Here is a 111,579-nt window from a genome sequence, read left to right on the forward strand (position 1 = left end):
GCCCAGCGTCTTGGTCAGCTCCCACGGGCGCGCTTCGAACGCATAGGGCTTCGACGTCAGCGCGCCGACCGGGCACAGGTCGACGACATTGCCCGACAGCTCGCTCTGGATCGCATGTTCCAGATAGGTGGTGATCTGCATATTTTCGCCGCGATAGATCGCGCCGATGTCTTCCACGCCGGCGACCTCCTCGGCAAAGCGGACGCAGCGCGTGCATTGGATGCAGCGCGTCATCACCGTCTTGACGATCGGCCCCATATATTTCTCGGTCACCGCGCGCTTGTTCTCGTCATAGCGCGATGCGCCGCGGCCATAGGCGACCGACTGGTCCTGCAGGTCGCACTCGCCGCCCTGGTCGCAGATCGGACAGTCGAGCGGATGGTTGATGAGCAGGAACTCCATCACCCCTTCACGCGCCTTCTTGACCATCGGGCTGTCGGTGCGGATCACCTGCCCCTCGGCGACCGGCAGCGCGCACGACGCCTGCGGCTTCGGCGGGCCGGGCGACACTTCGACCAGGCACATGCGGCAATTGCCGGCGATGCTCAGCCGCTCGTGATAGCAGAAACGCGGGATTTCCTTGCCCGCCATCTCGCACGCCTGCAACACGGTCGCGCCCTGCGGGACGTCGAGTTCCTGGCCGTCTACGGTAACTTTGGGCATTATTCGGAGATTCCCTTCGCGCCGCTCCCGTCGGCCGCCGTCGCCTGCGGCGCATAGGCACGGTGATAGAGCGCCTCGGCAAAGGCGGTCCGCAGCGCCAGCGCGTCGGCGCTCAATTCGATGCCATTTTGCAGGCATTTACCCATGGCTTCGCTCAAACCCGAAAAAGCGCCGCGCTCTTCCCGGCTTTGGGGCAGGGTTGCGAGCACCGCCATGATCCAGGCGGGATCGACATCGGCGACGCAGATCGCCATCTCGTCGACCGAAGGCGGGCGCCCCGTCAGCGCGGTCCACGGCCGTTCATAAACGGGTTGCAGCGGCAGCGGCGCCAGCGTCGCGGCGCGCTTGTCCTTCTTCAAAATACCCTCGGCCAGCATCCCGCGATAGCTCGCCTTGCTCATCGAAGCGCGCACCCCTTCGGCCCGGCTATCGACATAGACGTCGAGATAGCAGCTTTCCTCGTGCTCGAGCGCCTTGTACGCACGCATCGCCCGATCTTCGTTCGGCGCATCGAGGATGTCGCGAACCTCGTCGCCGTGCATATTCGCCTGACATTCGGCGAGGCGAAAGGCGGTTCGCGTCTCGTCGGTGTTCGAATTGGCCGACGGGGTCAGCCGGTCGCCGAGCCGCGAGCCGACCGGCGGCTCGAAAGCCGATGCCGCAGCTGCCGCGGCGAGCAGCATCGCTCCCGCTCCGAGCGTCCAGATTGCCTTGCTTCTCATTCGGCCGCCTCCATCACGCCGCCATTCTCCCGAATTCGCCGCTCGAGTTCGGGCCGGAAATGCCGTATCAACCCCTGAATCGGCCACGCCGCCGCGTCGCCCAATGCGCAGATGGTGTGGCCTTCGACCTGCTTGGTCACGTCGAACAAAGTGTCGATCTCGCTGATGTCGGCGTCGCCGGTGCGCAGCCGCTCCATCACGCGCCACATCCAGCCCGTTCCTTCACGGCACGGGGTGCATTGGCCGCAGCTTTCATGCTTGTAGAAGTAACTGATGCGGCTGATCGCCTGGACGATGTCGGTCGACTTGTCCATCACGATCGCGGCGGCGGTGCCGAGGCCCGAACCCAGCGCTTTCAGCCCGTCGAAGTCCATCGGCGCGTCCATGATCTCGGCCGCCGGGACCAGCGGCACCGACGATCCACCGGGGATCACCGCGAGCAGATTGTCCCAGCCGCCGCGGATGCCGCCGCAATGCTTGTCGATCAATTCGCGGAACGGGATGCTCATCGCTTCCTCGACGACGCAGGGCTTGTTCACATGGCCGCTGATCTGGAACAGCTTGGTGCCCTTGTTATTCTCGCGCCCGAAGCTCGAGAACCAGCTCGCGCCGCGCCGCAGGATCGTCGGGACGACCGCGATGCTCTCGACATTGTTCACCGTCGTTGGGCAGCCATAGAGGCCCGCACCCGCCGGGAACGGGGGTTTCAGGCGCGGCTGGCCCTTCTTGCCCTCGAGGCTTTCGATCATCGCGGTTTCTTCGCCGCAGATATAGGCGCCGGCGCCGCGGTGGACGAAGACGTCGAAATCATAGCCCGACTTCGCCGCATTCTTGCCGAGCAGCCCGGCGTCATACGCCTCCTGCACCGCGGAGAAGAGCGTCTCCGCCTCGCGGATGAACTCGCCGCGGATGTAGATATAGGCGGCACGCGCGCGCATCGCGAAGCCCGCGATCAGCGCGCCTTCGATCAGCTTGTGCGGATCGTGACGGATGATCTCGCGATCCTTGCACGATCCGGGTTCGGATTCGTCGGCATTGATGACCAGAAAGCTCGGGCGGTCCTCGCGCGGCTCCTTGGGCATGAAGCTCCACTTGAGCCCCGTCGGAAAGCCCGCGCCGCCGCGGCCGCGCAGCCCCGACGCCTTGATCTCCTCGATGATCGCGTCCTGCCCGCGGATCATCAGATCCTTGGTCTTGTCCCAGTCGCCGCGCGCCTGCGCAGCCTTCAGATTCCACGGCTGAAAGCCATAGACGTTGGTGAAAATGCGGTCCTTGTCGGCGAGCATCAGCGTGTCCCACCCTTGTTCTGGATCATCTTGTAGGCGACATAGCCGAGCGCGAGGATCAGCAGCGGGCCGATCAGCGCAAAGGTCACGCGCAGCACGAATCCCAGCACGACGAGCGCGCCGATGATCGCGAGGATCGTGACGACATCCTTCTGGGTCATGCCAAATCCTCCCCATATGTGGGGAGGTGGCAGCCGCGCAGCGGCTGACGGAGGGGGTTCACGCCCTTACGCAGCGTGGCGGCGGGCCGCAGCCCCCCTCCACCATGCTTCGCATGGTCCCCCTCCCCGCTCGCGGGGAGGATTTCGAGCGCGCGCATCACCATTCGCTCCTGTAATCATGGTTCGCATCGACCATCGCGGTCAGCGTCGTCGGGCCGCCCTCGGGCTCGCTCGTGTGGCGCTGCGGGTTCTGCGTGCCGGTCTTGGGCTGCTTGCCCGCCGCAAGGTCGTCGAGGATGCGCGACATGCTGTCGAAATCGAGGTCTTCGTAATTATCGTCGTTGATCTGGACCATCGGCGCGTTGGCGCAATTGCCCATGCACTCGACCTCGCTCAAGGTGAACAGCCCGTCGGGGGTCGTCTTGCCCTTGACCATGCCGCGGTTCTTGCACGCCGCCATCACATCGTCCGACCCGCGCAGCATGCACGGCGTCGTCCCGCACACCTGCACATGATAGCGGCCGACCGGCGCCAGATTGTACATGGTATAGAAGGTCGCGACCTCATAGGCACGGATGAAGGGCATATCGAGCTCGGCCGCGACATATTCGATCACCGGCACGGGCAGCCAGCCCTGCGTGTTCGTCTCGGCTCCGACCTGCCGCTGCGCGAGATCGAGCAAAGGCATCACCGCCGACCGCTGGCGCCCCGCGGGATAGCGCGCGATAACCGCCTTCGCCTTTTCGGCATTCTCGGGAGTCCACGCAAAAGCGCCCCAGCGCGCGCGGACTTCGGCCTCATCGGGGATTTGGGGTGCGTCAGCCATTATTCTTTTCCAAAAGCTCAGAAGCGCCCAAAGCTTTGATCTGTTTGAACTCCTGCCAGCGAAAATGGGCGGACCGCCACATTCCGAGACAGATCCACAGTCCAGCAAATGCAATCATCGACCAAAGATAGATGGGGTTTGCATCGCTTGGCCTTCCAACGAACAAAGCCCAAAGCAGCAAAGGGATCATCCCAACGCAGAAAGTAACTACCGGCGTTCCCGCCCAGCGAGACACGTCTCGATCAACAAATTCGAGGAGAGCATTGAAACTCACCGGTCACACTCCCCGAACACGACGTCGATCGCGCCGATGATCGCGGTCGTATCCGCGAGCATGTGCCCCTTGCACATGAAATCCATCGCCTGCAGGTGGCTGAACGCCGTCGGGCGGATCTTGCAGCGATACGGCTTGTTGCTGCCGTCGCTGACCAGATAGACGCCGAACTCGCCCTTCGGGCTCTCGGTCGCGACATAGACTTCGCCCGCCGGAACGTGAAAACCTTCGGTATAGAGCTTGAAGTGATGGATCAGCGATTCCATCGACTGCTTCATTTCGCCGCGCTTCGGCGGCACGACCTTGCGGTCGAGGCTCGCGACGGGGCCGCCCGGCATGTCGCGCAGGCACTGCTTGATGATCTTCGCCGACTGATAGACTTCCTCGACGCGCACCATGAAGCGGTCGTAACAGTCGCCGCGCGTGCCGACGGGAATGTCGAAGTCCATCGCGGCATAGGCGTCATAGGGCTGCGACTTGCGCAAATCCCACGCGATGCCGCTGCCGCGGATCATCGGGCCGGAGAAGCCCCACGCCAGCGCGTCTTCCTTGCTCACCGTCGCGATGTCGACATTGCGCTGCTTGAAGATACGGTTGTCGATCACCAGGCTCATCGCGTCGCCGAACAGTTCGGGCAGGCGCTTTTCGACCCACTCGCCGATATCGACGAGCAGCTTTTCGGGCACGTCCTGATGGACGCCGCCGGGACGGAACCAGGCATGGTGCATTCGCGCGCCCGACATGCGCTCGAAGAAGTTGAGGCAATCCTCGCGCAGCTCGAACACCCACAGGTTCGGGGTCATCGCGCCGACGTCCATGACGTGCGACCCGATGTTGAGCATATGGTTGCAGATGCGCGTCAGCTCGGCGAACAGCGTGCGCAGATATTGCGCGCGCGCCGGCACCTCGAGGTCGAGCAATTTCTCGATCGCGAGGACATAGCTGTGCTCCATGCCGAGCGGCGAGCAATAGTCGAGCCGGTCGAAATAGGGCAGCGCCTGCAGATAGGTCTTATACTCGATCAGCTTTTCGGTGCCGCGATGGAGCAGGCCGACGTGCGGATCGACGCGCTCGATGATCTCGCCGTCGAGCTCCATCACCATGCGCAGCACGCCGTGCGCCGCCGGGTGCTGCGGGCCGAAGTTGATCGTGTAATTGGTGACGACCTGATCGCCCGCGGTGTCGGCGGTGTCGACCGGATAGCCTTCGAACATGTCGCTGCCGTGGTGCTTGACCTGAGGAGAGTCGGTCATGCGTCACCTCCTGCCTTGGGCTTGCGCGGCGCCTTCGCCTTGGCGGGCGCTTTCGCCTTGGGCGTCGAAGCGCCCTTCGCCTTCGCCGACGGCTTCGATTCCGCCGCGGCCTCGGGCTTCGCCTGCTTGCCGTCGCGGCTCTTCTTCGTCGCTTCCTTGTCGGCGGTCTTGCCCGCGCCGGTCTGCGCCGGGCTTTCGGTCGTCTTCGGGGTCGGCGGCGGCGCCGCCTTTGCCTCGTCGGCCTTCTTCACCTCTTGCGCGGTCATCGGGCTCGGCGCGCCTTTGCCCGGCGCCTCGCCGGTCCCGCCGGCCTTTTCGTCGCCCGGCAGGATATAGTCGGCGCCTTCCCACGGCGACATGAAGTCGAAATTGCGGAAATCCTGCGCCAGCCGCACCGGCTCGTACACGACGCGCTTGTCCTCTTCGCTATACCGCAGCTCGGTATAGCCCGTCAGCGGGAAGTCCTTGCGCTGCGGAAAGCCCTGAAAGCCATAGTCGGTCAGGATGCGGCGCAGGTCGGGATTGCCCGCGAACAGCACGCCATACATGTCGAACACCTCGCGCTCGAGCCAGCCGGCGTTCGGCCACACCGGCACGATCGTCGGCACCGGCGTCGCCTCGTCGGTCGACACGCGCACGCGCAGGCGGTGGTTCTTCGTGACGCTGAGCAGGTGATAGACGACTTCGAACCGCTCGGGCCGGTTCGGATAGTCGACCCCGGCGATTTCCATCAGCTGCTGATAATCGAGATTGTCGCGAAGGCTGATCATCACCCCCGCGACCGCCTCGCGGCGCACCGTGATGCTGTCCTCGCCGACCGCGAAGACATGCGCGAGCATGTCCTGGCCGAGCGCTTTGGCGAGCGCTTCGGACAGGCCGTCGCGCGGGGCGATGAGGGGAGCGGGACTGGCCATCAGCGTTCGATCGTCCCGACGCGGCGGATTTTCCGCTGCAATTGCATCACGCCATAGAGCAGGGCCTCGGCGGTCGGCGGGCAGCCGGGAACATAGATGTCGACCGGCACGATGCGGTCGCAGCCGCGCACCACCGAATAGCTGTAGTGATAATAGCCGCCGCCATTGGCGCAGCTGCCCATCGAGATCACATATTTGGGATTCGACATCTGGTCATAGACGCGGCGCAGCGCGGGCGCCATCTTGTTGCACAGCGTTCCCGCGACGATCATCACGTCCGACTGGCGCGGGCTGGCGCGCGGCGCGACGCCGAACCGCTCCATGTCGTATCGCGGCATGTTGACGTGGATCATCTCGACCGCGCAGCAGGCAAGGCCAAAGGTCATCCACCACAGCGAGCCGGTGCGCGCCCAGTTGAACAGCTCCTCGGTCGAGGTGACGAGGAAGCCCTTGTCGCCGACTTCGGCGTTCAGATCGTCGAAAAAGCCCTGCTCCGGGGCCGTGCCCGGAGCGACCGGCATCGTGCCGGGGGTCAGGATGGTGGTGCTGCTCATTCCCAATCCAGCGCCCCTTTCTTCCACGCATAGACAAGGCCGAGCGCCAGCTCGGCCAGAAACACCATCATCGTCGCCCAGCCGGCCCAGCCGATTTCCTCCAGGCTTACCGCCCAGGGAAAGAGGAAGGCGGCTTCGAGGTCGAAGATGATGAACAAAATGGCGACGAGGTAGAATCGCACGTCGAACTGGCTGCGGGCGTCTTCAAATGCGGGAAAACCGCATTCATATTCGGAAAGCTTCGCCGGGTCTGGCTGGTGCGCGCCGGTCAGGCGGGCGACGCCCATCGGCAGGAACACGAACGCGGCCGACAATCCGAGCGCGATGGCCAGGAATATGAGAATCGGCAGATATTGAGTCAGATCGACCATGGGAGCTCGCAGTCTGTTCGTATCTGGGTGTCTGCGCACCCGTTATGCGGGGCGCTTTAGGCCAGCCGGCCGCGCCTCGCAAGCGCTGCGGGCAGGAAATTGTCGCGAGGCGGCGGCAAATAGGCAAAGCCGGCTGGCGATACCCCCGATCACTGTGTTAGGCCCATGAAAACGGGGTCGATATTCCGGGCAGCCAGCGCCCGACGGATATGGGGAGCCACTATGCCACATTTCATGCTTCACACCGCCCTTGCAACGGGCGCGGCGCTCGCCTTGGCCGCCGCTCCGGCGAGCGCGCAACTCGTCAGCGCCAGCGATCCCCAAGCGATCAAGGCGATCGTCGAGTCGCACGGCTGGCCCGCAACGCTGGTCCAGAAGGACGGCGAAGACCCCTATATCGAAAGCAACCGCAACGGGCTGAAATTCCTCGTGCTGTTCATGAACTGCACCGAAGGAAAGAATTGCCGGACGCTGCAATATTATATGGGCTTCAGCGACGCCAAGGACACGCCGCTCGAAAAGCTCAACCAGTGGAACCGCGAAAAACGCTTCGCCCGCGCCTATCGCGACGAAGCCGGCGACCCGGTGCTCGAAATGGACATCGACGTCGATTTCGCGGGCATTCCCAAGGAAAATATCAGCGAGACGTTCAACACCTGGGCGTCGCTGATGGACGCCTATCACGAATATTTGTTCGAAAGCTGAGGTGGCGGCCGGCGACGGCTTGGGGTGGGAAGCGGACGGTCCTCCCCCTTGGGGGAGGGGGACCATGCGAAGCATGGTGGAGGGGCACCCTCGGTTTACGCTGCGTTCAAAGAGGGAAAGGCAAACCGCCTGTGCCCCTCCACCACCCTTCGGCCTCGCGGGAAGCAACGCGCCCCGCGCATCCCTTTGTCCCGCTCGCTCCCCCTCCCCGTGTCGGGGAGGATCATTTGGCAGTTCCCCGCCCCTCAGGCGTTGCGCAGCGCGCCGGCAACCAGCTTTTGCAGCTTCGAATGCACCGCGCTGCTGCCAGCGATATATTCGCTGCGCTCGATCGCGCGCTCGCCGCCGCGGAAATCGCTGACGAAACCGCCCGCCTCGCGCACCAGCAACATGCCCGCCGCGACATCCCAGATTTTGAGGTCGCTTTCCCAGAAGCCGTCGAAGCGCCCCGCCGCGACCCATGCAAGGTCCAGGCTGGCGGCGCCGAAGCGGCGGATGCCGGCGACTTCGGGCGCGACCGCGCCGAAGATGCGGCTCCACTGCGCCATGTCGCCGTGGCCCATGAAGGGGATGCCGGTGGCGATCAGGCATTCGTGCAGGCTGCGCCGCGACGAAACGCGCAGGCGCCGGTCGTGCAGCCACGCGCCGCGGCCGCGCTCGGCCCAATAGCTTTCGTCGGTCACGGGCTGATAGACGAGCGCCGCGGTGATGTCGCCCCAGCCGCCGCCGAGCTTCGGCTCCTGCACCGCGATCGAGATCGCGAACTGCGGGATCGCGTGGAGGAAGTTCGAGGTGCCGTCGAGCGGGTCGATGATGAAGCGCGGCTTGCCGGGCTCGCCCTCGATCTCGCCCGCCTCTTCCATCAGGAAACCCCAGCCGGGGCGCGCATGGGTCAGTTCGTCGTAAAGCGTGCGCTCGGCGGCCTGATCGGCCTTCGATACGAAATCCGCCGGACCCTTTTGCGACACCTGCAGATGCTCGACCTCGCCGAAGTCGCGGCGCAGCTTGGACCCCGCCTTGCGCGCGGCGCGTTCCATGACGGTGATGATGCCGGATACGGCCATAATATCTACTCCCCCCTCCCGCTTGCGGGAGGGGTCGGGGGAGGGAATGTTTCCTTCGGAAAGACCCTGTCCCTCGACAGACCCTTCCCTGCCCCCTCCCGCAAGCGGGAGGGGAACTCAATCAATCCGCGCGGCGGACATATTCGCGGTCATAGACGTTGACCACGATGCGCGTGCCGCTGGTGATGTGCGGCGGCACCATCACGCGCACGCCATTGTCGAGGATCGCGGGCTTGTACGACGAAGACGCCGTCTGGCCCTTCACCACCGCGTCGGCCTCGACGATCGTCGCTTCGATCTGTTCGGGCAGTTCGACCGAGATCGGGCGCTCTTCCCACAGTTCGAGCACGACTTCCATGCCGTCCTGCAGGAATTCATGCGCGTCGCCGACCACCTCCTTGGAGATGTTGATCTGTTCGAAACTGTCCTTGTCCATGAAGACCAGGTCGTCGCCCTCGGCATAGAGGAACTGGAAATCCTTGGTGTCGAGGCGGACCTTTTCGACCGTGTCGGCGCTGCGGAAACGGTTGTTGAGCTTGCGCCCGTCGATCAGATTCTTGGCCTCGACCTGCATATAGGCCCCGCCCTTGCCCGGCTGGGTGTGCTGGATCTTGGTAACCTTCCAGATACCGCCTTCATATTCGATAATATTGCCGGGACGGATTTCAACGCCGGAGATTTTCATCGCGCACACTCGCTTCGAACAGGATGGAAAGAGCCGCCGGCGCGCGCCCGCGCGCACCGGTCACAGGAGCGCGCCCTTAGCCGGACGCGCGGCGAAGGGCAAGCGGCTTAGGGTGGGTCAAGCGGTGGTTTCGACCAGTTTTCGCGTCCGCGCATAGCTGAGGATGATCGACGCTGTAAACAGCCCCAGACCGATAAAGATGGAAGGGAGTCCGAATCCGTCCCCGACAACCGCGAGCGGGGAGTCCTTATCCGTCACATATACTGCGCCGGCGTAAAATACGCCGAACAGGCTATCGCCGACGATCATTCCCGTCGCCGTCAGCACACCCATTCGGCGCGCGAATTCGGGGTTGATCCGCCGATCTGCCCAGCGATCGTAAAACCAGCCGCCGATCGCGCCGACGACCACGGGCAGAATGACCGACATAGGTAGATAGATGCCGATTCCTACCGCAAGCGGCGGCAGTCTCAACTTGCCGGCTCGCCCAAGAATTTCGTCAACGACGATAAAGCCGACGCCCGCAAACACGCCATAGCCCAGCATCGTCCAATTCAGATCGCCGCCCAGCACGCCTTTCGCGAGCGATGAGATCAGTCCCGCTTGAGGGGCGGCAAGTGCATTGGGGCCAGCGCCCGGAACGCCAACGAAACCTACGGTTTCGTTTAGAACATTGAGAACCGGCGGCACGACCAGCGACCCGAAAACGACACCAATGATCAATGCGACCTGCTGTTTCCACGGAGTCGCACCGACCAACTGACCGGTCTTCAAATCCTGAAGATTGTCGTTCGAAATGGTCGCGATGCCAAAAACCACTCCCGTCACGATAAGCGCATAAGCGATCATTGCCGCGCCCGCATCGCCGCTGCCGCGACCCAGCAATCCGACGAGCAAAAGCGACGAGGCGATGATCGCCAGGATGCCGATCCCCGAAACAGGCGAATTCGATGCGCCGATAAGACCCGCCATATAGCCGGTCACCGAAGCGATCATAAGCCCGACCACGATAATGAACAGAAGAGCGCCCGCGACGAGGATCGCGGCAGAGCCCGCAAGAGGGCCATCGGCCAGGACAGACCAGAGCAACCAGCTGATCGGGAACAGCGTCAACAGCGAGCCGCCGAAAACCCAGCCGATCGAAATGTCCTGCTCCTCCACGGCCAACGCGGTGCCCGCGTTGCGTGCTCTGCTCGCCGCCAACGCCGAACGAATCCCTCCGATTACGGGTCCGGCGATCTTCAGCAATGTCCACAGAGCGGCAACAGCGATAACGCCAGCGCCAAAGAAGCGTACATTGTCACGAAAGACCGTATTCGCGATCGTTTCGGCGTCGGGACCGGCGACACCCTGAGTAAGAATTGGCAACAGGACCCACCATCCCGTGACGAGCCCCACCAACTGCGCAAGGCCAACCGAAAGCCCGACAAGATGCCCGACGCCGAAGAGAGCGAAGCCCAGCCCGCCCGCAACGCCCGTCGCGCCCGCGCCGACCTTGAACCAGCGCGCGACTTCGGCCGCCGCAAGTTTCATTTGTGTCAGCAACGCGAAGCCGGCGGCAATGACGCTGTTCCAAAGCAGCGCCGACAGCCCCGCAGCATTTTCCTCTGCTCCCTCGGCGCTCGCTGCACCGACCCGCAGCACCTCAGCGGCCGCTCGCCCTTCAGGGTACGGCAGGTCCGCGTCGACGACGAGGGCGCGGCGCAAGGGAATCGAGAAAAGCACCCCCAATATTCCACCGAGCATCGTTATGGCGGTCGTTTCGAGCAGGGGAAAATTCTGCCAGTAACCAACCATAACCAGCCCCGGCAATACGAAGATGATCGCCGCAAGTGTCCCGGCGGCGCTAGCGATCGTCTGAACGATATTATTCTCGAGAATCGTCGATCCCGACATCTGCCGCAAAATCGCCATCGAGATCACCGCGGCGGGGATCGAGGTCGCAAAGGTCAGCCCGACCTTCAGCCCCAGATAGACGTTGGCTGCGGTGAACAGCAAAGTGATCAGCCCGCCGAGGATCATGCCCCGGATCGTCAGTTCGCGAAGCCCGGCGGCCCGCTGGTCGGCACTTGTCATAAAATTACTCCCCGGAGTCCTTCTCTTGCGCCCCCACCGCGCCGGTGCAAGCGAAAAGGCGACGAACCGAAGCCGATTTGGCGCGCCCATCCAATAGGATCGAGCGCCATGCTGTCATAGGAACGGCCATGGCCGATGCTCAATATCCCGATGTGCCCTGCGCCCCCGCCTCGCCCCGCCACGCGCGGCGCGATCGCCATGCGCCCTGCGCCGGTCTCTTCGGCTGGCGCCGTGAGCGGCCGCTGCCGCAGGACGCCGCCAAGACCGGCCCGCCGCCGCGCCCCTAATCGGCCGCGGACGCTTCGAGCAGCGCCGCAAAGACCTGCACCGCAGCCGCGGGACCTTCTGCGTAATTCCATACGCCGCCCGACACCGCGAGGAAGTCGGCACCCGCGTCGATCAGCGGCTTCGCATTCTCCGGCGTGATCCCCCCGATCGCGACGCACGGCAGCTCGAACAACCCCTGCCACCAGCTCAGAATCTCGGGATCGGCGCGATGCTCGACGGTTTTCGTCGTGGTCGGAAAGAAGGCCCCGAACGCGACATAATCGGCCCCCGCCTCGCCCGCTTCCATCGCGAGGTGGCGGCTGGCGTGGCACGTCACGCCGATCTGCGCCCCCGGCCCGAGCAGCCGGCGTGCCTCCTTCGGGTCGCCGTCGCCCTGCCCCAGATGGACGCCGTCGGCGCCGATCCGCTTCGCAAGCGCCATATCGTCGTTGACGATGAAGGCGACATCGTGCGCGGCGCAGATCGCCTGCAGCGGCTCGGCAAGCCGCGCCGCCTCGTGCTGGCTCAGCCCCTTGACGCGAAACTGGAACGCCGCGACCGGCCCGGCGGACAGCGCCGCCTCGAGCCGGTCGGGAAAATCGCCGCCGACGTCGAGCGGCGAGATCAGGTAAAGCTGGCAGGTATGGGTGGTCATGGCGGGTTCATAGCGGCGGCGTCAGACTCCGGCAAATGCAGATCGCGCCGCGCCTCGCCCTTCCCGCATTCACCGCCGTCCTGACGCTTTCGGCCTGCGCCACGGCCAGTTCGCAAACCCCTTTGCCCGACGGCCGCGACATCGCGCTCGGCCAGCGCGCGATGGTCGACGGCCCGGTCGTCCAGCCCGTCGAGATACTCGAAGACAGTCGCTGCCCGGCGAACGCGCGCTGCGTCTGGGCGGGCCGCGTCCGCGTCAAGATGCTGTGGCTGCGCCCGACCGGCGAAAAACAGCCGTTCGAGGTCACCCTCGGCGAAGCGACCCCTCTCGCCGACGGCGCCATCCGGCTCGAATCGGTGCGGCCCGAAAAGGAGACCGCCGCCCCGATCGCACCCGAAGACTACCGCTTCTCGCTACGCTTCGACGGCGGATTATAGCGTTACTCGCCTCGTCACCCTGGACCTGATCCGGGGTCCATCGGAGCCGCCGTGCGAAGAATGGATCCCGGGTCAGGTCCCGAATGACGAAGAAGTGCAGCCGCTTACCGCACCCGCGCCAGCACAAACCCGTCCCAGCCTTTCGCGCCGACGGTCTGCACCGCAGTCGCGTCGAGCCGCGGGTCGCCTTCGAGCCGATCGAACAAGGCGCGCGTCCCGCGAATGCTGTTGTCCGCGCTTTCGGCATCGAGCACCCCGCCCGCGCGCACGACATTGTCGACGACGATCACCGTCCCGCTCCGCCCCAGCCGCACCGCCTCGGCGACATAATGCGGATTGCCCTGCTTGTCGGCGTCGATGAACACGAAGTCGAACGGCGTTTCGCTCGCCATAGCGGCCAGGCTGTCCTTCGCCGGCCCCACGCGAATATCGACCCGATCCGCCAGCCCCGCGCGCGTCAGATTTTCCTCCGCCACCCGCGCATGTTTGCGATCGATCTCGAGCGTCACGAGCCGCCCGTCGGCGGGCAAGGCGCGCGCGAGCCAGATCGTCGAATAGCCGCCGAGTGTCCCGACTTCCAATATGCGCCGCGCCCCCGCCATCTGCGCGAGCAGGAACAGCATCTTGCCCTGCGCCGGCGACACGTCGATCGGCGGCAGGCCTTGCGCTTCGTTGTTGGAAAGGGTGGCGGCAAGCGCGTCGTCGGTGCCGAGCAATTTCCCGGCGATATAGTCGTCGACGGCTTGCCACCTCTCTCCCATCAGGCGACCGAAGCCGCGTGAATCTCGTCGATCGCGCCGCCGAGCGAGCGATCGAACGCGTCGTCGTCCATCGACGCGCGCAAATCTTCGAGCAGCGCGCGGCTGAAGCTCGCGATCATCCCGCGATTCTTGGCCAGTTCCGCGCAAGCCTCAGGCCGCGCAAAGCCGCCCGACAGTGCGACGACGCGCAGCACCTTCGGATGATCGACCAGCGGAGCGTAGAGATTGGCCTCGGCCGGGATCGACAGCTTGAGCATCACCGGCGCGCCGTCCCATGCATCAAGTTCGGCGAGCAGCGCCTCGAGGAGCAGCCGGTCGGCAGCATCGCGCTCGGGGCTCTTGATGTTGATCTCGGGCTCGATGATCGGCACCAGCCCGTGCGCCGCGATCCGCTTGGCCTCGGCGAACTGCTGCCGCGCGATCGCCTTGATTCCTGCCGGATTGGCGAGGTTGATGACGCTGCGCATCTTGGTCCCGAACACGCCCTTCGCAACCGCGCGCTCGCACAAGGCATCGAGCTCGGGCATCGGCTTCATCAGCTGCACGCCGTCGGCCTCGGCCTCCAGCCCCTTGTCGACCTTCAGAAAGGGCACCACGCCGCGTTCCCACAGCAGCGCCGGCACCGGCTTGCCGCCCGCCTCGCCGTCCATCGTCCGCTCGAACAGGATCGCGCCGATCACCTTGTCGCCGTTGAAGCAAGGCGCCGTCACGATGCGGCTGCGCATCGCGTGGATCAGCGCGAACATCTCCTCGTCGTTGGAGAAAGCGTCCTCGCCGATGCCATAGCCCTTCAAAGCCTTGGGCGTCGACCCGCCGCTCTGGTCGAGCGCGGCGATGAACCCCCGCCCCGATTTGATCTTGTCGAGCATTTCGGCGTTGGCGGTGGTCATAGGGTCTCCGTGCGTTGCATACGTATGTTGCGGCGCGCATAGCGTCCCGCCGGGCGGGATGCAATGCTGTGAAAAGGTCAGCCTTTCAGCGCGTCGACGCCCGGCAACGGCTTGCCTTCCATCCACTCGAGGAAGGCGCCGCCCGCGGTCGAAACGAAGGTGAAATCGCCCGCCACCCCGGCATGGTTCAGCGCCGCGACCGTATCGCCGCCGCCCGCGACCGAGATCAGCGATCCTTCGCGGGTCAGCGCCGCCGCGGTCTTCGCGAGCGCGACCGTCGCCGCGTCGAACGGCGGCGTCTCGAACGCGCCGAGCGGGCCGTTCCACACGAGCGTGCGGCACGTCTTGAGCACGTCGGCCAGCGCCTCGACCGCGGCGGGGCCGACGTCGAGGATCATCTCGTCGGGCGCGACCTCATGGACGTTCACGGTGCGCGTCGGCGGATTGGGCGCGAACTCGCGTGCCACCACGACGTCATAGGGCAGGTGGATCGTGCATCCGGCGCTGTCGGCGGCCTCGAAAATCGCATTGGCGGTATCGACCAGATCATGCTCGCACAGCGATTTGCCGACATCGACCCCGCGCGCGGCGAGGAAGGTGTTCGCCATGCCGCCGCCGATGATCAGATGGTCGACCTTGCCGACGAGATTCTTGAGCACGTCGATCTTCGTCGACACCTTGGCGCCGCCGACCACCGCCGCGACCGGATGCGCGGGGTTGCCCAGCGCGGCGTCGAGAGCCTTGAGCTCGGCCTCCATCGCACGGCCCGCAAAAGCCGGCAGGCGATGCGCGATGCCCTCGGTCGAGCCATGCGCGCGGTGCGCCGCCGAAAAGGCGTCGTTGACGTAAAGGTCGCCGATCTCGGCGAGCGCATCGGCAAAGGCCGGGTCGTTCTTTTCCTCGCCGGGATAGAAGCGCGTATTTTCGAGCACCGCGACGTCGCCGGGCGCGAGCACCGCGACGCCCGCCTTCGCGCCGTCGCCGATGCAGTCGGGGATGAACATCACGCTATGGCCGAGCACATCCTCGAGCCCGCCCATGACGAGGCTCAGCGACTGCGTCGGGTTCTTCGCGCCCTTGGGACGGCCGAAATGCGCGAGCAGCAGCACGATCGCGCCCTTGTCGGACAGTTCGCGGATCGTCGGCACCGCGGCCTGCAGCCGCGTCGCGTCGCTTACCGCACCGTCCGCCATCGGCACGTTCAAATCGACGCGGACGAGCACATGCTTGCCGGTAACGTCGCCAATATCGTCGAGGGTTTTGAACGCGGTCATCGACGTTTCCCATTCCTGTTTCCGTTTGCCCTGAGGAACCGCTGAGCTTGTCGAAGCGGTGTCTCGAAGGGTCCTTCGAGACGGGCCTTCGCCAAGCTCAGTCCCTCCTCAGGACGAACGGTGATCAATTCAAAGTAACCCCGCGATCACGCCGGCGGTATCGACCATGCGGTTCGAGAAACCCCATTCATTGTCGTACCAGCTCACGACGCGCACCAGCTTGCCTTCGAGCACCGACGTCTCGAGGCTGTCGACGGTCGAACTCGCCGGGCAATGATTATAGTCGATCGACACCAGCGGCTCGTCGGAAAAAGCGAGGACGCCCTTCAGCGCGCCTTCCGATGCGTCCTTCAGGATCTGGTTCACCTCATCCTTCGTCGTATCGCGCTTCGGCGTGAAGGTCAGGTCGACCAGGCTGACATTCGGGGTCGGGACGCGGATCGCCGATCCGTCGAGCTTGCCCTTCAGTTCGGGCAGCACCTCGCCTACCGCGCGCGCGGCGCCCGTCGTCGTCGGGATGATCGACATCGCGGCGGCACGCGCGCGGCGCATGTCGCTGTGGATCTGATCGAGGATCTTCTGGTCGTTGGTATAGGCGTGGACCGTGGTCATCAGCCCGCGTTCGATGCCCAGCGCGTCGTTCAGCACCTTCGCGACCGGCGCCAGGCAGTTGGTGGTGCAGCTGGCGTTCGACACGATCTTGTGCTCGGCGGTCAGCTTGTCGTGGTTGACGCCATAGACGACGGTCAGGTCGACGCCCTTCGCGGGGGCCGAGATCAGCACGCGCTTGGCGCCGGCGTTGAGGTGCTTGCCCGCGCTTTCGGCGTCGGTGAAAAAGCCGGTGCATTCGAGCGCGATGTCGACGCCCAACGCGGCGTGCGGCAGGTTGGCGGGATCGCGCTCGGCGGTCACCTTGATCGCCTTGCCATTGACGAACATCTGGTCGCCTTCGGCCTTCACCTCGCCCGGGAAGGGGCCGTGGACGCTGTCGCGCTTGAACAGCAGCGCATTGGCCTTGGCGTCGGCCAGATCGTTGATCGCCACCAGTTCGAGGCCGCAGTCGGGGCGCTCGAGGATCGCGCGGGCCACCAGGCGGCCGATGCGTCCGAAACCGTTGATTGCGACTTTCACTGCCATGTCGAAACGTCCTTTCTGCGTGGGGGGCCAGTCCTCAGTTATTCAGCCGTGCCATGATCTGGGGCGTGATAGCATCGGCGGTAAGGCCGAAATGCTTGAATAGGTCTTCGATCGGGGCCGAAGCGCCGAAACTGTCGATGCCGAAGCGCAGGCCGTCGCGGCCCGTATAGCGCTCCCAGCCAAAGGTCGTGCCCGCCTCGATCGAAACGATCAGCGCATCGCGCGGCAGAATGCTCGCCTGATAGGCGGCATCCTGCTCGTCGAACAGCTCGGTCGACACCATCGAAACGACGTCGGCGCCCTGTCCCGCGGCCTCGAGCTGGTCGGCGATCTCCATCGCGAGCGACACTTCGGAACCCGTCGCGACGAGCACCACCTTGCGCGCTGCCGACGCATCGCGCAGCCGGTAACCGCCTTTCAGGCACAGATTTTCCGTGACGTCATGGCGCAGCGGCGGCAGGTTCTGGCGGGTCAGCGCGAGCAGCGTCGGCCGATCCTCCTGCGCCAGCGCGATCGCCCAGCATTCGGCGGTTTCGACCGCGTCGGCGGGGCGCATGACGAGCAGGTTCGGCATCGCGCGCAGCGCCTGCAGATGCTCGATCGGCTGGTGCGTCGGGCCGTCCTCGCCCAGCCCGATGCTGTCGTGCGTCATCACATAGACGACGCGCTGGCGCTGGAGCGCCGACAGGCGGATCGCGCCGCGGCAATAGTCGGAAAAGACCAGGAAGGTGCCGCCATAGGGGATCACTCCGCCGTGCAGCGCCATGCCGTTCATTGCCGCCGCCATGCCGAACTCGCGGATGCCGTAATAGATATAGCGGCCCGAATAATCGTCGCGGGTCAGCGGCTTGGTCGACGAAGTTTTGGTGTTGTTCGAACCCGTGAGGTCGGCGCTGCCGCCGACGAGCGCCTCGATATCGGCGGTCAGCGCGGTCAGCGCATTTTCCGACGCCTTGCGCGTCGCGACCTTGGGCGGCTCGGCGACGAGCCCGTCCAGATAGGCCTGGAACGCCGCGCCGGGGGTCACATGGCCGGCGATCCGTGCCTCGAAATCGTCCTTCTTTGCGCTGCTTGCAAGGCGATCCTGCCATTCGGCGCGAAGGCGCTTGCCCTTTTCGCCAAAGGCTTTCCACGCCGCGGCAATGTCGGCGGGGATGACGAAGGGTTCGGCAGTCCAGCCGAGCGTCTCGCGTGCCGCCGCAACCTCGTCGACGCCCAGCGCCGCGCCGTGCGTCGCCGACGTGCCCTGCTTGTTCGGCGCGCCAAAGCCGATGATCGTCCGGCACGCGATCAGCGACGGCCGCTCGTCGGCCAGCGCGGCGTCGAGCGCGCGGCGGATGTCGGCGGGGTCGTGCCCGTCGCAGCTCTCGACGTGCCAGCCGGTCGCCGCATAGCGCGCCCGCACATCCTCGCTCGTCGACAGGTCGGTCGCGCCGTCGATCGTGATCTTGTTGTCGTCCCACAGCACGATCAACCGCCCGAGCTTCAAATGTCCAGCCAAACCAATGGCTTCGTGGTTGATGCCCTCCATCAGGCAGCCGTCGCCGGCGACGACATAGGTGCGATGATCGACCAGCTCGTCGCCATAGACCGCATTCAGATGCCGCTCGGCAATCGCCATCCCGACCGCCGTTGCGAGCCCCTGCCCCAGCGGCCCCGTCGTCGTCTCGACCCCCGCGAGCTCGAAATTCTCGGGATGCCCGGCGCAGGGGCTATTCAGCTGGCGGAAATTGCGGATTTCGTCGATCGTCGGATGCGCGTAACCCGCGAGATGCAGCGTCGCATAAGCGAGCATCGAGCCATGCCCCGCCGACAGCACGAATCGGTCGCGATCGGGCCACGCCGGGTCGGCGGGATCGAACTTCAGATAATCCGAATAGAGCAATGTCGCGACATCGGCCATGCCCATCGGCATCCCGGGATGACCGCTGTTCGCGGCCTGTACGGCGTCCATCGCAAGCGCGCGGATGGCGTTGGCGAGCTGGCGTTCGGGCAATGTCATGGGTCCCCCGCAAATGACTGGGCTGGCGTGCGCGACTGCCCTTTGCGGCGCGGCGGGCAGGAGTCAACCGCCCGCGGCAAGAATCGCCCAAAAAGCTGCGCTCCTCGCAGGGCAATTGCGCCAAAGGGGTGCCGCTGCTACGCCTTTGGCCATGGAACTCGATCTCGACGAATCCAGCCTCGCCATCGGCCGCATCGAACGCGCGCTGAGCCGCATCGAGAAAGCCCTTGCCCAACGCGCGGCCCCTTCGACGCCCGCTTCGACCGGCGACTCCACCGACTCGGCGGCGCTCAAGGCCGAGGTCGCGGCGGTGATCGGTGAGCTCGACCGGCTGATCGCGGAGGCGAAAAATGGCTGATGTCCATCTGAATATCGCCGGGCGCAGCTACGACGTCCATTGCGCCGACGGGCAGGAGGAACAGCTTCGCCAGCTTGCCGCGATGGTCGATGAAAAGGCGCGCGGCATGACCGGCAGCACCGAAGTGCGCCAGTTGCTGTTCGCGGCGCTGATGCTCGCCGACGAAGCGAGCGAGGCGCGCGGCAAGGTCGAAAAGGCCGAACCCGAGTCGGATTCGCTGCGCGCCGCCGTCGCCTTGGCCGAAAGCCGCGCCGCGGCGGCGCAGGATGAATTGAAGGCGGCGCAGCTTCGCGAAAAAAGGGCGCTGCACGACGCGAAAGTCGCTGCCCAGCGCGAAGAATCAGCGCTCGCCGAACTCGAAAAGCTGCGACAGGGCGCCCCGGTCGCGCCGCCCGCGCCCGCCGGCCGTCACGACCGCGCGCTGATGCAGATCGCCGACCGGATCGAGGCGCTGGCCTCGACCGTCGAGCAAATGGCTTGAGGCGCGGCGCCGCAATCCCTAAATAGAGCGCGGCGGGCACTGCCCGGCACGAGCCGCTGCGAATATCCCTGAGGCGATACATCATCCAAGGGAGCTGTCCCTGCCCGGACCCTGGTCCGACGTACACGGCCCCCACCTGACGTTACCGGCGTCAGAGGATCTTCCGGCAAACGACCATGGCGGTCCCGCCAACCCGCCAATTGCCAGGGGCCAGGCGATGAACGACCCGTCCGCCGGCCTGGCCGTGCAAAAGCAGCAGCTTCGCGAGCGCCTCCGCTTTCGGCGCAAGCATTTTGCGGCGAATCTCGACGCAATGGCACGACTCGCCGCCTTCCGCATCGTGCCGCAGCCGCTCGCCGAGCGCCTGACCGGCCGCGATCCGGTCGCGGCCTATGTCGCGTGGGGCGACGAACCCGATATCGTCCCGATGATCGCGGCCTATCCGCTCGCCCTTCCCCACCACGGCGACCGATCGGACGCCATGAGCTTTTGCCGCTGGACGCCGGGCGAAGCGCTCGCGAAAGGGCCATGGGGCACCGAACAGCCGTGCGAGCCATCCGGTCCCGTCGAGCCCGCGCTCATCTTCTGCCCGCTCGTCGGTTTCGACCGCCAAGGGAACCGGCTGGGTCAGGGGGGCGGACACTATGACCGCTATTTCGCGGATCATCCCGCGATTCCACGCATCGGCGTCGGCTGGTCGGTGCAGGAGGTCGATGCGCTTCCTGCCGAACCGGCCGACATGCCGCTCGACGCCGTGCTCACCGAGCAGGAATTCATAATTTGCGGAGAAACTTTGTGAGCGACAAGCCCGCCAATCCCGACCCCAGCTGGCGTAAGCCCGCGGGCATCTTTCTGATCCTTCTGCTGATCGCGGTGTGGGCGACAATCATCGTCAGCCTGTCGCCGTGGGTCGGCACCTGGCCGATTCTGGTGCAGGGGGTCTTCTATCTCGCCGCGGGGATCGTCTGGATTCTGCCGCTCAAGCCGCTCTTGCGATGGATGGAACTGGGACGCTGGCGCGGCTGACGGGCCGCGCCGATCCTGATATTTCACTGCGATGAAATGCTCCCAAGCCGCGGCCGCCATTCCGTCCTAAAAGGCAGGAAATGGCGCGAGTGACGGGGCTCGAACCCGCGACCTCCGGCGTGACAGGCCGGCACTCTAACCAACTGAGCTACACCCGCGTGTGCTTGGGAGCCGCGCCAATATTGCCCCCGCTCCGGCGTGTCAACCGTCGCTTTCGCTCTGCGCGCGATTTAATCGACTTCGCATTTCCTCGGCGGCGGTCAGCGTGCCGCGTTCGAACAGGAAACCCGCCAGATCGGGGGTTCCGGTCGAATGGAGGATCGTCTGCAAAATCAGCAGCAAAGGCACCGCGAGCAGCGCGCCGGGGGTTCCCCAAACCCAGCCCCAGAAACTGAGCGACACCAGAATCAGCAGCGGATTGATCGTCAATCGCCGCCCGAGCACCAGCGGGGTAATCAGATTCGCCTCGAACAGATGCACGCCGATGAAGATCAGCGCGGGAATCAGCGCAAATCCCACCGCGTCGAATGTCATCAGTCCGCCCAGACCCAGCAAGATCGCCGCGACGATCGGCCCCAGATAGGGCACGAAATTGCAGATCGCCACGATGCCGCCCCACATGAAGGGCGACGGCATACCGAGCGCCCAGAGCAATAGCGCGACGGTCAGGCCCAGGATCGCGTTGATCATCGTGATCGTCGCCAGATAGTCGGCGGTCGCGTCGACGACATTCTGGATCACCCGTGCGGTCTGCATCGCGCCGTCGAAGCTGCCACGCCGGCGGATCGTTCCCTTGCGCAGCCGCGTCCAGCCGGCGAGGAAGAAAAAGACGACAAGGATGGCGAAGAAAAGCTGGATCGCCGCTGCCGGCGCCGCAGAGATGAAATAATCGAACACCGACGTCGGCGCGGTGTCGGCCATCGCCTGCGCGGTCGCTTCGGTCCCGCTCGCCACCGAGGTCAGCGTGCGGTCGACGAAGCGCTGGAGCGTCGCATAAAAGTCAATGAGCGGCGCAAGGTTGCTCTGGATCCGCGGGATCGATTCGGGCAGCCGCGCGAACCAGCCCGTCGCGGGCACGACGATGATCGCCAGCGCCGCGTTGATCAGCGCCAGAAAGGCCGCGAGCGACAGGAAAGAGGCAAGGCCCGACGGCACGCCGCGCCGTTCGAGCCATTCGAGCATCGGCACGAGTGCGATGGCGATGACGATCGCCGCGGTCAGCGGCAGAAAGAATTCGGCCCCCGCCTGCAACGCGAAGGGCAGCCCCAGGCAAAAGGCCGCGCCGAGGATCAGCGCGAGCGCCGCGAGCAGGCGGTCGCGCCGGAAATCGTCGATCTCGATCTGCTCGAGGGGGTCGGTGCGCGCCGCCGGCAACTCCCTCCGTCCCCTGTCCTCGATCACCCTGCCTGCCTCCCGGTCATGCTTCCTCTTACGCGAGCTTCGACGCGCGCGCCAGCGGGCAGCGAGGGCGGGCGCTCAATCGGCGAACAGCAGGACCGGCGTTTCGACGAGCTTCTTCAATGCCTGGACAAAGCTCGCCGCGTCCCAGCCATCGACGACGCGGTGGTCGCAGCTGATCGACAGGTTCATCAGCTTCGCGCGGCGGATATCGTCGCCCCCCAAGGCATTTTTGGCGAAGACGGGGCGCTCGACGATCTTGTTCGGGCCGATGATCGCGACCTCGGGGCGATTGATCACCGGCGTCGTCGCGATGCCACCAAGCGGGCCAAGCGAGGTTATGGTCAGCGTGCCGCCGCTCAGTTCCGCGGGCTTCGCCTTGCCCGTGCGCGCCGCTTCGGCGAGGCGGGTGATTTCGGCCGCGAGCTGCCAGACATTCTTGTCCTGCGCGTCGCGGATGACGGGGACCATCAGCCCCGCGTCGGTCTGCGTCGCCATGCCCAAATGCACCGCGCCGTGGCGTGTCACCACGCCGCTCTCGTCGTCGTAGCGCGCGTTGATCATCGGGAAGTCGGGGATCGTGCGGCAGATTGCGACGATCAGGAACGGCAGCATCGTCAGCTTGGGGCGCTGACCGCGGTTGGCGTTCAGATCGGCGCGCATCGCCTCGAGCGCGGTCACGTCCATTTCCTCGACATAGGTGAAGTGCGGGATCGCGCGCTTCGACGCCGCCATATTCTCGGCGATCTTGCGGCGCATCCCGATCACCTTGACCGGTTCGTCGGCGCGCGCGCGCGGCGTGCCGGGCGCAAGATAACCCTGCCCCGCACTATAACGCAGATAGGCGTCGAGATCGGCGTGGCGGATGCGATCTCCTTCGGCCTGGACCTGGGCCAGGTCGACACCCAGATCCTTCGCGCGCGCGCGAACGGCGGGCGAGGCGAGAACCGGACGGTCGGCCTCCGCCTTGGCGGATGCAGGCGCCGGCTCGGGTGCCGATGCCGGCGCGGGCGCGGGAGCCGGAGTGGGAGCAGCCACCTCCGCCTTCACCGGCGTCGCCTCTTCGGCGCCCGGCGTCTCGGCTTCGATTTCCTCCTCGGCGGCTTCCTCGGCCGGTGTCTCTTCCTCGGCCACCTCTTCGTCGGTTTCGATCACCGCGAGCGTCGAGCCGATCGAAATCAGGTCACCGACCTCGCCGGCAATCTCGACCACCACGCCCGAAACGGGCGATTCCATCTCGACCGTCGCCTTGTCGGTCATCATGTCGGCCAGCTGCGCGTCTTCCTCGACGCGCTCGCCCACCTTGACGTGCCACGCGACAATCTCGGCCTCGGCGATACCCTCGCCGATGTCGGGCAAACGAAACGAATAGCGCGCCATGGCGGTCAGTCCTTCATGATCTTTTCGAGCGCGGTCGCGATGCGGACCGGCCCGGGAAAATAGGCCCATTCGAGGCTGTGCGGATAGGGCGTGTCGAAACCCGTGACGCGCTCGACCGGCGCCTCGAGATGATAGAAACAGCGTTCCTGCACCAGCGCGGCGAGTTCGGCGCCAAAGCCCGAGGTGCGTGTCGCTTCGTGGATGATCAGGCAGCGCCCGGTCTTCTTAACCGACGCCTCGATCGCCTCGATATCGAGCGGCAGCAGGGTCCGCAGGTCCAGGATTTCGGCGTCGATGCCGCTTTCCTCGATGATGGTCTTGGCGACATGCACCATCGTGCCATAGGCAAGGACGGTGACCGCCTCGCCCTCGCGCACCGTCGCCGCCTTGCCGAGTTCGACGCGGTAATAGCCTTCGGGCACCGCGCTCGCCTCATGCTTCGACCAGGGCTCGACCGGGCGGTCGTAATAGCCGCTGAAGGGGCCGTTATAGATGCGCTTGGGCTCGAGGAAGACGACCGGATCATTGTCCTCGATCGCCGCGATCAACAGCCCCTTGGCGTCGCGCGGGTTCGAGGGGATCACGGTCTTCACGCCGCAGATGTGCGTCATGATGCTTTCGGGCGACTGGCTGTGCGTCTGCCCGCCGAAAATGCCGCCGCCAAAGGGGGTGCGCACCGTCATCGGACAGATGAAGTCATTCGCCGAACGATAGCGCAGCCGCGCCGCTTCGCTGACGAGCTGGTCGAGCCCGGGGTAGATATAGTCGGCGAACTGGATCTCGGGCACCGGGCGCAGCCCATAGGCGCCCATGCCGACCGCGACGCCGATGATGCCGCATTCGTTGATCGGCGTGTCGAACACCCGCGTCTTGCCGTGCTTTTTCTGCAGGCCCGCAGTCGCCCGAAAGACGCCGCCGAAAAAGCCGACGTCCTCGCCCATCACGACGACCTTGTCGTCGCGCTCCAGCATGACGTCCATCGCGCTGTTGATCGCCTCGATCATGTTCATCGTCTTGGTTGCGCCAGAGTCTTTGAGCGTCATCATTCGGGCTTCCAGTCGGGGCCGAACTTCTTTTCCTGTTCGGCGAGCATCTGCGCGCATTGTTCCTTGAGGTGCCACGGCATTTCTTCGAACACGTCCTCGAACATCGTCTCGAACGGCTGGTGCATCCCATGCCCGAGAATACCGAGTTTTTCCGACTGTTTCTGGCTCGTCTTGACCAGCTCTTCGAGCTCCTTGCGGAGCGCTTCATGCCGCTCGTCATCCCATTCGCCCAGCATCTCGAGATGCTGCTTCAGCCGCGCGATCGGATCGCCGAGCGGCCAGGCGCTCGCTTCCTGCGCGGCGCGATAGGCGCTCGGGTCGTCGGAGGTGCTGTGGCCTTCGGCGCGATAGGTGAAATGCTCGATCAAGGTCGGGCCGTTGTTCGTGCGCGCCCGGTCGGCCGCCCACTGGGTCGCGGCATAGACCGCCAGCGGGTCGTTGCCATCGACGCGCAGCCCGGCGATGCCATAACCGACGGCACGCGCCGCAAAGGTCGTCCGCTCGCCGCCGGCAAAGCCCGAGAAGCTCGAAATCGCCCACTGATTGTTGACGACGTTGAAGATGACGGGAGCGTTATAGACGGTCGCAAAGGTCAGCGCTGAATGAAAATCGCCCTCCGCCGACGATCCCTCGCCGCACCACACCGTCGCGATGCGGCTGTCGCCCTTCGACGCCGACGCCATCGCCCAGCCCACCGCCTGCGGATATTGCGTCGCGAGATTGCCCGACACGCTGAAGAAACCATGCTCGGGCGCCGAATACATGATCGGGAGCTGCCGCCCGAGCAGATGATCGCCGCGGTTCGAGTAGATCTGATTCATCATCTGGATCAGCGGATAGTCGCGCGTGATCAAAATGCCCTGCTGGCGATAGCTCGGGAACACCATGTCGGCGCGGTCGATCGCCATCGTCGAGGCGACCGACGTCGCCTCCTCGCCCGTGCATTTCATGTAAAAGCTGGTCTTGCCCTGCCGCTGGGCGCGGAACATGCGGTCGTCGAACGCGCGCGTCAGCATCATGTGGCGGAGCATCTGGCGCAGGCGGTCGGGTGCGAGATTGGGGTTCCACGGCCCCTTCGCTTCGCCGTCGAAATCGAGCACGCGGACGAGCCCGTAGCAAAGCTCGCGCATCGCGTCGGGCTTCGACGCTTCACCCGGGCGCGGCGTCGCGTCGACCGGGGGAATGGTGATGTCGCCGAAGTCGGGGGTGTCGCCAGGCCGATAGCGCGGCTCGGGAATATGGAGCGACAGCGACGGCAGATTGCTCGCCGCTGGCGGGGGCGTTTCGGGCATGGCATCGTCCCTTCGAGGCGCGAATCGCCGCGCCGTTATATTTCAATTGAACGACATATTATTGCTTTGCGCATACCAATGCAATGGCTGCCGCTCAGAGCCTGATCCGAAATACCGGCGGCGGAGGGTTGGCGAGGGATTTTTTGTGCCGATGAGGCGCGATCGCAGGCGCGATGCGGGGCATCGTGGCAAGATCGCAACGAAATCGGCGCGAAAAAGACCCGCCAAACCGACCCGCCGGAGTTTCGGATCAGGCTCTCAGACCGCGACGGGCGCGGAAATATGCGCCTGCGGCGCGTAATCCTCGACCGCGAAATCGTCGAAGCGATAGGCGAAGATGCTCTCCGGGCGGCGCAAAATGCGTAGCTTCGGCGCCCCGCCCGGCACGCGCTTCATCTGCTCTTCGACCAGTTCGGCATGGTTGAGATAGAGATGCACGTCGCCGCCGGTCCAGATCAGCTCGTGCGCCGTCAGGTCGCATTGCTGCGCGATCATCCGGGTCAGCAGCGCCGCCTCGAACACATTGAACGCAAAGCCCAGCCCAAGGTCGCACGACCGCTGAAAGAGCAGGCACGACAGCCCGCCGTCGCTGCGGACATGAAACTGATAGGTCATGTGGCACGGCGGCAGCGCCATGCGATCGAGATCGGCGACGTTCCAGCCGGTGAAGATATGGCGGCGCGATCCGGGGTTGTTGCGCAGCGAATCGATCAAGGCAGCGATCTGGTTGTGCCCCGCCTCGGCGCGGCGAAAAAGCCCGTCGCCCGCCGGTTCATAGCGCGGCCAGTTCACCCATTGCCGGCCATAGACCGGCCCCAGATCGCCCCACGCGCGCGCGAATTCTTCATCGGCCAGTATCCGCGCCTCGAACGCCTCGGCGCTCACATCCTCGCCGGTTTCGCGGCGATAGCGGTCGAGCGGCCAGTCGGTCCAGATTCGCACGCCCTGCGCGATCAGCGGGCGGATATTGGTATCGCCGGTCAGGAACCACAAAAGTTCGCGCAGCGCGGTCTTCCAATAGACGCGCTTGGTCGTGAGCAAGGGAATCGCGTCGTCCGCGAGCGAGAATCGCATCGTTTCGCCGAACAGCGAGCGCGTCCCCACCCCCGTGCGGTCGACACGCTCGTCGCCTTCGATCCAGATGCGGCGCATCAGGTCGAGATATTGCAGTTCATAATGGATGGATTCGGCCAAGACTCGCTCCCGTGTTACTGGCTCTTTGCTAGGCCCGCCCTGCCCGGGCGGCAAGCGCCGGCGGGCGACGGTCCGTTCCGGTTCAGTCGCCGCTTGGCGGGCCGCGGTCCTCGCTCCCAAAAGGGAGCCATGACAAAGGTCGACCAAATCGACGAGGATGCGGCATTGGCCCGCCCCGACGGCTTCACCCCGTTGAGCGCGGAGGACGAATTCGCTCGCCTCCTGCTGCGCCCGCACTTTGCGGTTACCTGCGAAACGCTGGTGCTGGCGGGGTTCGATGCGATCGAGCGCCTGACCGCCGTGCAACCGATCGAAGCGACCGGCGCGGACCGGTGCCGGATCGCGCCGCACCGCTGGCGCGCCGTTTTGACCGCCGGAACGCAGCATGTTCTGATCGCCCACAATCACCCGTCCGGCGAAGCTCGGCCCAGCCGTGCCGATCTCGATTTCACGCGCAAAGCCGCCGATTTTCTCGCCAATCTGGGCGTCGACCTGATCGACCATCTGATTTTCGTCGACACGGGGTATTTCAGCTTTCGCCGCGCCGGGCTGCTTTAGAAACCGCAATTGCCGCAATGTGGCGATTGGCGCTTGATGTTCGCCAAATGCGCGTCTAGAGGACCGCCCTGCCCTCGCGCCGGTCCGCCGGCGCCGGATCGGTCGGGGAGTAGCTCAGCCTGGTAGAGCACTGTCTTCGGGAGGCAGGGGCCGGAGGTTCGAATCCTCTCTCCCCGACCATTTCACCGCGAATATCGCGACATTGGCAGTTTTTCCGTCGTCGCTTCTTGTAACGCGGCGCGCAACATCCTAGATTGCCGGTACGCCGCCATGGTTTCCCCCTTACCATCGCGGCGAGTGCCCCGTCAGCATGACGCGGGTGCGTCCTCCCTGGACCCTGGCCACCTCGTACCCCGGTACGAGGTGGTTTTTTATTCGGCAGCGAGCGGCAGCGAATTATCGCCCGGAAAAAGGTCCGCCAGTTCGGTCAGAAGCTCCGAAAACCACTGCGCCAGTCGCGCAGCACGCGCGGCGTCGGGGTAGCGATCGCCGCCCAGATAGAGGGTGCGGTCGATCTCGATCTGAACGGCGTCGATCCCCTCTGCGGGTCGCCCGTGCGTCCGCACGATATGCCCCCCCGCATAGGGTTGATTGCGTCCCACAGGCTCCCCGAGTCGCGCGGCGGCCGCGATCACGCGTTCGACCAGCTCGGGATCGGCGGTCGCGCCGTGGCGATCGCCGACGATCAGGCGCGCGCCGTGACCCGATTGTCCCGGCGGGATCGGCGGCATGCTGTGCAGGTCGATCAGTATCGCGCGTCCAAAGCGGTCGCGCACCGCCGCCAGCTCGCCGGCGAGCGCAGCGTGATAGGGGCGGTGAAGCCGGTCGAGCCGCCATTCGAGCTCGGCCCGGTCAAGCGGGCGGCGCCACAGCGGACCGCAATGCGGCAGCCGCGTCGGAACGACGCCCAGCCCGGCGCGTTCCTTGCGTCCCGGCGCCGAAAACTGCGGACGCAGCATCGGCGCGACTTCGCCCGGCGCCATCTGTCCTTCGCCGCGATTGCAGTCGGCGACGGCGCGCGCCCACATGGCTCGCACCACAGTCGCGCCGCTCTGTTCCGCCCCGGCGGCAATCCTGTCGCACCAGCTGTCCTCCAGCCGCTCCAGATCCTCTTTGGACACGCGCGCCGCCGCCAGTATTTCGGGCGGATAAATGCGTCCGGCATGGGGGATGGACACGACGACGGGGCCGTCGGCCGCCGGACGGTTGACAGCGATTGCCGGGAGCGGGATGCTGGGGCGCGCCATCAGAGAGGGGTGGCAAAAAACGGACCGCGAATCCAGTCGTCCTCGCCAATTTGTTAAATCTCTGCCGTTATGACGGCGCTTCGAAACGAGGGATACGCCGCCCATTGTGCCGGCGCAAAAACGATCAAAGGCTTCTTTTTCGAATGATTCGCATCTTGCTGGCCGAGGACGATGACGTGATGCGCGAATATCTGGCGCGCGCGCTGACGAGTGCCGGCTACCACGTCACCGCCGTCGATCGCGGAACCGAAGCCGTCCCCTATATCGATTCGGGAACGTTTGACCTGCTGCTGTCGGACATCGTGATGCCCGAGATGGACGGAATCGAACTGGCCCAGCACACCGCCAGGGTGGCGCCGCAGACGCAGGTGATGTTCATCACCGGTTTCGCCGCAGTGTCGCTGCGCGCCGAGGAAAATGTGCCGCAGGCGAAGCTGCTGTCCAAGCCCTTCCACCTCAAGGATCTGGTGCGCGAGGTCGATGCATTGTTCGACAGTGCCGACCGGTCGCACCAACAATAATCGCATTTCGTCGCGCGGGGGGCTTGCCAGCCCGCGTGGAGGCCTTTAAGGGGCGCGTCACCCCGAAACGTGTGGGCGTGTAGCTCAGTGGTAGAGCACTGTGTTGACATCGCAGGGGTCGCAAGTTCAATCCTTGCCACGCCCACCATTTTTCTTCCCTTACCGTCGTTTCGAACCGCCTTCGCGGATCAGCCCCCGCTCGCGATGCGCGAGCGCAGCCCTTGCAGTTCGCGCGGCGACAGCGGCGCCAGCGCGCGCGCCGGCTTGCCCTTGCGCAGCCTTGCCCGGTCCTTTTCGGAAGGCTCGATGCGGCGCACGCGCACCGGGGCATGACCCTGGGCGCGAATGCCGAGCTCTTCGGCGGCGCCCTTCGACAGGTCGATGATCCGCCCGCGCCCCGCAAACGGCCCGCGATCGTTCACCCGAACGACGATCCGGCGCCCCGTATCGAGCGAGGTGACCTCGACATAGGTCGGGAGCGGCAGCGTGGTGTGCGCCGCGGTGATCCAGCCGGCGCGAAACTTCTCGCCATTTGCGGTGCGGTTGCCCGATTCATTACCGTACCAGCTCGCATAGCCGACCGCGTCATAGGCGGGCGCCGCTGCGGGCACATAGGTCGTGCCGCGCACGGTATAAGGTGGGCCCACTCTGACCGGCGTGTCTGCGACGGGGCGGTAATGGCCGCCCGCGCAGGCCGCGAGCGTCAAAACCGCCAGCGCCGCGCTTGCCGACCGGATAAGCCATCGTCCCCGCATCGCCGCGACCGTAGATCGTCGAACGGCCGATGGGAAGCCCGCGCAGACGCCGCGCCGCGCGCTTCGTCCCGTCGCCGCGGGCTGGACAGTGGCGGCGCTGTTCCCTAATCGTTCGCGCGTGAACGACCTCCCCGCCTCGCCGCCCGACATCCCGTCCCCCGATCCCTCGGACCCGCCCTATCTGCGCGGCCTGAACGGCCCGCAGCGGCAGGCGGTGCTGACGACCGAAGGCCCGGTGCTGATGCTCGCCGGCGCGGGCACGGGCAAGACCGCGGCGCTGACCGCACGGCTCGCGCACATCATCGCGACGCGGCGCGCATGGCCCTCCGAAATCCTCGCGGTCACCTTCACCAACAAGGCGGCGCGCGAGATGCGCGAGCGTATCGGACGGATGATCGGCGACGCGGTCGAGGGGATGCCGTGGCTCGGCACCTTTCACAGCATCTGCGCGAAGATGCTGCGCCGCCATGCCGAACTCGTCGGCCTGCAGAGCAATTTCACGATCCTCGATACCGATGACCAGCTTCGCGTCTTGAAGCAGTTGATCCAGGCCGACGGGCTCGACGAAAAGCGCTGGCCCGCGCGCCAGCTCGCGGGGCTGATCGACAAGTGGAAGAATCGCGGGCTGACCCCCGCCGACCTCGATGCCGCCGACAAGGAGGCTTATGCCGACGGCAAGGGGCAGCATTTCTATGCGCTCTATCAGGCGCGGCTGAAGACGCTCAATGCCTGCGACTTCGGCGACCTCTTGCTCCACATGCTCGTCATTCTGAAAACGCACCGCGACGTGCTCGAACATTATCAGCAGCGTTTCAAATATATCCTCGTCGACGAATATCAGGACACCAACGCCAGCCAATATCTCTGGCTGCGGCTGCTCGCGCAGGCGCGCAAGAATATCTGCTGCGTCGGCGACGACGACCAGTCGATCTATTCGTGGCGCGGTGCCGAGGTCGCGAACATATTGCGCTTCGAAAAGGACTTCCCCGGCGCGACGGTGATCCGCCTCGAACAGAATTACCGCTCGACGCCGCAGATCCTCGCCGCGGCGTCGGCGCTGATCGCGCAGAACAGCGACCGGCTCGGCAAGACGCTGTGGACCGAGCTCGATGCTGGCGACAAGGTCCGCGTCGTCGGCGTGTGGGACGGGCCCGAGGAAGCGCGGCGGATCGGCGAAGAACTCGAAGACCTCCAGCGCCAGAACATTTCGCTCGACCGCGCTGCGATCCTCGTCCGCGCGCAGTTCCAGACGCGCGAGTTCGAGGATCGCTTCATCGCGATCGGTATGCCCTATCGCATCGTCGGCGGCTTTCGCTTCTACGAGCGCGCCGAGATTCGCGACGCGCTCGCCTATCTGCGGCTCGTCCAGTCGCCCGCCGACGATCTGGCGTTCGAGCGTATCGTCAACGTCCCCAAGCGCGGGCTCGGCGACAAGGCGATGGCGCGCATCCACCAGTTCGCGCGGATCGAGCGCGCGCCGCTCTTCCACGCGGCCTCGCGGATCACCGAAACCGACGAACTGACCCCGCAGGCACGCCGCCAGCTCGCCAATTTCGTCGCGCAGATGCGCGGCTGGCAGGCGAAGGCGAGCGAGCTGTCGCATCCCGAGCTGACGCAGCTGATCCTCGACGAATCGGGCTACACCGCGATGCTACAGGCCGACCGCAGTGCCGAGGCGGCGGGGCGGCTCGAAAATCTCTCCGAACTCGTCCGTGCGATGGAGGACTATGACTCGCTCGAGGCGTTCCTCGAGCATGTCAGCCTCGTCATGGACCGCGACAATGACGATGCGAGCGAAACGGTGACGATCATGACGATCCACGCCGCCAAGGGCCTCGAATTCGACCATGTCTTCCTTGCGGGCTGGGAGGACGGCGTCTTCCCGTCGCAGCGCGCGATGGACGAGGGCGGGACTGCGAGCCTCGAAGAGGAACGCCGCCTCGCCTATGTCGCGATCACCCGCGCCCGCCAGCGCGCGAGTATCTATCATGCGGCCAACCGGCGCATCTATGGCCAGTGGATGAGCAGCATCCCGAGCCGCTTCATCGCCGAAATTCCGCCCGAGCATGTGGAGAGCGAGAACAGCTTCGGCGGCGGGCAAAGCCTGTGGCGCGCCAACTGGTCGGCGCAGGGCGATCCCTTCGCGCATGTTGCCGAGCGCAACCCCGCGCGCACGATGACGCGCGGCCCCGCGTGGCAGCGCGCGGTCGCGCAATCCTCGACGATCACCCGCGCGCCCGCGCCGTCGGAAAAAGGCCCCGCCGCCTCGGTCGGCGCCAAACCGCGCAGCGATCTCGCGATCGGCATGCGCGTCTTCCACGAAAAATTCGGCTATGGCGAGATCATGGACATCGACGGCAACAAGCTGGAGGTCGAGTTCGACCAGGCGGGCCCGAAGCGCGTCCTCGATGGCTTCGTGCGTGCGGCCTAACATCTTTCTCAACTCAATTGCTTGTGTTACTGCCGTGTTGCGACCGCGAGTCGCGATCGGGAGAGAAATCCATGAAAATAAAGCTCTTGGCGGGCGCGATGGCGCTCGTCCTGGCCGGCTGCTCGGAGAACCGGAGCGATCGGACCTATGAAGGCAGTTCGGCAAGCGAATCGCTGTCCGATGCGGCAGGCGGACCCGACGTGGCCGTCACCGCCGCGCCGGGCGTCGCATTCCACTATGCCTATGCCTTCCGGCTCGACGACGATCGTATTGCCAATGTTCAGGAACGACATGCCGCAGCCTGCGAGGCACTCGGCATCGCCCGCTGTCGCATCACCGGCCTGAGCTATCGCCTCGTGCGCGAGAATGAAGTCGAGGCGCAGCTTCGATTCAAGCTCGACCCCGCCATCGCGCGCAAATTCGGTCGCGACGCGCTTGCCAGCGTCGAAAAGGCCGAGGGCGTCCTCGCGGAGACCCGGATAGACGGCGAAGACGTCGGCACGCAGATCGACGATTCGCAGCATCGCAGCGCCGAGCTTTCGGCCGAAGTCGCCCGCATCGAGGCGCGGCTCGGCAAGGGCGGGCTCGGTGACCGCGAGCGCACCGAATTGCAGGAGCAGCTTGCCGGGCTGCGCGAGCGATTGACCAGCGAGCGTGCCGTGCGCAGCGACGGAGAAGCGATGCTCGCGACCACGCCGATGGTCTTCGACTACATCGGCACCGGCGGCCTTCCCGGTATCGGCTATGGCAATCCATTCAGCGATGCGGCCGCCATGCTCGTTCGCAGCGGCAGCCTGCTTTTGTCCTTCGTTCTGGTCGCCGGTGCAGCGATATTGCCGTGGGCCATCGCCTGGGTTTTGGCGCTTCTACTGTGGCGATCCCCGCCGGTTCGGGCGCTCCGTGGCCGCCTGTCGCGGGCGTCGACCAGCGAAGCGACCGTCAAAGCCGACTGAGAAGCCGATCTGTGCCGCGCCGATACGTTTTGATTTGGAACCGGAAGGGTCGCTGGTGGAGCCGAGGGGAATCGAACCCCTGACCTCTGCAGTGCGATTGCAGCGCTCTCCCATCTGAGCTACGGCCCCGCGACCGGGCGGCTCTTAACGAGCCCGCCCGGCGGTGGCAACGGCTTTTCTGACCATCGGGCCGTCCGCCGCATAAAAAGTGGGGGTGAGAGATATGGCCAAAGCTTGGCATCTGGTGAGTCGCCCGCAGGGGCTGCCGACGATCGACAATTTCGCGCTGCGCGACCTGCCCGACGCGCCGCTCGACCATAATCAACTGCGCGTCCGCAACCGCTGGCTTTCCGTCGATCCCTATATGCGCGGGCGCATGAACGACGCCAAAAGCTATACGGCGAGCTTCCAGATCGACCAGCCGATGACCGGCGGCGCGATCGGCGAGGTCGTCGAGAGCCGCATGGAGGGCTTCGCGCCCGGCGACCTGATCCTCCATATGGGCGGCTGGCGCGACGGCGGGATCATCGGGCTCGACATGTCGCCGTTCAAGCTCCCCGACGAGGCGCTCGCGACAGGCATGGCTCCGCAGACCTTCCTCCACAATATGGGGCTCACCGGCGGCACCGCATGGATCGGCCTGCTGCGTATCGCCGCGGCCAAGCCCGGCGACACCGTCTTCGTCTCGGCCGCGGCGGGCGCGGTGGGCTCGGCGGTCGTGCAGATCGCCAAGGCGCGCGAGATGGCGGTGATCGGCTCGGCCGGCGGCGCGGAAAAATGCGCCTGGGTCAAGAGCCTCGGCGCCGATGCCGTGGTCGATTACAAGGCCAGGCCGGTGCTGGCCGGCCTGTCCGAAGCCCTCGAATCGCTCGGCAAGCCCGGCATCGACGTCTATTTCGACAATGTGGGGGGCGAGCATCTCGACGCGGCTTTCGCGACCGCCAACGACTTCGCGCGCTTCGCGATCTGCGGCATGATCGACGTCTATAACGACGGACACCCGCAGGAGATGAAATATCTGATCCGCGCGATCCCGGCGCGCATCCGCATGGAAGGCTTCATCTACACCGACCAGTTCTTCGAGTGCATGGAGGAATTCTACGCCGACATGGGCGGATTGATCGCAAGCGGCGCGGTGACGATGCGCGAGACCGTGCATGACGGGCTGGAGGCCACGCCCGACGCCTTCCTTGGCCTCTTTTCGGGGCAGAATATCGGAAAGATGCTCGTCCGGGTTTAGGCGGAAAGCGATCGCCACGAAGCGTTGAGCTATTTTACGACCTTGTCATTCCCGCGAAAGCGGGAATCCAGTTCCAGCGTTGCTTCTGGATTCCCGCTTTCGCGGGAATGACAACGGCTAAGAGAAGGTCAGCTCCCGAAACCCACCGAAAGAAAGTCAGGCATCGGGCCGTTCCAGCCGTCGTCGGGGCCATCGTCGTCCCGACGCGCAGGCCTGGCGCGCGGCGCCTCTGTCTTTGGTGCCCGCTCCTTGCGGCGGTCGTCTTCCTTGCGCGCCTCGCGCTTCGGTTCGTCCTTGGCCTTGCGGCCGCCGCGGCGACCCCGGCCGCCGGTCTTGGGTGCGGCCTCGCCTTCGCCTTCGTCGCTCGCCGTCTCGCTGCGTCCCAGCACCTCGATCTTCGTGCCGGTCAGCTTCTGGATATTGTCGATCGCCTCGTCGTCCGACGGGGTGATCAGGGTGAAGGCGCGGCCCTTCGCCCCCGCGCGTCCGGTGCGGCCGATGCGGTGGACATAATCGTCGGGATGCCACGGCGCGTCGAAGTTGAAGACGTGGCTCACGCCCTTCACGTCGAGCCCGCGCGCCGCGACGTCGGAGGCGACGAGGATGTTGATGTCGCCCTTTTTGAAGCGGTCGAGTTCGGCGATGCGGCTCGACTGGTCCATGTCGCCGTGGATCTCGCCCGCGCGATAGCGGTGGCGCTGCAGCGACTTGGCGAGTTCGCGCACCGTCGTCTTGCGGTTGCAGAAGATGATCGCGGTCGCGATATCCTCGTCCTCGATCAGGCCGCGCAGCGTCTCGCGCTTGCCGCGCTCGCTCGTCTTGACCAGGAATTGCGCGATATTCTCGTTGGCGGTCGCGGGGCGCGCGACCTCGATCGTCTTGGGGTTCGACAGGAATTTGTCGGCGAGCTTCTTGATCGGCGGCGGCATCGTCGCCGAAAAGAGCAAAGTCTGGCGATTCGCGGGCAGCTTGGTGCAGATATTCTCGATGTCGGGGATGAACCCCATGTCGAGCATCCGGTCGGCTTCGTCGATCACGAGCAGGTTGCAGCCGGTGAGCAATATCTTCCCGCGCTCGAACAGGTCCATCAACCGGCCGGGGGTCGCGATCAGCACGTCGACGCCCTTTTCGAGCGCCTTGATCTGGTCGCCCATCTGGACGCCGCCGATGAGCAGCGCCATCGAAAGCTTGTGATATTTGCCGTATTTCTCGAAATTTTCCGCGACCTGCGCGGCGAGTTCGCGCGTCGGCTCGAGAATCAGCGAGCGCGGCATCAGCGCGCGGGTGCGGCCGTGCGCGAGGATGTCGATCATCGGCAGCACGAAGGACGCCGTCTTGCCCGTCCCCGTCTGCGCGATGCCGATCATGTCGCGCATCATCAGGACCGAGGGGATCGCACCCGCCTGGATCGGCGTCGGCTCATCATAGCCGGCTTCGCTGACGGCGCGCAAAAGTTCGTCGGAAAGGCCGAGGTCGGCAAATTTCATAAGGTCATCATGTCCGGAATAGGTTACGGCGCGACGTCCCACATCCGCCATCGCTGCCGCGGCCCTTGGGGAATGCGCGGCGAAAAGTCAAGGAATGCCGACGATATTCGCGATCAGTCGTCGTCGTCGCGCGGGACCGGCACCATCAGGCGGAACTTGTCGACCTCGCAGCGCGCGCCGGTGCGCGCGTGAATTTCGTCGCGATCCTCGCAGAGCCGCCCGTCCTTGTTGCCCTTCATGTAAAAGCCCGCATAGAAATCGAGCGCGCGGCAACCGCGATTGAGCTGCGCGCGCAGGCGCTGGTTCTGGCGCGTGATCAGGTCGATGCTGTCGCGCTGTACCGCCTGCATCCCCATGATGTCGCGCATCGCGACGCATTTCGGCGCCTTTTTCTCTTTCCACACGATCGGCGTCTCGCGAATGCGCGCCGAGGGGGCGGGCGGTGCCGAAAAATTGGTGAGCGGCGAACGGCGCGCGGGCACGCGGATGATCAGCTGCTGCTCGATAACGACCTGGAAATGCGCAAGCGGCGGCTCGAGCGAAGGGGCCGGCACCGCCACCGGCAAAGGCGCCGGAGCCGCGTCGCCGGCGACCGACAAGGCGCCGAGGATGAGGGCGGCCGACGTCAGCACAAGCGCGGCCCCGCGCCTTCAACGCCAGTCGAGATCATGCTGTCCACGCTAAGCTCCCGCGCCACTGCCGGCTGGACGAAAGGCCCGCTTTCGTCCATCCCCCTTTAACACCCGTGATTGAACAGCAAATGAATTGATCGGGTGTCAAGTCACACCCAACCCAAGACCGAGCGGTTCGATGCCTCACACCCCCTCCCCCGACCTTTTGAAGCGCCTGCAAAAACTGCTCGGCCCCAAAGGCTACACCGACGATGCCGACGCGATGGCGCCGTGGCTCACCGACTGGCGCGGCAAATATCATGGCCGCGCCGCCGCGATGCTGTCGCCCGCGACCACCGAAGAGGTCGCGGCGGTGGTGCGGATGTGCGGCGAGGAAGGCGCGGCGCTGGTGCCTCAGGGCGGGAACAGCGGCATGGTCGGCGGCGCGACCCCCGATGCAAGCGGCACGCAGCTGCTGCTCAGCCTGCGGCGCATGAACCGCATCCGGTCGATCGACCCGGCGGCCCGGCTCGCCGTCGCGGAGGCCGGCGTCATTCTGGAAAATTTCCACCATGCGGCGCTCGACCACGGAATGCGCTTCCCGCTGACCCTCGGCGGCAAGGGATCGGCGACGATCGGCGGGCTGGTGTCGACCAACGCCGGCGGGACGCAGGTATTGCGCCACGGGACGATGCGCGCGCTCGTCGCGGGGATCGAAGCGGTGCTGCCCGACGGGCGGATTTTCGACGGCCTCGCCCCGCTCAAAAAGGATAATCGCGGCTACGACCTCAAACATCTCTTGTGCGGCGCCGAAGGGACGCTCGGCATCGTCACCGCCGCCTGTCTGCGCCTCGTTCCCGCGGCAACGTCGCGCGCAACCGCGTGGATCGGGCTGGCATCGCCCGGCGAGGCGCTGTCGCTGCTCCGCCGCCTCGACGCGGCGCTCGGCCGCCAGCTCGAGGGGTTCGAGCTCATTCCGCACGCCTGCCTCGACGCCGTGCTGCGCCACATTCCGCAAACGCGCGCGCCGCTCGCGAACGACCACCCCTGGTACGCGCTCGTCGAGCTAGCCGGCGATGCCGGCGACGACCTCGAAACGGCGCTGCAGGCCGCGCTGGCCGACGCTCTCGACTCGGCGCTGATCGACGATGTCGTGATCGCGAAGAACGAGGCCGAGAGCGAAGCCTTGTGGAAGCTGCGCGATTCGATTTCGGAGGCCGAGCGTGCCGACGGGCCGGCGCTCCAGCACGATGTCAGCGTGCCGGTCGATCTGATGCCGCGCTTCATCGCCGAAGACCCGCAGCGCCTGTCGGCCGCCTTTCCGGGGGTGCGAACCGTATCGTTCGGCCATCTCGGCGACGGCAATGTCCATCACCATGTCCAGCCGCCTGCCGATGTCGATGGCAAGGCGTGGCTCGACACGCATGGCGAGGACGTCAGCCGGCTCGTCTATGCCCATGTCCTCGAACTCGGCGGGTCGATCTCAGCCGAGCATGGCATCGGGCAGATGAAGCGCGACCTCCTCGCCGAACTCGACAGCCCTGCCCGGCTCGCGGCGCTGCGCGGCGTCAAGGCGGGGCTCGACCCTGCCGGTATCTTCAATCCGGGCAAGCTGATCGGCTGAATCGCCGCGCGCGGGGCGATCGCGTATGGACCCTGAAAACAAGTTGGCGATTATTCCCTGAACATTCGTGGACACCCCTCACTCCGTCATTGCGAGCGAAGCGAAGCAATCCAGAGCAGGCGTAAACCGCTCTGGATTGCTTCGCTTCGCTCGCAATGACGAGATCAGGGATGCGCGCGGGACAATCGCCCGACAGGTTCAGGGTGACGGGGAAGCGGAAGCAGGGTGGTCATATGCAATTGCCCTGCCGTTCGCGGCATCGCCCCTTGCGTCATCGCGTGCGGGCCAATAAGGCCCGGCATTCCATCTTTTTCGGGTCCGCGGCCGCGGGCTCGCGCTTCGGAGTTTCATCATGGCCTCTGCGCCCACCAACGCCAACCTGCCGATTTTCTTCAAGGATCTCGTTCCGCTCTCCAGCGTCGACCACGCCGATTTCCATGTGCGGATGATGGACAACGCCGATTTTCTGGTGAACCAGCATGCGGTGCCGCTGACCACCGACGAATTTTCCTCGGCGAGCCGCTTCTATCCGATCGTCTTTTCGGCGGGCGAAAATCCGGTGCCGCTCGCGCTGATGGGCATGAACGAGGGCGTGAACACCTTCGTCGACGACAAGGGCAAGCTGCTCAATCCCGTCTATGTCCCGGCCTATATCCGCCGCTACCCCTTCCTGCTCGCGCGCCTGCGCCCCGATTCGGACGAGCTGTCGCTCTGCTTCGACCCGACCTCGGGCGCGATCGGCAAGTTCAAGGAAGGCGACGCGCTGTTCGCCGACGGCAAGCCGTCCGACGCCACCAACAACATCCTCGAATTCTGCAAGAATTTCGAGGAAGCCGGGCTGCGCACCGGTCAGTTCATGGAAGAGCTGAAGAAAGCCGACCTGCTGATGGACGGCGAAGTCAGCATCACCCCCGAAGGCGGCAACCAGCCCTATATCTATCGCGGTTTCCAGATGGTCGACGAGGCCAAGCTGCGCGAGCTGCGCGGCGACGTGCTGCGCAAGATGATGCAGAACGGGATGCTCGCGCTGATCTTCGCGCATCTCTTCTCGCTGCAACTGATGCGCGAAGTCTTTGCCGAACAGGTGAAAAGCGGCAAGATGCAGCTCGTGACCGAGGCACCCGCGGTTTAAGGAGACACGTCATATGGCCACCGTCGCATTCGACGCCGGCAGCACCGCCGGCCCGCGCTATACGAAGGTGGCCATCTGGCTCCACTGGCTCATCGGCCTTTCGGTCATCGCCAACATCGGCCTCGCGATGCTGACCGAAGGGATGGGCCGCGACACGCATATGGCGGCGATGGGCGTCCACAAGGCGTTGGGGATGACGATCCTCGCGCTGACCGTCCTCCGCATCCTGTGGCGGCTCGGCCACAAGGCGCCCCCGCTTCCCGCAGGCATCGCCGCGTGGCAGCGTATCGCGAGCAAGATCGTGCATTTCCTCTTTTACGCGCTGCTCATCCTGCTGCCGCTTTCGGGTTGGGTCTGGATGTCGGCGGCGGGGCGCGGGATCGACTATTTCGGCCTGTTCACCATCCCCGCGATCACCGGCTCCGACAAGGCGCTCGCCGACATGATGCATGAGCGTCACGAATTGCTCGGGCTGACGATGCTCGCGCTCGTCGCGATCCACATCCTTGCCGCGCTGAAGCACTGGCTGGTCGACAAGAGCGGCGTCAATGCGCGGATGAACCCCTTTTGAGGCGGACTTCCGCCCCGTCAGAAGTCGATCGCCAGACCCTTATACTCCCAGTCGCCATAGCGCACGGGATCGCGGCCGCCGGGCTGGTCCGCCGCGGCTTCGCGCGTGATGGCCTCGGGCTCGGGCACCGGACTGTTCGTCCAGTCGGCGGGCGGCTTGATATGCGCGGGGCGCTCGGTCGCGCGCGGGGTGCCGCCGATGGAATTGGCTTTGATTTCGCTCATCTCACTATGTCCGCAACCGAATGGATCATGTCCCAGATAGGCGCTTCGTATCGTTCCGCCAAGCGTCGCGCGGCGACGGGCCATGGCTGATCGCCGCCGCCCCGACGACCGCGACCCGCCCGGCACCGCGCCGCGCCGGGCGGCGCTGCGCCTGATCGACGCGGTGCTGCGCCGCGGCGATCCGCTCGACATCGCGGTCCATGCCGCAACGCAGGGCCTCGCCCCCGCCGACCGCGCCTTCGCGATCGCGATCGTCTCCGAAGCGCTACGCCGGATGGTCGACATCGACGCACTGATCGACGGCGCCACCGAACAGCCGCTGCCCGAGGATGTGAAGGCGCGCGCGGTGCTGCGCCTCGCGCTCGCGCAGCTGCTCGTGCTGCGCAGCCCGCCGCACGCCGTCGTCGCGACCGCTTTGCCGCTCGTCGCCGGCGGACCGCGCCGGCTCGTCCACGCACTCTTGTCGCGCGCGCAGCAGGAGGAATGGGCGCTGCCGCCGCGCGCGACGCTGCCGCCCGCGACTGCCGGGCGCTGGACGGCGCAATGGGGCGCGGACATGGTCGCAGCCGCCGAAGCGGCGTGGAGCGCACCGCCGCCGATCGACCTCAGCTTCGCCGCCGAGCCCGCCGAAACCGGCTGGCCCGAAGCCATAACGCTCGCCCCGCGTCACCGCCGCCTGCCGCGCGGCCAGGCAGTCGAGGATATGCCGGGCTATCGCGCGGGCGGCTGGTGGGTGCAGGATCTTGCCGCGAGCCTTCCAGCCCGCCTGCTCGGCGCGGGGGACGGACGCGCCGTGCTCGACCTCTGCGCCGCGCCCGGCGGCAAGACGATGCAGCTCGCCGCCGCCGGCTGGCACGTCACCGCGGTCGACGCGAGCGCCCGGCGCCTCGCGCGCCTCGGCGACAATCTGAAACGCACCGGCCTCGCCGCCGAAATCGTCCAGGGCGACATCCGCCGCTGGGCACCCGAAGCGCCCGCCGACGCGATCCTGCTCGACGCCCCCTGCTCGGCCACGGGAATCTTCCGTCGTCATCCCGACGTGCTGCATCGGGTCGGGCCGACGCAGATTGCAGACATGGCCGAATTACAGGCCGAATTACTCGAACGAGCCGCGGGCTGGGTCAAACCCGGCGGCCAGCTCGTCTATGCGACCTGCTCGCTCGAACGCGCCGAGGGCGAAGAGCAGATCGCGGCGTTCCTCACGGCGCATGGCGGCTGGACGGTCGAACCCGCCCGCCCCGGCGAGCTGCCCGCCGGCATCGCCCCCGACGCAAGCGGCTTCGTCCGCACGCTCCCCGTCATGCTTGCCGATGCGGGCGGGCTCGACGGCTTCTTCGTCGCGCGATTGCGCGCCCCCGCCGCCTGAGCCCCGCCCGCCGCGCGGTCAGAAGACCGCGTGCGGCGCATCCTCCTTCATCATCGCCGCGCGCACCATCGGGATCGGCGGACCGCCATAGGACAGGAATTCGTCGTGGAAGGCCTTCCACTTCGTCCGGTCGCCCTTCGTCCAGTCCTCGCGCAGCTTGCGGATCATCAGCTTGCCCATCGTATAGTTGAGGTAAAGCGGGTCATAGGTGCCGCGCGCCGCCTGCTGGCGCGAATTGCCCTCGTCCTGATAGCATTGCTCCTTGAACATCTTTTCGCTGTCCGCGACGGTCATGCCCTGCGTGTGGAGCCCGATCGCCGAGAGGAAGCGGCAATCGCGCAGCAGCGCGTTCGACAGCTGCCCGATATGCGTTTCGGGATCGCCGTCACCGAGCCCCGCGTCCCACATCATTTCCTCGCTATAATGCGCCCAGCCCTCGGCAAAGGCATAGCCCACGAACAGCTTGCCAAAGATGCTGTCCGATCGGTTCGAGTGGAGGAAGTTCAGGAAATGCCCCGGCCACACTTCGTGGACCGAGGTGAAGAGCAGGTCCTTCTTGCCCGGAATGAACGCCTGCTGCGTCGCCTTGTCCCAGCTCGGGTCGGGCGGCGAGATATAATAGACCGACGGCAGGCCTTTCTCATACGGCCCCGGAATGTCGATATAGGCGCTGTTCTGGCGGTTATAGGGCGGCGATTCCTCGACCTTGGCCTGTTCGGTGCCGGGGATCGAGACCAGATCCTTCTCGACCAGAAAGGCGCGCAGCATCGGCAGCTGGCGCCGCGCCTCGGCGACGGGGCCGTCGGCGGGCTTGTCGCTGCCCATCTTCGCCATGCAGTCGGCGATCGCCGCGCCCGGCGCGAAGGTCGCGCAGGCGGCCTTCAGCGCGTCCTGATTGCGCTTGAGGTCGGCGCGCCCGATCGCCTCGAGTTCGGCAAGCGGCGTGTCGACGCCTTCGTTGGTCAGGATCATCTTCGCGAATTTGTCGGCGCCGAGCGCATAGCCGTCGTCGGTCCCCGGCTGCGACCCGACATAGGCGGCGAGGTCCTTCATCGCCGCCGCCGCCTTCGCCGCCGCGTCGTCGAACTGCTTTTGCAGCGCGGGGTCGGTCACCTCGGCAAAGGCCGCCTTGGCGTCGCCGGTATAATAGTCGGCAAAGCCGCCGAAGCCCGCGCTGCCCAGCTTCACATAGGTCTTGGGCAGGGGCAGCGTCAGATTCGCCTTGATCTGCGCCGCCGCGGCGGGAACCTTCTCGGCATAGGCGATAAACGCCTTCATCCGCGTCGCGGCGTCGGCATAGGGGCGCGAGACATAGACGTTGGGATCGAGCGCGCCGATGTAATAAGCGGGGTTCTTGTGCGCGAAATCGGTGTCGCGCAGGAAGAAGAGCTGCCCTTCGGCGACATGAATCAGATAGTCGCGCTCGAATCGCTCCTTGTCGGTCATCTTGCCGTCGAAAGCCTTGGCATCGGCAATCGTCTTTTCGAGGAAGGCCGCCTGCTTCTCGATTCCCTCGGGCGACCAGTCGGGAAGCTGGCCGTCGAACTCATGCTTGCCCTGATAGACCGCGAAAGTCGGGTTGAGCGGAAAATAGCCCGCGAGGAAATCGTCGCGAAAGCCGCTCCAGCTGGTTGCCGCCGATGCGTCGGCCGACCCCGTGCCGCTCGGGTTGCAGGCGGTCAGCACAAGCAGTGCGCCAGCCAGCGCGGCGCCGCCGAAGCGGGTGAATTTACGTGTCATTTCCTGAAATCTCCCTCTGTTCTGCCCCGCTTTTGCCAAGCCTGGTGCCGGATGACACCCCCTAATCGACGAACGACAGGTGCCGCGCGCCGCCCGCGAAACAAAAGCTATCTGGTGCAGCGCCGGAAAGCCGGATAGGGCGAGCCGCGATGGCGACCATTCCCCCTCCCCCGTCGGTCGATCCCGCCCTGCCGGCGGATGCTCCCCCCAAGGCCCCTTCGCCGCTCGGTTTCGCCGATTTTCGCTATTATTGGTTCGCGCGCTTCACCGCGGTGATGGCGACGATCGCGATGGTCGTGGTGATCGGCTATCAGCTCTACGACACCGCGCGCAGCGACTATGGCATGTCGATCAAGGAGGCATCGTTCCAGCTCGGGCTGCTCGGCCTCGTCCAGTTCGTTCCGCTCGCGCTGCTCACCCCGGTCGCCGGCTGGGCCGCCGACCGCTTCGAACGGCGCCGCGTCGCGATCTTTTCGAACGGCATCGACATGCTGATCGCGGCGACGCTCGGCTGGTTCACCTGGACCGACGGGCTGACCCTGCCGCTGCTCTTCGGCCTCGCGGCGCTGCACGGCGTCGCGCGCGTCTTTTCGGGCCCGGCGATGAGCGCGATCGCGCCCAATATCGTCCCCGCGGCGGTGCTGCCGCGCGCCATCGCGATGAGCAGCATCGCATGGCAATCGGCGTCGGTGATCGGCCCCGCGGCGGGCGGGCTCATCTATGCCGCGCATCCAACCTCGGTCTATGTTTTCGCCGCCGCATTGCTCGCCGCCTCGGCCTTCACGATCAGCCGCGTGCGCCCCGTCCTGCCGCCGCCCGCCGAGGTGCGCCGCCATCCGCTGCGCGAAATGGTCGACGGGCTCCAATTCGTGTGGAGCGAGCGCTTCCTGCTCGGCACGATCACCCTCGATCTGTTCGCGGTGCTGCTCGCCGGCGCGACCGCGATGCTCCCCGTCTATGCGCGCGACATCTTGCAGATCGGCTCCGAAGGGCTCGGCTTCCTGCGCGCCGCGCCCGCGGTCGGCGCCGCGCTCGTCGCGCTCGGCCTCGCCTTTCGCCCGATCGAGCGCAACGTTGGCGTGAAGATGCTGTGGGCAGTCGCGGTGTTCGGCGGCGTCACCGTCGGCTTCGGCCTTTCGACCAACTTCTTCCTGTCGCTCGCCCTGCTCGTGGTCATGGGCGCCGCCGACATGTTCTCGGTGTTCGTGCGCGGCACATTGATTCAGCTCAACACCCCCGATCATATGCGCGGCCGCGTCAGCGCGGCGTCGGGCCTCGCCATATCGGCGTCGAACGAGCTTGGCGAAATGCGCGCCGGCGCGATGGCCGCGCTGCTCGGTCCGGTCGGCGCTGTCGTCATCGGCGGTGCTGGCGCCGTCGGCGTGACGGCGCTATGGTCGTGGCTGTTCCCCGAACTGCGCCGCGCGCGTAGCTTTGAGCCGCAATTCAAGGAAAGCATCCCATGAAAGCCAATTCGATCCTCGAAACCATCGGCAACACCCCGCACATCCGCCTGTCGCGGATGTTTCCCGATGCCGAAGTGTGGGTGAAGTCGGAGCGCAGCAATCCGGGCGGCTCGATCAAGGACCGCATCGGCCTCGCGATGATCGAGGCGGCGGAGAAGGACGGCAGCCTGAAGCCCGGCGGCACGATCGTCGAGCCGACCTCGGGCAACACGGGCATCGGCCTTGCCATGGCCGCTGCGGTCAAGGGTTACAGGCTGATCCTCGTCATGCCCGAAAGCATGTCGATCGAGCGGCGGCGGCTGATGCTCGCCTATGGCGCGACCTTCGACCTCACCCCGCGCGAAAAGGGGATGAAGGGCGCGATCGAGCGCGCGATCGAACTCGTCGAGACGACCCCCGGCGCGTGGATGCCCCAGCAGTTCGAGAATGAGGCGAATATCGACGTCCACGTCCGCACGACGGCCCAGGAAATTCTCGCCGACTTCGGCGACACGCCGATCGACGCGCTGATCACCGGGGTCGGCACCGGCGGCCACATCACCGGCTGCGCACAGGTGCTCAAGGCGGCGTGGCCGAAGCTCAAGGTCTTCGCGGTCGAGCCCACCGCCTCGCCGGTCATTTCGGGCGGCCAGCCCGGCCCGCACCCGATCCAGGGCATCGGCGCGGGCTTCATTCCGCGCAATCTCCACACCGACCTGCTCGACGGCGTGATCGAGGTCGAGGCGCCCGACGCCAAGGCGATGGCGCTGCGCGCCGCGCGCGAGGAAGGGCTGCTCGTCGGCATTTCGTCGGGCGCAACGCTCGCCGCAATCCAGCAGAAGCTCGCCGAGCTTCCCGCCGGCAGCCGCGTGCTCGGTTTCAACTACGACACCGGCGAGCGCTATCTGTCGGTGCCCGACTTCCTGCCGGAAATCTAAGGCTCGCGCCAATGCGTCCGGACCCGACGCCAGACACGTCGCCGCTGTGGCGCGAAGGACCGGGGTGGCTGTTCGCGCTGCTGGCGATCGCCGCCATCGCGGCGGTGCTCCATGCCAGCGGCCCCGGCAGGATCAGGGCGGATGCGAAGGTACGGCCGCACCCGGTCGCGCCGCCCCCCGAAATCGTCCCCGCGGTCGAGCCGATGGACCTCGCGCCGCTCACCGTCGAGGACGCAAAGGCCGCGAACGACCGCATTCCCCTGATCACAAGGAATTTCGTGCCCGCGCGCCCGTTCGTCTATCCCGGCGATGCGGCCAACCGCGCCCGCGCGCGCGACTGCATGGCGGCGGCGATGCTCTATGAAGCGGGCGACGACAGCAAGGGTCAGCTCGCCGTCGGACAGGTGGTAATCAACCGCGTCCGCCATCCCGCTTTCCCCAAGAGTATCTGCGAAGTCGTCTTCCAGGGCGCCGAGCGCGCCACCGGTTGCCAGTTCACCTTCACCTGCGACGGTGCCCTCGCCCGCCGCTATTCGGACGTTGCGTGGCGCCGCGCGCAGGACAATGCGAGCATGATGCTGGCCGGGCTCGTCGATCCGGCGGTCGGGCTCGCAACGCATTATCACACCGATTGGGTGCGCCCCTATTGGAGCGACACGCTCGAAAAAATCGCGGCGATCGACACGCATCTCTTCTTCCGCTGGCCCGGCTATTGGGGCACGCCCGGCGCCTTTCGCGGGGCGGTGCGCGGCAGCGATCCTGTCGAAGCCGAGCTCGCGGGCATTTCGCTGGTCCATTCGGGCGGCTCCCTGGGCGAGCTTGCGGGCGTCGACACCAATGCCGCCGTCGGCGAAGCGGACATCATCGCAGGCAAGGACGCTCCCGCGGGGGTGGCCTCGCGCGACACGATCCTGATCCAGCTCGACCGCAGCGCCCCGCCCGAAAGTTTCGTCACACTCGCGCTGCGCCTCTGCGGGACGCGCGAATATTGCAAATTCATGGGCTGGACGAACCCGCTGCTCAAACCCGACGGCGAAGCGATGAGCGCGACGCAGCGCGCGGGCATGACCTTCTCCTACCTGCGCGACGACAAGGCCGGTTTCGAAAAGGCGCTGTGGAATTGCAGCGAATATAAGCGCGACGACGCGCGCCAGTGCATGAAGCGCTGAGCAAGGCGACATCGGCTTTGGGGCGGGGAGCGGCCATTGCCAACTTTTGTCATCCCCGCGAAAGCGGGGATCCAGGGTTGCATAAATCCGCCCTGGGTTCCCGCTTTCGCGGGAATGACAAAGTGGGCATACCCAATGACCTACGGCCAACTTTTGTCGGATGCCGCCTTCCAAACATTTCGCGCAGAGACGCAGAGAACGCAGAGATTTTCACGCTTGCCCTCTGCGTTCTCTGCGTCTCTGCGCGAATCTGGTGATGGCCTGACGGCAGCTTTCAGTCGGAACCAGTCAGCGCTCCCCCCATTTTTCCCGTTCGTGTCGAGCGAAGTCGAGGCACCCCGCCTCGGCCCGGCAGGCAACTCGCCCCCGCCCTCCGCTCCACCGACGTCCGATCAATCCCCCCCGAAATCGAACGCGCTCACCCCGCGCTCGCCCTCGCGAAAACGCAGCGCGCGGCCGAGCGGGGGCATCGAGCGCTGGACGCAGCCGCTGCGCGTGCAGCGCCTGCACCCCAATCCGATCGGGGTCGCGGGCGCGCGCATCAGGTCGATACCGCGCGCGGCGGTGAGCGGCGCGGCGACCTTGGCATCGACGCCGACGCACACGACGAAACGCGCGGGCGTGCCGCTCCCCGTCGCACCCGGCGCCGCAACGCTGCGGCTCTGGGTGAACCAGCGCGATCCGTCTTCCAGCTCGACCAGGTCGGCGATCACCTCACCGGGCCGCGCGAACGCCTCATGCACGCCCCACAGCGGACAGCGCGCGTCGCCATCGACGAGCGGCGACTGGCTCGCGCCCGAATAGCGCTTGCTCCCCTGCCCGGCGCGGTCGATACGCAGCATGAAAAAGGGCAGGCCGCGCGCGCCGACGCGCTGGAGCGTCGTCAGCCGGTGCGCGACCTGTTCGAACCCGGCGCCGAAACGCCGCTGAAGCAGCAGCAGATCATATCCCGTCGCATCGCAGGCGCGCAGGAAGCGGCCATAGGGCATCATCAGCGCGGCGGCAAAATAGTGGATCAGATGGCGCTCGAACAGCCGCGCGGCGGCGCTCTCGGCGAACTCCGCTCCCGCAACGAGCGCCGCGATCTCGTCCTTCGCCTCCATCTGCGCGAGCGTCGCCGCGGCCTGAAAGGTGCGGCTGGCGGGGCGCAGCAACTCGTTCAGCATCAGCTGCCGCGCGTGCCAGTCGAGCCAGCGGAGCCGGTCGGGCATCACGTCGGCGGGCAGGATGCGGATACCGAGCTGGTGGCGCGTGCGCAGCCGTTCGGCGATCGTGCCATAGAGGTCGCCACCCGCGAGGCGCAGTTCGTCGGCGAGTTCCTCGGCCTTGGCATCGAGGTCGGCGAAATGGTTGCGCCATTTCTCGATCGCGCGCCGCACCGCGGCCACTTCGGGCGCATCGTCTTCGCTTTCGGCCCGGCCCTCGGGCGCCGCGTCGAACAGCCGGGCAAAGGCGGCGGCGGTCGCCGGCGCGGCGTGCAGCCATTCCTCGACCTCGTGCGGCGCAATGCCCAGATCGGCGAAGCGCGGGTCGGCGAGTCGCCGTCGCAGCCCCGCGAGGCCGCCCGGCACCTCTTCGCCGCCCAGGCTCGCGGCGTCGAAGGCGAAGCGCTCGGCCAGCCGGACGATCACCGTCGCCGACAGGGGCCGCTGGCCATTCTCGATCAGGTTGAGGTAGCTCGGCGAAATGTCGAGCGCCTCGGCCATCGCCGCCTGCGTCAACCCCGCCTCGCGCCTGAGCCGTCGCACCGCCGGCCCCGCAAACACTCGCCGCTCCGCCATGGAATGTAACTTTCTTTACTATTTTACATGCATATCTGCACTTTCACGGCATATTTCACAAGAATTATTCACAAAGCTTTTCACTTTGTGCGCGATCTTCGTCATTTTCAGCCCATCCCAATCGCCCCAAGGCGCAACCAAGGAATGAAATATGGGCTATCAGGAAGATATGGCGCAGGCCGGCCGACTCATCCGCGACCAGGACGGCCGCTGGGACGCGATCGGGGCCGAGAATGTCGCCCGGATGCGCGCCCAGAACCGCTTCAGAACGGGCCTCGACATCGCCCGCTACACCGCGCGCATCATGCGCGCCGACATGGCCGCCTATGACGCCGATCCCGCCAACTACACCCAGTCGCTCGGCTGCTGGCACGGCTTCATCGCGCAGCAGAAGATGATCGCGATCAAGAAGCATTTCGGCTCGACCAAGCGCCGCTACATCTATCTTTCGGGCTGGATGATCGCCGCGTTGCGCAGCGAGTTCGGCCCGCTGCCCGACCAGTCGATGCACGAAAAGACGAGCGTTCCGGCGCTGATCGAGGAAATCTACACCTTCCTGCGTCAGGCCGACGCGCGCGAGCTTGGCGGCCTGTTCCGCGACCTCGACGCCGCGCGCGCCGCGGGCGACGAGGTCAAGGCGAAGCAGATCCAGCACGCGATCGACAATCACGAAACGCACGTCGTGCCGATCATCGCCGACATCGACGCGGGCTTCGGCAACGCCGAGGCGACCTATCTGCTCGCCAAGAAGATGATCGAAGCCGGCGCCTGCGCGCTGCAGATCGAAAATCAGGTCTCGGACGAAAAACAGTGCGGCCACCAGGACGGCAAGGTCACCGTGCCGCACGAGGATTTCCTGCAAAAGATCCGCGCGCTGCGCTATGCCTTCATGGAAATGGGGGTCGAGGACGGGATCATCGTCGCGCGCACCGACAGCCTCGGCGCCGGCCTGACCAAGCAGATCGCCTTCACCCGCGAGCCGGGCGACCTCGGCGATCAGTATAACAGCTTCCTCGACTGCGAAGAGGTGAGTGGCGCGGGCAATCCCGGCGACGTGCTGATCAACCGCGACGGCAAGTTGATGCGCCCGAAGCGCCTGCCCTCGAACCTCTATCAGTTCCGCCCCGGAACCGGCGAGGATCGCTGCGTGCTCGACTGCATCACCAGCCTGCAGAACGGCGCCGACCTGATCTGGATCGAGACTGAAAAGCCGCACATCGAACAGATTGCGGGCATGGTCGACCGCATCCGTGAGGTCGTGCCCAATGCGAAGCTCGCCTACAACAACTCGCCGAGCTTCAACTGGACGCTGAACTTCCGCCAGCAGGTGTTCGACGCATGGCAGCAGGAGGGCAAGGACGTCAGCGCCTATGATCGCGCCAAGCTGATGAGCGTCGATTATGACGGCAGCGAGCTGGCGGCCGAGGCCGACGATCGCATCCGCAGCTTCCAGCGCGACGCCGCGAAACGCGCGGGCATCTTCCATCATCTGATCACGCTGCCGACCTATCACACCGCCGCGCTGTCGACCGACAATCTGGCGAAGGAATATTTCGGCGACGAAGCGATGCTGGGCTATGTCAGGAACGTCCAGCGCGCCGAGATCCGTCAGGGGATCGCCTGCGTGAAGCACCAGAATATGAGCGGCAGCGACATCGGCGACGATCACAAGGAATATTTCGCCGGCGAAGCGGCGCTGAAGGCGGCGGGCAAAGACAATACGATGAACCAGTTCGCCGCCTGACACGAGCTTGGCGCGGGGGATTTCGTTGCCCCCCGCGCCTCCCCACTTGGCGCGGGGCGCCTTGCACGAACCGCCCCGCGCCTCCCGAGCTTTCCTGGGGAGGAAAGCCTGCCCGTCGGAAGTCTTCGGACCTCCGGCGGGCATTTTCATGGGGAGCGCCCCTTGCGACTCCGCTTTTGCCGTGCATTATGCCGCGATGCACAACGATACCCGCATGACTCTCCTCCAGGCGATCGCGACCAGGCATATGGTCGCGGCAGACTATAATGGTGCGCGCCTGACGCTCGCCCCGCACCTGATGTTCGAGCGGCACGGCGATCTGTTCGTCAGCGCGCATAATCCCGCCAAGGCGATCCGCTCGGACGAAGAACCGCGCCTCGGCCATTTCAAGCTCGAGGGGCTGCGCGCGGTCGAGTTGCTCGAGGCGGGGTTCGATCCCCTCCCCGGCTTCGCGCCCGTGCCGCCCAAGGCCGACGACACGCTCATCCTTGCCGTCTGATCTATGCTTCGGGGCGGGGCACCGCTTCGCCGCGTGTCTTGACGAGCGACCATACCACCCCGCCCGCGATCAGCGCCACGGTGACGCCAAGGCTGACGAGCGGCGGGAACTTGCCGCCGCCGAGCAGGAAATCGGCGACGAAGATCTTCGACCCGATGAAGACGAGCACCAGCGCAAGGGCATATTTGAGATAGTGGAAGCGGTGGACCATGGCCGCGAGCGCGAAATAGAGCGCGCGCAGCCCAAGGATCGCCATGATGTTCGAGGTATAGACGATGAAGGTGTCGGTGGTGATCGCGAAGATCGCCGGCACGCTGTCGACCGCGAAGACAAGGTCGGCGAGGTTGATGACGACGAGCGCAAGGAACAGCGGCGTCGCCGCGAGCGCGAGCCTGCCCGTTTTCGCGTCCACGGCGCGCACGAAGAATTTCTCCCCGTGAAGCTCGGGCGTGATCGGGATGTGGCGCGACAGCCATTTGACCACCGGATTGCCCGCGACGTCCATCGGCTTTTCGCCCGCGAACAGCATCTTGATCCCGGTAAAGATCAGGAACGCCGCGAACACATAAAGCAGCCAGCCATATTGGGTGACGAGCGCGGCGCCGCCCGCGATCATGATCCCGCGCAGCACAATCACCGCCATGATGCCCCACAGGAGCGCGCGATACTGGTAGCGCGGCGGGATCGCGAAGGTCGCAAAGATCAGCGAGATGACGAAGATATTGTCGATCGACAGCGCCTTCTCGATGAAGAAGCCGGTGAGATATTGCAGCCCCGCCTCGCCGCCTTTCGCGGCCCAGATCCAGCCGCCGAAGGCGAGCGCGATGCCGATGTACATCGCCGAGAGCTTCAGGCTCTCTCCGATACCCATCTCCTTGTTATCCTTGTGCAATATGCCAAGGTCAAAGGCAGTGAGCGCGAGGACCAGCGCCAGAAACGCCAGCCAGAACCAGACCGGCGTGCCGAGCCAGTCGACGAAGAATAATTCCATGAGCCCCATCCACGCGAACGGAACGCGCCGCCGGTCGGCGACGCGTTCCCTGATTATGATCTATCAGTTCAGGCGGAGAGCGCCGGGCGCCGCATCAGCGACGCGAGGCGATCCTTCACCGCGAGCTTCAGCGTCTTGAGCCTGAGCAAGCGGAACGGGTCGCCGCCGCGACGACGCATCTCGCGCCGCACCGCGTCGTCGAGCTGCCGGTGCAGCACCGTCAGGCGATAGATGTTGGAATGAACAGACATATGGCCTCCTGAATGAGCGAACTCAAAACAGGTGACGCCGATGCCAGGGACCCTTGGTAGGGGGGAGGTGGGCCGCCAGAGGCATCGGTGTCACCCGATGCGGTCCGACATCACGTGGCGGAAGACACTTCCGCCGACGCCAGAGGGGCCCGGCCCGCATAGCCTTCATCTAGGAAGCCCGGGCCCCGCTTGCAAGCCTCCTCCCCGAGCCGCGCGATATTCGATGAAGGAGCGGCCCCGATGAGCGTCGAAATCGCGAACGGAACAAGGCTCGGCCCCCCAGGGGCAAGCCCGGGGTGCCGAAGGTCGGGAGGGGGGCGTTATACGCGTGCGACGCCTGCGACTTTGCAGACCCGAACGCGGGAGGACCGGCATTTCTTCGAAGCCCCGGCGACGCCGGTGATGGAAAGCAGATTGCGATCAGGAAATTCGATTGAAATGCGCCGTTTCCAATTTTTGGCGATTGTCGCTGGACCAGACGATCGTTTCGGTCATGGATTTCATGTCCTTGGCGACGGTATAGACTCGCGTCGACACCCGCGCGCCGGCCTTTCCCAGCGTCATCACCAATGTGTCGGGCGCCGGCTGACGCAGGGCAACGGTATCGACGAAATCCATATTGCCCGTGACCGGCACGGGGACGCCGTCCAGAGCGGCGGTCGATTCTGCGTGCCTGCGCGAGCCGTCCGGTGCGACGATCTCTACATGGGTCGTCCATTTGCCGTCTTGCGACGCGCGGAACGTCATCGTCACCCGTTGCGGCCGTTCGTTCTCGGGCATGAGCGATGCGTCCAGCGACCAGCTTCCGACCAGCGGCAACTGCGCGGAGGCGGCGCTGTAAACGGCGCCGGATGTTCCGACGGGGTCGGCGGAAGGGGCGGCTGCGAACATGAATCCGGCGGCTGCCAGGGGGATTGCAATGAGCATGACGATCATTCCTTTCGAACCGCGAACCCCGACGGTTGCGGTGTGCGCCAAGTCCTTCACGGTGGAACGCTGTTTCGAAAGATCGATATTTTCGTCACAAGTTTTTTGGAGGTCCAGAAGCCGTGCCAATTCGCGGCTGCTGCCGACGCCCGTTTTCCGGCGGGCGGAGCGCAAACGCTCGTTTATCGAGGTTTCCGAACGGCCCAGGCGCGCTGCGATGGTCTTGACGGTATGCCCCGCGACCAATAGGCGCAAAATTTCCATTTCCCGGTCGGTGAGGCGTGCGGACAAGCCGGGCGCGGGTTCATTGACAGGCATGTCTTTCGCTCACCACAGCCTCTCGAACAGGTCCATCCCAATTTAATTGGGAAACGGCAGCGGTGCCAGACCGGGCATGGAGAGAAGCGGAGTTCCGCAAACGACCGCGGCGTTCCGCGTCTATGGCTACCCCTTCCCCATCAGTTCCATCGCCATCGCGGTCAGCGCCTCGGTCGCGGTCGAAATGACCGCGGGCGCGTCGGGCGCCCAGAAGGGCGAATGGAGACTCGGCAGCGCGCGGCCGTCCTTCTGCGCCGCCGCATATTCGTCTGCGGGCACGCCGCCGACCCAGAAGATCATGCTCTTGATGCTCTTGTCGTCGCGGCTGAAGCGCCCGAAATCCTCGCCGCCCATCACCGGCGGCATCTTGACCACGCGCGCCTCGCCGAAGCGCGTCTTGAGCAGCGTCGCCATTTCTTCGGTGAATTCGGGCGTGTTGTAGGTCGATGGCGTATATTCGTCGCGGTCGACCGTCACGACCGGCAACTTGTTGTCGGGAAGACCCGCCGCGATCCCCTCCCCCTTCGCGATCCGCGCAATGCCGTCCAAAAGCTGGTCGCGCACCGCGTCGGTGTAACTGCGCACGGTGAGCTGCAGCTTCGCCTCGTCGGGAATGATATTGTGCTTGGCCCCGGCGTGGAAGCTGCCGACGGTGACCACGGCGCTGTCGAGCGGGCTCACCTCGCGCGAGACGAGCGTCTGGAGCGCGCCGACGATCCGGCTCGCGAGCACGATCGGGTCCCTGGTCGTCTGCGGATAGGCGCCATGTCCCCCGACGCCCTTGACTGTAATGTCGACACTGTCGACGTTGGCGAGTGCGTAGCCCGGCGTATAGCCGATCTTGCCCGCCGGAAACTGTGCCGCGTCGTGAAAGGCGATCGCATAGTCGGGCTTGGGAAAGCGCGTGTAGAGCCCGTCCTCGAGCATCATGCGCGCGCCCGCGCCGCGCTCCTCGGCGGGCTGGCCGACCATCACGAGCGTGCCCGACCAGTTCGCCCTGTTCGCCGCCATCAGCCGCGCGACGCCGATCCAGCTCGTCATGTGCGTATCGTGGCCGCAGGCGTGCATCACGCCCGTGTCGACGCCCTCGTCGGTGGTCACGCGCACCTTCGACGCGCCGGGCAGGCCCGTCTGCTCGGTGACCGGCAGGCCGTCCATGTCGGCGCGCACCAGCACCACCGGCCCCGGACCATTCTTCATCACCGCGACGACGCCGGTTCCGCCGACCTTTTCGGTGACCTCAAAGCCCAGCCTTTTCGCCTCGGCGGCAAGGATGCCGGCCGACCGGACCTCGTGGAAGCTGAGTTCTGGATGCGCGTGCAGATCGGCGTAAATATCGACGAGCGACGGCATCTCGGCCTTCACCTGTTCGCCCAGCGTCTGCGCCGCCGCCGGCATGGCAAGCGCCAGCGCGGCGATACCCGTCCACAAAATCCGCATTTTCAACCCCTTTTTCCGATCACCCCGCAGGCACCAGCTCGATCACGTCGAGCAGCGATTCATAGGCTGGCGCCGGCAGCACCAGCCGCCAGCGATTGGCGCCGATCCGCTCGACCAGCCCCGCCATGTCGCGCATCCGGTCGCTGCCGTAGTCGATCGGCACCGTCTCGTCGCCGAGTTCGAGCGTGCCGAGAAAGATCTGGCGCTTCAGATCGTCGGGAAAGATCAGCCCGACCGGACGCTGCGATCCCGTCAATTTGGTCAGGCTGGCGATCCCCTGTTCGTCGGCGACGCGGCACTGGAACCAGTCATAGGCGACATAGCCGAGCATGCCCCGCTGCGCGCCGAGCTTGACCGTGCGGCAGCGATAGTCGCCCGCGGGCAGGTGTGCATTGGGAAGCGCCGCCATCGGATCGAGGAGCACGCCCTCGCGCTCGATGCTCTTGCCATAGCCCTTTGCACGCGCGTCCGCGAGCGCCGCCTGCCAGCTCGCATACCAGTTGCGGATGCGCGTGCGGTCCTGCTCGGTAGCCGTGGCGCGCCACGTCCCCGCAACCGGCGCGTCGGCCGCCGAGGGCGGCATCGACGGCACGGCCTGACACGCAGCGAGCCCCAGCCCCGCCGCGACGACAATCAATCTGGTGCGACCCCACATCGTCCATTCTCCCCGCCCCTGTCGTCGTTAACCTTAGGAGAAGGCGTTACAATGCTCAAGGCCGCGCGTCGGCAATCGCCCTCAGGCAGCCGTCCAGCCGCCATCGACGCTGAGGTTCGCGCCGGTGATGTTCGCGGCTTCGTCACGCGTCAGGAAGACGGCGAGCGCCGCGACCTGCTCGACGGTAACGAACTGCTTGGTCGGCTGGCCGGCGAGCAGCACGTCGTTGATCACCTGCTCGCGCGTCATGTTCCGCGCCTTCATCGTGTCGGGGATCTGCCCTTCGACGAGCGGTGTCCAGACATAGCCCGGACTGATGCAATTGGCGGTGATCCCCGCCTCGGCAACCTCGAGCGCGACGGTCTTCGTGAGCCCCGCAAGCCCGTGCTTCGCCGCGACATAGGCCGATTTGAAGGGCGAGGCGACGAGCGAATGCGCCGAAGCGGTGCCGATTATCCGTCCCCAGCCCTTCTTGCGCATCCCCGGAACCGCGTGGCGGATCGTATGGAAAGCCGACGACAGGTTGAGCGCGAGGATCAAATCCCATTTCGCGACCGGAAAATCCTCGATCGGCGAGACGAACTGGGTGCCGGCATTGTTCACGAGGATATCGACTCCGCCCATATCCTTGTCGGCGCGCGCGAACATCTCGCCGATTTCGTCGGGCTTGGTCAGGTCGGCACCGTCATAGCTTGCCTTGCCGCCGCTCAGCTTTTCGAGGCCCGCGCGCTCGGCCTCGATCGCGTCGGCGTCGCCGAAGCCATTGATGATCAGGTTCGCACCCTCGGCGGCGAGCGCCTTGGCGATGCCCAGCCCGATGCCCGATGTCGATCCGGTGACGAGGGCGGTCTTGCCTTTGAGATGCATCATATATCCTTTCTTCTTGGGGGAGAGGGTCTCAGGACGCGTCGGGAACCGCTTTCGGCCGCAATTCATCGGCCTGCACGGCGAAGCTTTCGGAGCGGCCTTCGGCGATGCTCTGCGCGAGCAGATGCCCGCCCTTCATCGCCGCTTCGACGGCGGCGCGGCCCAGCGCCCAATTGGCCTCCATCGTCGAGCGCGAAAATTCGAAGTCGCGCGCGCCGGTCTGCCACGACGGCGGCTCGTGGATCAGCTGGACGACGTTGAGCGCGCGGCAGTCGACCATCTTCTCGACGGCCTTTACTTCGGGAAGGTCGCGCGCGTCGTCGGGCAGCTTGTCGAGCATCTTCTGAACGAGCTGATGCTCCTTGCGCCGCCGGACGAGCCCGTCGGAAATGCGGCGGGTGCGGCTCGAGTAACGGATGTCCTTCTCGCGCGACCAGGCTTCTTCCAGATCGTGCGGGCGTTCGCCGCGCGCGGGAAACAGATCGACCTGAAAAACGAGCATATCCTCGCGCGCCGACAGCACGACATGCTCGAGCGGCGTGTTCGAGACGAGGCCGCCGTCCCAATACCATGTCCCGTCGATCTCGACCGGCGGCAGGCCCGGAGGCAGGGCGCCCGACGCGAGGATGTGCCGCGCGTCGATCCGGTCGCTCTTCGTGTCGAAATAGCGGAAATTGCCCGTCTCGACCGCGACTGCCCCAACCGACAAGCGAACCTTGCCGTCGTTGACCCGGTCCCAGTCGACGAGGCGGTCGAGCGTGGCAGCGAGCGGCGCCGTATCGTAGAAGCTCACCGCCGCGGGCGTCTGCGGCTCGGCGAGCGCCGGCGGCGGCCAGCGCGGCGTGAAGAAGCCCGGCACGCCAAAGGTCGCGACCTGCCCCGCCGCGGCGAGATGCGTCCATTCGCGGACGAGGTCGTTGTCGATGCTCGGCAGCGCAGGCAGCGCCGACGAGACGCCATCCCAGAATTCGCGCATCTTGCCGACCGCGTCGTCGCGCGGATTGCCCGCGATGATCGCGGCGTTGATCGCGCCGATCGAAATGCCCGCCACCCAGTCGAGCTCGATGCCGAGGTCGATCAGCGCTTCATAGACGCCCGCCTGATAGGCGCCGAGCGCGCCGCCCCCTTGCAGCACCAGCACGACGAGGTCGGGGAGCGGCAGGGCAGCGGAAGCGGCGCGGCGCGGCATGGGACTCGGGGGATCCTTTCGCGGGGGCTCGGGCCGCCTAGGTGCCTCGCGGCGCCCGGCTTTGCAAGCCCGCCGACCGAAGCCCCTTCCCATCGACGCGCGCGGCTGCAATACCGTCCGAAGGTCAGACCCCTTGCGCTGGAGAGCCCCGATGCGCCTCGACGATTATGATCCCGGCGACGATATTCGCGATCTTGGCCGCGGCGGCGGTGGTTTCGGCGGCGGTGGGGGCGGCGGCATGGGCGGGCTGCTCATCGGCCTGCTGCCGATGCTGCTCGGGCGCAAGATGGGTTGCGGCACGATCGTCCTGCTCGGCGTGCTCGCCTTCGTCTTTTTCGGCGGCGGGATGCAGATGTTCACGGGCGGCACCGGCACCGCCGACCCGATGGCCGACAGCCGCGGCGCGCAGCAAGGCGTCGCCTGCGACACAGCGGCCGAGAAATTCGCCTGCAACGTCTTTGGCTCGACGCATCAGGTGTGGAGCCAGCTCATCAACGGCTATCAAAAGCCGACGCTCAATTTCTTCACCGACCACAATCAGTCGGGCTGCGGCGCGGCGCAGGCGGCGATGGGTCCCTTTTATTGCCCCGCCGATCGGGGCGTCTATCTCGATACCGCTTTCTTCGACGAGCTGGCGAGCCGCTTCGGCGCGGCGGGCGATGCCGCGCAGGCCTATGTCGTCGCGCATGAGGTCGGGCATCATATCCAGACGCTGACCGGCACCTCCGATCAAGTCCGTCAGGCGCAAGGTCGCGCCTCGCAGGCCGAGGGCAATGCGATCCAGGTCCGCATGGAACTGCAGGCCGACTGCTACGCCGGCGTCTGGGCGGCGCGTGCTCGCAATCGCGCGGGCCAGCCGGTGATGGAACCCGGCGATATGGAAGAGGCGATGCGCGCCGCCAATGCGATCGGCGACGACACGCTGATGCGCTCGGCGGGCCAGCGTCCCGTGCCCGAAAGCTTTACCCACGGGACCAGCGAGCAGCGCATGACGTGGCTGCGCCGCGGGCTCGAAACCGGAGATCCGCGCCAGTGCGATACCTTCAACGCGTCGCTCTGATCGCGGCGGCGGCACTCGCCGCGACGCCCGCGTCGGCCGCCACGCTCTATGTCGAAACCGGACGCCTGATCGACGGCGTGACCGACGCGGTTCGCACCGGTCAGTGCGTGACGGTCGAGGACGAGCGGGTGAAGGCGGTCGGCCCGTGCGGCGCGACGCCGGCCGGCGCGACGCGGCTCGACTGGTCGGGCTATACCGTGCTGCCCGGGCTGATCGACCTCCACACTCATCTCGCCGACCTCGGCCAGAGCGCCGACCTCGCCGCGCCGATCAAGGCCGGACCGGCCGAAACCGCGCTCGTCGGCGCCCGCAACGCGCGCGTCACGCTCGACGCGGGCTTCACCAGCGTGCGCGACGTCGGCTGCTATCGCGGCCTGACCGACGTGGCGCTGCGTAACGCGATCGAGCGCGGCGACGTGCCGGGGCCGCGCATGTGGGTCGCGGGCGCCTATATCACCGTTCCGGGCGGCGGCGGCGAACTCAACGGCGTCGTGCCGAACGATCAACTTCCCCCCGACATGCGCCTCGGCGTCGCCGCGACGCCCGAGGAAGCGGCCGAAAAGACCGCCTTCCTGCTCGATCATGGCGCCGACTTCATCAAGACGATCGCGACCGGCGCGGTGCTCGCGATCGGCACCGAACCCGGCGCGCCCGAACTCACCGAAGCGCAGCTCCGCGCGGTGGTGAAGGTCGCGCATGCCCGCGGAAAGCGCGTGACCGCGCACGCGCACGGCGCCGAGGGGATCAAGAATGCGATCCGCGCCGGGGTCGACAGCATCGAACACGCAAGCCTCGCCGACGAGGAAGCGCTGCAAATGGCGAAGACGCACGGCACCTGGCTCGTCATGGACATCTACAACGGCACCTATATCGACGAGGAAGGCACCAAAGAGGGCTGGCCCGCGGAATATCTGCGCAAGAATCGCGAGACCACCGACACCCAGCGCGCCGCCTTCCACCGCGCGGTCGAGCTCGGCGTGAAGCTCGGCTACGGCACCGACGCCGGCGTCTATCCGCACGGTCTCAACGCGCGGCAGTTCCGCAATATGGTCAAATATGGGATGACGCCGATGCAGGCGATCCAGACCGCAACCGGCCGCGCCGCCGAGGAAATGGGCCGCGACGACGTTGGCGCGATCGTTCCCGGCCGCTACGCCGACATGGTCGCGGTCAAGGCCGACCCGCTGGCCGACATAACGGTGCTCGAAAAGATCGACCATGTGATGAAGGGCGGCGCGATCGTCCGCTGACGGGCGGGAGGGGACGCAATAATAAGCCCCTCCTCTTCAGAGGAGGGGTTGGGGTGGTGGCGCGCGACAGCGCGCAAGAGGTCTAGCACCACCCCGCTGCGACTAAGCCAGCAAGCTGGCAAGTCTCGCTGCCCCTCCTCTGAAGAGGAGGGGTTGGTCGAACGTCCGCTCCCCACCCCAAAGCCGTCGTCAAAAAAAATGCTGTCCTACAATATCGGGCTGTGCCAGCCTTCGTCCCGGCGCTTTCCATAGGAGGACGAAGCGAGCGACCGCGGCGTGCGGATACGGGTTGCAGCCGGGCGCGGCGAGCCGGCGGCGTCAAAGGGCTGAACTTTCCTGAACTTTGGAAGAATATGGAACACGGCAATGGCCGTTCACGGCCCAAGCCCGCCATTATGACAAAGGTCATGAACGGGGTTGAACGTGTGTCATGCACGGCTAAACCCGTCACATGCGAAACCATCTCCTTGCCAGCGCCGCCGCGCTGACCGCCGCCCTTTCCGCCAATCCCGCCCTCGCGCGTCCGATGACCGAAGTCGATCTGGCGACGATGAAGCGCGTCGCCGCGCCCGCCGCGTCGCCCGACGGGCGCTGGGTTGCGTTCCAGATCACCGAAACCGCCCCCGAAACCTACAAGCGCTCGACCGGTCTGTGGCTCGTCGACCGCAAGGCAAAGGGTGCGCAGCCGGTGCGGATCGCCGATGTCGCGGGCAAGAATGAAAGCTCGCCCGCCTTCGGCCCCGACGGCCTCCTTTATTTCATCTCCGACGCCTCGGGCAGCGACCAGATCTGGCGCGTCGCCGCGGGCCTCGAAGCGGGCGCCGCAACGCAGGTCACCGACGAAAAGGCCGACATCGCCGGCTTCAGGATTTCGCCCGACGGCAAGCGCCTGCTCGTCTGGGGCGATGTGCCCAAGGAATGCACGAGCTTCGGCTGCGACGCCAAGGACAAGGGTGCGCTCGTCGGCCCGGGCAGCGGCCGGCTCTACAAGGATGGCGCCGGCTTCGTGCGCCATTGGGATCAGTGGGAAACGCCGGGCACCTACAGCCGCCCCTTCGTCTTCGATCTCGTCGATGGCAAGGCGACGGTGGGCCGCCCGCTCGACGCCGGGCTCATCGGCGACACGCCCTCCAAACCCTTTGGCGGCGGCGAGGAACTCGCGTGGGGCGCCGACAGCCGCACCGTCTATTTCACGCTGCGCAAGGCCGACCGCGACGAGCCGCGCTCGACCAATCTCGATATTTATGAAGCGAAGGTCGACGCGCGCATAATGCCGATCAACCTGACCAAAGATAATCAGGCGACCGACACCCTCCCCGCCCCCTCGCCCGACGGCAAATGGCTCGCCTATGGCGCGATGGCGCGGCCGGGTTATGAGAGCGACCGCGTCGTGCTGATGCTGCGCGATCTCGAAAGCGGCGAGACGCGGAAGCTCACCGAGGCGTGGGATCGCTCGGTCGGGTCGATCGCCTGGGCGGCCGACGGCAAGTCGCTCTATGTCACCGCGCAGGACGTGCTCGATCACCCCGTCTTCCGCGTCGACGCGGCGAGCGGCAAGGTCGAACGGCTGAAAGCATCGAACCAGCCGACCGAGGGCAATATCGGTGACGTCACCCCGCTCGCCGACGGCAGCCTCGTCTTTTCGCGCAACAGCGTGCTGATGCCGACCGACCTCTACACGCGCGACGCCAAGGGCAAGGTGACGCAGCTCACCGCGGTCAACGCCGATACGCTCGCCCAGTTCGATCCGGTCGAAGTCGAGCGTATGCAGTTTGCGGGTGCGAACGGCGACAAGGTGTGGGGCATGATCCTCAAGCCCGTCAGCCCGGTCCAGAAACTGCCCGTCGCCTTCTTCGTCCACGGCGGGCCGCAGGGCAGTTTCGGCAACAGCTGGTCGACGCGCTGGAACCCGCGCCTCTTTGCGCAGCAGGGCTATGGCGTCGTCACCGTCGATTTCCACGGCTCGACCGGTTACGGCCAGGCCTTCACCGACAGCATCAACAAGGATTGGGGCGGCAAGCCGCTTGAGGATCTGAAGCTCGGCCTCGCCGCGGCGGGCCGGCAGGATGGGCAGCTCGACATCGCCAACGCCTGCGCGCTCGGCGCCTCCTATGGCGGCTATATGATGAACTGGATCGAGGGCCAGTGGACCGACGGCTTCAAATGCCTCGTCCAGCACGACGGCGTCTTCGACGCGCGCGCCATGGCCTATGAGACCGAAGAGCTGTGGTTCGACGAATGGGAGCATGGCGGCGCCTATTTCGAGGTTCCTGAAGAGTATGAGAAGTGGAACCCGGTGAACCATGTCGCCAAATGGCAGACGCCGATGCTGGTGATCACAGGCGAAAAGGATTTCCGCATCCCCTATACGCAGGGTCTCGCCGCCTTCACCGCGCTCCAGCGCCGCGGCGTGCCGTCCGAACTGCTCGTTTTCCCTGACGAAAATCATTGGGTGCTGAAGGGCGCGAACAGCGTCCAATGGCACCAGACGGTGTTCGACTGGTTGGGGCGGTATTTGAAGAAGTAGACAAGACCTTGTGCTCCCGCGAAGGCGGGAGCCCATCACCGGCCGGTGCAAGTTGGAACCGTCAGGAGATGGGTCCCCGCCTTCGCGGGGACACGCATGTGGTTGCAGCACGGGCGGGTTCCCCCTTGCCGCGCCTTGCCTTGGCTGGCAAAGGCGCCCGGCTATGCCAATGGAAAAGACGTTCGATCCCGCCGCCATCGAGGCGAAATGGTCCCGTGAATGGGAGAGCCGCGGCCTCTATCGCCCGGAGCGCCCCGAGGCGCAGCCCTTCACGATCGTCAACCCGCCGCCGAACGTCACCGGCGCGCTCCACATCGGCCATGCGCTCGACAACACGTTGCAGGACGTGCTCGTCCGCTACGAGCGCCTGCGCGGCAAGGATGCTTTGTGGGTCGTCGGCACCGATCATGCCGGCATCGCGACGCAGATGGTCGTCGAGCGCCAGCTCGAGGAGCGGCAGGACAAGCGCACCAACTACAGCCGCGAGGAATTCGTCGAGAAGGTGTGGCAGTGGAAGGCGGAAAGCGGGGGCCAGATCACGCGCCAGCTCCGCCGCCTCGGCTGTTCGATGGACTGGTCGCGCGAGCAGTTCACGATGGACCCGCATTTCACCCGTGCGGTGGTCAAGGTGTTCGTCGACCTGCACAAGCAGGGGCTGATCTATCGCGACAAGCGCCTCGTGAACTGGGACCCCAAGCTCAAGACCGCGATCAGCGACCTCGAGGTCGAGACGCACGAGATTCAGGGCGGCTTCTGGCACTTCAAATATCCGCTCGCCGATGGCGTCAAACTCGACGACGGGCGCGATTATATCGAGGTCGCGACGACGCGCCCCGAAACGATGCTCGCCGACATGGCGGTCGCGGTGCATCCGGGCGATCCGCGTTACAAGAGCGTGATCGGCAAGGACATCCTCCAGCCGATCACCGGGCGCCGTTTCAAGGTGATCGCCGACGAGCACGCCGATCCCGAACTCGGATCGGGCGCGGTCAAGATCACCCCGGGGCATGATTTCAACGACTTCGAGGTCGGCAAGCGCGCCGGTTTCAAGCCTGCCGAAATGCTCAACATGCTCGACGGCGACGCCAACGTCATCCAGACCGCTGACGGGCTGATCCCGCAGGAATATATCGGCCTCCACCGCTTCAGGCGCGATGGCAGGGACGGCGCGCGCGAACTCGTCGTTCAGCGCATGAAGGAAGGCGGCTTCCTGATCCCGCACGTCGACAAGGACGGGAGCGAGCACGACGCCGAACCGCGCACGATCCAGACTCCTTTTGGGGATCGCGGCGGCGTGGTGATCGAACCCTGGCTGACCGACCAATGGTATGTCGACGCCAAAACGCTCGCCCAGCCGCCTATGCAGGCGGTCCGCGACGGCCGCATCAACATCGTCCCCAAGACGTGGGAAAAGACCTTCTTCAACTGGATGGAGAATATCCAGCCGTGGTGCGTGTCGCGCCAGCTCTGGTGGGGGCACCGGATTCCGGCTTGGTATGGGCCGAAGATGGTGGAAAATCATCAAGTGTACGACGGCAGCATAATCTTTGTGGCCGACACTTGGGAAGAAGCCGCAATTCAGGCGCGCCAGTATTACGGTGACGAAGCTCCCGCGATTGTTGTGGCCGATTCTCTCGAATCTGCCATTGAAGGGATGAAGGACACGACGCGCTCCGAAGAGCTTTTCCTCTATCGCGACCCGGACGTCCTCGACACCTGGTTCTCGTCGGCGCTGTGGCCGTTCGCGACGCTCGGCTGGCCCGACGACACCGAATTGCTGAAGCGCCACTATCCGAACGACGTGCTCGTTTCGGGCTTCGACATCCTGTTCTTCTGGGACGCGCGCATGGCGATGCAGGGGATGCATTTCCTGAACGAGGTGCCGTGGAAGACGCTCTATCTCCACGGCCTCGTTCGCGCGCCCGACGGCGCGAAAATGTCGAAGTCGAAGGGCAATGTCGTCGACCCGCTGGGGCTGATCGACCAATATGGCGCCGACGCGCTGCGCTTCTTCATGTCGGCGATGGAAAGTCAGGGCCGCGACATCAAGATGGATGACGCGCGCCTCGCGGGCTATCGCAATTTCGCGACCAAGCTCTGGAACGCCGCGCGCTTCTGCGAGGCCAACGGCATTTCGGCCTCGACGACGCTCGAAGCCCCTGCCGCAACGCTGCCGGTCAACCGCTGGATCATCGGCGAGGTCGCCGACACCGTCGCGGCGATCGACAAGGCCTTCGCCGCCTATCGCTTCGACGAGGCCGCCAACGCGATCTACAGCTTTGCGTGGGACCGCTTCTGCGACTGGTATCTGGAGCTGATCAAGCCGGTGCTTTCTCCCCTCCCGCTTGCGGGAGGGGTCGGGGGAGGGCCGGTTTCTGACGAAAGAGCGACCGAGGACATGCCCTCCCCTAACCCCTCCCGCAAGCGGGAGGGGGACGAGGCAGCCGAAACCCGCGCCGTCGCGGGCTGGGTGCTCGATCAGATCCTCGTCATGCTCCACCCCTTCATGCCCTTCATCACCGAAGAGCTGTGGACCGGGCTTGGCGACCGCGCCGACTATCCGCTGATCACCGCAAAATGGCCCGCGCCGAAGGTGGAGCGCGACCCGCAAGCGAGCGCCGACATCGACTGGCTGATCAAGCTGGTCGGCGAACTGCGCGGCGCCAAGGCCGAACTCGGCCTGCCGCCCGGCGCGCGCCTGACCGCGCATTTCCCGGCATCGCTCAAGGGGCGCACCGGCAAGCTTTCGGCGCAGCTCGATCGCCTCGCGCGCCTCGAAGCGATCCGCTTCGATCCCGCCCCTGCGGGCGCATCGGCGCAGCTCGTCGTCGAGGGCGAGACGATCACCGTCCCCCTCGAAGGCGTGATCGACATCGCAGCCGAGCGCGACCGGCTGAGCAAGGCGCTCGCCGCGACGACCAAGGAGCGCGACAGCCTCGCCGGCCGCCTGTCGAACCCCAATTTCGTCGAGCGCGCCAAGCCCGAAGCGGTCGAAAAGGCGCGCGCCGACCATGACGCCAAGGCTGCCGAAGCCGACCGCCTCACCGCCGCGCTGGCGCGGCTGGGGTGAGCGACGAAGGCAAATCCTCTCCGCAGGCGGAGAGGGTTTTGCACGAGGGACGCCTCGCTCGCGATGGGATGGACCGGGGGTCGCAGACCGACCGGGCTTTCGACCAACCTCCGCCGCGCTTCGACTGGCGGCGCATGGCGTGCTGGCCTTTCGCGCGTGCTGTGCGTTAGGGGATGAGGATGAACGCTTCCGATCCGAAATTGGTGCAACGCGACACGCGCGCGCGGCTGCTCGCCGCCGCGCCCGACTGGCGCGCGTCCGACGCGCGCATCGACCCGCGCGTCGCGATCGGCTCGATCATCGCGATGTGGATGCTCTATTTCCTGATCACCACGGGCCTCGCGATGCTGTCGGGGGCGCCCGACCAATGGGCCTTCGTCGGGCGCCGAGCGCTCGTCGTGCTCGCGGGCATCTTTTGCACCTTCACCCTCTATCAACTGCTCCAGCGCGCACAGCCGCGCAGCTTCGGCGCCCGGCTCGCCGCGGCAATGGGCGCCGCGATCCCGCTCGTCATCCTCTATGCGACGGTCAACCTGCTCGTCTTCTTCTATTGGTTTCCGTCGGACGACACCGCGCAGATCATCGAGGAGGTGCAATCGAAATTCCCGGTCGCGTGGGAAATGATGCTGATCCTCGACAGCTCGATCCGCTGGTATTTCTTCTTCGCCGTCTGGGCGGCGCTTTATGTCGCCTTCGGCTATGCGAACGAGATGCGCGCGGTCGAGCGGCGCGCGAACAGCTATCGGCTCGAGGCGAAAAATGCGCAGCTCCGCGCGCTCCACTATCAGGTCAATCCGCACTTCCTGTTCAACACGCTCAATTCGCTGTCGACGCTGGTGATGCGCGGCTCGAAGGCCGAGGCCGAGGCGATGATCATGAACCTCTCGGCCTTCCTGCGCTCGAGCCTCGAGATCGACCCCGAACAGTTCGTGAGCCTAGACGAAGAGATCGCGCTTCAACGCCTCTATCTCGACATCGAACAGGCGCGCTTTCCCGATCGGCTGCAGGTCGACGTCGATATGCCCGACGAGCTCAAAAATGCCTGCGTGCCGGTGCTGATCCTGCAACCGATCATCGAAAATGCGATCAAATATGGCGTCGCGCCGAGCAAGGGCAAGATCGGCATTCGCCTGACCGCGAGCAGCGAATATGGCCTGCTCGTCCTGCGCATCGAGAACGACATCGACCCCGCCGCGCCGACGCCCGAGGCCGGCACGGGCCTGGGGCTCGGCAACGTCCGCGAGCGGCTGCTGACGCGCTACGGGCCGACCGCGGGCTGCGAATGGGGCCGGACCGAAGAGGGGGGGTTCTTCGTCTCGCTATGGCTACCGCTGGCAAGGCAAGGATGCTGAGGAGATGATGCAGGCGTTGCGCACGCTGATCGTCGACGACGAGCCGCTCGCGATCGAGCGATTGCAGATACTGGCGGGGCAGCAGGAGGGCGTGTCGCTCGTCGGCACCGCGAGCGACGGCGCTTCGGCGCTGCGCATGGTCGATGCGCTCGCGCCCGACCTTTTGCTCTGCGACATCGCCATGCCCGATCTCAACGGGCTCGAGGTTGCGGCCGCCATCGACAAGCTCGACCATCCGCCCGCCGTGGTCTTCGTGACCGCCTTCGACCGTTATGCCGTCGCGGCTTTCGACGTCGCGGCGGTCGACTATCTGCTGAAACCCGTTTCGCCCGAACGGCTGGCGAAGGCGCTGGCACGGGTCCGCGAGTGGCGCGCGACCGAACGCGGCAGCCACAAGAAGAGCCAGTGGATCGAGGAATTCTGGGTCCAGAATCGCGGCGAAATGCTGCGCGTCGATGCGCATCAGGTCGATCTGATCGAAGCCGAGCGCGACTATATGCGGCTGCACGTCGGCGGCCGCAGCTGGCTGATCCACCAGACGATCAAATCGCTGGAAGAGCGAATGGACCCCGACCGGTTCCTGCGCATCCACCGCTCGAAGATGGTGCGCCGCGACGGCATCGTCGGCCTGAAGCACCATGGCGACGGCGCGTGGAGCGTCGATCTGGGCGAAGGCGGCGTCCACCGTATCGGACGCACCTATCTGCACGACGTCAAGGCGATCATGCAGCGCTGAGCAAAAGGCGGCCGTCCCGCAGGGAACGGCCGCCTTCCGGCACCCGTGTCGGTCAATTCGCCGCCACGTGCAAGGGACCTGCGGAAGCCAGTTTCCCGCCGCTGAACAGCATCGCAAGCTGAGGTTCGGTGTCGCGGATCGCCGCGTCGCGGCATTTGACATACATCAGCTGATCGCGAAGAGTGACGCGAGCGATGCTATAATCGCTGCACACTTTGCGCGCGGCCCTTGCGACACGCTCTCGCAGCCGTTGTTGATCGGCGGCACTCGCAAGGTCGAGATCGCCATAGCGGACGTATGCGCGTCGCTCGGTGACCTCATCGGCCGCCAGCGCCGGCGCTGCGCCCGCCGCCGCGAGCGGCGCAGCGAAGAGGAGGAGAGAAAGTTTCGCCATGGGTTTAGCCCTTTCGAACCGAGGGGGGACGCAGGATGCGGGAGCCCGGACCGGGGAGACCGCTGCTCCTGCACCCCGCATGACCGGGAATGGCGCGCTTTCACGGCGGATGCACTTGGGCTTCGACGGGACATGGCGCGGGCTCGATTGGCAGACGAAGCGCATTCGGGCATCGACCAATGGCCGGCGGGGGGTGCGGGGTGGCTGATTCCAGGCAAAAGGCACTTGGGGCATGGGCCAGATCGCGCCGCTTCCTGGGCGGCGCGGTGGTTTTTGCCCTTTTCGGAATGGCCGGCGGGTGGTTGCTCGGCCAGCTTGCGGTCGGCGAGGGTCTCTATCGCACGGCCCGAGGGGAAATCCGATCGAGCTTCGCCGAACTCAGCGGCAACCCTGAAGCGATCGCCGCCGACCCGGCACCCACGCCCATCCCATGCCCCGGTTGCGCCGATGCCCGCGCTGCGGTCGAGCGCCTGCGTTCAGCGCGATATGATCGCGCCGGTGACGAGTTTCGCTCGATCGAACCCGTCGAACTTGCCTATCCGCCGATTTACGAGTCCCTCGACGACTATGGGGCGGAGCCCATCCCCGGCTATCCTGCGCCGCCCGCTACAAGGATGCCTCGCGCCCTCCCGCCCCGCGTCGAGCAGGTCGGCAATTCGCGCCTCGTCACCCTCCCTGCCGACAGCGTGCCGGCCGCGCCGGAGCCGCCGATCGCGATCCGGATTCCGCCCGCCCAGCCTTCGGAACAATAGAGGCCAATCCTTCTACGAAGCCCGATCAGGGTTTTGGCGGCGTCGACGGCGCAGGCTTGGCGCAGCGGCTGGTATCACCCGCCTTGCAGGCCGCAACATCGGCTTCCCATTGCTTTTTTTCGGCCTCGAACCGCATCCGCTCTTCGGCCGACATGGCGGCGACCCGAGCCTTCTCGGCCTCATAGGCGGCGGTTTCGGAGGCGAAATTCTGCTGGGCGGCTTCGGCTTCGCGGGCGGCCGCCTGTGCTTCCTGCTCATAGGTGATATTTTCCGATTTCGCGCGGCTGGCCTGCGCGGCGTTGAGCTGGGCGGTATGCGCGCGCTCTTCGGCCGTGGTGCCATCGGGTGCTTTTTCGGATGTCTTCACATCGCCGGCGGCAGCCGGGCTATCGGCGGTCGAGGTCGACTGATACGCTGCCGCTGGTCCTGCACCGAGCAAGGCGAACGCCGCACCGGCGGTCCAGATCATCCTCGTCATCCTATATCTCCTGATCGAAAGTCCGTTCGCGCGTAAAAACGCGCCGTCCCGGCTTGCGTTCCACCCCCGATTTGACCGCGCGCGTCCCAGCCGCCATGCTGACCGCTTCATGGCCCTTGCCCCGTTCCATCCCGTCAACCGGCCCGTTTTTCTGGTGCCGCTGCTCGTGCTGATCGCAGCGCTTCTCCTCAGCCTCTGGCACGGCCCTGCCTTTCTGGCGGTCGAAACCGCGATCAACGACTGGGTCTTGCAGACTTTCGGCGCGGCTTTTGCCGTAACGAGCGTCGCTTTCCTCTTCCTCCTAGCTTGCGTGGCTCTCTCGCCGCTCGGCGCGACGGTGATCGGAGGACCCGGTGCGACGCCGTTGCTCGGTCGCTGGCGCTGGTTTGCCGTGACCTTGTGTACCACCATCGCGACCGGCATTCTCTTCTGGGGCGTCGCCGAGCCGCTTTTCCATCTCGACGATCCGCCAGCGATGCTCGGCCTCGCGCCCGGCAGCGACGCCGCGGCGACCTTCGCCATGTCGACGATGTTCCTGCACTGGACGCTGACGCCCTATGCGATCTACACGGTCCCGGCGCTCGCCTTCGCGATCCTCTATTATAATCGCGCCGAACCCTTCAGCCTGTCGTCGCTCTTCGTTCCGCTGATCGGCAGGCGCGCGCACGGATTGACGGGCACGGCGATCGATATCGTCTGCCTTTTCGCGCTGGTCGCGGGCATGGCGGCCTCGCTCGGCGCCGGAATATTGGCGCTCGCGGGGGGCATCGAAGGGATTGGCCGCTTTTCGGGTGGTGCGACGCTGCGCTGGACGATCGCGGCGGCGATCGTGGGCACCTTTGTCGTCTCAGCGGCCTTGGGCCTTCAGCGTGGCATCACGCGGCTGTCGCTGCTCAATATCTGGCTGTTCTTCGCGGTTTTGCTCTTCGTCCTCGTCACCGGACCGACCGGGCGCCTGCCGGTTCTGGGCGGAGAGGGCGCGGCCGACTATGCCGCGACCTTCCTGCCGCGCAGCCTGGGTCTCGACGTCGATGCCGACTGGCACCGGCAATGGACGATCTTCAACTGGGCCAACTGGTTCGCCTGGGCGCCGGTCACCGCGCTGTTTCTCGGCCGGCTCGCGGTCGGCTATACGGTGCGCGCCTTCATTGCCGTCAACCTGCTCCTTCCCGCCCTGTTCGGCGCGGTGTGGATGGTCATCATCGCCGGCACGACGATCACGCTCGACCAGCAATCGGGAGGCAGCCTTTATGCAGTGCTCACCCGCGTCGGTCCCGACCCGCTGCTCTACCGGCTGTTCAGCGAGCTCGGCGGCGGCCTTCCCGTCCTCGCCCTGCTGATCGCGGCAATCTTTCTCTCCTATGTGACAGCCGCCGACAGCAATGTTTCTGCCATGAGCGCGCTTTCGACGCACGGCATCTCGCCCGAAACGCCCGAAGCACCGCTTTGGGTCAAGATCGTCTGGGGCGCCACCATCGGCCTCGTCGCGATGATCCTCGTCGCGGCAGCGGGCCTCGACGGCATCCGCATGATGTCGGTGCTGGGCGGCTTTCCTGCGCTGTTCGTGATCGGCGGCGCCGCGCTGTCTTTGCTGGCGATGGCGGTGCGGGGACAGCATCGCGCCGCCCCCGCCTCCGCCGAATAGCTCACCTTACCAGATGCGGGTCCGCGCCTCGGGCTTCAGATAATATTTGGCCTCGGGCGTGACGTTGAACGCCTTGTACCAGGCGTCGACGTTGCGCGTCGGGCCGATGATGCGCCAGCGCGCCGGGCTATGCTCGTCGCTCGCCACCTGCTGCTTGATCGCGTCCTCGCGCGCCTTGTCGCGCCACGCCTGCGCAAAGGCGAGGAAGAAGCGCTGGTCGCCGGTCAGTCCGTCGATCACCGGCGCCTCCTTGCCGCCGAGCGAGCGGTGATAGGCGTCATAGGCGATTTCGAGCCCTGCGAGGTCGGCGATATTCTCGCCCATCGTCAGGTCCGGATTGATGAAGGCGCCGGGCGCCGCCTCATAGGTTGCATATTGCGCGCCGAAACCCTTCGCCTGCTCCTCGAAGCGCCGGGCATCGGCGGGTGTCCACCAGTCGCGCACCGCGCCGCTTGCGTCGATCTTGCGCCCTTGATCGTCGAAACCATGGCTGATCTCGTGGCCGATCACCGCGCCGATCGCGCCATAGTTGACCGCGTCGTCGACTCCCTCGCTGAAATAGGGCGCCTGCAAGATACCCGCCGGGAAGACGATCTTGTTTTCGAGCCCGCCATTATAGGCGTTCACTTCCTGCGCGTTCATCGCCCATTTCTTGCGGTCGACGGGCTTGTCCAGATCCTCCAGCGCATAGGCATATTCGAACGCGGCGCTGCGCTCGACATTGCCATAGAGATCGGCGGGATCGAGCTTCAGCGCCGAATAGTCGCGCCACTTGTCGGGATAGCCGACCATCACGTCCATCCTGTCGAGCTTGGCGAGCGCGGCCTCCTTGGTCGCCGGCGCCATCCAGCTGTTGCCGCGGATGCGGTCGCCCATCGCGAGTTTCAGGTTAGCGACCAGCGCTTCCATCTTGGCCTTGGCGCTCGGCGGGAAATATTTCGCCGCATATTCGCGCCCGACGAGCTCGCCGAGGCTGCCGTCGACCAACGTCAGCCCGCGCTTCCACCGCGGACGCAGCTCGCTCACGCCGCTCATGACTTTCGTAAACTCGAATCGGTTGTCGACGAACGCTTTCGACAAATAGGGCGCCGCATTGTCGGCGACGTGAAAATCCTGCCACAGCTTCAGCGTGTCGAGCGGGGTCTTCGCATAGAGCGCCGCAATATCCCTGATCGCGGTATTTTCATTGACGATGATCCGCTTCTGCGCCGGGATCTGTGCGCCTTCGAACCAGGCGTTCCAGTCGAGCCCGGGCGCATAGGCGGCCAGCTCGGCCGCCGACATCGGGTTGTTGATCTTGCCGAGGTCGCGGCGGTCGGCGATCGGCCAGCTCGCCTTCGCAATTTCCGTTTCGAACGCCATTATTGTGTCGGCCGCCTTTTCGGGCGCCGGATTGCCGATCAGCTTCATCGTGCGCACGATATAGGCGCGATAGGCGTCGCGCTGCGTCTTGAACTGGTCCGACAGATAATATTCGCGGTCGGGAAGCCCGATCCCGCCCTGCCCCAGCCACAGCACGTTCGTCGTCGGATCGTCGGTGTCGGCATAGGGGCCGCCGCCGACGATGCTGTAACCGAATGCCCCCTGCGAACGCCCCATGAAGCGCGCCATTTCGGATTTGTCCTTGATCGCCGCGACGCGTGCGAGGTCGGCCTTGAGCGGCGCCGCGCCGAGCGCTTCGACGCGCGCTTCGTCCATGAAGCTCTGATAGAGCGCGCCGACCTGGCTGGTCGCCGGCGCCTGCGTCACCAGCGCGCGGAGCTGGCGCTGCGTCAGGTTATAGACGTCGTAATCGACCCCTGCCGACGCCTGATCGGCCGGAATTTCCGTATTCATGAACCAGGTGCCATTGGCGTAGCGGTCGAAATCGTCGCCCGGCCTGACCGACGTATCGCGCGCGTCGAGATCGACGCCCCAGTTGCCGAATTTGAGCGGTGCGAGCGATCCGGTATCGGCCGCCGCTTCGGTCGCGGGCGCCGCGTCCGACTGCGCGAGCGCGGCGGGGCCGGCGAGCGCGAGCGACGCCGCCGACAGGAGCAGGAAATATTTCATCGAATGTCCCCGTTTGATATTGCGATGGTCCGGCATGTGACGCGCAGGGTGCGCCCGCACGGCCTTTCTGGCAAGCGTCGGAAATGCTTCGACGAACGGCGCTCGGGCCGCGCCGGCATCTTGCGCCGCGCCGCCCGGTGCCCCATGTTTCGGGTCATCGCGCAGCCTCTTGCGCATCAAGAACAAATCTGGAACACACCCCTCCCATGAGTCTGACCCACATCTCGGTGCGCGGCGCGCGCGAGCATAATCTGAAGGGCGTCGACGTCGACCTGCCGCGCGACAGCCTGATCGTCATCACCGGCCTGTCGGGAAGCGGCAAGTCGAGCCTGGCATTCGACACCATCTATGCCGAAGGCCAGCGCCGCTATGTCGAGAGCCTGTCGGCCTATGCCCGCCAGTTCCTCGAGATGATGCAAAAACCCGACGTCGAGCATATCGACGGCCTGTCGCCCGCGATCAGCATCGAGCAGAAGACGACGAGCCGCAACCCGCGCTCGACGGTCGCCACCGTCACCGAAATCTATGACTATATGCGCCTGCTCTGGGCGCGCGTCGGCATCCCCTATTCGCCCGCGACGGGCGAGCCGATCAGCGCGCAGAGCGTCGCCGACATGGTCGACCGCGTGAAGGCGCTGCCCGAGGGGACGCGCGCCTATCTGCTCGCCCCCGTCGTGCGCGGGCGCAAGGGCGAGTATAAGAAGGAGCTCGCGCAGTGGCAGAAGGAAGGCTTCACGCGCGTTCGCATCGACGGCGAGTTTTACGAGATCGAGGACGCGCCGGCGCTCGACAAGAAATACAAGCATGACATCGAGGTCGTCGTCGACCGCATCGTCGTGCGCGAAGGCATCGAAACGCGGCTCGCCGACAGTTTCGAAACCGCGCTCAAGCTCGCCGAGGGGCTGGCATATGTCGATCTTGCGGATACGACGGTGGCCGAGGCAATGTCCCCCTCCCGCTTGCGGGAGGGGTTAGGGGTGGGCGCGAGCGAAGCGAGCCCTGCCAGCGGCGACCCCACCCCCGACCCCTCCCGCAAGCGGGAGGGGGGAATGGCAGGCGCCGGCATCCCCGCGAACCGCATCATCTTTTCCGAGAAATTCGCCTGTCCCGTGTCGGGCTTCACCATCGCCGAGATCGAGCCGCGGCTGTTCAGCTTCAACGCGCCGCAGGGCGCGTGCCCGGCGTGCGACGGGCTCGGCGAGCGGCTCGAGTTCGACCCCGAACTCGTCGTCCCCAACCATGCGCTGAGCCTGAAGAAGGGCGCGGTGGTGCCGTGGGCGAAATCGAATCCGCCCTCGCCCTATTACATGCAGGTGCTCGAAAGCCTGGCGAAGGCCTACGACTTCGACCTCAATACGCCGTGGCAGGACCTGCCCGGCGGGGTGCAGCAGATCATCCTCTATGGCAGCGGCGGGATGCCGGTCGAGCTGACCTTCAAGGACGGCCGCCGCACCTATACGACGCACAAGGCGTTCGAGGGCGTCATCGGCAACCTCAACCGGCGGATGCTCCAGACCGAGAGCGCGTGGATGCGCGAGGAGCTGGGCAAATATCAGACCGCGCAGCCGTGCGAGACGTGCCACGGCGCGCGGCTGCGCCCCGAACCGCTCGCGGTTAGAATCGCGGGTGAGAATATCAGCCAGTCGGCGCAGCGCAGCGTCGCCGACGCCTATGCGTGGTTCGGCACCCTCGAAGAGAAGCTGAACGATCAGCAGAAGCAGATCGCGAAGGCGATCCTGAAAGAGATCAACGAGCGGCTGGGCTTCCTCAACAATGTCGGGCTCGACTATCTCAACCTCAACCGCACCAGCGGCACGCTGTCGGGCGGCGAGAGCCAGCGCATCCGCCTTGCGAGCCAGATCGGCAGCGGGCTGTCGGGCGTGCTCTATGTCCTCGACGAGCCGAGCATCGGCCTGCACCAGCGCGACAACGACCGGCTGCTCGAAACCTTGAAGCGGCTCCGCGACCTCGGCAACACGGTGATCGTCGTCGAGCATGACGAAGATGCGATCCGCAGCGCCGACCATGTCGTCGACATGGGCCCCGGCGCGGGGGTCCACGGCGGCGAGATCGTCGCCGAGGGCACGCTGAAACAGGTGCTCGCGAACAAGAAGAGCCTGACCGCGGCCTACCTCACCGGCGCCAGGAAGATCGAGGTGCCGGCGCACCGCCGCCCCGGCAACGGCTTCGACCTGGTGCTGAAGGGCGCGCGCGCGAACAATCTGCAAAATGTCACCGCGACGATCCCGCTCGGCACCTTCACCTGCGTCACCGGCCTGTCGGGGTCGGGCAAGTCGAGCCTGATCATCGACACGCTCTACGCCGCCGCGGCGCGCACGCTCAACGGCGCGCGGCTCGTCGCGGGGCCGCACGAGGCGCTGACCGGGCTCGAGCATCTCGACAAGGTGATCGACATCGACCAGTCGCCGATCGGCCGCACCCCGCGCTCGAACCCCGCGACTTATACGGGCGCCTTCACGACGATCCGCGACTGGTTCGCGGGGCTGCCGGAGGCGCAGGCGCGCGGCTACAAGCCGGGGCGCTTCAGCTTCAACGTCAAGGGCGGGCGCTGCGAAACCTGCACCGGCGACGGGCTGATCAAGATCGAGATGCACTTCCTGCCCGACGTCTATGTGACGTGCGAGACGTGCCACGGCAAACGCTACAACCGCGAAACGCTGGAGGTGAAGTTCAAGGGCAAGAGCATCGCCGACGTGCTCGACATGACGGTCGAGGACGCCGCCGACTTCTTCAAGGCGGTGCCCGCGATCCGCGACAAGATGGCGATGCTGTGCCGCGTCGGGCTCGGCTATATCAAGGTCGGGCAACAGGCGACGACCTTGTCGGGCGGCGAGGCGCAGCGCGTCAAGCTGGCGAAGGAGCTGTCGCGCCGCTCGACCGGGCAGACGCTCTATATCCTCGACGAGCCGACGACGGGGTTGCATTTCGAGGATGTGAGGAAGCTGCTCGAAGTGCTGCAGGCGCTGGTCGATCAGGGCAACAGCGTGGTGGTGATCGAGCACAACCTGGACGTCATCAAGACCGCCGACTGGATCGTCGACCTGGGCCCCGAAGGCGGGGTGAAGGGCGGCGAGATCGTCGCCGCGGGCACCCCGGAACAGGTGGTCGAGGAACCGCGCAGCTTCACCGGCCAATATCTGAAGCCGCTGCTGGCCAAATAAGATTCCCCACCCCGTGGGGAGGGGGGCCGCCGCAGGCGGTGGAGGGGTGCCGCGGCCTTGCGCCGAACGGTTGGGTTCGCGCTATTTTATCTCACGCGAAGCCGCGAAGGCGCGAAGAAGGAAAAAGGGGGGACTCACACAAAGACACAAAGCCACAAAGATTTTCCAGAATCCGTTCGCCCTGAGCTTGTCGAAGGGGCTGTTCCATCTTTCGATGCCGCAAGAAGAACGGTGCTTCGACAAGCTCAGCACGAACGGGGTGGTGCCGGTCTTTGTGCCTTTGTGTCTTTGTGTGAGTCCCCTTTTTCTTTTTTCCTTCTTCGCGCCCCTTCGACTGCCTTGGCAGGCGTTCAGCACAGGCGCTTTGCGCGAGACCCTCCTACCCCATCGCCCGCGCCGTCCTATCCTCGGCGGCATGGATGCCGATCGCGGGCGGCTGCAGCAACCGCGCGCCGCACTCGTCCAAAGTTCAGTAAAGGTCAGCCTTGTGCGCCGCCTTTCGCCGCCCCGTTCGGGGACCGGGAAAGAGCCGGCCAGGCCGCACACCCGATGGGCGGCACCCGCGTCAGTCCATGATCCGAAAAGAGCCGGATGCAGGCTGGCACAGCGCGGCCATGTACGACAGCGATTTTGTTGCCGCGCGGTTTTCCGCCCCCCCCCCCCCTGTGCGTCACCCGGACTTGATCTAGGGTCCACCCAAGCGCGATCATGCGGTCGCGATGTTCTGCGGTGATGACGTGGCCGGTGATGAGAATCATGAAATATCCATCCAGAGATCGTGCCCCAACATCGAGGGTCGGCGACCATTAATTCGCCGGTATCTCTATCGCTTTGATGTATCCCGCAATCCTTGATATGAACAGAACCTAGTCTTCTTGGGGGAACGAACGTGCTGCCAATTCCAGATTTGAATTTTGGCTCGATCGACGCTGTCAGTTACAGGCAAAGAGACCAACGTGAATTTTTAAAAAAAACCCTGTACAGGGAGCATTTTCTTCACAAAATAATGGAACCTTCCAAGTATTTTTTGATAGGAGAAAAGGGAACTGGCAAGACTTCTTACTCAGTTTTTTTAGAAAATACAGATTATGAAAATATGAGAGCTAAAGTTATAGAATTAAATAGCACGGACTATCAAAAATTTATAAGCTTAAAGGAAAACGGAAGCTTATCTGTTTCTTCCTATAGCGACATATGGCGTGTAATTTTACTTATGATTATGTGCGATACGATCGCAAAAAAAATAAATCCTACTGCATTTAACTTTTATAAATTTAATGCAATTAAAAATGCTATAGATAAATACTACCATAATGCATTTCGCCCGGAAGTTGACACGAGCTTAGAGTTTATTAGAGAAAGCGACGTGCCCTCGAAATTATAAAGGACCATCTCAAGGTTGGAGATAAAGAGACTCGAACCGAGAAAACAGTAAACTTTCAGCTTAACCTTCTGGAGCTTGAAAGAAATTTCGAAAATGCCTTGGACTCATTGAAGCTAGAAAGCAATGTTACATTATTTATTGATGGAATAGATATCCGACCAGCGGATATTTCATTCGACCAATACATTCAATGCATACAAGGACTAGCAAACGCGGCTTGGCAAGTTAATACTGAATTTTTTGCGAATATTAAAGATTCCAAAGGACGGATGAAGGTTTGCCTCCTCATGCGCCCAGATATTTTGGATCAAATGGGGTTCCAGAATTTAAATGGAAAAGTCCGTGACAACGGTGTAGTCTTAAATTGGCAGACCACGTACGATGAATTTCGCACGTCACCTATTTTTAAGATGATTTCTGGAATTATAGCTCGACAGCAACCAATAAAAATAGAACCGCAGGAATGTTGGAAGCATTACTTTCCATACTCCCTTCAAAATCAGCGCATATCGGAAAAGCAAGATGACCCATTTATTGGGCTCCTTCGATATTCTTTTTACAGACCGAGAGATATTGTTCAATACCTTATACTGATGCAGAATTATGTTCAACAGAATCAAAACGAAAAGAATCACTTTACCGAAAAATCCTTTCACAAATGCGAAAGGGAGTTTTCAGATTACCTATTGGGTGAAGTTAAGGATTATCTTAGCTTCTACTATAATTCCTTTGATTTTGATCAAATAGTTGGATTTTTTTCTACATTGAGAGGAAGAAACAATTTTTCATGGGAACATTTTTCAAACTCATTTAATGAGTACAAATCGAAGCTATCAGATGAGCTCACTGGCGTGGACGAATTGAGAGGAACCCCACAGAAATTTTTGCAATTTCTCTATTCTCTGAACTTTATCGGATATATTGAGCAAGATGAATTTGGTGGAAATTTTGTACACTGGTGCTTCAGAGATCGTACGCCCGTAAAGCTTAGACCTCAGGTCAAATACGATCGAACTTATACGGTTCACCCAGGACTTGCCCGCTCCCTTCTAGTGGGGCGTGCTGGCGTGAGCGCCCGGCCGCCCCGCATCACCCATCGCACTTCTAAGCGTAAGCACCATGCCCCTCCTTCTGGACTTCGGATAGGAAGGATCATTTCGGGCAAAATGCAAAAGGGCTTTACGTTCTTGAAGCCAAATGATGGTGGTGAAGACGTGTTTGTCTCATTGGACCTCATAAGAAAAGAAGGGATCGGGAAGATAAGGAAGGGCGATGAGCTGATCTTTGAGGCAGCCATCGGATCGACAGGCAGGCTAAGGGCGATAAGTTTGAAACGACCCTAATGGCGCCTCATCCATGACACTTCCATGACACCCCCTGTCACATACACGTCACACAAAACCCCCATTGGCGGCTCAGCGAGTCGCCGCGGGGGTGGCGGCTTGGTTCGGTAACGACCCCCGACAGGATATTTCCATGCTGAAGTCTTTCGCTCTCGCCGCCGGCGCCGCGACCTGCGCGCTGGCGCTTTCGGCTTGCCAGGATCAGGCGTCGCAGGGCGGCGGCGCGCGTGACTATATCAGCGCGGTCGGTTCCTCGACCGTCTATCCCTTTGCCACCGCGGCCGGCGAGAAATTCGCCGAAGCGACGGGCAACAAGACGCCCAAGATCGACAGCACGGGCACCGGCGGCGGCTTCGAGCGTTTCTGTCAGGGCGTCGGCGGCGACACCCCCGACATTTCGAACGCCTCGCGCCGGATGAAGAAGTCGGAGTTCGAGACCTGCCAGAAGAATGGCGTCAAGGACATCGTCGAGATCCAGATCGGCATCGACGGCATCGCGCTGGGCGAGGCGCAGCGCGGCCCCGGCTTCAAGCTGAGCGAGGAAGATGTTTACAAGGCGCTCGCCGCGAACCCCTATGGCAAGCCCAACACCGCGAAGACGTGGAAGGACGTGAACCCCGCGCTTCCCGCGGTCGGCATCTCGGTCTTCGGCCCGCCGTCGACCAGCGGCACCTATGATGCGTTCAAGGAACTGATCCTCGGCAAGGGCTGCGACGCGAACCCCGAGATGAAGGCGCTGAAGGCGAGCGACACCGACAAGCATGAGGCGGTCTGCACCGGCCTGCGCGGGTCGCCCTATTATGTCGAGCAGGGCGAGAATGATAACCTCATCATCTCCAAGCTCGACAAGAACCCCGACAGCCTGGGGATCTTCGGCTTTTCGTACCTCGATGCGAACAAGGACAAGATCAAGGCGGTGCCGGTGCAGGGCGTGTCGCCGACCTATGACAGCATCGCCGACGGCAGCTATCCCGGTTCGCGCCCGCTGTTCATCTATGTGAAGAAGGCGCATGTCGGCGTCGTTCCGGGGCTCAAGGAATATGTCGCGGAGTTCCTGAAGGGCGCGGGTCAAGGCGGCTATCTGGCCGAAAAGGGCCTGATCGTGTCGCCCAAGGCGGTGTCGGACGCGGCGAACGCCGCGGCGACGAACATGACCCCGCTCGACGGGTCGGTGCTGAAGTAAATTGACCCGTTTCCCCGAGCGAAGACGAGGGGCTATGCCGAGCGAAGTCGAGGCTGGTCGCGGTTCTCGCTACGCTCGAACGGACCCCTCGTCTTCGCTCGGGGAGACGGTTCAGACTTCGCTCGACACACACCGCATGACGAGACCGTAAGTGACCTTCAACGCCGCCGCCTTGCTCCTCCTCATCCTCGGCCTCGCGCTGATCGGCTGGCTCGCCGGGCGGGCGCGGTCGGCGATGCTTGCGGGGCGCAGCGGAAAGAAGCTGCATTCGCGGCCGCAATATCATGGCTGGTATGTCGCGCTGTGGCTGTTCGTGCCCGCGGCGATCTTCCTCGCCATATGGTCGAGCGTGTCGCCGGGACTGATCACCAACCAGGTGCTGACGAGCCCCGCGGCCGAGAACCTGCCCGCCTTCGGCTTCGAGCGCAGCGCGATCCTGTCCGACGCGCGCGACGTCGCACAGGGCAAGGCGGCGAAGGTGCGCCTGCCCGCCGCGGCGCCGCTGGTCGAACCCTATGCGGCCGCGACGCACCGCTATGCGTGGATCGGCATCGCGGCGATGCTGGCGCTGGCGCTGGCCGGCGGCCTTTATGCCTTCACGCGCATCCGCCCCGATTTCCGCGCCCGCACGCGGGTCGAGCGGATCGTCATGGCGCTGTTGCTGCTCGCCTCGCTCGTCGCGATTCTGACGACCTTCGGCATCGTGCTGTCGCTGCTGTTCGAATCCTTGCGTTTCTTCAGCCTGGTGCCGATGCGCGAACTGCTCTTCGGGACGCACTGGAACCCGCAGAGCGGCGCGCCGGTCGCCGATACCTTCGGCGGCATCCCGCTGTTCTGGGGCACGGTGCTGATCGGCGCGATCATCGCGATGATCGTCGCGATCCCGATCGGCATGATGAGCGCGGTGTATCTGACCCAATATGCGGCGCCGACAGTGCGCAAATGGGTAAAACCGATGCTCGAGATCCTCGCGGGCGTGCCGACCGTCGTTTACGGCTATTTCGCCGCGCTGACCGTCGCGCCGGCGCTGCGCAATTTCGCGGTGGCGATCGGTATCCCCAACGCCTCGACCGAAAGCGCGCTCGCGGCGGGCGTGGTGATGGGCGTGATGATCATCCCCTTCGTCTCGTCGATGGCCGACGACAGCATCAACGCGGTGCCGCAGGCGATGCGCGACGGCTCGCTGGCGCTGGGCGCGACGCCGAACGAGACGATCCGTCAGGTGCTGATCCCCGCCGCGCTGCCCGGCGTGATGGGGGGCATCCTGCTCGCGGTCAGCCGCGCGATCGGCGAGACGATGATCGTGGTGATGGCGGCGGGCCTCTCCGCCAACCTGACCGCGAACCCCTTCGCCAGCGTGACCACCGTGACCGCGCAGATCGTGAAATTGCTGACCGGCGACCAGGAATTCGACAGCGCCAAGACGCTCGCCGCCTTCGCGCTGGGGCTGGTGCTGTTCCTCGTCACGCTGCTGCTCAACATCGTCGCGCTGCGCATCGTCAAGAAATATCGTGAAGCCTATGAATAGGACGACTGCCCCGACCGACTGGAAAGCCGCCGCGATGCAGAAACGCATCGCGCGCCGCTACGCCGCCGAGCGCCGCTTCAAGGCGCTGGGGCTGGGCGCGGTGCTGCTGTCGGGCTTTTTCCTGGCCTTCCTGCTGTTCGTGATGGTCGGTAACGGCGCGCGGGGCTTTACCTATACGCATGTCGCGGTGCCGATCGACTTTCAGGCGATGCCGCTGACGATCGAGGCGGCGCGGCTCGACGATCCCGACGCCGACCAGGCGATCGCCAACGCCGGGCTGGCCGACATCGTCGCCTTCGCCGCCGACGAGGCGCTGGGCGATGGCGGGTCGGCGCTGATCAGCGAGAATGCGTGGAAGGAAGTGCGAGGGCAGATCAAGGCCGATCCCGAGCTGCTGAACGGCAAGTCGGTGTTCGAACTGCCCGCGTCGAGCAATGTCGATATTGCCGCCAAAGAGGGCGCGAAGGGCGACCTTGGCGCGCGCGTCGGCGCGCTGAAGCGCGACGGACGGCTCTCGACCGGCTTCCACTGGCCTTTCTTCAGGAACGCCGACGCGACCGATCCCGCGGTGGCGGGCATCTGGGGGGCGCTCAAGGGATCGCTGCTGACGATCCTGATCGCTTTCCTGATCGCCTTTCCGACCGGCGTGCTCGCGGCGCTCTATCTCGAGGAATATGCGCCGCGGAACCGCTGGACCGACCTGATCGAAGTGTCGATCAACAATCTCGCCGCGGTGCCCTCGATCATCTTCGGCCTGCTTGCGCTCGCGGTGTTCATCAACTGGTTCGGGCTGTGCCAGGCGAGCCCGCTCGTCGGCGGCCTGACGCTGGCGCTGATGACGATGCCGGTGATCGTGATCGCGAGCCGCAACGCGATCAAGTCGGTGCCGCCGTCGATCCGCGACGCGGCGCTGGGCGTCGGTGCGAGCCCGGTGCAGGTGGTGTTCCACCACGTCCTGCCCCTCGCCCTCCCCGGCATATTGACCGGCACGATCATCGGCATGGCGCGCGCGCTGGGCGAGACGGCGCCGCTGCTCCTCGTCGGGATGCGTGCCTTCATCGGCGACGTGCCGAGCGGCATCTGCTCGCCCTCGACCGTGCTGCCGATGCAGATCTTCCTCTGGTCGGACGAAGTCGACCGCGGCTTCGTCGAGAAGACCTCGGCGGCGATCATCGTGCTGCTGATCGTGCTGCTGTCGATGAACGCGCTGGCCATCTATCTTCGCAACAAGTTCGAAAAACGCTGGTGATCATGACCCAAGACGACCTCTCCATCGCCGACCCCAAGATGCGCGCGCAGGGCGTCAGCGTCTTCTATGGCGAGAAGCAGGCGATCAACGACGTGTCGATCGACGTCGGCACCGACCTCGTCACCGCCTTCATCGGCCCGTCGGGGTGCGGCAAGTCGACCTTCCTGCGCTCGCTCAACCGCATGAACGACACGATCGCCGGCGCGAAGGTGACCGGAACGATCGAACTCGACGGCGAGGATATCTATGCGCCGTCGATGGACGTCGTGCAGCTGCGCGCGCGGGTCGGCATGGTGTTCCAGAAGCCGAATCCCTTTCCCAAGTCGATTTACGACAATGTCGCCTATGGCTCGCGCATCCACGGCCTCGCGTCGAGCAAGGCCGATCTCGACCTGATCGTCGAACGCGCGTTGACCCGCGCCGGGCTGTGGGACGAGGTCAAGGACCGCCTGACCGAGAGCGGCACCGCGCTGTCGGGCGGCCAGCAGCAGCGCCTGTGCATCGCGCGCGCGATCGCGGTCGATCCCGAAGTCATTTTGATGGACGAGCCCTGCTCGGCGCTCGACCCGATCGCGACCGCAAAGATCGAGGAACTGATCCACGAGCTGCGCGGCAAATATGCTATCGTGATCGTCACGCACAATATGCAGCAGGCGGCCCGCGTGTCGCAGCGCACCGCCTTTTTCCACCTCGGAACGCTGGTCGAATATGGCAAGACGACCGACATCTTCACCAACCCGAAGGCGGAACGGACCAAGGATTATATCACCGGCCGCTACGGCTGATCCGTAGCCGCAAAAGGATGGAACGATGGCAGTAGTCAACGAACATACCGTCAAGGCCTTCGACGAGGATCTGAACCGCCTGCGCGGGTTGATCAGCGAAATGGGCGGCCGCGCCGAACAGGCGCTGATTCAGGCGATGGCGGCGCTGAGCAAGGGCGACCAGGAGCTCGCCGCGCAGGTCGTCATGGGCGACAAGAAGATCGACGCGCTCGAGGCCGAGGTCGAACAGCTCACCGTCCAGACGATCGCGCTGCGTGCCCCGATGGCCGACGACCTGCGCGAGATGATCGCGGCGCTGAAAATCGTGTCGGTCGTCGAGCGCATCGGCGATTATGCGAAGAATATCGCGAAGCGCGTCGCGCTGATGGACCAGACGCGCTCGATCGAAGCGATCCCGGTGCTGATGTCGATGTCGTCGCTGGTCGCCGAGCTGGTCCACGACGCGCTCGACAGCTTTGCGGCGCGCGACGCCGAACTCGCGGTGCGGGTGACGGTGCGCGACAAGAATGTCGACGATTTCTACAACAGCATCTTCCGCACGCTCGTGACCTTCATGATGGAAAATCCGAAGCATATCACCGAGAGCGCGCACCTGCTGTTCGTCGCCAAGAATCTCGAGCGCATGGGCGACCATGCGACCAACATCGCCGAGATGGTCTATTATGTCGTCACCGGCGAGCGGATGGAGGAACGCGAGCGCGGCGAAACGCCCGAAGGCGCGGCCTCTGCGGAGCAGGAGGAAGGCTGATGCCGCAACCCGATCTGCTGCTGATCGAGGATGACGAGGCGATCGCCGAGCTGATCGTCTGGCATTTCGCGCGCGAAGGCTTTTCGGTGCGCCAGACGCCCGACGGCGAACAGGCGCTGGTGCTCGTCGAGGAACGCGTTCCCGACATCGTGCTGCTCGACTGGATGATCGAAAGCCTGCCCGGCATCGAAGTGTGCCGCCGGCTGCGGCGCAATCCCAAATCGGCGAACGTCCCGATCATCATGCTGACCGCGCGCGGCGAGGAGGAGGATCGCATTCGCGGCCTCGAAACCGGCGCCGACGATTATGTCACCAAGCCGTTCAGCCCGCGCGAGCTGGTCGCGCGCGTCCAGGCGGTGCTGCGCCGCCTGCGCCCTGCGCTCGCGGGCGAGATGCTGACCTATTCGGACATCGAGCTCGACTCGGTCGCGCACAAGGTCGTGCGCGGCGGCCACATCGTGAACATGGGTCCGACCGAATTCCGCTTGCTCCGCCATTTCATGGAGCATCCGGGGCGCGTCTTTTCACGCGGGCAATTGCTCGACAGCGTCTGGGGACAGGACAGCGACATCGAACTGCGCACCGTCGACGTCCATATCCGGCGGCTGAGGAAAGCGATCAACCTGCCGGGCACCGCCGACATCATCCGCACGGTGCGCTCGGCGGGCTATGCGCTCGACGCCGGAAGGGGCGCCTGACTTCGGACTCGAAGCCCGAATTGTGCTGAGAGCGATAAGGACCGAGAGAGTCCGCTGACGGGCGGGAGGGGTCATAAGGGTCCTCCCCGGCACGGGGAGGGGGACCATGCGAAGCATGGTGGAGGGGCACCCTCGGTTTACGCTGCGTTCAAAGAGGGAAAGGCAAACCGCCTGTGCCCCTCCACCACCCTTCGGGTGGTCCCCCTCCCCCAAGGGGGAGGACGTCCGCTCCCCACCCCAAAACCGCCATCGCAATCAGAAATCGATCTGCGTCCTCAGGCCCACGGTATCGACGCTATAGTCCCGGTCGCCGGTCGCGGTTGCGACGCGCGCATCGTCGATCCACAGCTTGCCGTAATTGGCGACGATGCGGACATAGTCGATCGGCACCCAGACCAGCGACAGAAGCGCCGCCTGCTGCTGGCCGCCGACGAGTCCCGCATCGTTGAGATCGAGATAATCGTAACGCGCATTGACCTCGATCGCGCCCGGCCCGCCTTCGGTAAACGGCCGCGACGGCTTCAGGCGGTCGTATGCGCCGTCCTTGTATCCGCGCCGGTCGCCGCGGGTGAGCACCATGCCCAATTCGGCATAGCCGCCGAAGAAGGTCGGATCGGGCGACCCGAGGCGATCGACCGTCTGCCAATAGCTTTCGCCCATCGCATGGAACGGCCCGTGGATCACCGCGGCTTCGGCGCCGATGCCCCGCTCGCCTTTTGCGTCGATCTGGCCGGTGTCGACCAGCCGCACCGAGGTCGTATGCGTGAAGGGGCGCGCGCGGTAGCGGACGGTTGCCGCCGGATTGTCGAAATCGCGCAAATGGAGCGAGCCGGCGAGGTGCAGCTGCGTATCGCCGTATTTCGGCATCCACACCGCCCGCGCGTCGACGCTGACCGCCTCGGTGGCGGAATCGAGCAGATCGTCGGCGTTGTTCCCGAATATCCCCCCCTGCAGCAACAGCGCCTTGTGCTTATATTGCGCCGACAGGCCGACGCGGCGCTCGAAGCCGAACGCCTGGATATAAGCGGCGCGTTCCATCGTGCTGGTAAACAAGTCGCTCGTCATGTCCTCGAGCGACCAGAAGGGCTTAACCTGCCCCGCCGTAACGGTGAGCGGCCCGGTCCCATAGGACAGATAAACATCGGTCAACTCGACCGCATTATTGGCGAAATCGGCCTCGACTCGATAGGCGATGCCGCCTGGAATCTTGCCGTCGACGCCCAGGTAGACGCGCCGGAACTCGGGCTTCAGGCCATTGTCCGCGACCCCGTCGGGCGCGTAAAGCCCGCCGACATCGACCTGCACCCGCCCGCGCGGCTTGAAGCTCCAGCCGTCGGCGGTCTTGATTTCGGGCGCGCCCTTCCAATTCACCTCGGTCGCGCTTGCCGCCGGCGCTGGCGCAACGGCCGGAGCGGGCGCGGGCGATGCCGTCGGGCTCTCGCCCTGCTCGGCGGTCGCCGCATCGAGCCGCGCTTCGAGCGTATCGACCTTCGCCTTGAGCGCGGCGAGTTCGGCGCGCAAGGCGGCCGCCTCTTCGGCGCTCATCGCCTGCGCATGGGCTTCTCCCGGGATGACGAACATCGTCGTCGCCAGCAAGGCGGCGGTAATAGCGAGGCGCATTCGAATTGCTCCATTTCGTTCCGGTGACAATCTGGTGGCGCTGTTATGACCAGTAAATGACAGTTGCGCGTCCATAGCATGACATTTTCGTTACATTGCTCATTTTGCGCGGCCCCTTGCCAGCGCAGCCCGAACGACTAAGGACGTGCCAGTTTCTATCGGCAACCCATTGGGTCGCATCATGCGGGAGAATATCATGGCGATCAATTTCGACGGTCGTGTTGCAATCGTGACCGGAGCCGGCGGCGGGCTCGGCCGCGCCTATGCGCTCGAACTGGCGCGGCGCGGCGCGAAGGTCGTCGTCAACGATCTGGGCGGCGCACGCGACGGCACGGGCCATTCGGACGCCGCGCTTGCCGTCGTCGAGGAAATCCGCGCCGCCGGCGGCGCCGCCATGTCGAACGGCGGCAGCGTCACCGAATATGAGCATATGGCCGAAATGGTCGCCAAGGCGAAGGAGGAATGGGGCGGCGTCCACATCCTGATCAACAATGCCGGCATCCTGCGCGACAAGAGCTTCGCCAAGATGACGATGGAGGATTTCGACCTCGTCGTTCAGGTCCACCTGCTCGGCAGCGCCAATGTCACCAAGGCGTGCTGGGACCTGATGCGCGACCAGGCCTATGGCCGCATCCTGATGACCGCCTCCTCGACCGGCCTCTACGGCAATTTCGGACAAGCCAATTATGGCGCCGCGAAGCTGGGCCTCGCGGGATTGACCAAGACGCTGCACCTCGAAGGCGCGAAATATAATATCCGCTGCAACACGATCGCGCCGGTCGCGGGCACGCGCATGACCGAGGACATTTTCCCGCCCGAACTGTTCGAGAAATTCACGCCCGAAAATGTCGTTCCCGCCGCGCTGTTCCTCGTCAGCGAGGACGCCCCGACGAACATGATCGTCGGCGCGGGCGCGGGCGCCTATCACGCCGCCTATGTCACCGCGACCCCCGGCGTCGCCCTGCCCGAAGACGAACGCACACCCGAGGGCGTCGCCGCGGCGTGGGAGCAGATCATCGACCGCAAGGGCGAGATCGTCCCGCAATCGGGCAGCGAACAGTCGATGATCGTGATGAAGGCATTGCAGGCGCTAGGCTGAGCCTTCGTCCCTTCATCCTCGTCACCCCGGGCTCGACCCGGGGTCCATTTCTCGCACGGTGGCGCCATGGATGCCGGGTCAAGCCCGGCATGACGAGGGTTGCCAGTCTACTGTATTGACACACTAACACGCCCATGTAATACCAAAGCGGGGCAAGGGGATCGGTCAGACAAAGGACGACCCCGATGTATAGTGAAAGCGACCTGCAAGCAGCGGTCGATGCCAGAGTGTTGACGCCGGAGGCCGCGCAGGCTTTCCGGTCGCACATTGCATCGGTTCGCGCCGCGCCCGGAGCCGACGAGGAATCCTTCCGGCTCATCACCGGCTTCAACGATATTTTCGTCAGCATCGCGGCGGTGATCCTGCTCGTTGCAGTGGGATGGATCGGCGAATCGATCCATGCGGCGCTTGCGGGCGCATTCGTCGCGGGCTCGGCCTGGTTCCTCGCCGAATATTTCACGAAGGTGCGCCGCATGGCGCTTCCCAGCATCGTGTTGATGCTCGCCTTCGCCGGCGGCATCGCGGCAACGATGATCGGCTTTCTCGTCGAGCATGGCGAGGCCATTTTCGGCGAAGATCCGGGCGATACGGTCGCCGGGCTGCTGATGGGCGGCATTGCGCTGATCACGGCGGTGGCGACCTGGCTGCACTGGAAGCGATTCATGGTGCCGATCACCGTCGCGGCGGGCACCGCGGCGCTCGCGGCGATGGCGGTCACGCTGATCCTCTCGATCACCGGAATGCCCGAAGAGCCCGACGCGCTGGTCATGTCGCTGGTGCTCGTCGCCGGGCTCGGCGTCTTCACGCTTGCCATGTGGTGGGACCGCAGCGACCGCGCGCGCCAGACACGCCGCAGCGACGTTGCCTTCTGGCTGCACCTGCTCGCCGCTCCGATGATCGCGCACCCGATCTTCTTTCTGCTGGGGGTTACCGAGGGCGAGAATATCACGAGCGGCGCCGCGGTGATGGTGGTCGGCATCTACATAGTGTTCGGCCTCGTCGCGCTGGCGATCGACCGGCGCGCACTGCTCGTCTCCGCCCTCGCCTATGTGTTGTTCGCGTTGACCCAGCTCTTTCGCACCTTCGGTGCGATCGAACTCAATGTCGCGCTGACCGCGCTGGTGATCGGATCGGCGCTGCTGCTGCTTTCGGCCTTCTGGCAGAATGCGCGGGCGATCGTGGTCGGCCAGCTGCCCGCGAATCTCGCGAACCAGCTGCCGGCCACCATTCGGGCAACGGCTCAGGCCTGACTTCCAACGTCATCCCGGCGGAGGCCGGGATCTCGCCGGGGCCTAGAGCAAATTGCGCGAAATCTGAATCATCCGCATCCCCGAGCGAAGACGAGGGGCTCGTTCGAGCGGAGCGAGAACCGCAGCGTCGCAGCCTCGACTTCGCTCGGTAGAGCCCCTCGTCTTCGCTCGGGGAAACGGTGCAGATTTCCGGCACGATGCTCTAATGCTCAGACGGTGAGATCCCGGCCTTCGCCGGGATGACGGCGTGAGGGCGCCGTCAGTCCGCAACCAGCTTCATCAGCTTGCGCTCGATGGGGGCGAGTATGTTCGCGAGTTCGTCCCCGCGCTTCAAAATCGCCCCGGCTTCGGAGACCAGTGCCCACAGGCCCTGGCGGCTCCGCAAGGCGGGGCGCTTTTCGATACGATATTCGGGGCGCTCGGCGGTGCGGCGAAAGGCCGAGAAGATCGCGGCGTCGCGGTGGAAATCCATCGCATAGTCGCGCCAGCGCCCCGCCGCGACCATGCGGCCGTAGAGGTCGAGGATGCGGGTCAGCTCATCACGGTCGAACCCGACTTGCAGCGGTGCCGCACGAACGAGATGCGGCAAAGGCGTCACCGTTCCCATCAGGCCCGGTTCCGGCTCCCTTTGCGCCGCTGCGGCGCTTCGTCGTCGTTATCGACAATTGCCGCCTCGCGCTCGGCAATCAGGGCTGCGAGTTGCTTCTGCAGCTGCTCGAGCTGGCATTGCAGCAGTTCGACCTTCTGCGTCGCGGGGTCGAAGGTTTCGCAGCACGGCGTCCCATAGGGCACGAATTCGCGGGCATATTCGGTCGCATCGACGAGCGTCGAGCGCGCCGGAATGCCGACCATCACCGCGCCTTCGGGCACGTCCTTCGTCACCACCGCATTGGCACCGACGCGCGCGCGTTCGTTGACGATCACCGGGCCGAGGATCTGCGCGCCCGATCCGACGATGACGTCGTTGCTCAAGGTCGGGTGGCGCTTGCCGCCGATCCCGTTGGCGGGATCGGTGCCGCCGAGCGTCACGCCCTGATAGATGGAAACATTGTCGCCGATCTCCGCCGTTTCGCCGATCACCACGCCAAAGCCATGGTCGATGAACAGATGGCGGCCGATCGTCGCGCCGGGGTGGATGTCGATGCCGGTCAGGAAGCGCGCAAGATGATTGATGAAGCGTGCGAGGAAAAACAGCCGCGCCTCGAACAGCCAGTGCGCGACGCGGTGCATGCCGACCGCGAGCAGCCCCGGGTAGAGGAGGATTTCCCACCGCGACCGCGGCGCGGGATCGCGCGCCTTGATCGAGTCGAGATAGGCGACCAGGGTATTGAACATCTATTGTCCCCTGCGACCGTGCAATCAAGGCAAGATAGAGACGCCCGAGAGGCTTTTCCACCCCCGAAGCGCTTTATTCGTCACCGCCCGAACAGGCCAAGGCGAAAGAGCAGCAAGCCTTCGCTTCGCCAGCGCCGCTCGCCATCGCGCGCGGCGATCGCCGCGGCCCAGCGGTCGAGCATCAACAGCGCGCGCTGCCCGGCAAAGGCGCTGCGCGGCGGCGGGGGGGCGGCGCGAGCTTCGGCGAACAGCCGGCGCGCATCGGCTTCGTCCTTTTGCAGCGCCGCGCCCCAAAGCAGGCCCCACCGCTGTCCCGATGCCCCGTCGCCGCCCGACAGCGCGAAGAGCGCGGTGCCGAAGCCGATGGCGCCGTCACGCCCCGCATCTTCGGCGAGCAACATCGCCTCGGCCGCATCGACGAGTGCATCGAGCCCGCCCTGGCCGCCCCACGTCGCCTGAAGCTCGGCGAGCAGCGGCTCGCCTTTCGGCAGCGCCTCGGGGTCGTTCGCGAGCAGCGCCAGCATGTCGCGCCACCAGGCGAGCTTGATCTGCCCGATCAGCGGTTCGGTCGTATCGCGCAGCAGGGCCGTCAGCCGCTCGGCGAGCGCCCACAGCGCCGTGAGCGCAGCGCGGCGCCCGGGCGGCACCGCGACCAGCACGCGCGGGTCACGCAGGTCGGGATAGGGCGCAAAATCGGGAACGTCGCTCGCCATGCGCTGCGGCTAACATTTCCACTCCGTCATTGCGAGCGAAGCGAAGCAATCCAGAGCGCGCCAGACCGCCCTGGATTGCTTCGTCGCTTCGCTCCTCGCAATGACGAGAATAATTATCAGCGATTGCACACTGCCTTCGCCGCCGCGATCACCCGCGCGGTATCGACGAGCGCCGCCTTTTCGAGATTGGCGGCATAGGGCAGCGGCACATCCTCGTTGCACACGCGGGTGACCGGCGCGTCGAGATCGTCGAAGCCCTGTTCCATCGCGACCATCGCAAGCTCGCTGGCGATCGAGCAGGTCGGCCAGCCTTCCTCGACGATGACGAGGCGGTTCGTCTTTTTGAGGCTTGCGAGCACGGTCGCCGTATCGAGCGGGCGCAGCGTGCGCAGGTCGATCACCTCGGCGTCGATACCCTCGCCGGCCAGCGCGTCGGCGGCTTCGAGCGCAAGCCCGACGCCGATCGAATAGCTGACGAGCGTCACGTCGCTGCCCTCGCGCATGATCCGCGCCTTGCCGATCGGCAGGACGAAATCGTCGACTTCGGGCACGTCGAAGCTGCGGCCGTAGAGCAGCTCGTTTTCGAGAAAGACGACCGGATCCTCGCTGCGGATCGCGGCCTTCAAGAGCCCTTTCGCGTCGGCCGCATCATAGGGCGAGATGACGATCAAGCCGGGGACGCTCGCATACCAGGGCGCGTAATTCTGGCTGTGCTGCGCCGCGACGCGGCTCGCCGCGCCGTTCGGGCCGCGAAAGACGATCGGGCAGCGCATCTGGCCGCCCGACATATAGTTGGTCTTCGCCGCCGAATTGATGATGTGGTCGATCGCCTGCATCGCGAAGTTGAAGGTCATGAACTCAATGATCGGCCTGAGGCCGCCCATCGCAGCGCCGGTGCCGAGCCCCGCAAAGCCATATTCGGTGATCGGCGTGTCGACGACGCGCTTGTCGCCGAATTCTTCGAGCAGGCCCTGCGTGACCTTGTACGCGCCCTGATATTCGGCGACTTCCTCGCCCATCACGAAGATGCGGTCGTCGGCGCGCATCTCTTCGGCCATCGCATCGCGCAGCGCTTCGCGCACGGTGAGCTTGGCCATCGCGGTGCCTTCGGGGATCGCGGGGTCCGACGCACGTTCGGCCGGAGCCGGCGCCTTGGGAGCGGCTGGCGCGGGAGCGGCGGCCTCGGGCTCGTCGACGGGCGCGGCGGGTGCTGGTGCCGGCGTGCTCGCCGCATCCTCGCCCTCGCCCGCAATCGTCGCGATCACGGTGCCCACCTTCACATTGTCGGTGCCCTCGGGCACGAGGATCCGGCCGATCGTGCCTTCGTCGACCGCTTCGAACTCCATCGTCGCCTTGTCGGTCTCGATCTCGGCGAGGATGTCGCCCGATTTGACCTCGTCGCCTTCCTTGACGAGCCATTTGGCGAGCGTGCCCTCTTCCATCGTCGGCGACAGCGCCGGCATCTTCAATTCGATGGCCATCTCAATATTGCTCCACCAGCACGTCGGTATAAAGTTCGGCAAGTTCGGGTTCGGGCGCGCTTTCGGCGAAGTCGGCCGCGTCGCTCACCACCTGGCGGATGTCCTTGTCGATCGCCTTGATCGCGTCCTCGGTCATTCCCGCGTCGAGCATCAGCTTCTTGAGATGCTCGATCGCATCGGACTTGTCGCGCACCGCCTGCACCTCCTCGCGGCTGCGATATTTGGCCGGATCGGACATCGAATGACCACGATAGCGATAGGTCTTGAGCTCGAGCAGGATCGGCCCCTTGCCCGCGCGCACCCATTCGAGCGCCGCCTCGGCCGCGCCGCGCACCGCGAGCACGTCCATGCCGTCGACCTGCATGCCGGGGATGCGGAAGCTCTCGCCGCGGCGATAGAGCTGGTCCTCGGCCGACGAGCGATTGACCGAAGTGCCCATCGCATATTGGTTGTTCTCGATCACGAAGATGATCGGCAGCTTCCACAGCTCGGCCATGTTGAAGCTTTCATAGACCTGGCCCTGGTTCGCGGCGCCGTCGCCGAAATAGGCCATGGCGACCCCGCCGTCGCCGCGATATTTGTGCGCGAAGGCGAGGCCGGTGCCGAGCGCGACCTGCGCCCCGACGATGCCGTGGCCGCCATAGAATTTATGCTCGACGCTGAACATGTGCATCGAGCCGCCCTTGCCCTTCGAGATGCCCGCCTGACGCCCGGTCAGCTCGGCCATGATGACCTTGGGGTCGATGCCGTAAGCGAGCATATGCCCGTGGTCGCGATAGCCGGTGATCACGCTGTCACGCTCGCCGTCGAGCGCCGACTGGAGGCCCACGGCGACCGCTTCCTGGCCGATATAGAGGTGGCAGAAACCGCCGATCAGGCCGAGGCCGTAGAGCTGCCCCGCCTTTTCCTCGAAGCGGCGGATGAGCAGCATTTCGCGATAGAATGTCTCGAGCTCTTGCGGAGTCGCCGCATAGGGCGCGGGCTCGCGGGGGGTCTCGCGGTTCGATTTGGGAGCTGGAGTGGACGCAGGTTTTTTTGGCGCGGCGGTCTTGCGCGCGGGTGCTTTGGCCAAGGTGCTTTCCTTTGCGTTTAGCCGTTACGGCATGGCCCCTATAGGACCGCCCCGCCCCGCTTGGCAACGCCCCCTTGGGCGGCCGGAAGGATGGTGTTACGTATGCAACATTGCCTAAGCCCCTCCTCTTCAGAGGAGGGGCTGGGGTGGTGGCGCGCGGCAGCGCGCAAGACGCCGAGCACCACCCCGCTGCGACCAGCGAACAAGTTCGCAAGTCTCGCCGCCCCTCCTCTGAAGAGGAGGGGGTGACGCATTACTCTATTCCTTGTCGTCCATCGGGATGGCGATTTCGTCGGGGTGCATGACGCCCAGTTTCTCGCGAACATATTCGTCGGCAAGGTCGGGGTCGACGCGCCGCCGGTCGAGCAGGTTGACGCGGTTCTGAAGTTCGTTCTCGCGCTTGGTCAGCTTCGACAGCACGACCCGCTTCTTCTCGACCGACTGGCGATAATCGCCCCAGGCATAAAGGCCGGTCGGCCCGAAGATGATATAGCCGATCATCGCCAGCACCGCGAGCAGCGCGACGGTGGGACCGATGGCCCGATTCACCGATTTCCGAACTTTGTGGCGCTGCGTCATCGCCGCCTTGAATCACAAGCGATTCGCGGCGTCAAGGCGCCTTGCGACATTTTCCACCGCTTGTCGGTTCAAGGAAAATCAGGCGAAAGTCGCCGCGCTCGACTTCGGCGAGCGTATGCTGCTCATATTCGACCGCGCCGAGCGCCGGATGGTCGAAGCGCCGCGCGCCGCCTTCGTGCGGCAGGACCGCCTGGCGGTCCCATTCGACCGCGAATTCGGCGCTGATTTCGCAAAGCCGGTCGACCACCATATGAACGCGCGGATCGGTGACCCCGCGCCCGAAATCGCGGCGGAACTCCGACAGGATGCGCGCCGCCCGCGCGCGCCAGTCGGGCAGCAGGCCGCGGGCTGCCGGATGCGTGAACACATAGTCGAGCAGATTCGGCTGATCGCCGGCGTCGAACAGGCCGACGAACAGCGCCCGCGCCGCGCCGTTCGCGCAGCAGACATACCAGGCGGGATCGAGGCCATAGGCGGGCCAGGTCAGCGCCTCGACCGCCGCCGCGATCGCCGGCGGCGCCTGCACCGCCGCGGGCCCCACCGGCGCAGCCGGGTCGCGCCTGTCCGCGAGCGCGAACATATAGTCGCGCTCGGCGCCCGACAGGTGCAGCGCATCGGCGAGCCGCGCGAGCATCGCCGCCGACGGCCGGATGTCGCGCCCCTGTTCGACCCACGCGAGCCACGTCGTTCCAATACCCGCAAGATCGGCGAGATCCTCGCGGCGCAGCCCGGGCGTCCGGCGACGACGCGGCGGCCCCACGGGGGTCATCGCCTCACGCCGTCCGCGCACGAAGGCGCCCAATAGTCTGCGTTGCTCCGCGGTCTGCATGATGCAATTTATAACAGGATAATTATGTCTATTGTAACAGGGTAATTGATCGGCTGGAGGGACGGCATCGAAGGAGATAATGACGATGACCGCCACGCACGATGATCTGGTCCGCAGCCAATTCGGCGCGACCGCCAATGCCTATGTCGCCAGCGCCGTCCATGCGTCGGGCGCCGACCTCGATACGATCGCCGCGCGCGCCGCGAGTGCCGCGCCCGCCCGCGCGCTCGACCTCGGCGCCGGGGGCGGGCATGTCGCCTATGCGATCGCGCCCCACGCAGGCGCAGTCGTCGCCTGCGACCTCTCCGCCGACATGCTCGCCGCCGTCGCCGCCGAAGCGAAGCGGCGCGGCATCGGCAATATCGCGACACAGACGACGGCCGCCGAAGCGCTGCCCTTTGCCGACGGCCATTTCGATTTCCTCGCCTGCCGCTTTTCGGCGCATCATTGGCGCGATGCGGAGGCCGGACTGCGCGAGGCGCGGCGCGTGCTCGCACCGGGGGCACCCGCGATCTTCGTCGACATCGTCGCCCCGCACACAGCGGCGCTCGACACCCATTTGCAGACGGTCGAGCTGCTGCGCGACGGATCGCACGTCCGCGACTATGGCGTCGGCGAATGGACGGCGATGTTCGCGCGCGCGGGTTTCGATCTGCACGGGATCACGCGCGGGCGCCTGCGTATGGACTTCGCCGACTGGACCCGGCGGATGCGAACGCCGTCGGCGCACGCCGCCGCGATTCGCGCGCTCCAGCAACAGGCGAGCGAGGATGTCACGCGCCATTTCGCGATCGAGCCCGACGGTTCCTTCACGATCGACATGGTGCTGTTCGAGATCGAATAGCACCCGTCGCCGCGGAAGATCAGCCGAAAATCGCCATTCCGGGATAGCGCGCCATGTCGCCCAGCTCCTCCTCGATGCGGATCAGCTGGTTGTACTTCGCGAGCCGGTCGGAGCGCGCGAGGCTGCCGGTCTTGATCTGTCCGCAGTTCGTCGCGACCGCAAGGTCGGCGATCGTCGAATCCTCGGTCTCGCCCGAACGGTGCGACATCACGGCGGTGTAGCGCGCGCGGTGCGCCATATCGACCGCATCGAGCGTTTCGGACAGGGTGCCGATCTGGTTGACCTTGACGAGCAGCGAGTTGGCGAGGCCGTCCTTGATTCCCTGCTCGAGCCGCAGCGGATTGGTGACGAACAGATCGTCGCCGACGAGCTGGCACTTGTCGCCGATCAGGTCGGTGAGCGCCTTCCAGCCCGCGAAATCATCCTCGCTCATCCCGTCCTCGATCGACTTTATCGGATAATCCTTGACCAGCGCCGCCAGATAGTCGGCCATCTGTTCGGGGCTGAGCGAAAGCCCCTCGCCGCTGATTTCATATTTGCCGCCCCGGAAGAATTCGGTCGCCGCGCAGTCGAGCGCGAGCACGACATCGGTGCCGAGCTTGAAACCCGCCTGGTCGACCGACGCGGCGATGAAGTCGAGCGCGTCGCGCGTCGAGGCGAGGTTGGGGGCGAAGCCGCCCTCGTCGCCGACCGCGGTGGCGAGCCCCTTCTGCGCGAGGCCCTTTTTCAGCGTGTGGAAAATCTCGCTGCCCCAGCGCACCGCCTCGGCGATACTGCCCGCGCCGACCGGCATCACCATGAATTCCTGCACGTCGATCGGATTGTCGGCATGTTCGCCGCCGTTGATGATGTTCATCATCGGAACGGGCAAGGTTCGAGCGGAAACCCCACCGACATAGCGGTAGAGCGGCAGGCCGCGCGCGTCGGCTGCTGCTTTTGCGGCGGCGAGGCTGACGCCGAGGATCGCATTGGCGCCGAGCCGGCCCTTGTTCGGCGTGCCGTCGAGGTCGATCATCGCCATGTCGATCTCGCGCTGGTCCTCGGCGTCGAGGCCGATCAGCGCTTCGGCGATTTCGCCGTTCACCGCAGCGACCGCCTTGGTCACGCCCTTGCCCAGATAGCGCGCCTTGTCGCCGTCGCGCAGTTCGACCGCTTCGTGCGCGCCGGTCGAGGCGCCCGAGGGCACGGCGGCGCGGCCGAAGCTGCCGTCTTCGAGCAGCACGTCGACCTCGACCGTCGGATTGCCGCGGCTGTCGAGGATTTCGCGGCCGTGAATGTCGATGATGGCGGTCATGGAAGTTCGTCCTGCTAGCACGGATGGAAGGGCGCCAGCCTGTTATCGGCGGCCTTCGGGCAAGGCAAGCCGCATAGGAATTTTGCGGCGCTATGGAACCATTCTGCGCGCCTTGCTATATATTGACACAGGACCGAAAAGGGACCGGCACGACCGGCTGACCGCCGCGCGTGCGCCCGGATAAGAAGAAGGATGACGCCCGATGGCCAAAGCCGCTACTCCCGCTACGCCCGCCGCCAAGAAAGCCACGCCGCGCGCCCCGGCCAAGGCCGGCGCCACCAAAAAAGCCCCGGCGCGCAAGCCGGCCGCGGCCAAGGCCGCCAAGGAGCATCCGATCCGCGATCAGCTCGCCGCGACGCGCGACACGATCAAGAGCGAGGCGTCGAAGAAGGCGTCGTCGCTGAAGGGCGATGCGACCAATTTCGCGAACCAGGCCTCGGCAAAGGCGCGTGAAGCCGCGACCCGCGGCAAGGACAAGGCCGCCGAAGCGGTGAGCAGCCTCGCCAAGATGCTCGAGGACAGCGCCGGCACGGTCGACGACAAGTTCGGCAAGCAATATGGCGACTATGCGCGCTCGGCCGCCTCGACGGTGGCGGGCCTCGCCTCGACCCTCGATCAGAAGGACCTCGACGAGCTGGCGGGCGCGACCCGCGATTTCGTCAAGAAGAGCCCGGCGGTCGCGGTCGGCGCTGCGGCGGTGATCGGGTTCGTGCTCGCGCGGATGCTGAAGGGCGGGTCGAACGACTGATCCGGCCTTGACAGCTCCCGACCAAGACATCCCGCCCGAACCCGCGCCGCGCGATTATGATCGCGTCAGCCACGGCTATGCGCCCGAAGGCCGCGCCGAGGCGCCGCCGCCCGAGCCGCTCGACGCGATCGTGCGCGACGTCGTCGTCAATCTGTCGGCGACGGCGCAGGCCGAAATGGCGCTGCTCGAGGCACGGGGATCGCTCGCGTGGCACGCGATCAAATGGACGGCGGGCTGGGGCTTCGTCGCCGCCTGCGCCTTGCTCGTCGCGATGCTGGCGATCGCCTTCGGGGCGATCATGGTGCTCGCGCCGCGCGTCGGTCCGCTCGCGGCGACGCTGATCGTCTTTGGGGCGCTGATCGCGCTCGCCGCCTTTACCGCTTGGCGGGCGCTGCACCATTGGCGCGACCTGCGCACCGCATTGCGCCGAGACCTGGCGCATGAAGTCGGGGAGGAGGAATGATGCCGCCCTCGCGCACGCGCCTCATCAACGCCGCCCGGCGCTCGATGCTCCAGCGCAGCCAGCTTCGCCGCAAGCTCGGCATCGCGGGCGAAGCGTTCAAACCGAGCGCGCTTGCCGGACGCGCCAGAAACCAGGTTCAGGAAGCGATCGACGACAGCGCACATGCGGTGCGCGAGCAGTTCCGCAGGAACCGCCTGCCGATCGCGCTGGCCGCGGTGGCGGGGGTGGCGTGGCTGTTTCGCGAGCCGATCAAGCAGCAGGCGCCGCGGATCGGCCGCAAGCTCGGTGAGATTGCCGATCGCGCGATGGCCCGGCTGCGCCCCGGCGACGATGTGATGGCCGACGAGGCCCAACCCGACATGGAGGAAGACGACGATGAAACCCCTCAGTGAAACCGCTCGCGAAACGCGCGCCAAAGCGAGCGAACTTGCGGAGAAAGCGGCCGAAAATGCAAAAGCGACCGCCGATGCGGCGCGCGCGCGCATCCAGGAAGGCTATGGCCGCGCGCGCACCGCGACGAGCGAACTGGCGAGCAAGGGCCGCGAGCAGGCCGAAGCCGCGCGCGAAGCCGCCGGCCACGCCTATGAAGAGGGCAAGGCGCGCGCGAGCGACGCCTATGCCAAGGGCAAGGTGCAGGCGAAGCGCGCGAACAGCAAGCTCAAGGACATTGCGCAGGAACAGCCGATGGCGCTCGTCGCGGGCGCGGTCGCGCTCGGCGCGCTGGTCGGATCGCTGCTTCCCAAGGGCGGCAAGCGCGACTGACCGCCCCCATACCGGAAAATGAGCCATCTCCCCGAGCGAAGACGAGGGGCTCCGCCGAGCGAAGTCGAGGCAGCGACTGCGAGGCTTCTCGCTTCGCTCGAAAAGGCCCCTCGTCTTCGGCCAAAGGCCGACGTTTATCCTGAGCGCCCGCCAGCGCAGTCGAAGGGCTCGGGGAAGCGGATTGTTTGGACCGAAGCGCCGCACGAGAGCACCGCTTGCCGTTACGGCGAAGCGCTGGTAGGGGGCGCCACCTCCCCTCATCCCGCGCATGACGCCAAGGAAAGCGACAATGAGCAAATTGCACCTGGTATTCGGCGGACGCGTCAGCGATCCGCAGGGTCTCGACTTCGTGGACCTCTCCGCCCTCGACATCGTCGGCCTCTATCCCGACTATAAATCGGCCGAAAAGGCCTGGCGCGCCGCCGCGCAGCGCACCGTCGACGACGCCGAGATGAAATATGTCGTCGTCCACCTGCACCGGCTGCTCCAGCCGGATGCGGAGTAAGCCCTGACATTGAGATCGTCGCCCCCGCGAAGGCGGGGGCGACGAGAGATCAACGGAAATTGTCGGCGTAGGCCTGAATCTTGAGCTTGCGCTCGGGGGTCGGCACGACCTCTGCCTCGATCCCGTTGCGCGCCGCATAGGCGAGCGCTTCGTCGCGGCTCGCGAAGCTGAGGCGCAGCTGGCGGCGCGTGTCGCCACTGCCCGCCCAGCCCATCAGCGGATCGGCCTTGCGCGCCTCGGCGGGGGCGAATTCCAGCATCCAGCGCTGCGTCCCGGCGCGGCCCGACTGCATCGCGTTTTTGGGTTTCTGGAAAATCCGCGCTTTCATCTGAATATCCTGCGTTGAAGCCGTTTCCGCCGCCTTAGCGGCAAGCCGCAGCCCCGAAAAGAGCTATTGCGCATCGCGCCGCGCCTGCGCCGCCTTGGTCAGCCGGGTCGGCCGGGCGGTCGCCGGATCGTCGGGCCACGGATGCTTCGGATAGCGCCCGCGCATCTCGCGCGCGACGTCGTGCCAGCTGCCGCCCCAGAAGCCCGCAATGTCGCGCGTCGTCTGGATCGGCCGGTGCGCGGGCGAGGTCAGCGCGATGACGAGCGGCACCGGCGGCTCGCCGACCATCGGGTGCCGCGTCAGCCCGAACATCTCCTGCGCGCGCACGCTGACGGTCGGCCCGCCCTCGGCGCCATAGTCGATCGGATGGCGGCTGCCCGCAGGGCTCGCATATTCGGCGGGGGCAAGCTTTTCGAGCAATTGCCGCGCAGGCCAGTCGAGCAACCCCGTCAGCGCATCAACCAGCTTGCGGTCCGCAATGTCGCGCAATCCGCGGCAGTCCGCAAGCAGCGGCGCAAGCCACAGATCGAGGCTGTCGGCGAGCGCGCCGGGCGAAAGCGCATCGAGCCCGGCGAAGGACGCACGCTGGCGCAGCGCCAGCGCCTGCGGCCCCCAGCCGATCAATCCGAGCCCCTTTTCGCGCACCGCCGCAAGCCGCACCGCGACATCGTCCTCGACGCCCTCGCCGCGCCCTGCCTGCCCGCTCGCCAGCGCGATCGCGCCGAGCCGGCGTTCGCGGCGATGGTCGACGCGATCGCTTGCGGCGTCGTAGCGGCTCGCGGCGTGAACGACGATCCGGTCGGCGAAAATCGCCGCGACCTCTTCGGGTTCGATGGCGGCCGCGGCAAGGATGCGCACCCCCGCCGCATGGCCCTGCGCATCGGCGACGGCGAGCCATTCGCTGCCCGCGAGCGGGTCGGTGGGGTCGAGCCGGTAGGCGCGTCCGCCGACGCTCAGATATTCGCCGCGCTGCCCCGCGCGGGCGCGGGCGACGCGATCGGGCCAGGCGGTCGCGATCCATCCGCCGATCGAGCGCTTCGGCGCCTGGTCGCCGCGCGGCGCCAGCCGTTCGCCGACACCCGCAAGCCGCCGCGCGAGCCGCCACGCCCCTTCGCTGCGATCGCCCTTCGACCCGCGCCAGCGCAGCAGCCGCCCCTCGATGTCGACCCCGCGCCCGCCAAGGCCCGGCTCGGTGAGCAGCACGGCGAGCCGCGCCGCGAGTTCGGCCTCGCCGAGCGGGGCGGCTTCGGTCAGCATGTGCGCGAGCGGCACCGGCAGCGGCACCGCGGCGAGCGCCTTGCCATGCGCGGTGATCCGCCCGTCCTCGCCGAGCGCTCCGAGCGCGACGAGCCGCGACTTGGCTTCGGCGATCGCAGCGGGCGACGGCGGGTCTAGCCAGCCCAACTGGCGCGGGTCGATGATGCCCCAGCTCGCGCAATCGAGCACGACGGGCATCAGGTCGTTTTCGTGGATTTCGGGCGGATCGAAGGGCGGCATACCCGCCGTCGCGGCCGCTTCCCACAGGCGGTACGCGACCCCTGGTCCCTGCCGCGCCGCGCGCCCGGCGCGCTGCGTCGCCGACGCCTGACTCGCACGCTCGGTGACGAGCCGCGCGATCCCCGCCGCCTTGTCGAAGCGCGGGCGCCGCGCCAGCCCCGCGTCGATCACGATCCGCACCCCGTCGATCGTCAGGCTGGTTTCGGCGATGCTCGTTGCGAGAATCACCTTGCGCCGCCCCTCGGGATCGCGAACGAGCGCCTTGCGCTGCTGCGCGGGGTCGATCTGGCCGTGCAGGCGGTGAACCGCGAGCGGCAGGCGCGCATCCTCAACCGCCGCGGCCGCGCGTTCGATGTCGGCGGCGCCGGGCAGAAAGACGAGCATGTCGCCTTCGGACTCTTCCGCGAGCGCCTGCCGCACCGCTGCAAGCACGCTCGCCTCGAGCCGGTCTTCGGCGCGGCGCCCGATATGGCGTAGCTCGAGCGGCCAGCTCTTGCCCTCGCTCCTGATCAGCGGCGCATCGCCGAGCAGCGCCCCGAAACGCGCGCCGTCAAGCGTTGCCGACATCGCGACGAGGCGCAGGTCGTCGCGAAGTCCCTGCTGCGCGTCGATCGCGAGCGCGAGCGCGAAATCGCCATCGAGGCTGCGCTCGTGAATCTCGTCGAACAGCACCGCCGTGACGCCGGTCAGTTCCGGATCGGCCAGGATGCGGTTGCGGAACAGGCCGGGGGTCATCACGAGCAGCCGCGTTGCCGCCGACTGCTTGCTGTCGAGCCGCGTCGCATAGCCGACGCGCCCGCCAACCGCCTCGCCCATTTCCTCGGCGATGCGCTCGGCTGCGGCGCGCGCGGCAAGCCGGCGCGGCGAGAGCAGCCACACAGCGCCCTTGCACCAGGGCTGGTCGAGGATCGCGGGTGCGATGCGCGTCGTCTTGCCCGCGCCCGGCGGAGCCACGACGACGGCATTGGGGCGGAGCGTCAGCGCTGCGAGAATGTCGGGCAGCACTGCGTCGATCGGAAGGTCGGCCCGCATCATGTCCGCGCGGCGGGATTGCCCAGCTCGACATTGAGGCGATGCGCCGCCGCGGCGAGGCGCGCCACCTCCTCCGCCGTCAACTCGGTCTTCTCGGTCAGGACCAGATTGCCAAGCTCATATTTGCCGCTCGCCTTGATCCGCGGATCAAGGTCGCGCAGCCGCTTGCCGCGCCAGAAACCGAGCAGCACGCGCGCTTCCTCGGCGCGGATCAGGATGCACGGTCCATTCGCCATGAAGACGAGATTGGTCCATTTGACCGTTTCGTCGAACGGCGCGGCGTCCATGATCGTGGCACGCATCATTTCGCACCGGTCGCGCTGCCAGCCCGAGAGCGCGGCGATATAGGCGTCGGGGCTTTCGGCCGCCGGACCCATCGTCATCGCCTCGTCTCCCCCTCAATAGGCGCGCGCAACCGCGAAGGCGACGGCTTCGGTCAGCGCCGCCCGCGCCTGGCTGGCGCGGAACGTGCCGATCGCATCGACGGCGCGCTGGCCATAGTGGCGCGCGCGCGCGAGCGTGTCGTCGATCGCATCATGCTTGCGCAGCAGGTCGGTCGCACGGGCGAGATCCTCGTCGGAGGTGCGGTGGCCCGCCATGGCGAGCTTCCAGAACTCGCGCTCTTCGGCGCTGCCGCGCGCATAGGCGAGAATGACGGGCAAGGTGACCTTGCCGTCGCGGAAATCGTCGCCGACCCCCTTGCCCATCGTTTCGGCGTCCGAGACATAGTCGATCGCATCGTCGACGAGCTGGAAGGCGATGCCGAGGTTGCGGCCGAACGCGTCGAGCGCCGCCTCGGTCGCCTCGTCGCGCTCGGCGACCACCGCGGCGATCTTGCTCGCGGCGGCGAACAGCTCGGCGGTCTTGGCGTTGATGATCGTCAGATACTGATCCTCGCTCGTTTCGACGCGGCGCTGCGCCGAGAGCTGGTTGACCTCGCCCTCGGCGATCACCGCCGAAGCGTGGCTCAATATCTTGAGCACCTTCAGCGATCCGTCCTCGACCATCAGCTCGAACGAGCGCGCGAAGAGGAAGTCGCCGACGAGCACCGAGGCGCTGTTGCCCCAGATGATATTTGCGGTCTTGCGGCCGCGGCGCAGGTCCGACCCGTCGACGACATCGTCGTGGAGCAGGGTCGCGGTGTGGATGAACTCGACCGCGGCGGCGAGCTTGCAGTGCCGGCGCCCCGGATAGTCGAGAAGCTGCGCACTCGCGAGCGTCAGCATCGGCCGCATCCGCTTGCCACCGCCGGCGATCAGATGCCCGGCGAGTTCGGGGATCAGCGGGATTTCGGACTGCATCCGGTCGAGAATGACCGAATTCACCTCGTTCATGTCGGCGGCGACGAGCGCCATCATCGGGTCGAGCGAGGGGGCGCTGTGCCCATGAAGCTGATGGATTTCGGCAGTCATGTCGTGCGCTGCCTTGGCCGCGCAGTCACGATTTTGCAACGACTTTCGCCTTGCCACCCACCCCCTGCCGGTGCCAAGCGTGCCGCGAACGAGAGGAGCAAGACCGCCCATGGACGACCAGTTGAGCCGCTATCGCCAGAGCATCGACAATATCGACGCGGCGCTCGTCTATATGCTCGCCGAGCGGTTCAAGGTGACCAAGGCGGTCGGCGAGCTCAAGGCGCGCATCGACCTGCCCCCCGCCGACCCCGACCGCGAGGCGCGCCAGATCGAGCGGCTTCGCAACCTCGCGCGCGAGGCCGATCTCGACCCCGAGTTCAGCGAAAAATTCCTGCGCTTCATCATCGACGAGGTGATCCGCCACCACGAGCAGGCCAAGCGGGAGACCGAAGCATGACCCCCGACCATCCGGTCTTTTCGCGCTGGCCGGCGCAATATCCCGACCGGCTCCAGCTTTTTTCGGCGCCGACCCCGAACGGCGTCAAGGTCGGGATCATGCTCGAGGAAACGGAGCTTTCCTATGAACCACACCGCATCGACATCATGGCGGGCGAAAGCCACGATCCGGCCTTCCTCGCGCTAAACCCCAATGGCAAGATTCCCGCGATCTACGATCCCGAAGGGCCGAGCGGCGCGCCGCTCGCGCTGTTCGAATCGGGCGCGATCCTGATTTATCTCGCCGACAAGAGCGGCCGGTTCCTGTCCTCCGATCCGAATGCCCGATACGAGACGATCCAGTGGGTGATGTGGCAGATGGGCGGGGTCGGGCCGATGTTCGGCCAGCTCGGCTTCTTTCACAAATTCGCCGGCAAGGACTATGCGGACAAGCGCCCCCGCGACCGATATGCCAAGGAATCGGCGCGGCTGCTTGGCGTCCTCGACGAGCGGCTGACCGACCGAGCGTGGGTGATGGGGAACGACTACAGTATCGCCGACATTTCGCTGCTCGGCTGGGTGCGCAACCTGATCGGCTTTTACGAAGCACGCGAGATCGTCGGCTTCGACCGCTTTACGCACGTCCAGCGCTGGCTCGACGCCGGACTGGCACGCCCGGCGGTGCAGCGCGGGCTGGAGGTGACGGCGGCGTAGGGGCGGCAAATGAGGCCGCCCTATTCAAAGCCGTCCAGGCTGCACGAGGCATTGTCTGCGATCGTTGACAAGACGCGTGAACAGGGGTCCAGTTCGACGATGAATGATCTGTTCAATAGCTTGCGCGTCGCTTTGCTCGGATTACCGCTAGCTGAGGTGTGGCGGGGGGATGGATCGGCAATTTTCTGCGAGTTTGGAAATCTCACCGCTCGAAAGCGCAGTGACGGGTCAACTGGGCATCCATGGGGCGAGATCTCAGTTGGATTGGAATTTGATTGGCGCATTGAAAAAGATGCGGCGATTGTTTGCGGAAGCGGGGGCAATCGCGAGCTGTGGGACGCCCATTTTCGGCGAATCACAGGAGCCACTGCGATCGAGCTTTCGCTTTTTGGAACCGTCCCTGAGCTTTCCCTTGAACTCTCGACCGGCCATCGTCTCCAAACATATTCACTATACGAAGACGGTCCCGATTGGGCATTGACCGACCGCAGGGGCGACGAGGAAATGTGGGTTTATTGGGAGGACGGACACATAATTTGCAGCGAAGGTACACATCTAGGTCCGCAATCGCGACCACTTCGGTAGGCGTCGATCGCCGATAGGGCAATCCAACCAGCGACTTCCCTCCTACCCCGCCGGCAGCTTGAGCCTTACCAGCAACCCGCCCAGATCCTCGCTCTCTTCGAGCGCAATGCTTCCGCCATAAATCTCCGCCACGTCGCGCACGATCGCGAGGCCCAGGCCGGTGCCCGGCTTGCCGCTGTCGAGCCGCACACCGCGGTCGAAGATGCGCGTGCGGTCGGCGGGGGAGATGCCTGGGCCGTCGTCCTCGACCAGGATTTCGGCCATCGCCCCGTCGCGCCCGATCGTCACGAACACGCTGCCGCCGCCATATTTGGCGGCATTTTCGAGCAGATTGCCGATGAGTTCGTCGAGATCCTGCCGTTCGACACAGACCACAAGATCCTTGTCGCCCGCCGCGTCGAGCCGGACGTCGGGGTAGAGCGCGGCGACCGCGCGCGAGACGCTGTCGACGCTGTCGCGGACATTGGCGCGCGCCTGCGCCGCGCCGCGCCGCCCGACGGCGCGTGCGCGCGCCAGATGATGCTCAACCTGCCGCTGCATCGTCGCCGCCTCGCGCCGCACCGTTTCGGCGAGCGGGCTGTCGTTGCCGGTCGCACTGTTGACGAGCACGGTCAGCGGGGTCTTGAGCGCATGGGCGAGATTGCCGGCGTGCAGGCGCGCCTCTTCCGCCTGCTTCTCGTTATGCGCAAGCAGCGCGTTGAGTTCGTCGACCATCGGCTGCACTTCGAGCGGCAGTGGCGCCTCGACACGGCGGTTCTGCCCGCCGCGCATCGCCGCGATCGCGCGCCGGATATGGCGCAGCGGCCAGAGGCCGTAGAAGGTCTGGAGTGCTGCAAGAACGATCAGTCCGAGCCCCAGCATCCCGAGGCTGGGGATCAGTGTCGCGCGCACCGCGCGGACCTGTTCGTCGAGCGATTGGCGCGACGCCGCGATCTGGAACCGCCACCGCGTTTTGCTGCCCGGCAGGACGACGTCGCGTTCGAGGACGCGCAATTCCTCGTCGGGAAACTGATTGCTGTCATAGACGTGCATATCGTCGTCATTATGCTCGTCCGACGTGTCGAGGCGGCGTTCCCACAGCGACCGCGAAGGGTAAGGCTCCTGCCCCTCGCCGCTGATCTGCCAATAGAGGCCGCTATAGGGCTCGAGGAAGCGCTGGTCGCCGAGCGGCTGGATCAGCCGCACCTCGCCGTCGGGGCCGATTTCCGACGAGCGGATCATCGCGATCAGCACATATTCGAGGCCTGCATCGAAGTTGCGCGTGATCGCGCCCGTCAACACACGGTCGAGTGCGAAGCCGCCGCCGATCAGCAGCAGCGAAATCCAGATCGCCGCGATGGCGATCATGCGCCGCGCAAGCGAGCCGGTCATGCGCGGCGACAATATCCCCGGATGTTGCGTCGGCCGATCGCCAGCATCCGCCCTGTCGTCAGCGTCGGCCATCGGCGACGGCTCAATCCTGCGGATCGTCGAGCTGGTAGCCGAGACCGCGGATGGTGGTGATGATGTCGGCGCCCAATTTCTTGCGGATGCGCGTGACGAACACCTCGATCGTGTTCGAATCGCGGTCGAAGTCCTGATCGTAGATATGTTCGATCAACTCGGTGCGCGACACGACCTTGCCCTTATGGTGGAGCAGGTAGGACAGCAGTTTATATTCCTGCGCGGTCAGCTTCACCGGCTCGCCGGCGAGCGTCACCCGGCCCGATCGCGTGTCGAGGCGCACCTGTCCCGCGGTCAGCTCGCTCGACGCGTTGCCCGAGGCGCGGCGGATCAGCGCGCGCAGGCGGGCGATCAGTTCCTCGGTCTGGAACGGCTTGGCAAGATAGTCGTCGGCGCCCGCGTCGAGGCCCGCGACCTTGTCCGACCAGCTGTCGCGCGCGGTCAGGACGAGGACGGGGAAGTTGCGCTTTTCCCTGCGCCAGCGGTCGAGAACGGTCAGCCCGTCGACCTCGGGAAGACCGAGATCGAGGATCGCCGCATCATAATCCTCGGTCGAGCCGAGAAAATGACCGTCCTCGCCATCGGTCGCGAGATCGACGGCATAGCCCGTCCCCTCGAGCGTCGATTTGAGCTGCGGCCCCAGCGTGGGCTCGTCTTCGACAATCAATATCCGCATCATGCGCCTTTCAACCGATGACCGGCGACGCCGCCGATCCGTTCATATTCGCTCTATCAAGTCGGAACGGCCATCGCAAAATCTGGTTGCGAGGATGAAGAAAAGACTGCCGGCGGCTCAGGGCCGGCGGCCGACGATGCGCCCCGATCGCGCATCGACATAGACGACGACGACCTGATTGCCGTCCATGAATTTCAGCGCATAGACCATGCGCCGGGCGTCGAACTGGGGTCCGCCCAGATAGGTCATGTCGTTATAGGGCGGGCGCGAGCGCACCTCGGCGATCAGCCTGCCCAGCGGGATTACCTGTCCCTGGGCCGCTGCGGCGCGCAGATTGTCCTGCTCGCGGTCGCGATCGCCGCGCGCCTGCGCGGGCAGGCCGACGAACAGCAGGGCGGATGCAAGCGATAGGGTCAGCGTGCGGATCATGGCGCCGGTCCTAAAGCAAAAGCATTGAATAGGCGATGAATGGCGCGTTCGGCGGAGGTTCGGCCGGATCATGGTGGGCGCGGCAAGGATTGAACTTGCGACCCCACCCGTGTGAAGGGTGTGCTCTACCACTGAGCTACGCGCCCGTTCCGGTCCCGCCGATGCGGCGGACATCCGAAAGCGGGGACGTCCATAGCCGCTGCGACGCCGAATGCAACGGCGATTTGCACCCCGCCGCGTCGCAGATGCAAAACGGGCCGCGGTTTTCACGCCGCGGCCCGATGCATTTCGCCAAAAGGCGTCTGCCGATTAGTTGCAGGCGTCCTTGAGGGCCTTGCCGGCCTTGAACTTCGGCTGGTTCGACGCCGCGATGGTCATCGTTTCGCCGGTGCGCGGGTTGCGACCCGTCGACGCCTTGCGCTTGCTGACCGAGAACGTCCCGAAGCCGACGAGACGGACTTCGCCGCCCTTCTTCAGCGACGCGGTGATCGCGTCGAAAACGGCTTCAACCGCCTTGCTCGCATCGCCCTTGGTGAGGCCGCTCGAGTCAGCGACGGTGGCGATCAGGTCTTGTTTGTTCATGCCTAAGGAACCCCTGTATGTGGTTGGTTAGATGATTCATGGCCGGGCCATGGCGCGCCACTAACGCTGTTTCGCCCCGCCTTGTCAAAGCAAAAATGGGGAAAAAGCGCCCCGAATCGGCGATTTTGCGATGAAAAGCCGCTCCGGAACCGGCCCGGATCAGTGCCGAATCGCCGACTCGGGGTCGGCGCCGGGGGCATGCGGGGGTGAAGCCGCCAGCTCGTCGGCCTCGGTCCATTCGATCGGCTCGACCGGACTCGCGAGCGCTTCGGCCAGAACCTGGTCGACGTGACTCACCGGAATGATCTTGAGCTGTTCGGTGATGTTCGCCGGAATCTCGACCAGATCCTTTTCATTTTCCTCAGGGATCAGGACGGTCGTGATGCCGCCGCGCAGCGCCGCGAGCAGCTTTTCCTTGAGGCCCCCGATCGCGAGAACGCGGCCGCGCAGCGTCACTTCGCCGGTCATCGCGACGTCCTTGCGCACCGGAATGCCGGTGAGCGTCGAGATCATCGCCGTGACCATGCCGACGCCCGCCGACGGGCCGTCCTTGGGCACCGCGCCTTCGGGCAGGTGGATGTGAATGTCCTTGCGCGCGAACAGGCTGGGCTTGATGCCATAGGCCGGCGCGCGCGCCTTGACGAACGACAGCGCGGCCTGCACCGATTCGGTCATCACTTCGCCGAGCTTGCCGGTGGTGCGCACCTGCCCCTTGCCCGCCGCGGTGACGGCTTCGATCGTCAGCAGCTCGCCGCCGACCTCGGTCCAGGCGAGCCCGGTGACCGCGCCGACCTGATCCTCGCGATCGCCGACGCCGTGGCGGAACTTCCGCACGCCCGCGAATTCCGACAGATTGTCGGGGGTGACGGTGACGTTTTCCGCCTTGCCTTCGAGGATCTTGCGCAGCGCCTTGCGCGCAAGCCGCGCGATTTCGCGCTCGAGCGTGCGGACGCCCGCCTCGCGCGTGTAATAGCGGATCAGGTCGCGCAGCCCCGCTTCGGTGAGCTCGAACTCGCCGTCTTTCAGGCCGTGCGCCTCGATCTGCTTGGCGATCAGGTGGCGCTTGGCGATCTCGACCTTCTCGTCCTCGGTATAGCCTTCGAGCCGGATGATCTCCATGCGGTCGAGCAAGGGCTGCGGCAGATTGAGCGAGTTGGCAGTGGTCACGAACATCACGTCGCTGAGATCGACGTCGATTTCGAGATAATGGTCCTGGAACTTCGCATTCTGTTCGGGGTCGAGCACTTCGAGCAACGCCGACGCCGGATCGCCGCGGAAATCCTGGCCCAGCTTGTCGATCTCGTCGAGCAGGAACAGCGGGTTCATCGTGCCGGCCTTTTTCAGGTTCGACACGATCTTGCCCGGCAGCGAGCCGATATAGGTTCGGCGATGGCCGCGGATTTCGGCCTCGTCGCGCACGCCGCCGAGCGACTGGCGCACGAATTCGCGGCCCGTCGCCTTCGCGATCGAGCGGCCGAGCGAGGTCTTGCCGACACCCGGAGGGCCGACGAGGCACAGGATCGGCCCCTTGAGCTTGTTGGTGCGCGCCTGAACCGCGAGATATTCGACGATGCGGTCCTTGACCTTTTCGAGCGCATAATGGTCGTCGTCGAGGACGGCCTGTGCCTTGGCGATGTCCTTCTTGAGCTTCGATTTCTTGCCCCACGGCAGGCCGAGCAGCGTGTCGAGATAGTTGCGCACGACGGTGGCTTCGGCCGACATCGGCGCCATCGCGCGCAGCTTCTTGAGCTCGGCTTCGGCCTTTGCCCTGGCTTCCTTCGACAATTTGAGCTTGTCGATCTTCGCCTGCAACTCGGCGAGATCGTCGCCGCCCTCGCCGCCGTCATTGCCCAGTTCGCGCTGGATCGCCTTCAGCTGTTCGTTGAGATAATATTCGCGCTGGCTCTTTTCCATCTGCCGCTTCACGCGGCCGCGAATCTTCTTTTCGACCTGCAGCACGCCAAGCTCACCCTCCATAAAGGCGAAGACCATCTCGAGCCGCTTGGCAGGTGCATTCTCGACGAGCAGCGCCTGCTTGTCCGAGACCTTGATGTTGAGGTTGCCCGCGACCGAGTCGGCGAGGCGCGAGGCGTCGTCGATCTGCGACAGCTGCACCGCGGTTTCGGCGGGCATTTTCTTGTTGAGCTTCGCATAGGATTCGAACTGGTCGACCACCGAGCGCATCAACGCGGCGGTATCGACGCTGTCGTCGATCGTGTCGGCGACCGGGGACACGCGCGCCATCACCGCCTTGTCCTCGCTGTCGAGGCCGAGCAGCTTCGCGCGCTCCTTGCCTTCGACGAGCACGCGGACGGTGCCGTCGGGAAGCTTGAGCAATTGCAATACGGTAGCGATCACGCCGACGTCGTAGAGATCGTCGCGCGCCGGATCGTCCTCGCCCGGATCGAGCTGGGCGACGAGAAAGATTTCCTTGTCGGCTTCCATCGCGGCTTCGAGCGCCGCGACCGAGCGGTCGCGGCCGACGAACAGGGGGACGATCATGTGCGGGAAAACGACGATATCCCGCAGGGGAAGTAGGGGAAAAGACTGCGTCATCATGGCTCCTGAGCGGGCGTCCGACCCGAACGCTCCGCCATTCTTATAGGGTATCAGGCGCTAATATGGCGTAACCTGCCGCGCATTCAATGAAGCTGTGGTGAATGGACGGGA

108 protein-coding genes and 5 tRNA genes (1 of these 113 only partly in view) are annotated in these 111,579 nt (G+C 65.5%); 51 read left to right on the forward strand and 62 right to left on the reverse strand.

The genetic code is table 11. The annotated features are described in order from the left end of the window. The 10 genes from nuoG to KNJ79_RS11240 all read right to left on the reverse strand — a co-directional run. On the reverse strand, window positions 1-663 hold the beginning of the coding sequence (nuoG, locus tag KNJ79_RS11195; protein ID WP_317151118.1) for an NADH-quinone oxidoreductase subunit NuoG. 1,350 nt of this gene lie to the left of the window's left edge; only the first 663 of its 2,013 coding nucleotides appear in the window; the start codon lies at window positions 661-663; its stop codon lies off the left edge, out of view. Beyond that, a complete protein-coding gene (locus KNJ79_RS11200) occupies window positions 663-1,385 on the reverse strand; it encodes a hypothetical protein (RefSeq protein ID WP_317151119.1) in 723 nt (240 codons plus the stop codon). The genes nuoG and KNJ79_RS11200 overlap by 1 nt, the downstream gene beginning before the upstream one ends. Further along, on the reverse strand, window positions 1,382-2,671 hold the full coding sequence (gene nuoF / locus KNJ79_RS11205) for an NADH-quinone oxidoreductase subunit NuoF (RefSeq protein ID WP_317151120.1): 1,290 nt from the start codon (window positions 2,669-2,671) through the stop codon (window positions 1,382-1,384). Before nuoF ends, KNJ79_RS11200 begins: the two co-directional genes overlap by 4 nt. Then, window positions 2,671-2,832, reverse strand: a complete 162-nt coding sequence (locus KNJ79_RS11210; RefSeq protein ID WP_317151121.1) for a hypothetical protein — start codon at window positions 2,830-2,832, stop codon at window positions 2,671-2,673. The genes nuoF and KNJ79_RS11210 overlap by 1 nt, the downstream gene beginning before the upstream one ends. A gap of 157 nt (window positions 2,833-2,989) precedes the next feature. Then, window positions 2,990-3,658 (reverse strand): complex I 24 kDa subunit family protein, encoded by a 669-nt coding sequence (locus KNJ79_RS11215; protein WP_317151122.1) that lies wholly within the window; start codon window positions 3,656-3,658, stop codon window positions 2,990-2,992. Continuing rightward, window positions 3,651-3,932, reverse strand: coding sequence for a hypothetical protein (locus tag KNJ79_RS11220; protein WP_317151123.1), 282 nt, complete (start codon window positions 3,930-3,932; stop codon window positions 3,651-3,653). Before KNJ79_RS11220 ends, KNJ79_RS11215 begins: the two co-directional genes overlap by 8 nt. Continuing rightward, window positions 3,929-5,146: an NADH-quinone oxidoreductase subunit D gene (locus KNJ79_RS11225; protein WP_317153911.1), complete on the reverse strand. Its 1,218-nt coding sequence runs from the start codon at window positions 5,144-5,146 to the stop codon at window positions 3,929-3,931. Before KNJ79_RS11225 ends, KNJ79_RS11220 begins: the two co-directional genes overlap by 4 nt. 35 nt (window positions 5,147-5,181) lie before the next feature. Next, window positions 5,182-6,099: an NADH-quinone oxidoreductase subunit C gene (locus KNJ79_RS11230; RefSeq protein WP_317151124.1), complete on the reverse strand. Its 918-nt coding sequence runs from the start codon at window positions 6,097-6,099 to the stop codon at window positions 5,182-5,184. After that, window positions 6,099-6,653, reverse strand: a complete 555-nt coding sequence (locus KNJ79_RS11235) for a NuoB/complex I 20 kDa subunit family protein (RefSeq protein WP_317151125.1) — start codon at window positions 6,651-6,653, stop codon at window positions 6,099-6,101. The genes KNJ79_RS11230 and KNJ79_RS11235 overlap by 1 nt, the downstream gene beginning before the upstream one ends. Next, window positions 6,650-7,024: an NADH-quinone oxidoreductase subunit A gene (locus tag KNJ79_RS11240; RefSeq protein WP_089214644.1), complete on the reverse strand. Its 375-nt coding sequence runs from the start codon at window positions 7,022-7,024 to the stop codon at window positions 6,650-6,652. The genes KNJ79_RS11235 and KNJ79_RS11240 overlap by 4 nt, the downstream gene beginning before the upstream one ends. Window positions 7,025-7,258: 234 nt before the next feature. Here KNJ79_RS11240 and KNJ79_RS11245 point away from each other — a divergent pair, with 234 nt between their 5' ends. Then, window positions 7,259-7,729, forward strand: coding sequence for a YbjN domain-containing protein (locus KNJ79_RS11245; protein WP_317151126.1), 471 nt, complete (start codon window positions 7,259-7,261; stop codon window positions 7,727-7,729). Window positions 7,730-7,974: 245 nt separating this feature from the next. On the opposite strand, the gene KNJ79_RS11250 is transcribed toward KNJ79_RS11245, so the two are convergent. The 3 genes from KNJ79_RS11250 to KNJ79_RS11260 all read right to left on the reverse strand — a co-directional run bounded on the left by KNJ79_RS11250 (window position 7,975) and on the right by KNJ79_RS11260 (window position 11,554). Beyond that, the gene (locus tag KNJ79_RS11250; RefSeq protein WP_394357121.1) at window positions 7,975-8,793 is read right to left on the reverse strand and encodes an inositol monophosphatase family protein; all 819 of its coding nucleotides are present in this window, start codon (window positions 8,791-8,793) and stop codon (window positions 7,975-7,977) included. A gap of 121 nt (window positions 8,794-8,914) precedes the next feature. Beyond that, on the reverse strand, window positions 8,915-9,478 hold the full coding sequence (gene efp / locus KNJ79_RS11255) for an elongation factor P (protein ID WP_089214647.1): 564 nt from the start codon (window positions 9,476-9,478) through the stop codon (window positions 8,915-8,917). Between the two features lie 117 nt (window positions 9,479-9,595). Next, window positions 9,596-11,554, reverse strand: coding sequence for an OPT family oligopeptide transporter (locus tag KNJ79_RS11260; RefSeq protein ID WP_317151127.1), 1,959 nt, complete (start codon window positions 11,552-11,554; stop codon window positions 9,596-9,598). Between the two features lie 128 nt (window positions 11,555-11,682). Between KNJ79_RS11260 and KNJ79_RS11265 the strand changes: the two genes are divergently transcribed. Further along, complete coding sequence (locus KNJ79_RS11265) at window positions 11,683-11,841, forward strand: hypothetical protein (protein ID WP_317151128.1); 159 nt, start codon at window positions 11,683-11,685, stop codon at window positions 11,839-11,841. Here the strand turns inward: KNJ79_RS11265 and thiE are convergent. Next, complete coding sequence (gene thiE, locus KNJ79_RS11270; protein WP_089214649.1) at window positions 11,838-12,476, reverse strand: thiamine phosphate synthase; 639 nt, start codon at window positions 12,474-12,476, stop codon at window positions 11,838-11,840. The genes KNJ79_RS11265 and thiE overlap by 4 nt on opposite strands. 35 nt (window positions 12,477-12,511) lie before the next feature. Here thiE and KNJ79_RS11275 point away from each other — a divergent pair, with 35 nt between their 5' ends. After that, complete coding sequence (locus tag KNJ79_RS11275) at window positions 12,512-12,913, forward strand: hypothetical protein (RefSeq protein WP_317151129.1); 402 nt, start codon at window positions 12,512-12,514, stop codon at window positions 12,911-12,913. 104 nt (window positions 12,914-13,017) lie between these two features. Here the strand turns inward: KNJ79_RS11275 and KNJ79_RS11280 are convergent, their stop codons facing one another. From KNJ79_RS11280 to tkt, 5 genes are all read right to left on the reverse strand, one after another. Further along, complete coding sequence (locus KNJ79_RS11280) at window positions 13,018-13,674, reverse strand: O-methyltransferase (RefSeq protein ID WP_317151130.1); 657 nt, start codon at window positions 13,672-13,674, stop codon at window positions 13,018-13,020. Beyond that, the gene (locus KNJ79_RS11285; RefSeq protein ID WP_317151131.1) at window positions 13,674-14,564 is read right to left on the reverse strand and encodes a fructose bisphosphate aldolase; all 891 of its coding nucleotides are present in this window, start codon (window positions 14,562-14,564) and stop codon (window positions 13,674-13,676) included. Before KNJ79_RS11285 ends, KNJ79_RS11280 begins: the two co-directional genes overlap by 1 nt. Before the next feature lie 77 nt (window positions 14,565-14,641). Continuing rightward, window positions 14,642-15,838 carry a phosphoglycerate kinase gene (locus KNJ79_RS11290; RefSeq protein WP_317151132.1) on the reverse strand — a complete coding sequence of 399 codons (1,197 nt, stop codon included), beginning with the start codon at window positions 15,836-15,838 and terminating at the stop codon, window positions 14,642-14,644. A gap of 129 nt (window positions 15,839-15,967) precedes the next feature. Continuing rightward, window positions 15,968-16,975, reverse strand: a complete 1,008-nt coding sequence (gene gap, locus KNJ79_RS11295; RefSeq protein ID WP_317151133.1) for a type I glyceraldehyde-3-phosphate dehydrogenase — start codon at window positions 16,973-16,975, stop codon at window positions 15,968-15,970. A 34-nt stretch (window positions 16,976-17,009) separates the two neighbouring features. Beyond that, a complete protein-coding gene (tkt, locus tag KNJ79_RS11300; RefSeq protein WP_317151134.1) occupies window positions 17,010-18,977 on the reverse strand; it encodes a transketolase in 1,968 nt (655 codons plus the stop codon). A 151-nt stretch (window positions 18,978-19,128) separates the two neighbouring features. Between tkt and KNJ79_RS11305 the strand changes: the two genes are divergently transcribed. The 4 genes from KNJ79_RS11305 to KNJ79_RS11320 all read left to right on the forward strand — a co-directional run bounded on the left by KNJ79_RS11305 (window position 19,129) and on the right by KNJ79_RS11320 (window position 20,842). After that, entirely contained in the window at window positions 19,129-19,335 is a 207-nt protein-coding gene (locus tag KNJ79_RS11305) for a two-component system sensor histidine kinase BasS (RefSeq protein WP_089214655.1), read from the forward strand. Beyond that, window positions 19,328-19,816, forward strand: coding sequence for a cell division protein ZapA (locus tag KNJ79_RS11310; RefSeq protein ID WP_317151135.1), 489 nt, complete (start codon window positions 19,328-19,330; stop codon window positions 19,814-19,816). Before KNJ79_RS11305 ends, KNJ79_RS11310 begins: the two co-directional genes overlap by 8 nt. A gap of 217 nt (window positions 19,817-20,033) precedes the next feature. Continuing rightward, complete coding sequence (locus KNJ79_RS11315; RefSeq protein ID WP_317151136.1) at window positions 20,034-20,615, forward strand: 5-formyltetrahydrofolate cyclo-ligase; 582 nt, start codon at window positions 20,034-20,036, stop codon at window positions 20,613-20,615. Beyond that, the gene (locus KNJ79_RS11320; RefSeq protein WP_317151137.1) at window positions 20,612-20,842 is read left to right on the forward strand and encodes a DUF2842 domain-containing protein; all 231 of its coding nucleotides are present in this window, start codon (window positions 20,612-20,614) and stop codon (window positions 20,840-20,842) included. Before KNJ79_RS11315 ends, KNJ79_RS11320 begins: the two co-directional genes overlap by 4 nt. An 81-nt stretch (window positions 20,843-20,923) precedes the next feature. Here KNJ79_RS11320 and KNJ79_RS11325 read toward each other — a convergent pair. The 6 genes from KNJ79_RS11325 to thyA all read right to left on the reverse strand — a co-directional run bounded on the left by KNJ79_RS11325 (window position 20,924) and on the right by thyA (window position 27,110). After that, window positions 20,924-21,000: transfer RNA gene (locus KNJ79_RS11325), tRNA-Asp, on the reverse strand. 43 nt (window positions 21,001-21,043) lie between these two features. Next, entirely contained in the window at window positions 21,044-22,240 is a 1,197-nt protein-coding gene (locus KNJ79_RS11330; protein WP_245836521.1) for an AI-2E family transporter, read from the reverse strand. A gap of 78 nt (window positions 22,241-22,318) precedes the next feature. Further along, window positions 22,319-23,620 carry a dihydrolipoamide acetyltransferase family protein gene (locus tag KNJ79_RS11335; RefSeq protein WP_317151138.1) on the reverse strand — a complete coding sequence of 434 codons (1,302 nt, stop codon included), beginning with the start codon at window positions 23,618-23,620 and terminating at the stop codon, window positions 22,319-22,321. Between the two features lie 5 nt (window positions 23,621-23,625). Further along, window positions 23,626-24,630 (reverse strand): alpha-ketoacid dehydrogenase subunit beta, encoded by a 1,005-nt coding sequence (locus KNJ79_RS11340; RefSeq protein ID WP_089214801.1) that lies wholly within the window; start codon window positions 24,628-24,630, stop codon window positions 23,626-23,628. Window positions 24,631-24,662: 32 nt separating this feature from the next. Further along, on the reverse strand, window positions 24,663-25,958 hold the full coding sequence (locus tag KNJ79_RS11345) for a thiamine pyrophosphate-dependent enzyme (protein WP_317151139.1): 1,296 nt from the start codon (window positions 25,956-25,958) through the stop codon (window positions 24,663-24,665). 258 nt (window positions 25,959-26,216) lie between these two features. Further along, a complete protein-coding gene (gene thyA, locus KNJ79_RS11350) occupies window positions 26,217-27,110 on the reverse strand; it encodes a thymidylate synthase (protein WP_394357176.1) in 894 nt (297 codons plus the stop codon). A 171-nt stretch (window positions 27,111-27,281) separates the two neighbouring features. Between thyA and KNJ79_RS11355 the strand changes: the two genes are divergently transcribed. Both KNJ79_RS11355 and KNJ79_RS11360 read left to right on the forward strand, forming a co-directional pair. Continuing rightward, window positions 27,282-27,710 (forward strand): JAB domain-containing protein, encoded by a 429-nt coding sequence (locus KNJ79_RS11355; RefSeq protein ID WP_317151141.1) that lies wholly within the window; start codon window positions 27,282-27,284, stop codon window positions 27,708-27,710. A gap of 103 nt (window positions 27,711-27,813) precedes the next feature. Then, a tRNA-Pro gene (locus tag KNJ79_RS11360) sits at window positions 27,814-27,890 on the forward strand. Between the two features lie 191 nt (window positions 27,891-28,081). On the opposite strand, the gene KNJ79_RS11365 is transcribed toward KNJ79_RS11360, so the two are convergent. Further along, window positions 28,082-28,957 (reverse strand): N-formylglutamate amidohydrolase, encoded by an 876-nt coding sequence (locus tag KNJ79_RS11365; RefSeq protein ID WP_317151142.1) that lies wholly within the window; start codon window positions 28,955-28,957, stop codon window positions 28,082-28,084. 143 nt (window positions 28,958-29,100) lie between these two features. Between KNJ79_RS11365 and cpdR the strand changes: the two genes are divergently transcribed. Together cpdR and KNJ79_RS11375 are read left to right on the forward strand one after the other, a co-directional pair. Continuing rightward, window positions 29,101-29,478 (forward strand): cell cycle two-component system response regulator CpdR, encoded by a 378-nt coding sequence (gene cpdR / locus KNJ79_RS11370; protein WP_317151143.1) that lies wholly within the window; start codon window positions 29,101-29,103, stop codon window positions 29,476-29,478. Between the two features lie 73 nt (window positions 29,479-29,551). Continuing rightward, a tRNA-Val gene (locus tag KNJ79_RS11375) sits at window positions 29,552-29,626 on the forward strand. A gap of 40 nt (window positions 29,627-29,666) precedes the next feature. Here KNJ79_RS11375 and KNJ79_RS11380 read toward each other — a convergent pair. After that, the gene (locus KNJ79_RS11380) at window positions 29,667-30,233 is read right to left on the reverse strand and encodes a septal ring lytic transglycosylase RlpA family protein (protein WP_317151144.1); all 567 of its coding nucleotides are present in this window, start codon (window positions 30,231-30,233) and stop codon (window positions 29,667-29,669) included. Between the two features lie 118 nt (window positions 30,234-30,351). Here KNJ79_RS11380 and KNJ79_RS11385 point away from each other — a divergent pair, with 118 nt between their 5' ends. Further along, window positions 30,352-32,664 carry an ATP-dependent helicase gene (locus tag KNJ79_RS11385; RefSeq protein WP_317151145.1) on the forward strand — a complete coding sequence of 771 codons (2,313 nt, stop codon included), beginning with the start codon at window positions 30,352-30,354 and terminating at the stop codon, window positions 32,662-32,664. Between the two features lie 71 nt (window positions 32,665-32,735). After that, on the forward strand, window positions 32,736-33,617 hold the full coding sequence (locus tag KNJ79_RS11390; RefSeq protein WP_317151146.1) for a hypothetical protein: 882 nt from the start codon (window positions 32,736-32,738) through the stop codon (window positions 33,615-33,617). A gap of 53 nt (window positions 33,618-33,670) precedes the next feature. Here KNJ79_RS11390 and KNJ79_RS11395 read toward each other — a convergent pair. After that, window positions 33,671-33,746 (reverse strand) — tRNA-Ala (locus KNJ79_RS11395). Window positions 33,747-33,840: 94 nt separating this feature from the next. Between KNJ79_RS11395 and KNJ79_RS11400 the strand changes: the two genes are divergently transcribed. After that, on the forward strand, window positions 33,841-34,857 hold the full coding sequence (locus KNJ79_RS11400; protein WP_317151147.1) for an NADP-dependent oxidoreductase: 1,017 nt from the start codon (window positions 33,841-33,843) through the stop codon (window positions 34,855-34,857). 128 nt (window positions 34,858-34,985) lie between these two features. Here the strand turns inward: KNJ79_RS11400 and KNJ79_RS11405 are convergent, their stop codons facing one another. Both KNJ79_RS11405 and KNJ79_RS11410 read right to left on the reverse strand, forming a co-directional pair. Then, window positions 34,986-36,344, reverse strand: coding sequence for a DEAD/DEAH box helicase (locus KNJ79_RS11405; RefSeq protein ID WP_089214667.1), 1,359 nt, complete (start codon window positions 36,342-36,344; stop codon window positions 34,986-34,988). Between the two features lie 113 nt (window positions 36,345-36,457). Continuing rightward, a complete protein-coding gene (locus KNJ79_RS11410) occupies window positions 36,458-36,976 on the reverse strand; it encodes a hypothetical protein (protein ID WP_317151148.1) in 519 nt (172 codons plus the stop codon). A 178-nt stretch (window positions 36,977-37,154) separates the two neighbouring features. On the opposite strand from KNJ79_RS11410, the gene KNJ79_RS11415 reads away from it, so the two are divergent. From KNJ79_RS11415 to KNJ79_RS11425, 3 genes are all read left to right on the forward strand, one after another. Continuing rightward, window positions 37,155-38,579 (forward strand): FAD-binding oxidoreductase, encoded by a 1,425-nt coding sequence (locus KNJ79_RS11415; RefSeq protein WP_317151149.1) that lies wholly within the window; start codon window positions 37,155-37,157, stop codon window positions 38,577-38,579. A gap of 352 nt (window positions 38,580-38,931) precedes the next feature. Continuing rightward, complete coding sequence (locus KNJ79_RS11420) at window positions 38,932-39,711, forward strand: SapC family protein (protein ID WP_089214669.1); 780 nt, start codon at window positions 38,932-38,934, stop codon at window positions 39,709-39,711. Window positions 39,712-39,724: 13 nt separating this feature from the next. Further along, entirely contained in the window at window positions 39,725-40,282 is a 558-nt protein-coding gene (locus KNJ79_RS11425) for a cytochrome b (protein ID WP_317151150.1), read from the forward strand. A 17-nt stretch (window positions 40,283-40,299) separates the two neighbouring features. Here KNJ79_RS11425 and KNJ79_RS11430 read toward each other — a convergent pair whose 3' ends face one another. Next, entirely contained in the window at window positions 40,300-40,506 is a 207-nt protein-coding gene (locus KNJ79_RS11430; protein ID WP_089214671.1) for a DUF1674 domain-containing protein, read from the reverse strand. Between the two features lie 82 nt (window positions 40,507-40,588). On the opposite strand from KNJ79_RS11430, the gene KNJ79_RS11435 reads away from it, so the two are divergent. Then, window positions 40,589-41,872 (forward strand): RsmB/NOP family class I SAM-dependent RNA methyltransferase, encoded by a 1,284-nt coding sequence (locus KNJ79_RS11435; RefSeq protein ID WP_317151151.1) that lies wholly within the window; start codon window positions 40,589-40,591, stop codon window positions 41,870-41,872. Window positions 41,873-41,890: 18 nt separating this feature from the next. Here KNJ79_RS11435 and KNJ79_RS11440 read toward each other — a convergent pair whose 3' ends face one another. Next, a complete protein-coding gene (locus KNJ79_RS11440; protein WP_317151152.1) occupies window positions 41,891-43,612 on the reverse strand; it encodes a DUF885 domain-containing protein in 1,722 nt (573 codons plus the stop codon). Window positions 43,613-43,761: 149 nt separating this feature from the next. Here KNJ79_RS11440 and KNJ79_RS11445 point away from each other — a divergent pair, with 149 nt between their 5' ends. The 3 genes from KNJ79_RS11445 to KNJ79_RS11455 are packed head-to-tail and all read left to right on the forward strand — an operon-like array spanning window position 43,762 to window position 47,164. Then, window positions 43,762-45,078, forward strand: a complete 1,317-nt coding sequence (locus tag KNJ79_RS11445; RefSeq protein WP_089214674.1) for an MFS transporter — start codon at window positions 43,762-43,764, stop codon at window positions 45,076-45,078. After that, complete coding sequence (gene cysK / locus KNJ79_RS11450) at window positions 45,075-45,995, forward strand: cysteine synthase A (protein ID WP_317151153.1); 921 nt, start codon at window positions 45,075-45,077, stop codon at window positions 45,993-45,995. Before KNJ79_RS11445 ends, cysK begins: the two co-directional genes overlap by 4 nt. A gap of 11 nt (window positions 45,996-46,006) precedes the next feature. Next, window positions 46,007-47,164 carry a cell wall hydrolase gene (locus KNJ79_RS11455; RefSeq protein WP_317151154.1) on the forward strand — a complete coding sequence of 386 codons (1,158 nt, stop codon included), beginning with the start codon at window positions 46,007-46,009 and terminating at the stop codon, window positions 47,162-47,164. Window positions 47,165-47,556: 392 nt separating this feature from the next. On the opposite strand, the gene KNJ79_RS11460 is transcribed toward KNJ79_RS11455, so the two are convergent. Further along, window positions 47,557-48,945: a helix-turn-helix domain-containing protein gene (locus KNJ79_RS11460; RefSeq protein WP_317151155.1), complete on the reverse strand. Its 1,389-nt coding sequence runs from the start codon at window positions 48,943-48,945 to the stop codon at window positions 47,557-47,559. A gap of 151 nt (window positions 48,946-49,096) precedes the next feature. Here KNJ79_RS11460 and KNJ79_RS11465 point away from each other — a divergent pair, with 151 nt between their 5' ends. Both KNJ79_RS11465 and KNJ79_RS11470 read left to right on the forward strand, forming a co-directional pair. Continuing rightward, entirely contained in the window at window positions 49,097-50,689 is a 1,593-nt protein-coding gene (locus tag KNJ79_RS11465; RefSeq protein ID WP_089214678.1) for an isocitrate lyase, read from the forward strand. 214 nt (window positions 50,690-50,903) lie between these two features. After that, the gene (locus tag KNJ79_RS11470; RefSeq protein WP_245836500.1) at window positions 50,904-51,188 is read left to right on the forward strand and encodes a WYL domain-containing protein; all 285 of its coding nucleotides are present in this window, start codon (window positions 50,904-50,906) and stop codon (window positions 51,186-51,188) included. A 1-nt stretch (window position 51,189) separates the two neighbouring features. On the opposite strand, the gene KNJ79_RS11475 is transcribed toward KNJ79_RS11470, so the two are convergent. From KNJ79_RS11475 to KNJ79_RS11505, 7 genes are all read right to left on the reverse strand, one after another. Further along, on the reverse strand, window positions 51,190-52,179 hold the full coding sequence (locus KNJ79_RS11475) for a TerC family protein (protein ID WP_317151156.1): 990 nt from the start codon (window positions 52,177-52,179) through the stop codon (window positions 51,190-51,192). Between the two features lie 68 nt (window positions 52,180-52,247). Continuing rightward, entirely contained in the window at window positions 52,248-52,430 is a 183-nt protein-coding gene (locus KNJ79_RS11480; RefSeq protein ID WP_317151157.1) for a DUF465 domain-containing protein, read from the reverse strand. A gap of 420 nt (window positions 52,431-52,850) precedes the next feature. Next, the gene (locus KNJ79_RS11485) at window positions 52,851-53,675 is read right to left on the reverse strand and encodes a helix-turn-helix domain-containing protein (RefSeq protein WP_317151158.1); all 825 of its coding nucleotides are present in this window, start codon (window positions 53,673-53,675) and stop codon (window positions 52,851-52,853) included. A 126-nt stretch (window positions 53,676-53,801) separates the two neighbouring features. Then, window positions 53,802-55,115 (reverse strand): amidohydrolase, encoded by a 1,314-nt coding sequence (locus tag KNJ79_RS11490; RefSeq protein WP_317151159.1) that lies wholly within the window; start codon window positions 55,113-55,115, stop codon window positions 53,802-53,804. Between the two features lie 19 nt (window positions 55,116-55,134). Beyond that, complete coding sequence (locus tag KNJ79_RS11495) at window positions 55,135-55,770, reverse strand: DUF4893 domain-containing protein (protein WP_317151160.1); 636 nt, start codon at window positions 55,768-55,770, stop codon at window positions 55,135-55,137. Between the two features lie 81 nt (window positions 55,771-55,851). Further along, window positions 55,852-56,637: a 3-hydroxybutyrate dehydrogenase gene (locus KNJ79_RS11500; RefSeq protein ID WP_317153913.1), complete on the reverse strand. Its 786-nt coding sequence runs from the start codon at window positions 56,635-56,637 to the stop codon at window positions 55,852-55,854. 31 nt (window positions 56,638-56,668) lie between these two features. After that, window positions 56,669-57,826: a patatin-like phospholipase family protein gene (locus tag KNJ79_RS11505; protein ID WP_089214684.1), complete on the reverse strand. Its 1,158-nt coding sequence runs from the start codon at window positions 57,824-57,826 to the stop codon at window positions 56,669-56,671. Between the two features lie 151 nt (window positions 57,827-57,977). Between KNJ79_RS11505 and ypfJ the strand changes: the two genes are divergently transcribed. The 6 genes from ypfJ to KNJ79_RS11535 all read left to right on the forward strand — a co-directional run bounded on the left by ypfJ (window position 57,978) and on the right by KNJ79_RS11535 (window position 67,821). Further along, entirely contained in the window at window positions 57,978-58,886 is a 909-nt protein-coding gene (gene ypfJ / locus KNJ79_RS11510; RefSeq protein WP_317151161.1) for a KPN_02809 family neutral zinc metallopeptidase, read from the forward strand. Further along, window positions 58,859-60,136, forward strand: coding sequence for a Xaa-Pro dipeptidase (locus KNJ79_RS11515; protein ID WP_317151162.1), 1,278 nt, complete (start codon window positions 58,859-58,861; stop codon window positions 60,134-60,136). The genes ypfJ and KNJ79_RS11515 overlap by 28 nt, the downstream gene beginning before the upstream one ends. A gap of 451 nt (window positions 60,137-60,587) precedes the next feature. Further along, window positions 60,588-62,663, forward strand: a complete 2,076-nt coding sequence (locus tag KNJ79_RS11520) for a S9 family peptidase (RefSeq protein WP_317151163.1) — start codon at window positions 60,588-60,590, stop codon at window positions 62,661-62,663. Between the two features lie 163 nt (window positions 62,664-62,826). Then, window positions 62,827-65,733: a valine--tRNA ligase gene (locus tag KNJ79_RS11525; RefSeq protein WP_317151164.1), complete on the forward strand. Its 2,907-nt coding sequence runs from the start codon at window positions 62,827-62,829 to the stop codon at window positions 65,731-65,733. 179 nt (window positions 65,734-65,912) lie between these two features. After that, window positions 65,913-67,085, forward strand: coding sequence for a sensor histidine kinase (locus KNJ79_RS11530; protein ID WP_317151165.1), 1,173 nt, complete (start codon window positions 65,913-65,915; stop codon window positions 67,083-67,085). A gap of 4 nt (window positions 67,086-67,089) precedes the next feature. Then, on the forward strand, window positions 67,090-67,821 hold the full coding sequence (locus tag KNJ79_RS11535) for a LytR/AlgR family response regulator transcription factor (RefSeq protein WP_317151166.1): 732 nt from the start codon (window positions 67,090-67,092) through the stop codon (window positions 67,819-67,821). A 52-nt stretch (window positions 67,822-67,873) separates the two neighbouring features. Here KNJ79_RS11535 and KNJ79_RS11540 read toward each other — a convergent pair whose 3' ends face one another. Next, window positions 67,874-68,215: a UrcA family protein gene (locus KNJ79_RS11540; protein ID WP_141133907.1), complete on the reverse strand. Its 342-nt coding sequence runs from the start codon at window positions 68,213-68,215 to the stop codon at window positions 67,874-67,876. A gap of 287 nt (window positions 68,216-68,502) precedes the next feature. Here KNJ79_RS11540 and KNJ79_RS11545 point away from each other — a divergent pair, with 287 nt between their 5' ends. Continuing rightward, on the forward strand, window positions 68,503-68,967 hold the full coding sequence (locus KNJ79_RS11545; protein WP_317151167.1) for a hypothetical protein: 465 nt from the start codon (window positions 68,503-68,505) through the stop codon (window positions 68,965-68,967). Window positions 68,968-68,992: 25 nt separating this feature from the next. On the opposite strand, the gene KNJ79_RS11550 is transcribed toward KNJ79_RS11545, so the two are convergent. Then, window positions 68,993-69,445, reverse strand: coding sequence for a hypothetical protein (locus tag KNJ79_RS11550; RefSeq protein WP_317151168.1), 453 nt, complete (start codon window positions 69,443-69,445; stop codon window positions 68,993-68,995). A gap of 109 nt (window positions 69,446-69,554) precedes the next feature. Between KNJ79_RS11550 and KNJ79_RS11555 the strand changes: the two genes are divergently transcribed. Further along, window positions 69,555-71,090, forward strand: coding sequence for a BCCT family transporter (locus tag KNJ79_RS11555; protein ID WP_317151169.1), 1,536 nt, complete (start codon window positions 69,555-69,557; stop codon window positions 71,088-71,090). Between the two features lie 6 nt (window positions 71,091-71,096). On the opposite strand, the gene KNJ79_RS11560 is transcribed toward KNJ79_RS11555, so the two are convergent. Further along, window positions 71,097-73,142: a M13 family metallopeptidase gene (locus KNJ79_RS11560; protein ID WP_317151170.1), complete on the reverse strand. Its 2,046-nt coding sequence runs from the start codon at window positions 73,140-73,142 to the stop codon at window positions 71,097-71,099. 206 nt (window positions 73,143-73,348) lie between these two features. Between KNJ79_RS11560 and uvrA the strand changes: the two genes are divergently transcribed. From uvrA to phoB, 9 genes are all read left to right on the forward strand, one after another. Beyond that, window positions 73,349-76,324 carry an excinuclease ABC subunit UvrA gene (gene uvrA, locus KNJ79_RS11565; protein ID WP_317151171.1) on the forward strand — a complete coding sequence of 992 codons (2,976 nt, stop codon included), beginning with the start codon at window positions 73,349-73,351 and terminating at the stop codon, window positions 76,322-76,324. 889 nt (window positions 76,325-77,213) lie between these two features. After that, on the forward strand, window positions 77,214-77,708 hold the full coding sequence (locus KNJ79_RS11570) for a hypothetical protein (protein ID WP_317151172.1): 495 nt from the start codon (window positions 77,214-77,216) through the stop codon (window positions 77,706-77,708). A 68-nt stretch (window positions 77,709-77,776) separates the two neighbouring features. Continuing rightward, a complete protein-coding gene (locus KNJ79_RS11575) occupies window positions 77,777-79,051 on the forward strand; it encodes a cold shock domain-containing protein (protein ID WP_394357177.1) in 1,275 nt (424 codons plus the stop codon). 133 nt (window positions 79,052-79,184) lie between these two features. Beyond that, window positions 79,185-80,234 carry a substrate-binding domain-containing protein gene (locus KNJ79_RS11580; protein WP_317151174.1) on the forward strand — a complete coding sequence of 350 codons (1,050 nt, stop codon included), beginning with the start codon at window positions 79,185-79,187 and terminating at the stop codon, window positions 80,232-80,234. Between the two features lie 151 nt (window positions 80,235-80,385). Next, on the forward strand, window positions 80,386-81,762 hold the full coding sequence (pstC, locus tag KNJ79_RS11585; protein ID WP_317151175.1) for a phosphate ABC transporter permease subunit PstC: 1,377 nt from the start codon (window positions 80,386-80,388) through the stop codon (window positions 81,760-81,762). Then, window positions 81,755-83,011, forward strand: coding sequence for a phosphate ABC transporter permease PstA (gene pstA / locus KNJ79_RS11590; protein WP_317151176.1), 1,257 nt, complete (start codon window positions 81,755-81,757; stop codon window positions 83,009-83,011). The genes pstC and pstA overlap by 8 nt, the downstream gene beginning before the upstream one ends. Window positions 83,012-83,013: 2 nt before the next feature. Further along, a complete protein-coding gene (gene pstB / locus KNJ79_RS11595; protein ID WP_317151177.1) occupies window positions 83,014-83,796 on the forward strand; it encodes a phosphate ABC transporter ATP-binding protein PstB in 783 nt (260 codons plus the stop codon). A gap of 25 nt (window positions 83,797-83,821) precedes the next feature. Next, the gene (gene phoU / locus KNJ79_RS11600; RefSeq protein WP_089217471.1) at window positions 83,822-84,544 is read left to right on the forward strand and encodes a phosphate signaling complex protein PhoU; all 723 of its coding nucleotides are present in this window, start codon (window positions 83,822-83,824) and stop codon (window positions 84,542-84,544) included. Beyond that, on the forward strand, window positions 84,544-85,242 hold the full coding sequence (gene phoB / locus KNJ79_RS11605) for a phosphate regulon transcriptional regulator PhoB (RefSeq protein WP_089217472.1): 699 nt from the start codon (window positions 84,544-84,546) through the stop codon (window positions 85,240-85,242). The genes phoU and phoB overlap by 1 nt, the downstream gene beginning before the upstream one ends. A 255-nt stretch (window positions 85,243-85,497) precedes the next feature. Here the strand turns inward: phoB and KNJ79_RS11610 are convergent, their stop codons facing one another. Continuing rightward, window positions 85,498-86,862 carry an OprO/OprP family phosphate-selective porin gene (locus KNJ79_RS11610; RefSeq protein WP_317151178.1) on the reverse strand — a complete coding sequence of 455 codons (1,365 nt, stop codon included), beginning with the start codon at window positions 86,860-86,862 and terminating at the stop codon, window positions 85,498-85,500. Window positions 86,863-87,058: 196 nt separating this feature from the next. Between KNJ79_RS11610 and KNJ79_RS11615 the strand changes: the two genes are divergently transcribed. Beyond that, window positions 87,059-87,961, forward strand: a complete 903-nt coding sequence (locus KNJ79_RS11615; RefSeq protein WP_317151179.1) for an SDR family oxidoreductase — start codon at window positions 87,059-87,061, stop codon at window positions 87,959-87,961. A 185-nt stretch (window positions 87,962-88,146) separates the two neighbouring features. After that, window positions 88,147-89,211 (forward strand): hypothetical protein, encoded by a 1,065-nt coding sequence (locus tag KNJ79_RS11620; protein WP_317151180.1) that lies wholly within the window; start codon window positions 88,147-88,149, stop codon window positions 89,209-89,211. Between the two features lie 259 nt (window positions 89,212-89,470). Here the strand turns inward: KNJ79_RS11620 and KNJ79_RS11625 are convergent, their stop codons facing one another. From KNJ79_RS11625 to KNJ79_RS11655, 7 genes are all read right to left on the reverse strand, one after another. Further along, window positions 89,471-89,818, reverse strand: coding sequence for a DUF2794 domain-containing protein (locus tag KNJ79_RS11625; protein ID WP_089217476.1), 348 nt, complete (start codon window positions 89,816-89,818; stop codon window positions 89,471-89,473). Then, on the reverse strand, window positions 89,818-90,546 hold the full coding sequence (cysE, locus tag KNJ79_RS11630) for a serine O-acetyltransferase (protein ID WP_089217477.1): 729 nt from the start codon (window positions 90,544-90,546) through the stop codon (window positions 89,818-89,820). The genes KNJ79_RS11625 and cysE overlap by 1 nt, the downstream gene beginning before the upstream one ends. An 80-nt stretch (window positions 90,547-90,626) precedes the next feature. After that, window positions 90,627-91,259, reverse strand: a complete 633-nt coding sequence (locus KNJ79_RS11635) for a hypothetical protein (protein ID WP_317151181.1) — start codon at window positions 91,257-91,259, stop codon at window positions 90,627-90,629. A gap of 116 nt (window positions 91,260-91,375) precedes the next feature. Continuing rightward, a complete protein-coding gene (locus KNJ79_RS11640) occupies window positions 91,376-92,740 on the reverse strand; it encodes a pyruvate dehydrogenase complex E1 component subunit beta (RefSeq protein ID WP_089217479.1) in 1,365 nt (454 codons plus the stop codon). Window position 92,741: 1 nt separating this feature from the next. Further along, window positions 92,742-93,812 (reverse strand): pyruvate dehydrogenase (acetyl-transferring) E1 component subunit alpha, encoded by a 1,071-nt coding sequence (gene pdhA, locus KNJ79_RS11645; protein ID WP_089217480.1) that lies wholly within the window; start codon window positions 93,810-93,812, stop codon window positions 92,742-92,744. A 258-nt stretch (window positions 93,813-94,070) separates the two neighbouring features. Beyond that, window positions 94,071-94,391, reverse strand: coding sequence for an FtsB family cell division protein (locus tag KNJ79_RS11650; RefSeq protein WP_317151182.1), 321 nt, complete (start codon window positions 94,389-94,391; stop codon window positions 94,071-94,073). Between the two features lie 31 nt (window positions 94,392-94,422). Beyond that, window positions 94,423-95,160 (reverse strand): helix-turn-helix transcriptional regulator, encoded by a 738-nt coding sequence (locus KNJ79_RS11655; RefSeq protein WP_212541954.1) that lies wholly within the window; start codon window positions 95,158-95,160, stop codon window positions 94,423-94,425. Between the two features lie 145 nt (window positions 95,161-95,305). Between KNJ79_RS11655 and KNJ79_RS11660 the strand changes: the two genes are divergently transcribed. Next, window positions 95,306-96,064: a class I SAM-dependent methyltransferase gene (locus tag KNJ79_RS11660; RefSeq protein WP_317151183.1), complete on the forward strand. Its 759-nt coding sequence runs from the start codon at window positions 95,306-95,308 to the stop codon at window positions 96,062-96,064. Window positions 96,065-96,083: 19 nt separating this feature from the next. Here the strand turns inward: KNJ79_RS11660 and eno are convergent, their stop codons facing one another. Next, window positions 96,084-97,358, reverse strand: a complete 1,275-nt coding sequence (eno, locus tag KNJ79_RS11665; RefSeq protein ID WP_317151184.1) for a phosphopyruvate hydratase — start codon at window positions 97,356-97,358, stop codon at window positions 96,084-96,086. Window positions 97,359-97,560: 202 nt separating this feature from the next. Here eno and KNJ79_RS11670 point away from each other — a divergent pair, with 202 nt between their 5' ends. From KNJ79_RS11670 to KNJ79_RS11690, 5 genes are all read left to right on the forward strand, one after another. Beyond that, window positions 97,561-98,106: a hypothetical protein gene (locus tag KNJ79_RS11670; RefSeq protein WP_089217484.1), complete on the forward strand. Its 546-nt coding sequence runs from the start codon at window positions 97,561-97,563 to the stop codon at window positions 98,104-98,106. A 7-nt stretch (window positions 98,107-98,113) separates the two neighbouring features. Then, window positions 98,114-98,569, forward strand: coding sequence for a phage holin family protein (locus KNJ79_RS11675; RefSeq protein WP_089217485.1), 456 nt, complete (start codon window positions 98,114-98,116; stop codon window positions 98,567-98,569). Then, window positions 98,566-98,961 carry a hypothetical protein gene (locus KNJ79_RS11680; RefSeq protein WP_245836960.1) on the forward strand — a complete coding sequence of 132 codons (396 nt, stop codon included), beginning with the start codon at window positions 98,566-98,568 and terminating at the stop codon, window positions 98,959-98,961. Before KNJ79_RS11675 ends, KNJ79_RS11680 begins: the two co-directional genes overlap by 4 nt. Next, window positions 98,945-99,331, forward strand: coding sequence for a hypothetical protein (locus KNJ79_RS11685; protein ID WP_089217486.1), 387 nt, complete (start codon window positions 98,945-98,947; stop codon window positions 99,329-99,331). Before KNJ79_RS11680 ends, KNJ79_RS11685 begins: the two co-directional genes overlap by 17 nt. 289 nt (window positions 99,332-99,620) lie before the next feature. After that, the gene (locus KNJ79_RS11690) at window positions 99,621-99,836 is read left to right on the forward strand and encodes a DUF4170 domain-containing protein (protein ID WP_089217487.1); all 216 of its coding nucleotides are present in this window, start codon (window positions 99,621-99,623) and stop codon (window positions 99,834-99,836) included. 49 nt (window positions 99,837-99,885) lie between these two features. Here KNJ79_RS11690 and KNJ79_RS11695 read toward each other — a convergent pair whose 3' ends face one another. From KNJ79_RS11695 to KNJ79_RS11710, 4 genes are all read right to left on the reverse strand, one after another. Beyond that, a complete protein-coding gene (locus KNJ79_RS11695; RefSeq protein WP_089217488.1) occupies window positions 99,886-100,164 on the reverse strand; it encodes an ETC complex I subunit in 279 nt (92 codons plus the stop codon). 63 nt (window positions 100,165-100,227) lie between these two features. Further along, window positions 100,228-102,696, reverse strand: coding sequence for an ATP-dependent helicase HrpB (gene hrpB / locus KNJ79_RS11700; RefSeq protein ID WP_317151185.1), 2,469 nt, complete (start codon window positions 102,694-102,696; stop codon window positions 100,228-100,230). After that, window positions 102,693-103,076 carry a DUF1801 domain-containing protein gene (locus KNJ79_RS11705; RefSeq protein WP_317151186.1) on the reverse strand — a complete coding sequence of 128 codons (384 nt, stop codon included), beginning with the start codon at window positions 103,074-103,076 and terminating at the stop codon, window positions 102,693-102,695. The genes hrpB and KNJ79_RS11705 overlap by 4 nt, the downstream gene beginning before the upstream one ends. Before the next feature lie 15 nt (window positions 103,077-103,091). Then, window positions 103,092-104,105: a polyprenyl synthetase family protein gene (locus KNJ79_RS11710; RefSeq protein WP_317151187.1), complete on the reverse strand. Its 1,014-nt coding sequence runs from the start codon at window positions 104,103-104,105 to the stop codon at window positions 103,092-103,094. Between the two features lie 109 nt (window positions 104,106-104,214). Between KNJ79_RS11710 and KNJ79_RS11715 the strand changes: the two genes are divergently transcribed. The 3 genes from KNJ79_RS11715 to KNJ79_RS11725 all read left to right on the forward strand — a co-directional run bounded on the left by KNJ79_RS11715 (window position 104,215) and on the right by KNJ79_RS11725 (window position 105,779). Further along, window positions 104,215-104,502, forward strand: a complete 288-nt coding sequence (locus KNJ79_RS11715; RefSeq protein WP_089217490.1) for a chorismate mutase — start codon at window positions 104,215-104,217, stop codon at window positions 104,500-104,502. Further along, window positions 104,499-105,194 (forward strand): glutathione S-transferase N-terminal domain-containing protein, encoded by a 696-nt coding sequence (locus tag KNJ79_RS11720; RefSeq protein WP_317151188.1) that lies wholly within the window; start codon window positions 104,499-104,501, stop codon window positions 105,192-105,194. Before KNJ79_RS11715 ends, KNJ79_RS11720 begins: the two co-directional genes overlap by 4 nt. Window positions 105,195-105,293: 99 nt before the next feature. Further along, on the forward strand, window positions 105,294-105,779 hold the full coding sequence (locus KNJ79_RS11725) for a hypothetical protein (RefSeq protein WP_317151189.1): 486 nt from the start codon (window positions 105,294-105,296) through the stop codon (window positions 105,777-105,779). Window positions 105,780-105,821: 42 nt separating this feature from the next. Here KNJ79_RS11725 and KNJ79_RS11730 read toward each other — a convergent pair whose 3' ends face one another. From KNJ79_RS11730 to lon, 6 genes are all read right to left on the reverse strand, one after another. Then, window positions 105,822-107,126 (reverse strand): sensor histidine kinase, encoded by a 1,305-nt coding sequence (locus KNJ79_RS11730; protein WP_394357178.1) that lies wholly within the window; start codon window positions 107,124-107,126, stop codon window positions 105,822-105,824. Window positions 107,127-107,232: 106 nt separating this feature from the next. Further along, window positions 107,233-107,898, reverse strand: a complete 666-nt coding sequence (locus KNJ79_RS11735) for a response regulator transcription factor (RefSeq protein WP_089217502.1) — start codon at window positions 107,896-107,898, stop codon at window positions 107,233-107,235. 117 nt (window positions 107,899-108,015) lie between these two features. Continuing rightward, window positions 108,016-108,327 carry a hypothetical protein gene (locus tag KNJ79_RS11740; protein WP_089217492.1) on the reverse strand — a complete coding sequence of 104 codons (312 nt, stop codon included), beginning with the start codon at window positions 108,325-108,327 and terminating at the stop codon, window positions 108,016-108,018. Between the two features lie 71 nt (window positions 108,328-108,398). Continuing rightward, window positions 108,399-108,473 (reverse strand) — tRNA-Val (locus KNJ79_RS11745). Window positions 108,474-108,636: 163 nt separating this feature from the next. After that, a complete protein-coding gene (locus tag KNJ79_RS11750; protein WP_067107716.1) occupies window positions 108,637-108,909 on the reverse strand; it encodes an HU family DNA-binding protein in 273 nt (90 codons plus the stop codon). 159 nt (window positions 108,910-109,068) lie between these two features. After that, window positions 109,069-111,465, reverse strand: coding sequence for an endopeptidase La (gene lon, locus KNJ79_RS11755; RefSeq protein WP_089217493.1), 2,397 nt, complete (start codon window positions 111,463-111,465; stop codon window positions 109,069-109,071). Window positions 111,466-111,579: the final 114 nt, after the last annotated feature.

Origin of the sequence: Sphingopyxis indica, assembly GCF_032879645.1 — a bacterium.
GTDB classification, from domain to species: domain Bacteria; phylum Pseudomonadota; class Alphaproteobacteria; order Sphingomonadales; family Sphingomonadaceae; genus Sphingopyxis; species Sphingopyxis indica.

Coding starts and splice junctions, on each gene's coding strand:
- KNJ79_RS11200 (WP_317151119.1), bottom strand. CDS start 1,385: ATGAGAAGCAAGGCAATCTGGACGCTCGGAGCGGGAGCGATGCTGCTC.
- nuoF (WP_317151120.1), bottom strand. CDS start 2,671: ATGCTCGCCGACAAGGACCGCATTTTCACCAACGTCTATGGCTTTCAG.
- KNJ79_RS11210 (WP_317151121.1), bottom strand. CDS start 2,832: ATGACCCAGAAGGATGTCGTCACGATCCTCGCGATCATCGGCGCGCTC.
- KNJ79_RS11215 (WP_317151122.1), bottom strand. CDS start 3,658: ATGGCTGACGCACCCCAAATCCCCGATGAGGCCGAAGTCCGCGCGCGC.
- KNJ79_RS11225 (WP_317153911.1), bottom strand. CDS start 5,146: ATGTTCGAAGGCTATCCGGTCGACACCGCCGACACCGCGGGCGATCAG.
- KNJ79_RS11230 (WP_317151124.1), bottom strand. CDS start 6,099: ATGGCCAGTCCCGCTCCCCTCATCGCCCCGCGCGACGGCCTGTCCGAA.
- KNJ79_RS11235 (WP_317151125.1), bottom strand. CDS start 6,653: ATGAGCAGCACCACCATCCTGACCCCCGGCACGATGCCGGTCGCTCCG.
- KNJ79_RS11240 (WP_089214644.1), bottom strand. CDS start 7,024: ATGGTCGATCTGACTCAATATCTGCCGATTCTCATATTCCTGGCCATC.
- KNJ79_RS11245 (WP_317151126.1), top strand. CDS start 7,259: ATGCTTCACACCGCCCTTGCAACGGGCGCGGCGCTCGCCTTGGCCGCC.
- KNJ79_RS11250 (WP_394357121.1), bottom strand. CDS start 8,793: ATGGCCGTATCCGGCATCATCACCGTCATGGAACGCGCCGCGCGCAAG.
- efp (WP_089214647.1), bottom strand. CDS start 9,478: ATGAAAATCTCCGGCGTTGAAATCCGTCCCGGCAATATTATCGAATAT.
- KNJ79_RS11260 (WP_317151127.1), bottom strand. CDS start 11,554: ATGACAAGTGCCGACCAGCGGGCCGCCGGGCTTCGCGAACTGACGATC.
- KNJ79_RS11265 (WP_317151128.1), top strand. CDS start 11,683: ATGGCCGATGCTCAATATCCCGATGTGCCCTGCGCCCCCGCCTCGCCC.
- thiE (WP_089214649.1), bottom strand. CDS start 12,476: ATGACCACCCATACCTGCCAGCTTTACCTGATCTCGCCGCTCGACGTC.
- KNJ79_RS11275 (WP_317151129.1), top strand. CDS start 12,512: ATGCAGATCGCGCCGCGCCTCGCCCTTCCCGCATTCACCGCCGTCCTG.
- KNJ79_RS11280 (WP_317151130.1), bottom strand. CDS start 13,674: ATGGGAGAGAGGTGGCAAGCCGTCGACGACTATATCGCCGGGAAATTG.
- KNJ79_RS11285 (WP_317151131.1), bottom strand. CDS start 14,564: ATGACCACCGCCAACGCCGAAATGCTCGACAAGATCAAATCGGGGCGG.
- KNJ79_RS11290 (WP_317151132.1), bottom strand. CDS start 15,838: ATGACCGCGTTCAAAACCCTCGACGATATTGGCGACGTTACCGGCAAG.
- gap (WP_317151133.1), bottom strand. CDS start 16,975: ATGGCAGTGAAAGTCGCAATCAACGGTTTCGGACGCATCGGCCGCCTG.
- tkt (WP_317151134.1), bottom strand. CDS start 18,977: ATGACATTGCCCGAACGCCAGCTCGCCAACGCCATCCGCGCGCTTGCG.
- KNJ79_RS11305 (WP_089214655.1), top strand. CDS start 19,129: ATGGAACTCGATCTCGACGAATCCAGCCTCGCCATCGGCCGCATCGAA.
- KNJ79_RS11310 (WP_317151135.1), top strand. CDS start 19,328: ATGGCTGATGTCCATCTGAATATCGCCGGGCGCAGCTACGACGTCCAT.
- KNJ79_RS11315 (WP_317151136.1), top strand. CDS start 20,034: ATGAACGACCCGTCCGCCGGCCTGGCCGTGCAAAAGCAGCAGCTTCGC.
- KNJ79_RS11335 (WP_317151138.1), bottom strand. CDS start 23,620: ATGGCGCGCTATTCGTTTCGTTTGCCCGACATCGGCGAGGGTATCGCC.
- KNJ79_RS11340 (WP_089214801.1), bottom strand. CDS start 24,630: ATGAACATGATCGAGGCGATCAACAGCGCGATGGACGTCATGCTGGAG.
- KNJ79_RS11345 (WP_317151139.1), bottom strand. CDS start 25,958: ATGCCCGAAACGCCCCCGCCAGCGGCGAGCAATCTGCCGTCGCTGTCG.
- thyA (WP_394357176.1), bottom strand. CDS start 27,110: ATGCGCCGCATCTGGATCGAAGGCGACGAGCGTGTCGACCGCACGGGG.
- KNJ79_RS11355 (WP_317151141.1), top strand. CDS start 27,282: ATGACAAAGGTCGACCAAATCGACGAGGATGCGGCATTGGCCCGCCCC.
- KNJ79_RS11365 (WP_317151142.1), bottom strand. CDS start 28,957: ATGGCGCGCCCCAGCATCCCGCTCCCGGCAATCGCTGTCAACCGTCCG.
- cpdR (WP_317151143.1), top strand. CDS start 29,101: ATGATTCGCATCTTGCTGGCCGAGGACGATGACGTGATGCGCGAATAT.
- KNJ79_RS11380 (WP_317151144.1), bottom strand. CDS start 30,233: ATGCGGGGACGATGGCTTATCCGGTCGGCAAGCGCGGCGCTGGCGGTT.
- KNJ79_RS11390 (WP_317151146.1), top strand. CDS start 32,736: ATGAAAATAAAGCTCTTGGCGGGCGCGATGGCGCTCGTCCTGGCCGGC.
- KNJ79_RS11400 (WP_317151147.1), top strand. CDS start 33,841: ATGGCCAAAGCTTGGCATCTGGTGAGTCGCCCGCAGGGGCTGCCGACG.
- KNJ79_RS11405 (WP_089214667.1), bottom strand. CDS start 36,344: ATGAAATTTGCCGACCTCGGCCTTTCCGACGAACTTTTGCGCGCCGTC.
- KNJ79_RS11415 (WP_317151149.1), top strand. CDS start 37,155: ATGCCTCACACCCCCTCCCCCGACCTTTTGAAGCGCCTGCAAAAACTG.
- KNJ79_RS11420 (WP_089214669.1), top strand. CDS start 38,932: ATGGCCTCTGCGCCCACCAACGCCAACCTGCCGATTTTCTTCAAGGAT.
- KNJ79_RS11425 (WP_317151150.1), top strand. CDS start 39,725: ATGGCCACCGTCGCATTCGACGCCGGCAGCACCGCCGGCCCGCGCTAT.
- KNJ79_RS11430 (WP_089214671.1), bottom strand. CDS start 40,506: ATGAGCGAAATCAAAGCCAATTCCATCGGCGGCACCCCGCGCGCGACC.
- KNJ79_RS11435 (WP_317151151.1), top strand. CDS start 40,589: ATGGCTGATCGCCGCCGCCCCGACGACCGCGACCCGCCCGGCACCGCG.
- KNJ79_RS11440 (WP_317151152.1), bottom strand. CDS start 43,612: ATGACACGTAAATTCACCCGCTTCGGCGGCGCCGCGCTGGCTGGCGCA.
- KNJ79_RS11445 (WP_089214674.1), top strand. CDS start 43,762: ATGGCGACCATTCCCCCTCCCCCGTCGGTCGATCCCGCCCTGCCGGCG.
- cysK (WP_317151153.1), top strand. CDS start 45,075: ATGAAAGCCAATTCGATCCTCGAAACCATCGGCAACACCCCGCACATC.
- KNJ79_RS11455 (WP_317151154.1), top strand. CDS start 46,007: ATGCGTCCGGACCCGACGCCAGACACGTCGCCGCTGTGGCGCGAAGGA.
- KNJ79_RS11460 (WP_317151155.1), bottom strand. CDS start 48,945: ATGGCGGAGCGGCGAGTGTTTGCGGGGCCGGCGGTGCGACGGCTCAGG.
- KNJ79_RS11465 (WP_089214678.1), top strand. CDS start 49,097: ATGGGCTATCAGGAAGATATGGCGCAGGCCGGCCGACTCATCCGCGAC.
- KNJ79_RS11470 (WP_245836500.1), top strand. CDS start 50,904: ATGACTCTCCTCCAGGCGATCGCGACCAGGCATATGGTCGCGGCAGAC.
- KNJ79_RS11475 (WP_317151156.1), bottom strand. CDS start 52,179: ATGGAATTATTCTTCGTCGACTGGCTCGGCACGCCGGTCTGGTTCTGG.
- KNJ79_RS11480 (WP_317151157.1), bottom strand. CDS start 52,430: ATGTCTGTTCATTCCAACATCTATCGCCTGACGGTGCTGCACCGGCAG.
- KNJ79_RS11485 (WP_317151158.1), bottom strand. CDS start 53,675: ATGCCTGTCAATGAACCCGCGCCCGGCTTGTCCGCACGCCTCACCGAC.
- KNJ79_RS11490 (WP_317151159.1), bottom strand. CDS start 55,115: ATGCGGATTTTGTGGACGGGTATCGCCGCGCTGGCGCTTGCCATGCCG.
- KNJ79_RS11495 (WP_317151160.1), bottom strand. CDS start 55,770: ATGTGGGGTCGCACCAGATTGATTGTCGTCGCGGCGGGGCTGGGGCTC.
- KNJ79_RS11500 (WP_317153913.1), bottom strand. CDS start 56,637: ATGCATCTCAAAGGCAAGACCGCCCTCGTCACCGGATCGACATCGGGC.
- KNJ79_RS11505 (WP_089214684.1), bottom strand. CDS start 57,826: ATGCCGCGCCGCGCCGCTTCCGCTGCCCTGCCGCTCCCCGACCTCGTC.
- ypfJ (WP_317151161.1), top strand. CDS start 57,978: ATGCGCCTCGACGATTATGATCCCGGCGACGATATTCGCGATCTTGGC.
- KNJ79_RS11520 (WP_317151163.1), top strand. CDS start 60,588: ATGCGAAACCATCTCCTTGCCAGCGCCGCCGCGCTGACCGCCGCCCTT.
- KNJ79_RS11525 (WP_317151164.1), top strand. CDS start 62,827: ATGCCAATGGAAAAGACGTTCGATCCCGCCGCCATCGAGGCGAAATGG.
- KNJ79_RS11530 (WP_317151165.1), top strand. CDS start 65,913: ATGAACGCTTCCGATCCGAAATTGGTGCAACGCGACACGCGCGCGCGG.
- KNJ79_RS11535 (WP_317151166.1), top strand. CDS start 67,090: ATGATGCAGGCGTTGCGCACGCTGATCGTCGACGACGAGCCGCTCGCG.
- KNJ79_RS11540 (WP_141133907.1), bottom strand. CDS start 68,215: ATGGCGAAACTTTCTCTCCTCCTCTTCGCTGCGCCGCTCGCGGCGGCG.
- KNJ79_RS11545 (WP_317151167.1), top strand. CDS start 68,503: ATGGCCGGCGGGTGGTTGCTCGGCCAGCTTGCGGTCGGCGAGGGTCTC.
- KNJ79_RS11550 (WP_317151168.1), bottom strand. CDS start 69,445: ATGACGAGGATGATCTGGACCGCCGGTGCGGCGTTCGCCTTGCTCGGT.
- KNJ79_RS11555 (WP_317151169.1), top strand. CDS start 69,555: ATGGCCCTTGCCCCGTTCCATCCCGTCAACCGGCCCGTTTTTCTGGTG.
- KNJ79_RS11560 (WP_317151170.1), bottom strand. CDS start 73,142: ATGAAATATTTCCTGCTCCTGTCGGCGGCGTCGCTCGCGCTCGCCGGC.
- uvrA (WP_317151171.1), top strand. CDS start 73,349: ATGAGTCTGACCCACATCTCGGTGCGCGGCGCGCGCGAGCATAATCTG.
- KNJ79_RS11580 (WP_317151174.1), top strand. CDS start 79,185: ATGCTGAAGTCTTTCGCTCTCGCCGCCGGCGCCGCGACCTGCGCGCTG.
- pstA (WP_317151176.1), top strand. CDS start 81,755: ATGAATAGGACGACTGCCCCGACCGACTGGAAAGCCGCCGCGATGCAG.
- pstB (WP_317151177.1), top strand. CDS start 83,014: ATGACCCAAGACGACCTCTCCATCGCCGACCCCAAGATGCGCGCGCAG.
- phoU (WP_089217471.1), top strand. CDS start 83,822: ATGGCAGTAGTCAACGAACATACCGTCAAGGCCTTCGACGAGGATCTG.
- phoB (WP_089217472.1), top strand. CDS start 84,544: ATGCCGCAACCCGATCTGCTGCTGATCGAGGATGACGAGGCGATCGCC.
- KNJ79_RS11610 (WP_317151178.1), bottom strand. CDS start 86,862: ATGCGCCTCGCTATTACCGCCGCCTTGCTGGCGACGACGATGTTCGTC.
- KNJ79_RS11615 (WP_317151179.1), top strand. CDS start 87,059: ATGGCGATCAATTTCGACGGTCGTGTTGCAATCGTGACCGGAGCCGGC.
- KNJ79_RS11620 (WP_317151180.1), top strand. CDS start 88,147: ATGTATAGTGAAAGCGACCTGCAAGCAGCGGTCGATGCCAGAGTGTTG.
- KNJ79_RS11625 (WP_089217476.1), bottom strand. CDS start 89,818: ATGGGAACGGTGACGCCTTTGCCGCATCTCGTTCGTGCGGCACCGCTG.
- cysE (WP_089217477.1), bottom strand. CDS start 90,546: ATGTTCAATACCCTGGTCGCCTATCTCGACTCGATCAAGGCGCGCGAT.
- KNJ79_RS11635 (WP_317151181.1), bottom strand. CDS start 91,259: ATGGCGAGCGACGTTCCCGATTTTGCGCCCTATCCCGACCTGCGTGAC.
- KNJ79_RS11640 (WP_089217479.1), bottom strand. CDS start 92,740: ATGGCCATCGAATTGAAGATGCCGGCGCTGTCGCCGACGATGGAAGAG.
- KNJ79_RS11650 (WP_317151182.1), bottom strand. CDS start 94,391: ATGACGCAGCGCCACAAAGTTCGGAAATCGGTGAATCGGGCCATCGGT.
- KNJ79_RS11655 (WP_212541954.1), bottom strand. CDS start 95,160: ATGACCCCCGTGGGGCCGCCGCGTCGTCGCCGGACGCCCGGGCTGCGC.
- KNJ79_RS11660 (WP_317151183.1), top strand. CDS start 95,306: ATGACCGCCACGCACGATGATCTGGTCCGCAGCCAATTCGGCGCGACC.
- eno (WP_317151184.1), bottom strand. CDS start 97,358: ATGACCGCCATCATCGACATTCACGGCCGCGAAATCCTCGACAGCCGC.
- KNJ79_RS11670 (WP_089217484.1), top strand. CDS start 97,561: ATGGCCAAAGCCGCTACTCCCGCTACGCCCGCCGCCAAGAAAGCCACG.
- KNJ79_RS11680 (WP_245836960.1), top strand. CDS start 98,566: ATGATGCCGCCCTCGCGCACGCGCCTCATCAACGCCGCCCGGCGCTCG.
- KNJ79_RS11685 (WP_089217486.1), top strand. CDS start 98,945: ATGAAACCCCTCAGTGAAACCGCTCGCGAAACGCGCGCCAAAGCGAGC.
- KNJ79_RS11690 (WP_089217487.1), top strand. CDS start 99,621: ATGAGCAAATTGCACCTGGTATTCGGCGGACGCGTCAGCGATCCGCAG.
- KNJ79_RS11695 (WP_089217488.1), bottom strand. CDS start 100,164: ATGAAAGCGCGGATTTTCCAGAAACCCAAAAACGCGATGCAGTCGGGC.
- hrpB (WP_317151185.1), bottom strand. CDS start 102,696: ATGATGCGGGCCGACCTTCCGATCGACGCAGTGCTGCCCGACATTCTC.
- KNJ79_RS11705 (WP_317151186.1), bottom strand. CDS start 103,076: ATGACGATGGGTCCGGCGGCCGAAAGCCCCGACGCCTATATCGCCGCG.
- KNJ79_RS11710 (WP_317151187.1), bottom strand. CDS start 104,105: ATGACTGCCGAAATCCATCAGCTTCATGGGCACAGCGCCCCCTCGCTC.
- KNJ79_RS11715 (WP_089217490.1), top strand. CDS start 104,215: ATGGACGACCAGTTGAGCCGCTATCGCCAGAGCATCGACAATATCGAC.
- KNJ79_RS11720 (WP_317151188.1), top strand. CDS start 104,499: ATGACCCCCGACCATCCGGTCTTTTCGCGCTGGCCGGCGCAATATCCC.
- KNJ79_RS11725 (WP_317151189.1), top strand. CDS start 105,294: ATGAATGATCTGTTCAATAGCTTGCGCGTCGCTTTGCTCGGATTACCG.
- KNJ79_RS11730 (WP_394357178.1), bottom strand. CDS start 107,126: ATGATCGCCATCGCGGCGATCTGGATTTCGCTGCTGCTGATCGGCGGC.
- KNJ79_RS11735 (WP_089217502.1), bottom strand. CDS start 107,898: ATGCGGATATTGATTGTCGAAGACGAGCCCACGCTGGGGCCGCAGCTC.
- KNJ79_RS11740 (WP_089217492.1), bottom strand. CDS start 108,327: ATGATCCGCACGCTGACCCTATCGCTTGCATCCGCCCTGCTGTTCGTC.
- KNJ79_RS11750 (WP_067107716.1), bottom strand. CDS start 108,909: ATGAACAAACAAGACCTGATCGCCACCGTCGCTGACTCGAGCGGCCTC.
- lon (WP_089217493.1), bottom strand. CDS start 111,465: ATGACGCAGTCTTTTCCCCTACTTCCCCTGCGGGATATCGTCGTTTTC.